Source organism: Erythrobacter sp. KY5 (assembly GCF_003264115.1).
Classification (GTDB): Bacteria; Pseudomonadota; Alphaproteobacteria; order Sphingomonadales; family Sphingomonadaceae; genus Erythrobacter.
Window position 1 is genome coordinate 2,574,317 of sequence record NZ_CP021912.1, and the last position, 111,931, is coordinate 2,686,247.

General features: G+C 61.3%; 115 protein-coding genes and 1 other RNA gene (1 of these 116 only partly in view). 57 read left to right on the forward strand and 59 right to left on the reverse strand.

The features are described 5' to 3' along the window. The 5 genes from egtD to CD351_RS12315 form a co-directional block, all read right to left on the reverse strand. Positions 1-190: the start of an L-histidine N(alpha)-methyltransferase gene (gene egtD, locus CD351_RS12295; protein ID WP_111992903.1), read on the reverse strand. The gene continues 797 nt to the left of window position 1, outside the view; 190 of the gene's 987 nt are visible here — the first part of the coding sequence; the start codon lies at positions 188-190; the stop codon falls past the left edge of the window. Positions 191-195: 5 nt separating this feature from the next. Further along, positions 196-1,509, reverse strand: a complete 1,314-nt coding sequence (egtB, locus tag CD351_RS12300; protein WP_111992904.1) for an ergothioneine biosynthesis protein EgtB — start codon at positions 1,507-1,509, stop codon at positions 196-198. Between the two features lie 57 nt (positions 1,510-1,566). Beyond that, complete coding sequence (locus tag CD351_RS12305) at positions 1,567-2,715, reverse strand: diguanylate cyclase domain-containing protein (protein ID WP_162627713.1); 1,149 nt, start codon at positions 2,713-2,715, stop codon at positions 1,567-1,569. A 78-nt stretch (positions 2,716-2,793) separates the two neighbouring features. Continuing rightward, the gene (locus CD351_RS12310) at positions 2,794-4,170 is read right to left on the reverse strand and encodes a class II 3-deoxy-7-phosphoheptulonate synthase (RefSeq protein ID WP_111992906.1); all 1,377 of its coding nucleotides are present in this window, start codon (positions 4,168-4,170) and stop codon (positions 2,794-2,796) included. Positions 4,171-4,306: 136 nt separating this feature from the next. Continuing rightward, positions 4,307-7,309 (reverse strand): pitrilysin family protein, encoded by a 3,003-nt coding sequence (locus tag CD351_RS12315; protein WP_111992907.1) that lies wholly within the window; start codon positions 7,307-7,309, stop codon positions 4,307-4,309. 96 nt (positions 7,310-7,405) lie between these two features. On the opposite strand from CD351_RS12315, the gene CD351_RS12320 reads away from it, so the two are divergent. The 7 genes from CD351_RS12320 to CD351_RS12350 all read left to right on the forward strand — a co-directional run bounded on the left by CD351_RS12320 (position 7,406) and on the right by CD351_RS12350 (position 11,902). Further along, the gene (locus CD351_RS12320; protein ID WP_111992908.1) at positions 7,406-7,987 is read left to right on the forward strand and encodes a NifU family protein; all 582 of its coding nucleotides are present in this window, start codon (positions 7,406-7,408) and stop codon (positions 7,985-7,987) included. Between the two features lie 23 nt (positions 7,988-8,010). Further along, positions 8,011-8,619 (forward strand): malonic semialdehyde reductase, encoded by a 609-nt coding sequence (locus CD351_RS12325; protein WP_111992909.1) that lies wholly within the window; start codon positions 8,011-8,013, stop codon positions 8,617-8,619. 53 nt (positions 8,620-8,672) lie between these two features. Then, complete coding sequence (gene tsaB, locus CD351_RS12330) at positions 8,673-9,302, forward strand: tRNA (adenosine(37)-N6)-threonylcarbamoyltransferase complex dimerization subunit type 1 TsaB (RefSeq protein ID WP_111992910.1); 630 nt, start codon at positions 8,673-8,675, stop codon at positions 9,300-9,302. Between the two features lie 29 nt (positions 9,303-9,331). Next, positions 9,332-9,781 carry a GNAT family N-acetyltransferase gene (locus tag CD351_RS12335; protein WP_111992911.1) on the forward strand — a complete coding sequence of 150 codons (450 nt, stop codon included), beginning with the start codon at positions 9,332-9,334 and terminating at the stop codon, positions 9,779-9,781. Between the two features lie 140 nt (positions 9,782-9,921). Continuing rightward, complete coding sequence (locus tag CD351_RS12340; protein ID WP_111992912.1) at positions 9,922-10,359, forward strand: MucR family transcriptional regulator; 438 nt, start codon at positions 9,922-9,924, stop codon at positions 10,357-10,359. 187 nt (positions 10,360-10,546) lie between these two features. Further along, a complete protein-coding gene (locus CD351_RS12345; protein ID WP_007164683.1) occupies positions 10,547-10,969 on the forward strand; it encodes a Fur family transcriptional regulator in 423 nt (140 codons plus the stop codon). A 9-nt stretch (positions 10,970-10,978) separates the two neighbouring features. Beyond that, positions 10,979-11,902, forward strand: coding sequence for a 1-acyl-sn-glycerol-3-phosphate acyltransferase (locus CD351_RS12350; RefSeq protein ID WP_111992913.1), 924 nt, complete (start codon positions 10,979-10,981; stop codon positions 11,900-11,902). Positions 11,903-11,908: 6 nt separating this feature from the next. On the opposite strand, the gene CD351_RS12355 is transcribed toward CD351_RS12350, so the two are convergent. The 7 genes from CD351_RS12355 to CD351_RS12385 form a co-directional block, all read right to left on the reverse strand. Continuing rightward, positions 11,909-12,793, reverse strand: a complete 885-nt coding sequence (locus tag CD351_RS12355) for a LysR substrate-binding domain-containing protein (protein ID WP_111992914.1) — start codon at positions 12,791-12,793, stop codon at positions 11,909-11,911. A gap of 95 nt (positions 12,794-12,888) precedes the next feature. Further along, entirely contained in the window at positions 12,889-13,824 is a 936-nt protein-coding gene (locus CD351_RS12360) for a hemolysin family protein (RefSeq protein ID WP_111992915.1), read from the reverse strand. Between the two features lie 25 nt (positions 13,825-13,849). After that, a complete protein-coding gene (gene ybeY / locus CD351_RS12365; RefSeq protein ID WP_111992916.1) occupies positions 13,850-14,335 on the reverse strand; it encodes an rRNA maturation RNase YbeY in 486 nt (161 codons plus the stop codon). A gap of 380 nt (positions 14,336-14,715) precedes the next feature. Continuing rightward, a complete protein-coding gene (locus CD351_RS12370; protein WP_111992917.1) occupies positions 14,716-15,642 on the reverse strand; it encodes a DUF4375 domain-containing protein in 927 nt (308 codons plus the stop codon). 294 nt (positions 15,643-15,936) lie between these two features. Further along, a complete protein-coding gene (locus tag CD351_RS12375; RefSeq protein WP_111993746.1) occupies positions 15,937-16,998 on the reverse strand; it encodes a PhoH family protein in 1,062 nt (353 codons plus the stop codon). Between the two features lie 156 nt (positions 16,999-17,154). Then, positions 17,155-18,495, reverse strand: a complete 1,341-nt coding sequence (gene miaB / locus CD351_RS12380) for a tRNA (N6-isopentenyl adenosine(37)-C2)-methylthiotransferase MiaB (protein ID WP_111992918.1) — start codon at positions 18,493-18,495, stop codon at positions 17,155-17,157. Positions 18,496-18,993: 498 nt separating this feature from the next. Then, positions 18,994-19,455: a peptidylprolyl isomerase gene (locus tag CD351_RS12385; RefSeq protein ID WP_111992919.1), complete on the reverse strand. Its 462-nt coding sequence runs from the start codon at positions 19,453-19,455 to the stop codon at positions 18,994-18,996. A 121-nt stretch (positions 19,456-19,576) separates the two neighbouring features. On the opposite strand from CD351_RS12385, the gene mgtE reads away from it, so the two are divergent. Continuing rightward, positions 19,577-21,025, forward strand: a complete 1,449-nt coding sequence (gene mgtE, locus CD351_RS12390; RefSeq protein ID WP_111992920.1) for a magnesium transporter — start codon at positions 19,577-19,579, stop codon at positions 21,023-21,025. A 6-nt stretch (positions 21,026-21,031) separates the two neighbouring features. Here mgtE and CD351_RS12395 read toward each other — a convergent pair whose 3' ends face one another. Further along, positions 21,032-21,973 carry a cyclase family protein gene (locus CD351_RS12395; protein WP_111992921.1) on the reverse strand — a complete coding sequence of 314 codons (942 nt, stop codon included), beginning with the start codon at positions 21,971-21,973 and terminating at the stop codon, positions 21,032-21,034. A gap of 68 nt (positions 21,974-22,041) precedes the next feature. On the opposite strand from CD351_RS12395, the gene CD351_RS12400 reads away from it, so the two are divergent. Further along, positions 22,042-22,431, forward strand: coding sequence for a DUF1489 family protein (locus CD351_RS12400; RefSeq protein ID WP_111992922.1), 390 nt, complete (start codon positions 22,042-22,044; stop codon positions 22,429-22,431). Positions 22,432-22,442: 11 nt separating this feature from the next. Here the strand turns inward: CD351_RS12400 and CD351_RS12405 are convergent, their stop codons facing one another. Both CD351_RS12405 and CD351_RS12410 read right to left on the reverse strand, forming a co-directional pair. After that, the gene (locus CD351_RS12405) at positions 22,443-23,114 is read right to left on the reverse strand and encodes a cytochrome b/b6 domain-containing protein (RefSeq protein ID WP_111992923.1); all 672 of its coding nucleotides are present in this window, start codon (positions 23,112-23,114) and stop codon (positions 22,443-22,445) included. Between the two features lie 23 nt (positions 23,115-23,137). Continuing rightward, positions 23,138-23,638: a cytochrome c gene (locus tag CD351_RS12410; RefSeq protein WP_162627715.1), complete on the reverse strand. Its 501-nt coding sequence runs from the start codon at positions 23,636-23,638 to the stop codon at positions 23,138-23,140. Between the two features lie 154 nt (positions 23,639-23,792). Between CD351_RS12410 and CD351_RS12415 the strand changes: the two genes are divergently transcribed. After that, the gene (locus CD351_RS12415) at positions 23,793-24,038 is read left to right on the forward strand and encodes a hypothetical protein (RefSeq protein ID WP_111992925.1); all 246 of its coding nucleotides are present in this window, start codon (positions 23,793-23,795) and stop codon (positions 24,036-24,038) included. Between the two features lie 17 nt (positions 24,039-24,055). Here the strand turns inward: CD351_RS12415 and CD351_RS12420 are convergent, their stop codons facing one another. From CD351_RS12420 to CD351_RS12440, 5 genes are read right to left on the reverse strand one after another with little or no spacing between them, the layout of a single operon-like run. Next, positions 24,056-24,949: a DUF1295 domain-containing protein gene (locus CD351_RS12420; RefSeq protein WP_111992926.1), complete on the reverse strand. Its 894-nt coding sequence runs from the start codon at positions 24,947-24,949 to the stop codon at positions 24,056-24,058. Positions 24,950-25,003: 54 nt separating this feature from the next. Then, positions 25,004-25,822 (reverse strand): SDR family oxidoreductase, encoded by an 819-nt coding sequence (locus CD351_RS12425; RefSeq protein WP_111992927.1) that lies wholly within the window; start codon positions 25,820-25,822, stop codon positions 25,004-25,006. Continuing rightward, positions 25,819-26,511: a DsbA family oxidoreductase gene (locus tag CD351_RS12430; RefSeq protein ID WP_111993747.1), complete on the reverse strand. Its 693-nt coding sequence runs from the start codon at positions 26,509-26,511 to the stop codon at positions 25,819-25,821. The genes CD351_RS12425 and CD351_RS12430 overlap by 4 nt, the downstream gene beginning before the upstream one ends. Beyond that, positions 26,508-27,401, reverse strand: coding sequence for an NAD(+) diphosphatase (nudC, locus tag CD351_RS12435; RefSeq protein ID WP_111992928.1), 894 nt, complete (start codon positions 27,399-27,401; stop codon positions 26,508-26,510). Before nudC ends, CD351_RS12430 begins: the two co-directional genes overlap by 4 nt. Further along, complete coding sequence (locus CD351_RS12440) at positions 27,401-28,726, reverse strand: serine hydrolase (RefSeq protein WP_111992929.1); 1,326 nt, start codon at positions 28,724-28,726, stop codon at positions 27,401-27,403. The genes nudC and CD351_RS12440 overlap by 1 nt, the downstream gene beginning before the upstream one ends. 136 nt (positions 28,727-28,862) lie before the next feature. Here CD351_RS12440 and CD351_RS12445 point away from each other — a divergent pair, with 136 nt between their 5' ends. Next, complete coding sequence (locus CD351_RS12445; protein ID WP_111992930.1) at positions 28,863-29,084, forward strand: hypothetical protein; 222 nt, start codon at positions 28,863-28,865, stop codon at positions 29,082-29,084. On the opposite strand, the gene CD351_RS12450 is transcribed toward CD351_RS12445, so the two are convergent. Next, positions 29,081-30,118: an A/G-specific adenine glycosylase gene (locus CD351_RS12450; protein WP_111992931.1), complete on the reverse strand. Its 1,038-nt coding sequence runs from the start codon at positions 30,116-30,118 to the stop codon at positions 29,081-29,083. The genes CD351_RS12445 and CD351_RS12450 overlap by 4 nt on opposite strands. Positions 30,119-30,132: 14 nt before the next feature. On the opposite strand from CD351_RS12450, the gene CD351_RS12455 reads away from it, so the two are divergent. The 4 genes from CD351_RS12455 (at position 30,133) to CD351_RS12470 (ending at position 35,799) form a co-directional block, all read left to right on the forward strand. Beyond that, positions 30,133-30,726: a DUF721 domain-containing protein gene (locus CD351_RS12455; protein ID WP_111992932.1), complete on the forward strand. Its 594-nt coding sequence runs from the start codon at positions 30,133-30,135 to the stop codon at positions 30,724-30,726. Then, entirely contained in the window at positions 30,723-31,484 is a 762-nt protein-coding gene (locus CD351_RS12460) for a thioredoxin domain-containing protein (protein ID WP_234027128.1), read from the forward strand. The genes CD351_RS12455 and CD351_RS12460 overlap by 4 nt, the downstream gene beginning before the upstream one ends. A 123-nt stretch (positions 31,485-31,607) precedes the next feature. Further along, a complete protein-coding gene (locus CD351_RS12465) occupies positions 31,608-32,354 on the forward strand; it encodes a thioredoxin domain-containing protein (protein WP_111992934.1) in 747 nt (248 codons plus the stop codon). A 22-nt stretch (positions 32,355-32,376) separates the two neighbouring features. Beyond that, positions 32,377-35,799, forward strand: coding sequence for an AAA family ATPase (locus tag CD351_RS12470; protein ID WP_111992935.1), 3,423 nt, complete (start codon positions 32,377-32,379; stop codon positions 35,797-35,799). Between the two features lie 21 nt (positions 35,800-35,820). Here CD351_RS12470 and CD351_RS12475 read toward each other — a convergent pair whose 3' ends face one another. The 5 genes from CD351_RS12475 to rpmF form a co-directional block, all read right to left on the reverse strand. Next, complete coding sequence (locus CD351_RS12475; RefSeq protein ID WP_111992936.1) at positions 35,821-36,273, reverse strand: MerR family transcriptional regulator; 453 nt, start codon at positions 36,271-36,273, stop codon at positions 35,821-35,823. 15 nt (positions 36,274-36,288) lie between these two features. Then, positions 36,289-36,588 (reverse strand): integration host factor subunit alpha, encoded by a 300-nt coding sequence (locus CD351_RS12480; RefSeq protein WP_111992937.1) that lies wholly within the window; start codon positions 36,586-36,588, stop codon positions 36,289-36,291. A gap of 137 nt (positions 36,589-36,725) precedes the next feature. Next, entirely contained in the window at positions 36,726-37,703 is a 978-nt protein-coding gene (locus CD351_RS12485; RefSeq protein WP_111992938.1) for a beta-ketoacyl-ACP synthase III, read from the reverse strand. Continuing rightward, positions 37,700-38,800: a phosphate acyltransferase PlsX gene (plsX, locus tag CD351_RS12490; protein ID WP_111992939.1), complete on the reverse strand. Its 1,101-nt coding sequence runs from the start codon at positions 38,798-38,800 to the stop codon at positions 37,700-37,702. Before plsX ends, CD351_RS12485 begins: the two co-directional genes overlap by 4 nt. A gap of 26 nt (positions 38,801-38,826) precedes the next feature. Then, entirely contained in the window at positions 38,827-39,009 is a 183-nt protein-coding gene (gene rpmF / locus CD351_RS12495) for a 50S ribosomal protein L32 (RefSeq protein WP_007164719.1), read from the reverse strand. Between the two features lie 291 nt (positions 39,010-39,300). Here rpmF and CD351_RS12500 point away from each other — a divergent pair, with 291 nt between their 5' ends. Beyond that, complete coding sequence (locus CD351_RS12500; RefSeq protein ID WP_111992940.1) at positions 39,301-39,696, forward strand: MAPEG family protein; 396 nt, start codon at positions 39,301-39,303, stop codon at positions 39,694-39,696. Positions 39,697-39,808: 112 nt separating this feature from the next. On the opposite strand, the gene CD351_RS12505 is transcribed toward CD351_RS12500, so the two are convergent. Then, the gene (locus tag CD351_RS12505; RefSeq protein ID WP_111992941.1) at positions 39,809-40,450 is read right to left on the reverse strand and encodes an MBL fold metallo-hydrolase; all 642 of its coding nucleotides are present in this window, start codon (positions 40,448-40,450) and stop codon (positions 39,809-39,811) included. 135 nt (positions 40,451-40,585) lie between these two features. Here CD351_RS12505 and CD351_RS12510 point away from each other — a divergent pair, with 135 nt between their 5' ends. After that, positions 40,586-41,887: an NADH:flavin oxidoreductase/NADH oxidase family protein gene (locus CD351_RS12510; protein ID WP_111993748.1), complete on the forward strand. Its 1,302-nt coding sequence runs from the start codon at positions 40,586-40,588 to the stop codon at positions 41,885-41,887. On the opposite strand, the gene CD351_RS12515 is transcribed toward CD351_RS12510, so the two are convergent. Beyond that, positions 41,884-42,567, reverse strand: a complete 684-nt coding sequence (locus tag CD351_RS12515; protein WP_111992942.1) for a S24 family peptidase — start codon at positions 42,565-42,567, stop codon at positions 41,884-41,886. The two genes, CD351_RS12510 and CD351_RS12515, sit on opposite strands and share 4 nt — an antisense overlap. 133 nt (positions 42,568-42,700) lie before the next feature. On the opposite strand from CD351_RS12515, the gene CD351_RS12520 reads away from it, so the two are divergent. Both CD351_RS12520 and CD351_RS12525 read left to right on the forward strand, forming a co-directional pair. Continuing rightward, a complete protein-coding gene (locus tag CD351_RS12520; protein ID WP_111992943.1) occupies positions 42,701-42,931 on the forward strand; it encodes a hypothetical protein in 231 nt (76 codons plus the stop codon). Continuing rightward, entirely contained in the window at positions 42,921-43,352 is a 432-nt protein-coding gene (locus tag CD351_RS12525; RefSeq protein ID WP_111992944.1) for a hypothetical protein, read from the forward strand. Before CD351_RS12520 ends, CD351_RS12525 begins: the two co-directional genes overlap by 11 nt. Positions 43,353-43,485: 133 nt before the next feature. On the opposite strand, the gene CD351_RS12530 is transcribed toward CD351_RS12525, so the two are convergent. The 4 genes from CD351_RS12530 to cysS all read right to left on the reverse strand — a co-directional run bounded on the left by CD351_RS12530 (position 43,486) and on the right by cysS (position 49,321). Next, positions 43,486-44,862, reverse strand: a complete 1,377-nt coding sequence (locus CD351_RS12530) for an aldehyde dehydrogenase family protein (protein ID WP_111992945.1) — start codon at positions 44,860-44,862, stop codon at positions 43,486-43,488. A 58-nt stretch (positions 44,863-44,920) separates the two neighbouring features. Then, positions 44,921-46,579 carry an acetolactate synthase large subunit gene (locus CD351_RS12535; RefSeq protein ID WP_111992946.1) on the reverse strand — a complete coding sequence of 553 codons (1,659 nt, stop codon included), beginning with the start codon at positions 46,577-46,579 and terminating at the stop codon, positions 44,921-44,923. A gap of 225 nt (positions 46,580-46,804) precedes the next feature. Beyond that, positions 46,805-47,743, reverse strand: coding sequence for a D-2-hydroxyacid dehydrogenase (locus tag CD351_RS12540; RefSeq protein ID WP_111992947.1), 939 nt, complete (start codon positions 47,741-47,743; stop codon positions 46,805-46,807). 102 nt (positions 47,744-47,845) lie between these two features. Next, positions 47,846-49,321, reverse strand: a complete 1,476-nt coding sequence (gene cysS / locus CD351_RS12545) for a cysteine--tRNA ligase (RefSeq protein WP_111993749.1) — start codon at positions 49,319-49,321, stop codon at positions 47,846-47,848. 30 nt (positions 49,322-49,351) lie between these two features. On the opposite strand from cysS, the gene CD351_RS12550 reads away from it, so the two are divergent. Next, the gene (locus CD351_RS12550; protein WP_111992948.1) at positions 49,352-50,026 is read left to right on the forward strand and encodes a DUF998 domain-containing protein; all 675 of its coding nucleotides are present in this window, start codon (positions 49,352-49,354) and stop codon (positions 50,024-50,026) included. Positions 50,027-50,033: 7 nt separating this feature from the next. On the opposite strand, the gene CD351_RS12555 is transcribed toward CD351_RS12550, so the two are convergent. Genes CD351_RS12555 through fsa form a run of 4 tightly spaced genes read right to left on the reverse strand, consistent with a single transcriptional unit; the run spans position 50,034 to position 53,741 of the window. Next, positions 50,034-50,696, reverse strand: a complete 663-nt coding sequence (locus CD351_RS12555; RefSeq protein WP_111992949.1) for a nitroreductase family protein — start codon at positions 50,694-50,696, stop codon at positions 50,034-50,036. Continuing rightward, complete coding sequence (locus CD351_RS12560) at positions 50,693-51,211, reverse strand: hypothetical protein (RefSeq protein WP_162627716.1); 519 nt, start codon at positions 51,209-51,211, stop codon at positions 50,693-50,695. The genes CD351_RS12555 and CD351_RS12560 overlap by 4 nt, the downstream gene beginning before the upstream one ends. Then, positions 51,208-53,052: a cobaltochelatase subunit CobT gene (gene cobT / locus CD351_RS12565; RefSeq protein WP_111992951.1), complete on the reverse strand. Its 1,845-nt coding sequence runs from the start codon at positions 53,050-53,052 to the stop codon at positions 51,208-51,210. The genes CD351_RS12560 and cobT overlap by 4 nt, the downstream gene beginning before the upstream one ends. Before the next feature lie 35 nt (positions 53,053-53,087). After that, positions 53,088-53,741, reverse strand: a complete 654-nt coding sequence (gene fsa / locus CD351_RS12570) for a fructose-6-phosphate aldolase (RefSeq protein ID WP_111992952.1) — start codon at positions 53,739-53,741, stop codon at positions 53,088-53,090. A gap of 33 nt (positions 53,742-53,774) precedes the next feature. On the opposite strand from fsa, the gene CD351_RS12575 reads away from it, so the two are divergent. Then, the gene (locus CD351_RS12575; RefSeq protein ID WP_162627717.1) at positions 53,775-54,470 is read left to right on the forward strand and encodes a DUF2490 domain-containing protein; all 696 of its coding nucleotides are present in this window, start codon (positions 53,775-53,777) and stop codon (positions 54,468-54,470) included. Here the strand turns inward: CD351_RS12575 and CD351_RS12580 are convergent. Next, a complete protein-coding gene (locus tag CD351_RS12580) occupies positions 54,467-55,180 on the reverse strand; it encodes a DUF4197 domain-containing protein (protein WP_111992954.1) in 714 nt (237 codons plus the stop codon). The two genes, CD351_RS12575 and CD351_RS12580, sit on opposite strands and share 4 nt — an antisense overlap. Before the next feature lie 54 nt (positions 55,181-55,234). Here CD351_RS12580 and CD351_RS12585 point away from each other — a divergent pair, with 54 nt between their 5' ends. Genes CD351_RS12585 through CD351_RS12595 form a run of 3 tightly spaced genes read left to right on the forward strand, consistent with a single transcriptional unit; the run spans position 55,235 to position 59,688 of the window. Then, complete coding sequence (locus CD351_RS12585) at positions 55,235-57,400, forward strand: primosomal protein N' (RefSeq protein WP_111992955.1); 2,166 nt, start codon at positions 55,235-55,237, stop codon at positions 57,398-57,400. A 57-nt stretch (positions 57,401-57,457) separates the two neighbouring features. Further along, positions 57,458-59,026 (forward strand): cryptochrome/photolyase family protein, encoded by a 1,569-nt coding sequence (locus CD351_RS12590; protein ID WP_111992956.1) that lies wholly within the window; start codon positions 57,458-57,460, stop codon positions 59,024-59,026. Positions 59,027-59,055: 29 nt separating this feature from the next. Continuing rightward, positions 59,056-59,688 (forward strand): glutathione S-transferase family protein, encoded by a 633-nt coding sequence (locus CD351_RS12595; RefSeq protein WP_111992957.1) that lies wholly within the window; start codon positions 59,056-59,058, stop codon positions 59,686-59,688. 10 nt (positions 59,689-59,698) lie between these two features. On the opposite strand, the gene CD351_RS12600 is transcribed toward CD351_RS12595, so the two are convergent. Beyond that, complete coding sequence (locus CD351_RS12600) at positions 59,699-60,760, reverse strand: serine hydrolase (protein WP_111992958.1); 1,062 nt, start codon at positions 60,758-60,760, stop codon at positions 59,699-59,701. A gap of 78 nt (positions 60,761-60,838) precedes the next feature. Here CD351_RS12600 and CD351_RS12605 point away from each other — a divergent pair, with 78 nt between their 5' ends. Next, entirely contained in the window at positions 60,839-61,624 is a 786-nt protein-coding gene (locus CD351_RS12605) for an SDR family NAD(P)-dependent oxidoreductase (protein WP_111992959.1), read from the forward strand. Here CD351_RS12605 and CD351_RS12610 read toward each other — a convergent pair. Beyond that, entirely contained in the window at positions 61,621-62,598 is a 978-nt protein-coding gene (locus tag CD351_RS12610; protein WP_162627718.1) for a hypothetical protein, read from the reverse strand. The genes CD351_RS12605 and CD351_RS12610 overlap by 4 nt on opposite strands. A gap of 368 nt (positions 62,599-62,966) precedes the next feature. On the opposite strand from CD351_RS12610, the gene CD351_RS12615 reads away from it, so the two are divergent. After that, positions 62,967-64,043: a PAS domain-containing protein gene (locus CD351_RS12615; RefSeq protein ID WP_111992961.1), complete on the forward strand. Its 1,077-nt coding sequence runs from the start codon at positions 62,967-62,969 to the stop codon at positions 64,041-64,043. A 44-nt stretch (positions 64,044-64,087) separates the two neighbouring features. On the opposite strand, the gene CD351_RS12620 is transcribed toward CD351_RS12615, so the two are convergent. After that, positions 64,088-64,831 (reverse strand): isocitrate lyase/phosphoenolpyruvate mutase family protein, encoded by a 744-nt coding sequence (locus CD351_RS12620; RefSeq protein WP_111992962.1) that lies wholly within the window; start codon positions 64,829-64,831, stop codon positions 64,088-64,090. A gap of 1 nt (position 64,832) precedes the next feature. Beyond that, entirely contained in the window at positions 64,833-65,885 is a 1,053-nt protein-coding gene (gene ada, locus CD351_RS12625; RefSeq protein WP_111992963.1) for a bifunctional DNA-binding transcriptional regulator/O6-methylguanine-DNA methyltransferase Ada, read from the reverse strand. A gap of 81 nt (positions 65,886-65,966) precedes the next feature. On the opposite strand from ada, the gene CD351_RS12630 reads away from it, so the two are divergent. From CD351_RS12630 to CD351_RS12640, 3 genes are all read left to right on the forward strand, one after another. Further along, positions 65,967-67,568 (forward strand): trypsin-like peptidase domain-containing protein, encoded by a 1,602-nt coding sequence (locus CD351_RS12630; protein WP_111992964.1) that lies wholly within the window; start codon positions 65,967-65,969, stop codon positions 67,566-67,568. Between the two features lie 2 nt (positions 67,569-67,570). Continuing rightward, the gene (locus CD351_RS12635; protein ID WP_111992965.1) at positions 67,571-68,125 is read left to right on the forward strand and encodes a hypothetical protein; all 555 of its coding nucleotides are present in this window, start codon (positions 67,571-67,573) and stop codon (positions 68,123-68,125) included. 81 nt (positions 68,126-68,206) lie between these two features. Continuing rightward, complete coding sequence (locus CD351_RS12640) at positions 68,207-69,166, forward strand: hypothetical protein (RefSeq protein WP_162627719.1); 960 nt, start codon at positions 68,207-68,209, stop codon at positions 69,164-69,166. A 21-nt stretch (positions 69,167-69,187) separates the two neighbouring features. Here the strand turns inward: CD351_RS12640 and CD351_RS12645 are convergent, their stop codons facing one another. Continuing rightward, positions 69,188-70,015, reverse strand: a complete 828-nt coding sequence (locus CD351_RS12645) for a TauD/TfdA family dioxygenase (RefSeq protein WP_111992967.1) — start codon at positions 70,013-70,015, stop codon at positions 69,188-69,190. Between the two features lie 277 nt (positions 70,016-70,292). Here CD351_RS12645 and CD351_RS12650 point away from each other — a divergent pair, with 277 nt between their 5' ends. The 9 genes from CD351_RS12650 to CD351_RS12690 all read left to right on the forward strand — a co-directional run bounded on the left by CD351_RS12650 (position 70,293) and on the right by CD351_RS12690 (position 79,222). Further along, positions 70,293-70,847 (forward strand): F0F1 ATP synthase subunit delta, encoded by a 555-nt coding sequence (locus CD351_RS12650; RefSeq protein WP_111992968.1) that lies wholly within the window; start codon positions 70,293-70,295, stop codon positions 70,845-70,847. A gap of 12 nt (positions 70,848-70,859) precedes the next feature. After that, positions 70,860-72,389 (forward strand): F0F1 ATP synthase subunit alpha, encoded by a 1,530-nt coding sequence (gene atpA / locus CD351_RS12655; RefSeq protein WP_111992969.1) that lies wholly within the window; start codon positions 70,860-70,862, stop codon positions 72,387-72,389. 13 nt (positions 72,390-72,402) lie between these two features. After that, entirely contained in the window at positions 72,403-73,272 is an 870-nt protein-coding gene (locus tag CD351_RS12660) for a F0F1 ATP synthase subunit gamma (RefSeq protein ID WP_111992970.1), read from the forward strand. A gap of 21 nt (positions 73,273-73,293) precedes the next feature. Next, complete coding sequence (atpD, locus tag CD351_RS12665; protein ID WP_111992971.1) at positions 73,294-74,751, forward strand: F0F1 ATP synthase subunit beta; 1,458 nt, start codon at positions 73,294-73,296, stop codon at positions 74,749-74,751. A gap of 5 nt (positions 74,752-74,756) precedes the next feature. Next, the gene (locus CD351_RS12670; RefSeq protein ID WP_111992972.1) at positions 74,757-74,939 is read left to right on the forward strand and encodes a glutathione S-transferase; all 183 of its coding nucleotides are present in this window, start codon (positions 74,757-74,759) and stop codon (positions 74,937-74,939) included. A 3-nt stretch (positions 74,940-74,942) separates the two neighbouring features. Continuing rightward, a complete protein-coding gene (locus CD351_RS12675) occupies positions 74,943-75,200 on the forward strand; it encodes an ATP synthase F1 subunit epsilon (RefSeq protein WP_111992973.1) in 258 nt (85 codons plus the stop codon). 125 nt (positions 75,201-75,325) lie between these two features. Next, positions 75,326-76,324: a phosphatase PAP2 family protein gene (locus CD351_RS12680; protein WP_162627720.1), complete on the forward strand. Its 999-nt coding sequence runs from the start codon at positions 75,326-75,328 to the stop codon at positions 76,322-76,324. Between the two features lie 227 nt (positions 76,325-76,551). Further along, positions 76,552-78,732: a prolyl oligopeptidase family protein gene (locus CD351_RS12685; RefSeq protein WP_111992975.1), complete on the forward strand. Its 2,181-nt coding sequence runs from the start codon at positions 76,552-76,554 to the stop codon at positions 78,730-78,732. Positions 78,733-78,979: 247 nt separating this feature from the next. Further along, on the forward strand, positions 78,980-79,222 hold the full coding sequence (locus CD351_RS12690; RefSeq protein WP_111992976.1) for a DUF1153 domain-containing protein: 243 nt from the start codon (positions 78,980-78,982) through the stop codon (positions 79,220-79,222). Positions 79,223-79,264: 42 nt separating this feature from the next. Here CD351_RS12690 and CD351_RS12695 read toward each other — a convergent pair whose 3' ends face one another. The 3 genes from CD351_RS12695 to glmU all read right to left on the reverse strand — a co-directional run bounded on the left by CD351_RS12695 (position 79,265) and on the right by glmU (position 81,611). Beyond that, positions 79,265-79,918, reverse strand: coding sequence for a heme-binding protein (locus tag CD351_RS12695; RefSeq protein WP_111992977.1), 654 nt, complete (start codon positions 79,916-79,918; stop codon positions 79,265-79,267). A gap of 71 nt (positions 79,919-79,989) precedes the next feature. Further along, the gene (locus CD351_RS12700) at positions 79,990-80,262 is read right to left on the reverse strand and encodes an HNH endonuclease (protein WP_111992978.1); all 273 of its coding nucleotides are present in this window, start codon (positions 80,260-80,262) and stop codon (positions 79,990-79,992) included. Then, positions 80,259-81,611, reverse strand: coding sequence for a bifunctional UDP-N-acetylglucosamine diphosphorylase/glucosamine-1-phosphate N-acetyltransferase GlmU (gene glmU / locus CD351_RS12705; protein WP_111992979.1), 1,353 nt, complete (start codon positions 81,609-81,611; stop codon positions 80,259-80,261). Before glmU ends, CD351_RS12700 begins: the two co-directional genes overlap by 4 nt. A gap of 78 nt (positions 81,612-81,689) precedes the next feature. Here glmU and CD351_RS12710 point away from each other — a divergent pair, with 78 nt between their 5' ends. Together CD351_RS12710 and CD351_RS12715 are read left to right on the forward strand one after the other, a co-directional pair. Next, complete coding sequence (locus tag CD351_RS12710; RefSeq protein ID WP_111992980.1) at positions 81,690-82,373, forward strand: HAD-IA family hydrolase; 684 nt, start codon at positions 81,690-81,692, stop codon at positions 82,371-82,373. 158 nt (positions 82,374-82,531) lie between these two features. Then, a complete protein-coding gene (locus CD351_RS12715; protein WP_111992981.1) occupies positions 82,532-83,461 on the forward strand; it encodes an SDR family NAD(P)-dependent oxidoreductase in 930 nt (309 codons plus the stop codon). Positions 83,462-83,530: 69 nt separating this feature from the next. Here the strand turns inward: CD351_RS12715 and CD351_RS12720 are convergent, their stop codons facing one another. The 4 genes from CD351_RS12720 to CD351_RS12735 form a co-directional block, all read right to left on the reverse strand. Then, positions 83,531-83,902, reverse strand: a complete 372-nt coding sequence (locus tag CD351_RS12720; protein ID WP_111992982.1) for a DUF2794 domain-containing protein — start codon at positions 83,900-83,902, stop codon at positions 83,531-83,533. After that, a complete protein-coding gene (gene epsC / locus CD351_RS12725) occupies positions 83,902-84,621 on the reverse strand; it encodes a serine O-acetyltransferase EpsC (protein ID WP_111992983.1) in 720 nt (239 codons plus the stop codon). Before epsC ends, CD351_RS12720 begins: the two co-directional genes overlap by 1 nt. Before the next feature lie 43 nt (positions 84,622-84,664). After that, on the reverse strand, positions 84,665-85,225 hold the full coding sequence (locus CD351_RS12730) for a DnaA ATPase domain-containing protein (RefSeq protein WP_234027129.1): 561 nt from the start codon (positions 85,223-85,225) through the stop codon (positions 84,665-84,667). A gap of 94 nt (positions 85,226-85,319) precedes the next feature. Further along, entirely contained in the window at positions 85,320-86,612 is a 1,293-nt protein-coding gene (locus tag CD351_RS12735) for a heavy-metal-associated domain-containing protein (protein WP_234027130.1), read from the reverse strand. A gap of 70 nt (positions 86,613-86,682) precedes the next feature. Between CD351_RS12735 and purM the strand changes: the two genes are divergently transcribed. The 3 genes from purM (at position 86,683) to CD351_RS12750 (ending at position 90,050) form a co-directional block, all read left to right on the forward strand. After that, the gene (purM, locus tag CD351_RS12740) at positions 86,683-87,780 is read left to right on the forward strand and encodes a phosphoribosylformylglycinamidine cyclo-ligase (protein ID WP_111992986.1); all 1,098 of its coding nucleotides are present in this window, start codon (positions 86,683-86,685) and stop codon (positions 87,778-87,780) included. Positions 87,781-87,873: 93 nt separating this feature from the next. Then, a complete protein-coding gene (gene purN / locus CD351_RS12745; protein WP_111992987.1) occupies positions 87,874-88,851 on the forward strand; it encodes a phosphoribosylglycinamide formyltransferase in 978 nt (325 codons plus the stop codon). Beyond that, entirely contained in the window at positions 88,851-90,050 is a 1,200-nt protein-coding gene (locus tag CD351_RS12750; RefSeq protein WP_111992988.1) for a sulfotransferase, read from the forward strand. Before purN ends, CD351_RS12750 begins: the two co-directional genes overlap by 1 nt. Before the next feature lie 57 nt (positions 90,051-90,107). On the opposite strand, the gene ndk is transcribed toward CD351_RS12750, so the two are convergent. The 5 genes from ndk to CD351_RS12775 all read right to left on the reverse strand — a co-directional run bounded on the left by ndk (position 90,108) and on the right by CD351_RS12775 (position 93,432). Then, the gene (gene ndk, locus CD351_RS12755) at positions 90,108-90,530 is read right to left on the reverse strand and encodes a nucleoside-diphosphate kinase (protein ID WP_111992989.1); all 423 of its coding nucleotides are present in this window, start codon (positions 90,528-90,530) and stop codon (positions 90,108-90,110) included. 125 nt (positions 90,531-90,655) lie between these two features. Continuing rightward, positions 90,656-91,165, reverse strand: coding sequence for a hypothetical protein (locus CD351_RS12760; protein ID WP_162627721.1), 510 nt, complete (start codon positions 91,163-91,165; stop codon positions 90,656-90,658). 57 nt (positions 91,166-91,222) lie between these two features. Further along, positions 91,223-91,657 carry a DNA polymerase III subunit chi gene (locus CD351_RS12765; protein WP_111992991.1) on the reverse strand — a complete coding sequence of 145 codons (435 nt, stop codon included), beginning with the start codon at positions 91,655-91,657 and terminating at the stop codon, positions 91,223-91,225. A 33-nt stretch (positions 91,658-91,690) separates the two neighbouring features. Continuing rightward, positions 91,691-91,840 carry a DUF2256 domain-containing protein gene (locus CD351_RS12770; RefSeq protein WP_111992992.1) on the reverse strand — a complete coding sequence of 50 codons (150 nt, stop codon included), beginning with the start codon at positions 91,838-91,840 and terminating at the stop codon, positions 91,691-91,693. 134 nt (positions 91,841-91,974) lie between these two features. Beyond that, complete coding sequence (locus CD351_RS12775; protein ID WP_111992993.1) at positions 91,975-93,432, reverse strand: leucyl aminopeptidase; 1,458 nt, start codon at positions 93,430-93,432, stop codon at positions 91,975-91,977. A gap of 172 nt (positions 93,433-93,604) precedes the next feature. On the opposite strand from CD351_RS12775, the gene CD351_RS12780 reads away from it, so the two are divergent. The 5 genes from CD351_RS12780 (at position 93,605) to CD351_RS12800 (ending at position 99,929) form a co-directional block, all read left to right on the forward strand. After that, a complete protein-coding gene (locus tag CD351_RS12780) occupies positions 93,605-95,932 on the forward strand; it encodes an LPS-assembly protein LptD (RefSeq protein WP_234027131.1) in 2,328 nt (775 codons plus the stop codon). 232 nt (positions 95,933-96,164) lie between these two features. Continuing rightward, entirely contained in the window at positions 96,165-97,511 is a 1,347-nt protein-coding gene (locus tag CD351_RS12785; RefSeq protein WP_111992994.1) for a peptidylprolyl isomerase, read from the forward strand. 22 nt (positions 97,512-97,533) lie between these two features. Beyond that, a complete protein-coding gene (gene pdxA, locus CD351_RS12790; protein ID WP_234027132.1) occupies positions 97,534-98,565 on the forward strand; it encodes a 4-hydroxythreonine-4-phosphate dehydrogenase PdxA in 1,032 nt (343 codons plus the stop codon). Beyond that, entirely contained in the window at positions 98,558-99,385 is an 828-nt protein-coding gene (gene rsmA, locus CD351_RS12795) for a 16S rRNA (adenine(1518)-N(6)/adenine(1519)-N(6))-dimethyltransferase RsmA (RefSeq protein WP_111992996.1), read from the forward strand. Before pdxA ends, rsmA begins: the two co-directional genes overlap by 8 nt. Before the next feature lie 157 nt (positions 99,386-99,542). After that, positions 99,543-99,929, forward strand: coding sequence for a PilZ domain-containing protein (locus tag CD351_RS12800; protein ID WP_111992997.1), 387 nt, complete (start codon positions 99,543-99,545; stop codon positions 99,927-99,929). A 78-nt stretch (positions 99,930-100,007) separates the two neighbouring features. On the opposite strand, the gene CD351_RS12805 is transcribed toward CD351_RS12800, so the two are convergent. Continuing rightward, entirely contained in the window at positions 100,008-102,104 is a 2,097-nt protein-coding gene (locus CD351_RS12805) for a malate synthase G (protein WP_111992998.1), read from the reverse strand. A 129-nt stretch (positions 102,105-102,233) separates the two neighbouring features. On the opposite strand from CD351_RS12805, the gene CD351_RS12810 reads away from it, so the two are divergent. From CD351_RS12810 to CD351_RS12825, 4 genes are all read left to right on the forward strand, one after another. Next, positions 102,234-103,439, forward strand: coding sequence for a hydrolase (locus CD351_RS12810; RefSeq protein ID WP_111992999.1), 1,206 nt, complete (start codon positions 102,234-102,236; stop codon positions 103,437-103,439). After that, positions 103,436-104,452: an arginine N-succinyltransferase gene (locus tag CD351_RS12815; protein WP_111993000.1), complete on the forward strand. Its 1,017-nt coding sequence runs from the start codon at positions 103,436-103,438 to the stop codon at positions 104,450-104,452. Before CD351_RS12810 ends, CD351_RS12815 begins: the two co-directional genes overlap by 4 nt. Beyond that, on the forward strand, positions 104,449-105,738 hold the full coding sequence (locus CD351_RS12820; RefSeq protein ID WP_111993751.1) for an N-succinylarginine dihydrolase: 1,290 nt from the start codon (positions 104,449-104,451) through the stop codon (positions 105,736-105,738). The genes CD351_RS12815 and CD351_RS12820 overlap by 4 nt, the downstream gene beginning before the upstream one ends. Positions 105,739-105,868: 130 nt before the next feature. Then, positions 105,869-106,150, forward strand: coding sequence for a hypothetical protein (locus CD351_RS12825; RefSeq protein ID WP_111993001.1), 282 nt, complete (start codon positions 105,869-105,871; stop codon positions 106,148-106,150). A 7-nt stretch (positions 106,151-106,157) separates the two neighbouring features. Here the strand turns inward: CD351_RS12825 and CD351_RS15760 are convergent, their stop codons facing one another. From CD351_RS15760 to mscL, 4 genes are all read right to left on the reverse strand, one after another. Next, positions 106,158-106,898 carry a hypothetical protein gene (locus CD351_RS15760; RefSeq protein ID WP_162627722.1) on the reverse strand — a complete coding sequence of 247 codons (741 nt, stop codon included), beginning with the start codon at positions 106,896-106,898 and terminating at the stop codon, positions 106,158-106,160. A 23-nt stretch (positions 106,899-106,921) separates the two neighbouring features. Continuing rightward, positions 106,922-107,300, reverse strand: a transfer-messenger RNA (tmRNA) gene (gene ssrA, locus CD351_RS12830). Between the two features lie 65 nt (positions 107,301-107,365). Further along, on the reverse strand, positions 107,366-107,581 hold the full coding sequence (locus CD351_RS12835; protein WP_234027133.1) for a hypothetical protein: 216 nt from the start codon (positions 107,579-107,581) through the stop codon (positions 107,366-107,368). A 111-nt stretch (positions 107,582-107,692) separates the two neighbouring features. Next, positions 107,693-108,133, reverse strand: coding sequence for a large conductance mechanosensitive channel protein MscL (gene mscL, locus CD351_RS12840; RefSeq protein WP_111993003.1), 441 nt, complete (start codon positions 108,131-108,133; stop codon positions 107,693-107,695). A 179-nt stretch (positions 108,134-108,312) separates the two neighbouring features. Between mscL and CD351_RS12845 the strand changes: the two genes are divergently transcribed. The 5 genes from CD351_RS12845 to CD351_RS12865 all read left to right on the forward strand — a co-directional run bounded on the left by CD351_RS12845 (position 108,313) and on the right by CD351_RS12865 (position 111,911). After that, on the forward strand, positions 108,313-108,915 hold the full coding sequence (locus tag CD351_RS12845) for a LemA family protein (protein WP_111993004.1): 603 nt from the start codon (positions 108,313-108,315) through the stop codon (positions 108,913-108,915). A 14-nt stretch (positions 108,916-108,929) separates the two neighbouring features. Beyond that, entirely contained in the window at positions 108,930-109,796 is an 867-nt protein-coding gene (locus CD351_RS12850) for a YgcG family protein (protein ID WP_111993005.1), read from the forward strand. Between the two features lie 3 nt (positions 109,797-109,799). After that, on the forward strand, positions 109,800-110,474 hold the full coding sequence (locus CD351_RS12855) for a TPM domain-containing protein (RefSeq protein WP_111993006.1): 675 nt from the start codon (positions 109,800-109,802) through the stop codon (positions 110,472-110,474). Positions 110,475-110,537: 63 nt separating this feature from the next. Next, positions 110,538-111,089 carry an NUDIX hydrolase gene (locus CD351_RS12860; RefSeq protein ID WP_111993752.1) on the forward strand — a complete coding sequence of 184 codons (552 nt, stop codon included), beginning with the start codon at positions 110,538-110,540 and terminating at the stop codon, positions 111,087-111,089. Positions 111,090-111,128: 39 nt separating this feature from the next. Next, on the forward strand, positions 111,129-111,911 hold the full coding sequence (locus CD351_RS12865; RefSeq protein ID WP_111993007.1) for an SDR family oxidoreductase: 783 nt from the start codon (positions 111,129-111,131) through the stop codon (positions 111,909-111,911). Positions 111,912-111,931 lie beyond the last annotated feature (20 nt).

Consider the following 111,931-nt stretch of genomic DNA (forward strand, 5'->3'; position numbering starts at 1 on the left):
CCCGCGTCGGATAATATTCGGGAAGCTGGGTGATCTTCTCGAACAGTTTGGAACCGGCTTCGTCATAGAACCAGCGCGCAGGAACAGCCTTCGGCTCCTGTGAAAGCCCTGCGAGCACATCCGCCCGGAACGCATTGTCGACCCCTGTTTCATCGAGATCGACGAGCTTGAGCCCTTGGCTTGTAGTCATGGGAACTAGATGTCCTTTGCCAGTCTCAGTCCTGTGAACTGCCAGCGTTGGTGGGGGTAGAAAAAGTTGCGATAGGATGCACGCGAATGGCCGCGCACGGTGGCGCAGCTTGCGCCTTTGAGCACGCACTGACCGCTCATGAACTTGCCATTGTACTCACCGACTGCGCCCGATGCAGGCTCAAAGCGCGGATACGGCAGATAGGCAGACCGGGTAAACTGCCAGCAATCGCCGAAAAGGTCAGCGCCGCCCGATGGCAAGGGTGCCTCGGCACCGTCAAGCTGATTGCCCGCCGCCGGATCGTGCGTTCGCGGCGAGCCTTCCTCGTCCTGCCCACGCGCGATTGCTTCCCATTCGAATTCGGTCGGCAATCTTGCTCCAGCCCAGCTCGCGAAGGCATCGGCCTCATAGTAGGAGATATGAGTGACCGGAGCATCTGGGTCGCGGCCTTGCCATCCGGAATGGGTGAACTGTTCCGCACCGCGCCAGTACAAAGGTGCCGTGATGCCGTTTTCTCTAACCCATGCAAGGCCATCCGAAAGCCAGAGCGACGCATCGCGATATCCGCCGTCGGAGATAAATTCCGACCATTCGCGATTGGTGACCAGCCTGTCCGCCAAAGCGAAAGGTTCGAGCAGCACACGGTGTCGTGGCCCTTCATTATCGAAAGCGAATGCGTCGCCATCATGCCCGATAATAGCAACGCCGCCTGGATGCTTATGCCAACCCAACTCACCGCTTGGCGCGGACTCCTCCCGATCGGTGCCCCACATTTCGGGGCCCAGGGGGTTTTGAAACAGACCATGTTTTATGTCGGTCAAAAGCAGCTCGATATGCTGCTGTTCGTGCGCAATGCCGAGCGCAATCAGACCAAAGAGCTCTTCGCGCTCAAAAAGCGGCTCCATCGCTGCATTTACCACGGCGCGCCAGTCGAGGATTTCCTGCAGGCTGGGACGCGACAACATCCCTCGTGATCCGCGCGCGATGCGTGCGCCTTCGGCCTCGTAATAGGAATTGAAAAGAAACGGCCACTCTTCATTGTGCAGCCGATACGTGCGCAGATGCTCTCTGAGAAGAAACGTCTCCCAGAACCATGTCGTGTGCGCCAAATGCCACTTTGCCGGTGACGCGTCAGGCATGGATTGAATGCTGGCGTCGGCATCGCTGAGCGGCTGCGCGACCGCTTCCATAAGAGAGCGGGTGCGCGCAAAGCCCTGCGCGATATTGCCATGCGCCTCATTCGAGGATGCTACCTGATGCCGGCCTGGAGCCAACGTTCTCCTCCCTTTCGGGTCCGTCCGCGCACCTCCATGGCGCATCGCGAACTCAAAGAAAAGCGTTGAGTGGTTGGTTTCTTGACACTTTTGTCCGTCTTATCAGTGCGACACTCTTGTCGGAACTTCGACCTTGATGGCTTCAGGATGGCTTACGGCATTCATGGCATCATCGGCGCGAGCGATAAGAGAAAGCGCGCTGTCGCCAGGCTGTAGAGCGGCGACACCCATGCTGAAACGCGCGCTGCCGTATCGGTATTGGTTCTCTATCGCCCGGCGCAAGGCGTTCGCGTGAACTCTGGCGGCATTCTCGGATATCTGGGGAAGCAACCACACGAATTCCTGATCGCCCAACCTGCCTATGACCTCATCGGGTCGCGATTGTCCGTGAGTAATCTGAGCGATCGTATCGGCCAGTTCCCGTAACGTGACGGAACGCGCGACTTCGCCCGGATTGCTCGCGATCCTGACGTCGAACATCACCATGACGAGGGAATGTTTGCCAGCACGAGCATCCCTGACCAATCGGTCGAGAGCCCGCATGATGGCACCGCGATCGCGAACGGCGGAGAGAGTGCCGCGCATTTCAGCAGCAGCGACAGGCGCGGGGCAGGATGTTCGCAAACCGGGGCGAACGGCCTCCTTGCCTGCCTTTCGCTCTCTAACGACCGCCACAACCCGCTGCACTGACCCGTCTGCGCCGCGAAGGTTGCACGCCTCCACGAGCAGGCTGCGTTCGACGCCATCGAAACCGTAGATTTGCAGCGTCAGGCCATAGGGTCCGACCTTATCGAAATGGTCCCTGATCTGACTGACGAGATCCGCGCCGTTTGCAAACAGCAGCGTCTCGGCATCGCCTGGCGTCAACTCTGCATCGGCACTGATACCGAAGAGGCGCTTGAGGCCATCGGACCAATGTTGAACACCGGCCCGGCAATCATACTCCCAAACCCCGATCCCCGCGATGCATTCCGCCATCCGCATCGTGCGAAGCAATTCGCGCATAGTCTCGGACCGGGCGCGTGCCTCGCGTGCGATCGAACGCACCTGGCGCCTGTTCGCAATCGTGCTGGAAACCGCGACCAGTGCGATGACAGCCAGAAGCATGCAGGCGATCAAGAGCGAGGTCGAAGACGGAGAAACGGTGTTTGCGACCAGCCAATTCGATGCATGTGCATCAAGCGCCAGCGCATCAAGCGTCGGCAAGGTTCCCAGTTCGCGACCGGGCAGGATGAGAGAGACGACCAACATCGTTGGCATCGCCTCTAGGCAAAGATTTCCGATTATCAGGAAACGCAGCCCCACGTGCGGCTACGTACCGATTGGTAGTCAGGCAGCGTCCGCAGTGCGCTGTGTGGTGGCTTCCTCGTTCAGCATTTCTGCGAGGGTGAACGCCAGCTCCAGCGATTGCTCCGCGTTGAGGCGCGGGTCGCAATGGGTGTGATACCGATCGCCAAGAGCATCGTCAGTGATTGCGACAGCCCCGCCAACGCATTCGGTCACATCCTGACCGGTCATCTCGACATGGATGCCACCTGGATGCGTGCCCTCAGCGCGGTGCACGGCGAAAAAGCCCTTCACCTCGGAAAGGATGCGGTCGAACGGACGCGTCTTGTAACCGCTTTCCGACTTTATGACGTTGCCGTGCATCGGATCGCACGACCAGACGACGGGATGGCCTTCGCGCTTCACGGCGCGCACGAGCTTGGGCAGGCCGTCTTCGACCTTGTCATGGCCATAACGGCTGATGAGCGTGATCCTTCCGGCTTCACGCGCCGGGTTCAGTTCATCGAGCAGTTTCAACAGCGCGTCCGGCTCAAGGCTGGGGCCGCACTTCATGCCAAGCGGATTACCGATGCCGCGTGCAAACTCGATATGAGCGCTGCCTTCAAACCGGGTGCGGTCGCCGATCCAGAGCATGTGCGCCGATGTTGCGTACCAGTCGCCCGTGAGCGAGTCCTGCCGGGTCATCGCCTGTTCGTAAGGCAGGAGCAGCCCTTCATGGCTGGTGTAAAAGCTGGTGCCCTGAAGCTGCGGGACGGTCGCAGGGTCGACGCCGCAGGCTTCCATGAAGTCGAGCGCTTCGCCGATCCGGTCAGCGGTCTCGGAAAACTTTTCGGCCCAAGGCGTGCGGCCCATGAAATCGAGCGTCCATTGGTGGACCTGACGAAGATTTGCGTATCCCCCGCCTGCAAACGCGCGCAGCAGGTTGAGCGTTGCGGCAGCCTGCGAATAGGCGCGAACCATGCGGGCCGGATCATTGCGGCGCTGCACGGGGTCGAAATCGATCCCGTTGATGTTGTCGCCGAGGTAACTCGGCAAGGTGACATCGCCTTGGGTTTCGGTTGGCGAGGAGCGCGGCTTGGCGAACTGACCAGCCATGCGCCCGACCTTCACAACCGGCCGCTTGCTGGCAAAGGTCATCACGACCGCCATCTGCAGGATCACCCGGAATGTGTCGCGAATGTTGTTGGGGTGAAATTCGGCAAAGCTTTCGGCGCAGTCACCGCCTTGGAGAAGAAACGCATGACCGTTCGCAACGTCCGCAAGGTCAGCCTTGAGCGCACGCGCCTCTCCCGCGAACACCAGCGGCGGATAAGCAGCAAGCGTCGCCTCAGCCTCGGCCAGTTCGGCGGGGTCCTCATAGTGCGGCAAATGCCGCGCCTCGTGCTCTTTCCAGCTTTCAGGCTTCCAGTTCTGGGCCACGGGTATTCTCGATTCTTCTCTAACGTCTGCGGGCGCGCGGACTAGGCGCGCTGGTTCTATATGTAAAGCCAAGAAGCGGTTTGCGACAACTTTGTTTCACGGCCTTGGCGATCGCTTTATCCGATCACGAAAGTTCTTATCTCCCGAAAGTCGGCACCGCGCGCACTGCCGGGGCTCCTGCATCGACCGGTTGTTGCGGCGCTGGCGGACCTTCGGCGAGTTCCTGACCTTCAGGAATGACTGCCAGCTTCAAGGGCGCGCCTTGGGAGAAGTAGCGATCCGCAAGAAACTGCATAATCTGCGGTGTCGTTTGCGAGTAATCGCTCAGAAGCGATCGCAGCAATTCGACACGGGCCGGGTCGCTGGTCGCCCCTTCGAGATTGTAGAGCCAGAACTGGTTCCCGGTCGAAGCGCGGCGGATACGCTGGCTGAGCGGCTCGGTCACGCGGTTGATCTCATCGGCGCTCGGCGGGCTCGCGGCCAAGTCGGCTGCGATCCGGTCGGCTTCAGCAAAGAACACGGGTACAAAGTCAGGCTCAAGCTGGGCAAGAGCCACGATCCGACCACCGCCCGAGATATCGGTCGGCCAGTCGGAAAAAACTTGCGGCGAATAGCTGGCGCCAGCCTGTTCGCGCAGGGCTTCGAGCATACGGTTGTTGAAGACCTGGATCAGGATTTCGAGTTGGCGTGCCTCTCGGATGCTCGCCATCCCGCCGCCGCTTGGCCATGCGACCACGGCGGCGGCCTGATTGGCATCGCCGCGGTGGGTCAGGACAGTCGGCGCATTCGACGCTTCGGGGAAGCCGGGAACGCGCGCTGCGACGACCGGGTCGATCGGCGCGCGCTCTGGCAGTGCGCCAAAGGTCACGCGCAGTTTCTCGATAATCGCGTCGCGGTCGAATTCGCCGAACACCAACACTTCGATCTGTCCCTGCTTCAGGAGCGGCTCCCAGACCTCGCGAAATCCCTCGGGCGTCACGCCTTCGAGCATTTCGGGAGTCGGTGTCGCAAAGCGCGGGTCGCTATCGGTCGAAATGTATTCGAGGTCACGGTTGAGTACCGCGCCGGGGCTCGTCGAATAGGTGTTATAGGCAAGCTCCGCTGCTGCCTTTGCGCGGATCACCGGATCAGCATCCCAGCGCGGCATGCCGAGCTTCGCTGCGAAAAGGTACAATTGGTCTGCAACGTCGTCAGACCGGGTCTGCGCGGTGAAGGTGAAGACCGCGTCGTCGATCCCAAAATCGAAGCCGAGCTTGCGGCCCGTTGCCAGACGGTCGATCTCGTTCTGGCCCAGTTCACCAAGGCCAGACCCGACCAGCGCCATTTGCCCGATGGGCGCATAGACCGCGCTCGCCTCGTCGAATGCGCGGTAGCCTGCGCCAAAGCGAACCTTGACCGTCACACGGCCAGGCTCGGCGTCGTTTGACCACAGGAGCGCGCGCACGCCATTGTCGAAATTGACCTGTTCAACCTCAAGGATCCCGAGCGGTCCAATCTCTGTGATCGCTCCGGGCTCACCGATTGGAGGAAGTTCGTCAAAGGAAATACTCTCGGCAGCGAGCCGGGCTCCTGAATCGACCAGCGCTTCGCTTGCCAGTGCCAGCTGCAATGCGCGTTCATCCGCCTCACCGATTGCCGGGGTCACATAAACCGAACGCACTACGTTGCCGCTGAAAAGGCCTCGCGTGCGCTCCTGAATTTCCTCCGGGTTCATCCGTGCTCGCATGCCGCGAAAAACGTCGAGCACCACTTGCGGGCTCGCGACGGTTTCGCGAATGTCAACGGCGTTGATGAGGTTGTCAGCCAGATCGCGGCCAGCCTGCACCGGGGCCTGCTCAACCGAATTCACGAACGCGACATCGAATTCAGCAGCCTCGCGGTCGATCTCTTCCTGCGTCGGCGGGTTTTCGATCGCATCGGCAATCACACCGCGCACGTCGGCCAGCGCCGCTCGCCAGTCTTCTGTCAACGGACGAAAGCTTACGAATGTCGCATCGCTCGAACGCGAGACATAGTCCTGCTGAACTTGCGCAAAGAGATATGAGCCCCCTGCCCGCGCGCGCGTTTCGAGCCGGCGATTGATGATCGACTGAGCAAGCGCGTCAAGCAAGCGGCCTTCGTTGTAGACGATCGTATCGTCCACTTTGCGCCAAGGACGCATGATTGCGTATGTGAAAGTGCGCGCAAGATCAGGTTCGACCGCGGCGCTAACTTCGCCAATCGGAAGCTCCGTTCCCGCCGCTATCGGGGCGCCCTCTGGCGGCAACGGGTCTCCGAAATCGGGCGCAACGCCTGCCTCGCCTGCGCCTTCCCAGTCCCCGAACCATTTCTCGACCAGCCCGGCGAGCACCATCGGATCGGCATCGCCTGCGACGACGATCACCGTCTTTTCAGGGCGATACCAGCGATCGTAGAATGACCGGACGCTGTCGCCGCGCGCAGCCTCAAGCGTTTCGACCGTGCCGATAGGATTGCGCGTGGCAAGCCTTTGCCGTGCAAAGAAGGTGCGGCGGGTGATGTCGCCCACGCGTTCTGCAGCGCCGCCGCGCTCGCGCTTTTCAGCGAGCACAATAGGAAGTTCTGCCGCGACATTCGCGTCGTTAAGCACCGGCTCGCGGATCATGCCGGAAAGCAGCTTGAAACTTTCGTCCAGCTTGGCGCGATTGATGTCGGGAATGTCGAGCTTGTATGCAGTGTGCGTCGGGCTCGTTTCGGCATTGGCATCAGCGCCGAACGTGGCGCCCAGGCGCTGCCAGGCGGCAATAGCCTCAGCTTGCCCGAGATATTTGCTCTCCCGGAAAAGCAGGTGTTCGAGAAGGTGGGCAAAGCCTTGTTCGCTGTCGGTTTCGTGAAGAGAGCCGGCGTCCACGCGAACCCGGATCGCAATCTGGCGCGGCGGTACGCCATTGCGCCTAACCGCGTAGCGTAGGCCATTATCCATGACGCCCCAGTACCATTCCTCGTCGACGGGAACGTTGCTGTCTTCGTAGAGCCAGGGCCCTTCGTTGTCGGACTGAAGTGCCTGCGGAGCGGGAATTTCCGGCTCTGCAGGCGCCTCCTGCGCATAGAGCGGCGCAGCAACGGCGGTAGGAACAGCGATCAGGGAAACGGCAGCAAGCGCCCGGACAAACTTCTTCATGACTACTCTATAGGGATGCGACGGGTGAAGGACCAGTGAATGTGACCAAACTATCGCTTGCTTGTAGCGGAGCGCAGCTGAGCCTATTTAACGGTCATGTTCATCGAAACCGAAACCACACCGAACCCTTCGAGCCTCAAGTTCCTGCCCGGGCGCACCGTCATGCCTTCTGGTACGCGCGAATTCGCCTCTCCCGAGGCTGCCGAAGCGAGCCCGCTGGCCCAGGCGATTTTCGACACGGGTGAGGTCGTGAATGTCTTTTACGGCTGGGACTTCGTGACCGTCACAGCTGCGCCGGGCGTCGACTGGAGCGCATTGAAGCCACAGGTTCACGCGATCCTCCTCGACCACTTTGTCTCCGAAGCGCCCCTGTTCACCGGCGGCAGTGCAGATGGAATTACGGTTCCGCCCGAAGAGACACAGATGGCGGTCGAGGATCGCGAAGAAGATGCCGAGATCATCGCCTCGATCAACGAGCTTCTTGAAACCCGTATTCGTCCCGCAGTTGCCGGAGACGGAGGCGACATTGCCTATCGCGGTTTTTCTGACGGCGTCGTCTATCTGACGCTGCAAGGCGCCTGTGCTGGCTGCCCTTCAAGCACAGCGACGCTCAAGCACGGCATCGAAAGTCTCTTGAAACATTATGTGCCCGAAGTCGTTGAAGTGAGAGCCGCCTAAACTCTCAAGCTTCAAGGACACTCATGCCTACTCAATATCACGACAACGTCTTGTCCGCCGACGTCCTCGGCCAGCTTTTCAACGACGCGCGCACCTATAATGGCTGGCTCGACAAGCCGGTATCGGATGCCCAGCTCAAGGTCATCTGGGACCTTATGAAGATGGCTCCGACCTCGGCTAATATGCAGCCTGTGCGGATCGTCTGGGTTAAAAGCCAGGAAGAGAAGGACCGCCTTGCCGGTCTTGCTTCGGAAGGCAACCGCGACAAGATCAAGGCAGCACCTGTTACCGCGATCATCGGCTACGACATCGACTTTCACGAGGAGCTGCCATGGCTCTTCCCGCATGCCGATGCAAAGAGCTGGTTCGAAGGTGACGAAGAAGGCCGCAAGGAAGGCGCGTTTCGCAACTCCTCGCTTCAGGGCGCATATCTGATCCTCGCAGCGCGCGCCGTGGGCCTCGATTGCGGTCCCATGTCGGGCTTCGATGCGGACAAGGTCAACGACGCGTATTTCGCAGACAGCCCTCGTCACCGGGTGAATTTCCTTTGCTCGATCGGCTATGGCGATCCGGACAGCATTTTCGACCGCTCGCCGCGCCCGGACTTCGACAAGTTCAACCAGATCGTGTAATTTTGAGCTGAACGGCTTGCAGCGCGGCTCGCCCTGAGGCAGGGCGAGGCCGCATGCAGGATCCCTCGCGCACACTTGCTATTGAGACCGCCAGCGAGGCGTGTTCGATCGCGCTCTATGAGGGCGGTGAGCTGATTGCGCACGATCACCGCGTGCTGGGCCGTGGCCACGCCGAGCGCCTCATTCCAATGATCGAAGCATTGCCCGATCACGGGCGTGCGTCACGCATCCTGGTGTCCCTTGGTCCCGGCAGTTTCACCGGCGTCAGGATCGGCATCGCCGCCGCAAGGGCGCTAGGATTTGCTTGGGGTGCCGACGTCTATGGCTACCCCACCCTTGCCCTTGTTGCAGCGCACGCCGTGCAGGATACAGACAATCCGGTCACTGTGTGCATGAATGGCGGGCACGGCGAATGGTTCGTTGCCGACTTTTCGAAAGAGGCAATGGGAGGCGTCCGCTCGCTAACTCCGCAGCAAGCGAGCGAGCGCGGGGCAAGACCGTCGATTGCCGGCAATCGCGCCGAAGAATTTGCCGCTCTTCTTGATAATGAGCACACTGCGCTCAACCTTTTGCCTGATGCGCGCAATGTTCATCTGTTGCCGGACAACTGGCTCACATCCGATCTCACGCCGATCTATGGCCGCGCGCCTGACGCCAAACCGCAAAAGCAGGCTGCGCCGTGACGCCCTGCCCTCACACGATCGCTCGAATCATGACGATCATGGAGGCAGCGTTTGACCCGGTTTACGGAGAAGCGTGGAACCGTCGCCAGGTGAGCGACGCGCTCGCAATGCCTTCGACACATGCTCTGGTGCTCGACAGTGACGGCGATCCAATCGAGAGCGGGCCGTGCGGTCAGGCGAAGCAGCACCCGGCCGGCTTTGTGCTCACTCGCTTCGCTGCCGATGAGGAGGAATTGCTGCTCATCGCGGTGACGCCCGAAATGAGGGGTCGCGGCCTTGGCGAGAAATTGATGCAGCATTTCTTCGACATGGCGAAGTCCAGGGGTGTGAACCGCATCTTCCTCGAAATGCGGCGCGGCAACCCCGCAGTCCACCTTTATCAGAAGGTCGGTTTCGAACCGATCGGCCAGCGCCGTAACTATTACCGGCTTTCAAATGGTGAACGAGTTGACGCGATTACTTTCGGTCGGTCGCTCTAAAGCATTGGCATTGGTCCAATAAGCATTGAAATCCACCCATTAAGGTGACAATTCGTCAGAGCGCGTCTTGCAAAGACTGTCTTCCTGCGCCATGCGCTTGTGATCGGAAAAATCCGAATGACAAGAAAAACGAGGAACTTATGCAAGACCTGGACATGGAGATGAAAGAGACTCTGATAACTCTGACCAGCGACATCGTCGCTGCTCACCTGAGTAACAACAACGTAGACGTCGATGCCGTACCCGGACTGATTACCAATGTTTATGGTGCTTTGTCTGGCCTTGGTACAGAAAGCGTCGTCGAAGAAGAGCGGCCAGAACCTGCCGTTTCCATTCGCGCGTCGGTAAAACCGGACTACATCGTCTGCCTCGAAGACGGCAAGAAGCTGAAGATGCTGAAGCGCTATCTTCGCACCAATTTCGACATGACGCCCGAAGAGTATCGGGCACGCTGGGGACTTCCTTCGGATTATCCGATGGTTGCGCCCAACTACGCCGAAAAGCGCCGCGATCTCGCCAAGAAGATCGGCCTCGGCCGCAAGCCTGGCACCGGGCGCGGTCGCCGAAAGACCAAGTAAGCCAGAAGGCAGCGCGTGCTTCCGGGTCGCAATCGCGCCACGCCTTTCCGTAAGTACCTGTCCCCCGTTTGACCGATCAAGCGGGGGACTTTGCTTTTCTGCCAACTTGAGCAATCTGCCCTCGCCCGGTAAGGCTGGATGAGATGACTTGTCGGCCCCGCCCGACGCCGCGCCAAGGAACACCCGCTTGAGCCAGAAAATCGATCTTGAACAATTGTGCGCCGAGAAGGGCCTGCGCATCACCGAACAGCGCCGCGTGATAGCCAAGGTGCTGTCGGACAGTGACGATCATCCCGACGTCGAATTGCTTCACCAGCGCGCATCGGCGATCGACAGCAAGATTTCGATCGCGACGGTATATCGCACGGTGCGTCTGTTCGAAGAAGCCGGCATTCTCGACCGCCACGATTTCGGCGATGGCCGCTCGCGCTATGAGCCCGTTCCCGAAGCGCATCACGATCACCTTATCGATGTCGAAACCGGCGCGGTTGTCGAATTCGTCGACCCCGAAGTCGAGGCTCTTCAGCGCCAGATTGCCGAGAAGCTTGGCTATCGTCTCGTCGATCACCGGATGGAGCTTTACGGCGTCCGGCTCTCTCGCGAAGACTGATCCAGCGCCATGACAAAGGACGCTGCCTTCACCGGCACGGACGCCCCGACCGAGGACAAGGCGTGGGCGCTGAGAGTTGCGGCTGCGCGCGGCGAGACGACTCCCATTTCGTTCATGGGCTGGCTGCGTATCGTGATGCGATCGCTTATGCTCTTCGCGCTCATCTTGGTGATGGTGCCGCTGCATTATCTTTTTCGGACGGTCGCATACGGTTCTCCTTTTCCGATGTGGTTCCTTCGCTTCGCCGCGCGTATCTCAGGCGCGAAGGTCAAGATCCAGGGCACCCACCTCAAGCGCGACGTCTTCTACATCGCCAACCATATTTCCTGGATTGACATCCTGAGCCTTTCGGGCGCTTGCGGCACCGCATTTGTCGCCAAGGCCGAGCTCGCCAAGGCGCCACTCGTCGGTTGGCTCGCGAACATGAACCGCACCGTCTATGTGAAGCGCGAACATCGCATGGGCGTTGCCGCGCAGATCAATGCATTAAAGGAAGCGCTTGCGGATAACTGGTCGGTGACCGTCTTCCCCGAAGGCACCACGACCGACGGGCAATCGCTGCTGCCGTTCAAGACAAGCATGCTCTCGGTCCTCGAACCGCCGCCGCCCGGCGTGCTGGTACAGCCGGTCCTGCTCGATTACGGCCCTGTCGCGGAATGGATCGGTTGGATCGGCGAGGAAGGCGGGCTCAACAATGCCAAGCGCGTTCTCGCTCGCAAGGGCACTTTCGACATGCGGATCGTATTCCTCGAGCCGTTCAGCCCGGCCGACTTCGTGGGTCGCAAGGCGATCAGCGTCGAGGCGCGTCGCCGGATTGAGGAAGCTCTGCTTGAGGCGCTGGGAAAGCCGCTGCGTGATTTCGCGCACGACGTCCCGCCTGTGCGCTATTCAGCGGTCAAGGATGACCCGGTTCCCGACGAGACTGCGGCATGAATTAGGTTAGAGGCCAGCCCTCACCAACCAATCGTGGAACAGGCGGACGGGCCGCATCTCAAGCGCGGTCGGCTTGCACACGAACCAGTAGCTGTACGGGCTCTGCACATCCGGGCCGCCCAGATTGGTCAGCCGGTTGTCGGCTGCGCGCCGCAGGTGGTCGTCATGCATGATCGCGATCCCCAGTCCCTGAGCCGCCGCCTCAAGCATCAGCGCCCCTGAATCGTAATGGTCGATCGCAGCAGGCTCGACGTCTTCGAGATCGTTTGCCTTTCGCCACGCGACGAAGCTTTCGGGCAGCTCGTTGTGGATGAGGAAGGTCTGCTTCTCCATGTTCGACTGCGTCACGTTGTCGCCCATCGCGCCCGCCAACTCCTTCGAACAGATCGCGTGGACGAGGTTGTGGTCGAGCCTTACCGCGTGAAGCCCGCTCGCAGGGCCGCGCGACAGGATGATCGCTGCATCCAGCGTGTCGCCTACCCGGTCTTCGAGGTGCGGCGCGGTGTCGATGTCGATGTGAAGCAGCGGGTGACGTTTGCGAAGTTCGCCCAGTCGCGGGAACAGCCGTTGGCTTCCGAACATTGGCAGCACGCCCAGGCGCAGGCGCAGCAACGATATGTTGTCCGACTGGCTCTCAACCGCGCGGGTCAGCGATTCCAGATGCGGGTTGACCGCTTCGTAAAAGGCCTGCCCCTCATCGGTCAGCTGCATCGACTGGCGGGCTCTGGTGAAAAGCTTCTTGCCGACGAATTCTTCAAGGTTTGAAATGCGCCGCGAGAGTGCAGAGGGGCTCAGGCCGATCTCTTCCGCCGCCGCGCGCGCCGATCCCAGACGCACGGTGCGCATGAAGGCTTCGAGAGCTCGCAGAGGAGGTAGGCGGCGTGATGGCATAATGGGTGGCTCCTGTTTGCCACTAGATACGCTGCTGCGCCGCAATGGATGCACAAAATCGAAGCCTACGTGCGAATATCGCCCGCCGAGTGCGATTATTGCACCTCCTGCATCTCACCTTCTGGCTGTGGTGCGTGGAGGCGCAGGCGTTTGACGTGGGTTTCATCGCCCGCCGTCACCTCGATCCTCCAGCCGCTCGAATGGTCGAGCATCGTGCCCACCGGAGGCACCTGCTCGGCGAGGACGAACGCAAGCCCGCCCAACGTGTCGACCGCTTCGGATACCTCGGCCAGACGCGGGTCGACCTGTTCGCCCACGTCCTCAAGCTCGGCCCGCGCATCGCAATCCCACATGCCTTCGCCAATCGGCACGATCAACGCTTCGGGCGTCTCGTCGTGCTCGTCCTCGATCTCGCCCACGATCTCTTCGACGAGGTCTTCGATCGTGATGAGGCCATCGGTCCCGCTGAACTCGTCGAGTACGATTGCCAAGTGCACCCGGCGCGCGCGCATGTCGGCCAGCACGTCCAGCGCGCCGCGAGCCTGCGGCACATAGAGCGGCTGACGCATCAGCACCGTCCAGTCGCGCGGGGGTGTCTTGCCCTTGGCGAGGAAAGCGAAGACGTCCTTGATGTGGATCATGCCGATCACGTCATCCAATGTCTCGCGGTAGACCGGCATGCGCGAATGGCCGTGTTGCGAGAATTGGGCGACCAGATCGTCCCAACCGATCGAGGCTTCGACGGCAACGATCTCGCCGCGGGGTACGGCGACATCGTCGGCATCGTGCTCGGAGAAGTGGAGCAGGTTGCGCAGCATCTGCCGCTCAACCGGCGAGAGATCGCCGTTGCCGTTCCCGTTCTCGTCATGCGCGGTGTCGTCGTTTTCGCCCTCGTGCTCGTCGATCTTCTCTTCGAGCTGCGCGCGAAGCGAGCGATCGCCGTCGCCGCCGCCGACCATTTTCTTGAGGAGGGGCCAAAGCCCGCTCGTACTCTCCGCGTCTCCCGCGGTGGGACTACTGGAATCGGGCATGGCCCTTTGCTGATTACTCCTGGTGTCAGTCTGCATCGTTATATGGGTCAGCAATCCCCATTATTGCAAGGGCTGACCGCTCCAGATCTTCCATGACCTGCGCTTGCTCGTCGCAATGGACGTGATCGTGGCCTGCAAGATGGAGCAATCCGTGCACTATCAGGTGTGCGCCGTGATGATCGAGCGGGATGTCTTTCTCACCCGCCTCACGCGCGCAAGTCTCGTGAGCGAGCGCGATATCGCCCAGCATCGCAGGGGGGCCGTCTTCGCCAAGACCTTCGAGTTCAGCTCGCTCCATCATCGGGAAGCTGAGCACATTGGTAGGCTTGTCGCGCCCGCGCCATTCGCGGTTCAGCGCGTGCACTTCGCTGTCGCTGGTGAACAGGATGCTGACCGAAAGGCGATCATTGGCAAGCGCTGGTTCTGCCCGCGCCGCCGCGTCTGCGGCCCGCTGAGCGAGCGCTTCCCACTCGCCCTCTGGCCAGTCTTCGAGGTCGATTTCAAGCTCCAAGCGAAACCTCGCAATTTGAGTGCCTTAGCCGAGAAGTGGACCGCATGTTACACGGTCCAGCGGCAAAAACCGCCGCTGCCCGCGCATGGCTAGAATTGGCGCGAATTATGGGAGAGGTACGCTGGGTCACAAGCCGTCCTTTAACGGGAAAGGAAGATCGTAGGAAAGCGCGGAATGTGAATGTCGGGTGCTGGGTGGGAACCGGAATGTCCGGTATCAGAGTTTTGGACAGTCAGGAAAGACGCAGGTTTGCCATAATGCGAATATCAGCTTCCGAGCTTAGCCGCCGACGTTTGAGGAAGTATTTGAGTTGAGCCTCTAACAATTCCGGCTGCACTCTTTGCTTCAATATCCGCGGACGATCAAAAGCCTCGCTATCTTCATCGCCCCGCTTGACGGCCTTCGAGCTCTGATGCGCGCATCTGCTCGAAATCGAGCCTTTGCCTCAGTGGAAAAGTGCCCAGTGCCCTGAATTCCTTGGTATCGCTCGCGTCGTAGATCGCCAGTTGGCTCGCTATCTGAACCAGAAGCAACAGCCCTCTGTCGGTATTCAGCTCCAACGCGTCGTACCATTGCCCGTCGATCCTAATCTTCGCATTCCGGCGGATTGGTAATCCGGCCATGCTGCGCCGCAGTGCCTTGCATACACGGGCTGCCAAGGAGAGGATAACTTGCTGTTGTTCAGTGAGCGGCCTTGGTGGGAAAAGTGTGGCGCCACCTTTTGACCCTCTCGGTTCACTCTCCTTGAAGTCGGGATGCCGTCTCAAGGCTTGTTTGATTTGCTCCGCCTGCTCGTCGACAAGGCGAACTTCCGCGCGGGCCAAGAGCGCTTGCCCTGCCAGCTTGAACAATGCGGACGACCCGCCTGCATCTCGGAAAAAGCGTTGGTCGAGTTCGTTGAGGCTCGCCTCGACCTGATCGAGCTCATCGGCGCTCCACGCCGTCACGTCATGCTCAAGAAATCGCTCTAGTAAGTCGGGCGGGGACGTCATCACGATTGCAGCCTGCTCGAAGATGTCGGTGAACGCGTTGACGGGAAGGCACGCGAAGCCAGCTTTGCAAGCGTCGATCTCTTCGGCCATCAGGCGCGTATTTTGAAAATACTGCATGTGCCCACCATTCGTCACTTCGCCTGCGTAAGTATCGAGCGCACAGAACCAGCGCGCAGCCGGAGGCAGATCGCTCCACTCGTAAGGGCCATTTTCGACTAGCTTGCTGCAGTAGCGCCCCAGCCAATCAAGCGGAGCGTGTTCGTCCGCTGTTGACGCGGATGTAGGCAGGAAGATTGGAAGCTGATCGTTCATCATGGCGCTTTAGACGTGACCCGCTTTATAATTGGTGGATGCAACCAGCCTACGATCGGCAGCTGTGCCTTCGAGGAGCATTGAGGTATCTGCCTCAAGTGGATTTTTCGGCACTGCCCTTCGGTGCCGTTCTTGCTGATGCAAGTAAATCATCCGGTTTGACCGCAGTCTATGACATGACTGGGCAACCTAAACTGCTTCCGCTTTTGGGAGGCAAAGTGCTTCGCGTTTATGACCGACATTGGGGTCGTCATCAGCCTGTCCGCTTCAGGCCGGCAACGCTCCGATCCAGCCGCCCTAGCCCTGCCCTTCATAAGCCTCGACGATGCGCCCCACAATTGGATGGCGCACGACGTCGGCGGCGGTGAAGCGGATTGTGCCGAAACCGTCGACGCCTTCCAGTTTCTCCACCGCATCAGCAAGCCCGCTCATGCGGTCGCCGCCGGGGATATCGACCTGGCGCGGGTCGCCGCAGACTACCATCCGGCTGTTCTGGCCAAAGCGGGTGAGGAACATCTTCATCTGCTCGCGCGTGGTGTTCTGCGCCTCGTCGAGGATGACGAATGCATCGGCAAGCGTACGCCCGCGCATGAACGCAATCGGTGCAATCTCGATCTCGCCCGACGCAATGCGCCGCTCCACCTGTTCGGGCGGCATGCAGTCATACAGGGCATCGTAGAGCGGGCGCAGATAGGGATCGACCTTGTCCTTCATGTCGCCGGGCAGAAAGCCGAGCTTCTCACCCGCCTCCACCGCCGGGCGAGAAAGGATCAGGCGCTGGACGCTGCCCGACATAAGCTGCGCAACCGCCTGCGCCACCGCGAGATAGGTCTTGCCGGTCCCCGCAGGCCCAAGCGCGAAGATGATGTCGTCGCGCACCAGGCTGCGCATATAGGTGATCTGCGTCGCAGAGCGCGGGACGATGGTCTTGCGCCGCGTGCGGATCATGATCGGCGCTTCTTCTTGTCCGCCGCTGATGATCCCTTCAAGCGTCGGCTCGTTCGACATGGCGATCAGCGATTCAATCGCCCCGCTGTCAAGGTCCTGACCCAGCGCCAGCCGGTCATACATCGTGGTCAGCGTCTCACGCGCGCGCGCAACGGCGTCTTCAGGCCCCTCGATCATGATCTGATCGCCGCGCGCGTGGATGTACACACCCAGCCGATTTTCGACCTGCACCAGATTTGCATCGAACTCGCCGAAAAGCGGCCCAAGCAGCGACTGATTTTCGAAAGAGACTTCCGCTCGCGCCTGACCGTGACCGATAGGCGCATTCTTGCGCGTCTTTGGATTGATGGCTTCGGGTACGACCGAAGGATCGATGGTGCCAGGCGGCTTGCGAGTTGGTCTGCGGCCCATGTCTTGCTGCACTGCTCTCCTGTGCGTGTGTTTCCGAGTCGGAAAGGTAAGCGCGTTGCGAGGCAAAGCAAGCGCAGCCCGCATCCAAGGCTGGGGAAAGTCACGCCCCCGACATGGCGTCACACAGGTGACATACCGGCGACAGGCAGCGCTGGATCAGGCGCGCACGAGCCCTTCGAGCGAGTTGGGACCGGCTTCGACAAGATCGACTTCGACCATGTCGCCAATCTCGGCCTCGCCTTCAAACCATACGCTGGTAAGCCACGGCGATTTGCCGAGCCATTGGCCGGGATGCTTGCCCTTGCGCTCGACGAGTACCGTGCAGGTCTTGCCGACAAGTCCCTCGTTAAAGGCAAGCTGGTCGCGGTTGAGCCGGGCCTGAAGGCGCTGGAGGCGCTCGTCCATCACCTCCTTGGCGATCTGACCCTCCATGGTCGCAGCGGGCGTGCCGGGGCGCGGCGAGTATTTGAAGCTGAAGGCCTGCGAATAGCGCACTTCGTCGACGAGCTTGAGCGTGTCTTCGAATTCCGCCTCGGTCTCGCCGGGGAAGCCGACGATGAAATCGCCGGACAGCGCAATATCGGGGCGCACTTCGCGGAAGCGTTCAAGCAGCTTGAGATAGCTTTCGGCGGTGTGCGAACGGTTCATGGCTTTCAGCACACGGTCATTGCCCGATTGCACGGGCAAGTGGAGGTACGGCATCAGCTTATCGCAGGTGCCATGCGCCTCGATCAACGCGTCATCCATGTCGTTGGGATGACTGGTTGTGTAGCGAATACGCTCAAGCCCATCGAGATCGGCAAGCGCATGGATCAGCTGGCCAAGCCCCGCTTTGCGACCCTTCTCATCCTCACCGCTCCACGCATTGACGTTCTGTCCAAGCAGCGTGATTTCACGCGCGCCCGCTTCGATCAATTTGCGAGCTTCGTCGATCAAGTCACTGTAGGGACGAGATATTTCTGCCCCGCGCGTGTAGGGCACGACGCAATAGGTGCAGAACTTGTCGCACCCTTCCTGCACCGTCAGGAACGCGGTGGGCGAACGCCGCCTGCGCCCCGGCAGGCTATCGAATTTCGCGATCGCGGGCATGTCGGTGTCGGTCGCGCGCTCACCCGCAACCGCCTTGTCAAGCATATCGGGCAGGCGGTGATAGGCCTGCGGACCGACCACCATGCTCACCGCCGGAGCGCGCGTCATGATCTCCTCGCCCTCGGCCTGAGCGACGCAGCCAGCAACCGCGATCACCGGCGCCTTTTCCTGCGTCTTGCCTTTGGTCAGGCGGCCAATGTCGGAATAGATCTTCTCCGCCGCCTTCTCGCGGATATGACAGGTGTTGAGGACGACCAGATCGGCATCCTCACCCTCAGGCGCGAGGCTCAGGCCCTTCTCGGCCAGAAGCTCGCCCATACGCTCGCCATCATAGACGTTCATCTGACAGCCGAAGGACTTGACCCGGTAGGTCTTTGGCCCGTTCTGGGGAGGGGTTTGCGGTTTCATGATGGCAGAACGTCTATATTCTTTCTGTCGAACAATTCAATTCAGCTAACTAGCCCACAAGTTTTCCACATATAGAATCCTTAAATTCCGGGATTCGATGAACTCCCATGGGAGTTATCCACAGCGTGAGAATAGACATTTGACAAACAACCATTGCGCTGAGCCAGCAAAAAGCAAAGAATCTCAACGACTCCCACCGCGGATATGGAAAAATTGTTATTTTTCAGATAGTTGAACGAGCGTCTGCGGGGTTGCAGCGAGTCAACAGATATTTTTCGATTTTATTGCAACTGTTTACTTGCGTTGGATTCGAAAATCGGCGCAAATAAGCCAGTTCTGCGGATTCAAACGTAGGACAGAAGAGGGAAGCTGGCGCGGCCTTTGTACGGAACCTGGCTCCGGTCCAAACAGAGCTAGGGCACCACTTCCCTCTTCGACCTTTAATAAGCCACAGAATTAGCGTCTGCGCTATCTGTTTTTTGGCCAATTTGGCTATTTTTATCCAACCGTCGCCTTTACGATCTTGCCCGGCTGTGCGGGCGGCTCGCCTTTGGGCAGGGCGTCGATGTGTTCCATGCCCTCTTCGACCTGACCCCAGACGGTGTACTGGCCGTCAAGGAATTCGGCATCGTCGAAGCAGATGAAGAACTGCGAGTTGGCGCTGTCGGGAACCTGGGTGCGGGCCATCGAGCAGGTGCCGCGCGTGTGCGGTTCGCTGTTGAACTCGGCCTTCAGGTCAGGCTTGTCGCTGCCACCCATGCCGGTGCCGGTCGGATCGCCGCCCTGCGCCATGAAGCCGGGGATCACGCGGTGGAAAACCACGCCGTCATAGAAGCCTTCGCCAGCGAGCGTGGTGATGCGCTCAACATGGCCGGGGGCAAGGTCTGCGCGCAGCTTGATGACGACGTCCTTTGCTTCGCCGTCGCCGGTGTCGAGGGTGAAAGTAAGCTTTTCGGCCATTTGTCAGAATCTCCTGATTGATTTGCCCGTGCGCCTACCGGTTTTGGCCCGCCATGTCACCCGTGTGGGTTCGCACCGGTAAGCGGTTGCTTTTCGATGCGCCGCATCTAAACCCCGTCCCATGGTCGATCCCGCAGCCCTTGATGACGAAGTGCTGCCCGCCGAGGCGGAAGAGGAAGAGGTGCGCCCTGACGACCGGATCGACGATGAGCGCCACGATGAGGAAAACCGGCTGAAACCGGAATATGTGCGCGAGGTCGAAGTAGCGCTGGAGGCAGGCGATACGGGCGCGGTTTATGACCTCGTCGAACCGCTGCATCCCGCCGATATTGCCGACTTGCTCGAACTGTTCGACCGCGACGATCGCGCGATACTCGCCGCCTCGATCACCGACCTGATGAGCGCGGAAGTGATCGCGGAGCTGAACGATCACGTTCGCGAGCTGATGATGGAGGCGCTCGCCCCCGAAGATGTCGCCGCCATTACCGAACAGCTGGAGACCGACGACGCGGTCCAGCTGCTCGAAGACCTCGACGAGAAGGACCAGAAGGCGATCATCGCCGAGCTGGAGCCGGAAACGCAGGCCGCGGTCAATTCCGCGCTCGCCTATCCGGAGGAAACCGCCGGACGTCTGATGAACCGCACCGTGATGGCGGTTCCCGAGCACCTGACCGTCGGCGACCTCATCGACTATCTGCGCGAAGAAGGCGATCTCAATCACGATTTCTTCGAGGTCTTCATTGTCGATGCAGCCTTCCATCCGGTGGGCACCTGCGCGCTCAACTGGATTTTGACGACGCCGCGAAACGTCAAGCTGACCGACGTGATGAAGCGCGACCAGACCCTGATCCCTGTCGATATGGATCAGGAAGAGGTCGCGCTGATGTTCCAGAAATACGCGCTGATCTCGGCCGCCGTGGTCGATGAAAGCGGGCGGCTGGTCGGACAGATGACGGTCGACGACATCGTCCACATCATTTCAGAGGAAGCGGGCGAGGACGCTCTGCTTTTGTCGGGTGCAGGCGATGGCGACATCAACGAGCCGATCCGCGAGGCCTATTCAAGCCGCGTTCGCTGGCTTGTCGCGAACCTCGGGACTGCCGTGGTAGCCTCCGCAATCATCGCGTTTTTCGGTGCGGCGATTGAGAAGCTCGTAGCGCTGGCCGTGCTCATGCCGATTGTCGCCAGCATTGGCGGCAATGCAGGAACACAGACCATGGCTGTGGCGGTGCGCGCGATTGCGACCAACCAGCTGACCCGCGCGAATACTTGGAAGATCGTGGGCCGCGAACTTCGCGTGGCGATCCTCAACGGCTTCACGGTTGCGGTGCTGATCGGGATCGCAGCTGGCATTCTGTTCGGCTGGCCTATGGGTGTCGTCATCGCCCTTGCCATGGTGATCAATATCGCGATCTCGGGGCTTGCTGGCGTGCTGGTGCCCGTAGCGTTCGAACGCATGGGTCAGGACCCGGCGGTTGCATCCAGCGTGTTCGTGACGATGATCACCGATTCGATGGGCTTTTTCGCCTTCCTCGGCCTTGCGGTCGCGGCGGGTCTTGCGCCGCTCTAGCGCGCCCTACTTGATCGCAAGCGGATTGATAACCGCCTGCACCGAACCGGCGAAACGCGGCTGACCGAGCACGAAGAAGAATTCGTAAGTCTCATCCGCCGCGAGCGGTCCGGTGTTCATCGTCTCGAGAATGTAAATGCCGTGATCGACCAGCAGCGCGGCGTGGACCGGGAAAACATTGCCGTCCTCGAAACTCATCGTTTCCAGCGCCGCGCTGTCCGCACCGACAGCCACAACCCCCAAGCTGGCGAGGTATTCCGCGCCATCCTCGTTGATGCCGGGTTGCTGAGCGATAAAGACCTCGGGGTCTTCCTCTGCCATCGACAGCCAACCAGAGTGCAACAGCACGACATCGCCCGCCCTGATCTCAATCCCTTGCGCCTCGGCTGCGGCGGCGATTTCCTCGCGGCCGAAACTCGCCATCGGCTCCAGCCTTTCGGTGCCGAAATGTTTCGCCATGTCGATCAGCACGCCGCGCGTCGCGATGGGCGGGATCTGGTCGGTGCCGAACTTGGTCAAGCCATTGGGTGTGAGGAATTCCTCAGCCCGAACGCCGCCATAATGGACCCCGTCGCGCCCGATATGGCCGAGCCCGTCGATCTGGCTGCCGATCCCGACATGCGTGACAAGGCGATCGTCATGGCCGGTCACACGGTTTGCGCCCATCGCTTCGCCAGCAGCGAAGGTTTCAATGGAAAAGCTGCGCCCGGGGTAAGGCACGCTGTCTGGCCCGGTGACCACGCCGAGCGGGTAGACCTTGCCTTCTGTCACAAGTCCTGCGGCGTTCGCTGTCATCGCCTCGGTGATGGTGCTCGCCATGCCATAATCGGGATGCGGTTCGCCGGGAGTAAGGTCCGCCTCGCTCGTCTGGTCGCCAGCTGCTCCCGAACACGCGGTCAGCGCCGCCAGCGCGCCCGCCAAGAGTGCAGTTTTCGCACCGTTCGCCATCGAAATTCCCCCTGTTTTCCACCTTGAGACGGTTCAAAAACCGCGCCTGACCCGCCATATGAATACACATGCCTCTCCACCTGACCAAGATCGCGTTTGGCGCGCAGAGCTATACCGACATCGAAAGCTGGTACGCCGGTCGCCGCAGCCCGCATCTGACGACCAAGTATCGCCCGACCAAGTGGGAACAGTGCATCGGCGGATCGCTTTACTGGATTCACCAGCACAGCATCGTCGCGCGTTCGGAAATCCTGGGCTTTTCGCAGACTGATAGCGGGCGCTGGCTGATCGAATTGAAGTCGGAACTCGTCCGCGTCGATCCGGTGCCCAAGCGCGCCCACCAAGGCTGGCGCTATCTCAAGATCAAGCCTCCGCGCGACCTTGCTCCGGGGGAGGATATCGGCGACGCGCTGCCCGGAAAGCTGGCGGCGAAACTGGAAAAGCTGGGGCTGGTCTAGGTCAGGGCCGTTTACGTCAGCGGAGGCGCGCCGAGGTAGATCCACAGCGCAATGCCTGCCGCCACGGCGAATGCGCCTGATGCGCGGCCCCATCGCGTAGGCGAATTGTCCTTCACCATCAGCTTCTTCTCGCCCTTGCCGCCAATCATCGCGCCTATGAGGTTTTCGGCCCGCACCGCTCCGTAAACGCCGATCGCGGTGATGTGCAGGCCGATCATTCCGGCCACCACCCACCAGAACCATTCATGCGTTTCGGTGATCGTGTCGGCAGTCCCCACGCCCACGAGAGGGTTCAGCGGCCCCGTTGCTCCGTCATACGGATCGCCCGCGAACAGCCCCATCGTGACCTGCGCCAGCGTAAAGCCGATCAAGCCGAGCACTGCGAGAGCGGCGAGCGGGCTATGACCCTTGTTCGCCTTTTCGTCATAGCCGCCGCGCAGATAGTTGATGATCTTGCCGGGACCTTTGAGGAAGTTTCGAAACCGCGCCGTGTCGGTGCCGACAAAGCCCCAGATGATGCGGAACAGCAGTACCGCGAGCAGCACATGGCCCAGCCTAATATGCCAGCCCCATTCGGAATTTTCGGCTGTCAGCCACATCGCCGGGACCAGCACGGCCAGCGACCAGTGGGTCAGCCTCACCGGCAAGTCCCAGATGCGAACGGGCTGAGTGGGTTCGGCCATGCGCTGTGCGCCCTATCGGTGGATCAATCGTCGTCCTTGCGGAACTTGTCGTGGCAGGCCTTGCAACCGTTCGAGCCGAGATTGCCGACCTGCGCGCCAACCGCTTCGGGATCGCCGGTTGCAGCAGCAGCCATCATTTCCTCGCTCTTGGCGATAGCAGTTTGGATCGCCTCGGAAAAACCATCGGGATCTTCCCAGATCACGGCAAGCGCTTCGGTGTCGTAGCCTGCTTCCATGCTCGTGCCTTCGGGGAACAGATCAGGCAGACGTTGAAGCCGGGTGTTGATGTCAGCGGCAGCCGGTTCGATCACCGCGAAATCGGGCGCATCGGTTTCGAGCTGTTCGCGGATCGCCTTGAAGCTGTCGCCGATAGCTTCGAAATTGTCCTGACGCTCGGCAATCTCGGCAGGTGCATCGCCAGCAGGCTCGGGCGCTTCAGCGTCGGTGGTCTCGCCGCCGCATGCGGCGAGCAGCGCGGCAAGCGGGGTCGCCGCGATCAGTCGGAGGGTAGAAATGCGGGTCATAGAGTCACGTCCTTGATGTGAGAATGGCAGGCGCTGTTTGATCCCGGCGACAATCCTACAGAATGAGGCCTTGCGCGCAAACGCCCAATTTCGCGGGCGCTTTTTGGGAACGGTCAGGGTCGTTGCCCGGTAAGCAGGGTAAAGGAGAAACATAATGCCCGAGCGTCAATCGCTTCACCCCGACAACGAACTCATCGCAAAGCTCACCAAGGAGGCCACCCCGTCGCAGCAGGGCAGCTCGGACGGGAACCTCAATGTGCGCGTCGGCAAGCGCGCCGAGTTGAACCGTGCAACCGATCCGGACAATCGCGAACCCGTGGTCGGCTCCGACAATCCCGAGCAGGATGCCCGCAAGGGTCCCAAGACGATGGAAGCCATCAAGAAGGGCGAAGCGAACTGAGCTTTGCCTAGTCGATGCTAACCCTGCATTGCGGGGGGCTTGGGAAAGAGCGCGGGGGTTTTACGACGGTATTCCTGATAATCGGGATCGTCTCCCCAGCGCTCTTTCGCCTGTTCTTCCTGCAGGTTGATCCCGCTGATCCGGGTGAGCAACAGGTAGACGAAGATCGGCGAAATCACGACCAGCCACCCAAGGCCCGACAGAACCGGAATCGCGATCACGAAAATGCCGGTCCACAGCGTAATCTCGCCGAAGTAATTCGGGTGGCGCGACCACTTCCACAATCCGACATTGATAAAATCGCCGTCGTTCTCGTCTTTGGACTTGAACGCGCTTTTTTGTGCGTCGGCAATGGTTTCGAATGCCATGCCGACGACCCAGATCGCTGCACCAATCCAGAAGTAGATGCCGATAGGCTCGCGCGCCTCGTTGGTGATGATGGAGAGCGCGGCTGATGCGGTCAGGATCACCCAGAGCGCCTGCAAGGTCCACGCGGCGAGGAAGCGCGGCGGGTTCTTCTTGATCTTTTCGAACCGGCTGTCGCTGCCGCCCTTCGCCTGGATGCGGATGAAGAGGAAAGTGCCGAGCCGGATGCACCAGATCGCAACCATGGCCGCGACCACGATGCCGCGCGTATCGAGCGAACCCATCGTTGTGATCGCAGCATAGCAGGCAAGCGCCGTGACCGAGAGATAGGTTATCGCCCCGAAGCTGTCGTAAAACTTGTCCGATTGCGCAATCGCCGAGGGGATGAAGGCCAGCCAGTTGATGACAAGAGCAAGCCACGCGCACCAGTACATCGTTGGCGCATCATATATCTCGACGCTGTTCACGCCCGCGAAAAATGCGAATGCGAGCGCGAAAAGCGTGACGAATGCCACCACGGATAAGCTCTTGATCGCCTTGCTCATTGAGGCCTTGTCCCCTGTCGTTCGGTTTGTGCGCCGATACCAGCCCTTTCAGGCCTAGTGCTTTTTGGTGGCTTGTGAAGCTTTACGGATTTGCTCGGCAACCAGACGCACATCATGGCGAGCGTCCTGATCAGCGGGGAGCGCGTATTCGGCGAAACTTGCCGCCAATTCGTCCATGCGTTCATCGATCCGCACCTGATTGTAGCCATGGCTGACGACGAAGCGGCGCCGCGCCATGATCTGGGGCACGATGCGATCAATGTAATCCTCGACATTCATGCCCAGCTTCATGAACTGCTCAGGTCCGAGCGGAGTGAACACCCAGCCGGGGACGATCAGACCGGCATGGACATGCTCGGGCAAATCGCCGCGCAGGCTTTCCGTCAGGCCCAGAACCGCGTGCTTTGCGCTGATATAGGCGGCGGATTGCTCGATCGCGCAGAACCAGCTGTTCTCGCTGCCGGTGTTGTAGATTGCGCTGGAGCTTTCCTGCGCAATGAGGCGCGGGGCGAAGGCGCGGCAGCCATTCCAGATGCCCCAGTAATTGACGTCGAAATGCGCGCGGGCCCGGGCCGGGTCGACTTCCCAGAGCTTGCCACGAGGGCCGCTTTCGCCGGCATTGTTGAAGACGAGATCGACCGTCTCGAACATGTCGAATGCCTTGTCGGCTAGCGCTTCGACAGACGAAAGATCGCTCACGTCGCATGCCTGCGTGATTATGCCATCCAGCGCGGCGGCACGGTCGAGCGCGGGTCCGGGTAGGTCGGCGACCAACACGCCCAGCCCTTGTCCCGCCAGCCTTCGCGCGAGCGCCAGTCCGATCCCGCTTGCACCGCCGGTGATGACCGCGCTTTTGGGGGCGAACTCGCTCACCCGGCAGTAGCCCGCGTTTTGTCGGCCACACGGCGAAGCGCGTTGACGTACACATCGGGGGCCTGAGCGCCGGGGATCATGAACTTGCCCTCCACGATCATGGCCGGAACGCCGGAAATGTTGAGATCCCACGCCTGCTGTTCTTCGGCAAGCACACGCGCTTCGAGGTCCGCATCATCGAGTGCGGCTTTCGCAGCCTCGCGGTGAAGGCCGGCATCACCCGCAATACCAAGCAGGACATCGCGGTCGCAGAGGTCTTTGCGGTGATTGAAGTGCGCTTCGAACAGGGCCAGTTTCAAGCGCGTCTGCACCTCCGGCCCCATCTGCTCCAGCGCAAGGCCGAGCAGCTTGTGGCAATCGCGCGTGTTCCACATCATTGCGGGCGGCGGGTCGCCCTCGCCCTTATAGCTCAGCGAAACACCGGCACTGTCAGCAAACTCTCGCATTTTTCCGCGCACCGCAGCGCCCTCTTCGGCAGAACGGCCATATTTGCGTTGCAGATGCGCTTCCTGTTCTTCGCCCTCTTTGGGCATGTCGGGATTGAGTTCGAACGGGCGCCAGCGGACCTGTGCCTCGATCTCGCCCTCAAGCTCATCCAGCGCCTTGGTCAACTGGCCGTATCCGATCAGGCACCATGGGCAAACGACGTCGGAATAGATGTCGATGGTGAGTTTGTGAGGGGCGCTCATGCGGTTTTCTCCAGCCACCATTTCATCAGCGTATGCGCAATTGCGTGGGGCGGCGGTGTGCGAAACGGCCCGTCGCCGGCCAGCGACGCGGCGACTTCATCGTGGGTGAACCAGATGATCTCGGCCATCTCGGTCTCGTCGATGATCAGCGCATCGTCATCAGCGTAGGAATGGCACCCTATCATAAGCTGGCTCGGGAACGGCCATGGCTGGCTTGCGATGTAGGAAACGTCGCGCACGCGCACACCCGATTCCTCGAATACTTCGCGCGCAACGCCCTCTTCGATGGTTTCGCCCGGCTCGACAAAGCCAGCGAGCGCGGAGAAGCTTTTCTCAGGCCATCCCAGGCCGCGGCCCAGCATCAGGCGTCCTTCGTGCTCGACCAGCATGATCGTGACGGGATCTGTGCGCGGGAAATGTTGCGAGCCGCAAGCATCGCAACTGCGCTGCCAGCCGCCCTTGGCGATCTTCGTGGGCACACCGCAATTGGCGCAGAACCGGTGGCGGGCATGCCAGTCGATCAGGCTGCGCGCTCCGCCGTAAAGCGCAAGATCGCCCGGATCGAGCGTCGCCATCAGCGACCAGAGGCGCGGGTTCGCCATGCGCGGGCTCGCATCGCCTTCGGGCGGAACGGCGGCGAAGCACGGTTTTTCAGCGCCATTGCTGCGATCAAGGCCGAGGAAGACGAGCTCTGCATCCTCATCAGCATCAGCCAGAGTGCCCCATCCGAGCCGCCCGTTCTCGTCAAGCTCGGGCATCAGCGCGTCCAGCTTCAACAGCCGCGCTTTCCAATTCATCATTCCGGCCAGAGCATCGCGGTCCGCGCGAAGGTTATCCGCGCGGTCCAGAGGCGATCCGGCAAAGGCGATGGGTCCGTTTGCGAGCGCCATTACGAGGCGTGGTTGGCGTGACCTGCATGCATCGCCGCGACATCCGCCTCAAGCGCGGCGAGATATTCGTCGCGGATCGGATAGGCGTCGGACGGCATGTATTGCGTGTAAAGCCCGGTGCGCAGGCCCAGCTTGTAATCGACCGCGGCCAGCGTGCCTGCCGCGCCGCCCCATCCGAACGTGCCGTTGAGCGAGCGTCCGCCTGCCCCGTGGCCCTGACCGACCATCCACGATCCGGTAAGATCGACCGTTTCGGGGATGAGGTTGGACGTGCCGAGGCGCACTGCGGCCTCGCTCATCACCCGCTCATCGCCGAGCTTCCCGTAACCGAGCAGCATGCGCAGGAAGCGGTCGTAATCCTTCGGCGAGGACACAAGGCCGCCGCCGCCAGCAGGCACCTTTGGTTCATCGAGGAAGATCGAGTTCGCGCCCGGATCAAGCGGCAATAGCGTGTCGCCAAGGATGCCGTAATTGTCGGTCAGGCGGCCCTTCTCGCTCTCGGGCACGGTCATCCAGGTGCTGTTCATGCCAAGCGGTTCGAACATGCGGGTCTTCAGGAACGCCTCGAAATTCATGCCGCTGGCCACTTCGATCACCCGGCCAAGCAGGTCGATCGAGTTCGAATAGCTCCACTTGGTCGCAGGCTGGTATGCGAGCGGAAGGCTGGCAAGCCTGTCAGTCCAAACTTCCAGCCCCGGAGCAGGCGTGGGGTTGGGAAGGCCCGGGATCGGAAAGCGGCTGACCCGTCCACCGACAATGCCGTTTTCGATGTAGGCGTCAAGCAGCGGGCCCTTCGATGTAATGGTGTAGCCAATGCCAGCCGTGTGCGTGAGCAGTTGACGGATCGTGATCGGGCGCTCTGCCGGAACGGTGTTGTCGAGCGGGCCTTCGGGATCGACCAGCACCTGAGTGTCGCGGAATGCGGGGATGATATCGTAAAGCGGCGTATCGAGTTCGAATGCACCGTCGTCGATCAGCATCATCGTTGCCATGCCGGTGATCGGCTTCGACATCGAATAGATGCGATAGAGCGAATCCATGTCGACATCGGTGCTGCCCTTGAGCGCAAGTTTGCCGCCCCCCACGGTATGCGCCATGTCGTCCTGACCCCAGCCGAAGGTCAGCAGCATATTCGCAACCTTGCCTTCGCTAAGGTACTTTTCAACCAAAGCCGCCACGTTCGGCCAGCTCTGGCTCACATCGTGAGCAAGCAATGCGCGCCCGAACGGGAGCGATGCCAGCACACCGCCAGCTGCGGCATAGGCCGATCCACGGAAAAGCGAGCGACGCGACAGGCTGGGTTGTTCGAAAGTGCGAAAGGCCATTGTGGGTTCTCTCCCGAGAGGGTCAGTTTCGTTTGGCGACTGTTTGAGGGAGCGAGGCTTAACCGTCAATTGCAAGCGCGCCAACTGCGTTCATTTCAGGCTTGATTCATCCGGGTGTTCTACCCATATAACACACATGGGAAACATACTTGCATACCTCATCGGGCTACTCAGCCTCGTGATCGTCATCCCCGCGCAGATCCCGCTTCTGGGCTGGGCCAATTGGCTTGCGCTGCCTTTGATAGCGCTTGGCGTGGTGATCGGGGCGCTGTCTTCGAGCACCGGCGGTCGCAATTTCTGCCTGATCGTGGGCCTGATCGCTGCGGTTCGCCTGACTTTGGGTGGCGGCTTCGTCTAATTGCTGGCCAGCGCCAGCCGCGCGGCTTTCACGAAAAGCGTCGGTAGGCCTGCCTCTTCAATCTCGCCCGTCGGCCACCATTCGCCATCACCCGGCGGGGCGGTGGTTGCCTTTATGCCCATCACACTGAGGGTCAGGTGCGCATGGGTGAAGGTGTGCCGCACTGCGCCCAATTGCTCTGCCTCGCCCGCAATCGGAGCCTCGCCTGAGCCATCTTCGCGCGCGCTCCAGCCGTCATCGGGCAGTGCGCGCATGCCGCCGAGCATTCCTGTGCCGGGGCGGGTGACGAGCCACACCTGCGCGTCGCGCTCGATCCAGAACGCGGTGCCGCGCCTTTCCGGCTTTGCCTTTTTCTGTGGCTTGATCGGCAGCCGCTCGGGCTCGCCCGCTTTGCGGCCTTCGCATTCCTCCGACAGCGGGCACAGCAGGCAGCGCGGCGCTTTGGTGGTGCAGACCTGCGAACCAAGGTCCATCATCGCCTGAGCGAAGTCCCCTGCACGCCGCTTTGGGGTGATTTCGTCGGCATGCTGGCGGATCGCTTTGCGAGCACCCGGAAGCGGCTCCTCGATGGCGAACAGCCGCGCCACCACCCGCTCGACATTGGCATCGACCACCACGGCGCGCTCTCCGAATGCAATCGCCGCAATCGCCGCCGCAGTGTAAGCGCCAAGCCCGGGAAGCTCGCGCAGCTCTGCTTCTGTTTGCGGAAAGCCACCGCGCCGCGCCACTTCGCGCGCGCACTTTACCAGATTGCGAGCCCGCGAATAATATCCCAGCCCCGCCCATGCCGCCATGACGTCATCATCGCTCGCCACGGCAAGGTCGAAAACGCTCGGCCAGACGCGCGTGAATTTCGCGAAGTAAGGCTTCACCGCCGCCACCGTCGTCTGCTGAAGCATGACCTCCGACAACCAAACGCGGTAAGGCCACGCAGGGTCATTCGGCACCGGCTCGCCCGGCGGATTTCGCCACGGAAGCTCGCGCGCATGTTTGTCGTACCAGTCGAGAAGCTTGTCTGAAGCGCTAGCAGTCACGGCGCGCCTATGGCATGGCTGGCTGCAAGATGGGAAGCGACAACACCACGAATTCGGGCAAACCCAAGGGAACCGCCAAGGGACGCCCGCGCAAGGCGGCGAAACCCTATGAGCGGCCGCGTGGGCGCGGGCCAAAGGCGATTGGCGACCTCATGCCCGAAATCGGGCGCACCGCCTTTCGCCGCTTTGGCTTCGTTCAAAGCTCGGTCGTCACACGCTGGCCTGAGATTGTCGGACCAACACATGCGCGCGTCTGCTCGCCCGAGGCGATCCGCTTTCCCCCCGGCGAAAAGTCCGAAGGCATCCTGCAACTGGTGGTCACGCCCGCTCATGCTCCGCTGATCCAGCAGGTGCTTCCTGAAATCGTCGAGCGTGTGAACCGCTTTTTCGGCTACAATGCGGTCGCGCGCGCAAAGATCCGGCAAGGCGCGGTTAAGCCGCCAAATGCTCAAGAGAAACCCAAAGCGCCGCCGTCGCTCAAGCCGATCCCGATGGAACTGGGAGACAGCCTGCGCGATATTGGCGATCCTGAGCTGCGCACCGTGCTTGAAAGCCTCGCGCGCAGCCTGGGTGACGGGGACAAGACGAAGAGAGACGACGAGACGTGAGTAGAACCACTTTGGCTGGCGTTGCAGCGGCCACCTTGCTTGCCCTGCCCGCAGGTGCGCAGCAGGCCCCGCTTTCGCAGGACAACCAGCTTTCCAACCCGAACAGCGCCTTTGTCGGCGACGGTCGCCGCGCGGCCTGGCATGCCGAGATCGAAAGGACCGAGCGCGGCTTTCGCATCGGCAATCCCAATGCCGAGGCAAGCCTGATCGAATTCATCAGCTACACCTGCGGCCACTGCGCGACCTTTGCGAAGGAAGGCGAAGGCGCGCTTGACCTGACCGTGCTTGCGCCGGGGCACATGAACCTCGAAATTCGCCCGGTGATCCGCAATGCAATCGACCTCACCGTCTCGCTGCTGGTCCAATGCGGCGACGTGTCGGGCATGAAGGATCGCCACCGCATGTTTCTCACCCGTCAGGACAGCTGGATGGCGAAGGCGCGGCAGGCTCCGCAATCGCAGATGCAAAGCTGGGCGCGCGGCGACAGGACATCGCGCGCCAGCATGGCGAGCGCGCTCGATTTCGATGACATGCTGGCGAACACCGGGATGAGCCGCGTCGAGATAAGCGCATGCCTTGCCGATGATGAAGCCGCTCTTGCGCTCATCCGAAACGGCGATGCCGACCGCGAGGAATTCGCTGTGCCCGGTACGCCGAGCTTCGCGCTCGATGGCGAGCTTTTGGACGAGGTTCACTCTTGGGATGCGCTTTACCCGGTATTGAGCGACCATTTCCGTCCCGGAAACGCACAGGATTGATCAATTCCGGCGTCTAATTCACAGTTTCGGCGCATTTTTGCACAAGCCCTTCCCCCGACGCGCTTGGGCTCTACAAAGCCATGCGTATAGTCTTTCCCTTCGATTCCGAGGATACGTCCGACCATGATTACGATCCGCACTTCCCTGAAGCTTGCCATGGCAGCTCCGCTCGCTCTCGCTGTTGCCGCGTGTGGCGGCGATGCCGGTGATGAACTGGCTGGCGACGTGATTGAGCCGATTGCCGCGCCTGCTGGCACCAACTGGACCGAAACGGTCACGGTGAGCGAGGAAGACGGCTATATCCTCGGCAATCCGGATGCGCCGATCAAGCTGGTCGAATATGCATCGCACACCTGCGGTGGCTGCGCCCAGTTCTCGGCCACTGCCAAGCCTTCGATCGAGGAGTATGTCGCGACCGGCGTGGTCAGCTTCGAACAGCGCAACCTCGTGCGCGACCCCATCGACCTCACTATCGCGACGCTCGTTCGCTGCGGCGCGGATGACAACGTGCAGACGCTGTCGGACATGGCGTGGGCAGAGCTTCCGACGTTCTTCAACAACGTCAACAACAACAACGCCGCCTACCAGGCCGCAGGCAACGCACCGCCCGAACAGCGCTTCATCGGCATCGCGCAGGCAGCCGGCCTCGTCGACTTTTTCGCCGCGCGTGGAATCTCCGCCGACCAGCAACGCGAATGCCTCTCGAATGTCAGCACGATCGAAAGCATCGCCAACAATTCGTCCCAGCAGGCCGAGGAGCTTGGCATCAACTCGACGCCGACCTTCCTCCTGAACGGTCGCAAGCTCGACGTGATCGGCTGGGGCGAGCTTGAGCCGCTGATCCAGCGCGCCGGTGCGCGGCAGGAATAAGCGGGGCTAACCAGACACGAATATGCAGATCAGCCGGCTCAAACTCTCTGGTTTCAAGAGCTTTGTAGAGCCGGCCGAACTGCGCATCGAACCGGGCCTGACCGGGGTCGTCGGCCCCAATGGCTGCGGCAAGTCCAACTTGCTCGAAGCGATCCGCTGGGTCATGGGCGAAAACTCGCCCAAATCGATGCGCTCTGGCGGGATGGAAGACGTGATCTTCGCAGGGACGTCGACCCGCCCTGCCCGCGCGTTTGCCGAAGTCGTCCTGCATGCCAGCGACGAACATGACGAAGAACTCGTCGTTACTCGTCGCATCGAGCGGGGCGCCGGTTCCGCGTATCGCGTGAACGGTCGCGATGTTCGTGCAAAGGACGTCGCGCTTACCTTCGCAGACGCCGCGACAGGCGCGCACAGCCCGGCGCTCGTATCGCAGGGTAAGATCGCGCAGGTCATCGCCGCCAAGCCGGCAGAACGTCGCATGATGCTCGAAGAGGCTGCCGGGATCGCCGGGCTTCACGTGCGCCGCAAGGATGCCGAGAGCAAGCTGCGCTCGACCGAAAAGAACCTCGAGCGGCTCGAAGACCTGATGGCGGGTCTCGATTCGCAGATGGCTTCGCTCAAGCGTCAGGCGAAGCAGGCGGAGCGCTATACCAAGCTCACCGAACAGATCAGCCATGCAGAGGCGCGGCTGGTGTTCGCCCGCTGGCGCGATGCAGCAGCGTCGGCCAAGGAAGCGCGCACGGCTGCACAAGCATCGGAAGCCAAGGTCGCCGATGCCAACCGCCTTACCGCCGAGGCGCAAAGGCAACAGGCCGAGGCTGCCGCGAAACTCGCCGAAGCGCGCGACGAGCTTGCCGACCGCCGCGACGATGCGAGCGCGCACGGCCATCGCATGGCGGCGCTATCGGAAAAGCTGGAGGCAGCCGAGACGCGCCTTGCGGACCTCGAACGCCAGCGCTCGCGGCTTGAAGAAGACCGCGTGGCCGCCGACCGCCTGACCAACGACGCGGCAGAAGCTCTCAAGAAGCTGGAGCGCGACCTCGAAGCCTCGCGAAACCGTGTCGCCGAAGCCGAAGCGGAACGCCCGGCGCTTGCCGACAAGTCTGAAAAGACCGAGCGCGCCAGCCGGACCGCCGAACTCGATCTTGCCAAGGCGACGGCCGATCATGCCGGTGTCGAGGCCGAGTGGCGCGTCGCCGAAGCCGCGATCGAACAGGCGCAAACGCGGCTCTCCAGGCTTGAGCGCGAAGGTGAACGCATTGCCGCCACCCGTGCGGAATTGTCGAACGGGGAAGACCCGGAAGTGGCCGTGACCGAAGCGCGCGATGCCGTTGACGACGCGGCAAGCGAAGTCGCCCGGCTGCGCACCCGGCTCGAAGAAGAGCAGGCGCGTAAAGGCGATCTTCAGACTGCGCGTGACGAGGCGTCCGCAGCGCTTTCAACCGCGCGCGCCGAACTCGCCGGGATCGCACGCGAATACACCGCGCTGGCCCGCGACCGCGATGCACGCGCCAAGCGCGAAGCCGGCCGCAAGGGCCTTCCTGCCGCGCTCGACAAGGTGGCGGTCGAAAAGGGCTACGAACGCGCCATCGCCGCCGTGCTTGGCCGCGATGCGAAGTCGCCGATTGGCGCTGCTCCCGATGGCGAGGACGGACGGTTCTGGACCGGCAGCAGCGCACCTTCGCAGGTGGCCGACAGTCTCCTATCCCGCGTTCGTGAATGCCCCGAGGAATTGCGCGCACGTCTTGCGCTTGTTCACGTGGCCGAAGCCGACGATGGCCGTGTGCTGGGCCCCGGCGAATGGCTGGTCACGAAGGGCGGGCATTTGCGGCGGTGGGACGGCTTTGTCGCGCGCGGCGAAGGTTCAGCTGAAGCGGCGCGGCTCGAAGCGGCCAACCGGCTTGCCGAACTCGAACTGCAACTTCCCGATTTGCGCGGAGCGGCAGAACTCGCGCAGGCGAATGAAACCACCGCTCGCGAGGAATTGTCGGCCTTGCAAACCTCGCTTGTCGCTCAGGAACGCGAGGTTGCAGGCGCAATCGAAGCCGAACGCGCGGCGCTGCGTCGCCTCGATTCTGCTGAGGCGGCAAAGGAGCGCGTTGCTGCAAGACTTGAAGAACTGGCCGCTTCGGCAAGCGACCTGGACGAGCAACTGAGGGGCGCACAAGACGAGCTCAAGGCCGCGCAGGATGCACGCGCTGCCCTGCCCCCGCCCGATGCTGGCCGTGCCGCGCTTGATGCTGCGCGGGCCCGGCATGAAGCTGCAAAGACCGCGGTGCAGGCAGCGCTCGCCGAACTCGCCGCCCACGATCAGGGTCTCGCCGTCTCGCGCGAACGCTTCGCCGCGCAGCAGGCAGACCAGTCGAGCTGGAAGGCACGATCTGGGGAGGCCGCATCGCGCGTTGCCGAAGCCGGGCGCAGGCTCGAAGAGATCGAAGAAGAACGCGCGGTGATTGCCGCCAAGCCAGCCGCCCTGATGCGCGAAATCGAGCAAGGCGATCAGGTCCGCGCGCGCCTGACCAAGGAACTTGAAGAAGCGCAATCGGTCATGGATGCATGCCAGGACGCCTGCCGCACCATCGAACGCGCGCTCGCCGAAGCGCAGGAAGCGCTCGCCGTTGCACGCGAAGATCGCGCCACTCTGGTCGCCCGCGCCGAAAACGAAGAGGCCCGCCGCAGCGAAATGGCGCGCGTATCGGGCGAGCGGTTCCAATGCCCGCCCCCGCTGCTCGCCGAACGGTTCGAATTCGACGAAGCAGATGTGAAGCCTGCGAGCGTCGAATCGGAAGAGATGGACCGCCTCACCGCCAGCCGTGAGCGTATTGGGCCCGTCAACCTCGTTGCCGCCGATGAGCTCGCAAGGATCGAGGAAGAGCACGGCGCAAACGCGAGCGAGCAGGCCGAACTGACCGAGGCGGTCGCGCGGCTGCGCGCCTCGATCGGCAATCTCAACCGCGAGGGCCGCGAACGCCTGCGCGCGGCATTCGAAGAGGTCGACGGACATTTCCGCGTGCTCTTCACCCGGTTGTTTCAGGGCGGTCAGGCGCATCTCGCGCTTGTCGATAGCGACGATCCTCTGGAAGCCGGCCTCGAAATCTATGCGCAGCCACCGGGCAAACGCCTGCAATCGCTGTCGCTGCTGTCTGGCGGTGAGCAGGCGCTGACCGCGACCGCGCTTATCTTTGCGCTGTTCCTGACCAATCCGGCACCGATCTGCGTGTTGGACGAGGTCGATGCGCCGCTCGACGATGCCAATGTCGAACGGTTCTGCGACCTGCTTGATTCGATGGTTCGCACGACCAAGACGCGCTACCTCATTGTCACCCACAACGCGGTTACAATGAGCCGGATGCACCGATTGTTCGGCGTGACGATGGCTGAAAAAGGGGTGTCGCGACTGGTCAGCGTCGATCTGGGCGAAGCGGCGCTGATGGCGGCTGAATAAGCGCCGCAACTCTTTCGAAAATCAGGCCTCGATCGCCTTTGCCAATCGGTTGCGCAGCACCTTTAGCTGAGCGATCGTTTCCTCGACAGCGGGCGTGAGCACCTGCTGGGGCGAAACGCTCATGCTGATCGGTTCGCCCACCTCGTCACCGTCGGCGCGCCTGTCGCCCATGCGCCGGTCCTCGCCCCTGCGGCGATCAGCGCCCGATTCCTTCGGCCCTCCGCCTGAGCGAAGCACCGCTTCGGCTCCCTTGAGCGTGTAGCCTTCTTCATTGATGAGCCGGTCGATCGCCTCGACCATTTCGACATCGCTGGACCTGTAATATCGTCGGCCACCGCTGCGCTTCATCGGTTTGAGGAGTGCGAATTGCTGCTCCCAATAGCGCAGGACATGCGGCTTGATGCCGAGCGCCTCGCTGACCTCACCGATCGTGCGAAGCGCGGATTCGTCCTTGCCGTCTTTGAAATCGACCATCGCGCCAATCAACCGTTAGGAAGCGGTTGCGATCTGCTCCTTGAGCAGTTGGCTTGCGCGGAAGGTCAGCACGCGGCGCGGGGTGATCGGGACCTCGATACCGGTCTTGGGATTGCGACCAACGCGTTCGTTCTTGTCGCGAAGAACGAAGCTGCCAAATCCGGAAATCTTCACATTCTCGCCCTTGGCCAGCGCGTCTGACATCTTGGTCAGGATCGCTTCCACCAGATCGAGGGATTCTGCTCGACTGAGGCCCATCTTGCGATTGATTGTCTCGGCCAGATCGGCCCGGGTCAAAGTGCCCACTGAACGCATATTGTTCCTCTCCCTAAAGAGAACACGACCCCTGATAGTTTAACAATTGTATGGAAAAACGGGATATTGCGCAACCGCACTCCAGAAATTGCGCAAAGTTTTGCCCTGAAGGCTGGGTGCAGTCGCCTGTGTCGCGGTTACATCCGCACGAGACTTGCGCCCCAGGTGAAGCCGCCGCCCATCGCTTCGAACATGACCAGATCGCCTGCTTTGATGCGCCCGTCCTTGCGCGCCACATCGAAGGCTAACGGGACCGATGCAGCCGATGTGTTGGCGTGTTTGTCGACCGTCACCACGACCTTTTCGGCCGGGATGCCAAGCTTTTTCGCGGTCGCATCAAGGATGCGCTTGTTCGCCTGGTGCGGGACGATCCAGTCGATCTCGGATGCAGAAACGTTCGCATCTTCAATGACTTCCTTAAGCACGCTGGAAAGGTTCACAACCGCGTGGCGGAAGACTTCAGGGCCCTTCATGCGAAGATGGCCCACGGTCTGGGTGCTCGACGGACCGCCATCGACGTAGAGCAGATCGTGCTGCGCCCCATCGGCGTGAAGCCTGCTGGCGAGAACGCCTGGACCGCCCGATTTTGCCGGGTTCGTTGCGTCAGGCGCTTCGAGCACGACCGCGCCTGCGCCGTCTCCGAACAGGACACAAGTGGTGCGGTCTTCCCAATCGAGAATTCTGCTGAAAGTTTCGGCGCCTATGACCAATGCACGGCTTGCCGACCCCGTCGCAAGCAGCGAATCGGCTGTGGTCAAAGCGTAGAGAAAGCCCGAACACACCGCGCCTACATCGAAGGCAGGACCGTTCTTGCAGCCGAGCGCGTGCTGCACTTTCGTTGCGGTGGCCGGGAATGTGTTGTCAGGCGTCGCGGTGGCAAGCACGATGAGGTCGATATCGCCCGCCTCAAGCCCCGCATCGGCAAGCGCGGCGCGCGCCGCAGCGGTAGCGAGCGTGGCCGTCGTCTCACCATCGCCGGCAATGTGGCGCTGGCGTATGCCGGTGCGCTCGACAATCCATTCGTCCGAAGTGTCCACCCGTGTGGCCAGTTCGGCATTGGTGACGATGCGCTGCGGCAGCGCGGAGCCCGATCCCACAATTCTGGAGCCAGTCACGCCGCGGCTCCGCTTTCCTCAGGAGGGCCGGACGAGGCACCATTGCCGTTCTTGCGAAGCGCATCCTCACCCAGCTCGGCGAGGTCGTGCGCGATGCGCTGGGTCAGCTTGTTCTCAAGCAGGCGAGCAGCGACCGTGACTGCGTTTGCCACGCCCTTGGCGTTGGCGCTGCCGTGACTTTTGACGACCACGCCATTGAGGCCGAGAAAGACCGCGCCATTGTGGTTGTTGGGATCAAGATGATGGCGAAGAAGCTCGGTCGCGGGTCGCGAGACGAGAAACCCGATCTTCGAACGAAGCGACGAGGTGAAGGCCTGGCGCAGCAGATCGGTGACAAACCGCGCGGACCCTTCGATCGCTTTCAGGGCGATATTGCCGGAGAAACCGTCGGTTACGACGACATGCGTCTCTCCGCGGTTGATCTTGTCGCTTTCGACAAATCCGGCGAAATCCAGCGCCAGGCTCGAATTTCCGTTGGCGGTTGCCTCGGTCAGCCGCGCGGCTGCATCGCGCAGGGCGTCTGTGCCCTTGATTTCTTCAGTGCCGATATTGAGCAGGCGAACGCTCGGTTTCTCGAACCCGTTGACGATGCGCGAATATGCCGCACCCATCACCGCGAATTGCACAAGGTTGCGCGCGTCGGCTTCGGTGTTTGCGCCAAGATCGAGCATGACGACATCGTGCGTTTCGAGCGTCGGCAAAAGGGCAGCGAGGGCCGGACGATCAATGCCGGGAAGCGTGCGCAGCGCGATCTTGCTCATCGCCATCAGCGCGCCGGTGTTGCCAGCACTGACCGCAGCGCCCGCGCGGCCATCTTTCACCGCGTTCACGGCGAGGCCCATGCTGGTGGTCTTGGCACGGCGGATAGCGCGCGAGGGCAGTTCGTCGCCGCTGATCACGTCATCGCAATGGAGGATCTCGCTGGCGCCTGCCATGCCGGGATGCGTATCGAGCGCACGTTCAATGCGCTGCTGGTCGCCGACCAGCAGAAACTTGAAATCGTCATAATCGCGACGTGCAAGCGCAGCGCCTTCGACCATGACGCGCACGCCTTCATCGCCGCCCATCGCATCAACAGCGATACGCGGGAGAGTCATGCGCCTGGTCCTTCTATAATGACGGCTTAGATGCCCTTGGGCACCATCACTTCACGGCCGTTGTAAAAACCGCATGCCGAGCACACGTGGTGCGGACGCTTGAGTTCGCCGCAGTTGGAGCATTCCTGGAATGCTTCGACCTTGAGCGAATCGTGAGCGCGGCGATTGCCACGACGATGCGGGGATACTTTTCTCTTGGGGACTGCCATGGCTAAGCCACTTCCTCAAATAATGCGTTGTTTGCGCCTGTTCGGGCGCAGCGTGTTTCGTAATATGCCCAGAGGGCGTGTCGGTAATGCCCTGGGGGCGTGTTGTCGTTGCCCTTAGGGCAAGGCCGCGATGCGCACAAGGCATATACCCTGAAGGTATATGTCCCATGCGGTTGCGTCCGAGCCGGTCTGGCGGGAAGGCGCGCGATATAACGCAAAACTCAAAGGTTGCAAGCCATCAGCGCGGCGGCCAAGCAGTGCACCTGAAAATAACTGTGAGGGGATCGTTCGATGGCACTGCTTCCTGTGACGCTGGCCGCGGCTGCGGCGGCGGCAATTCTCAATGTCTGGCTGATGCTGCGGATCGGCGCGGTGCGCAACGCCGAGAAGGTGTATATCGGCGATGAGGATTGCGAACCGCTGATCCGCCGGATGCGCGCACAGGCCAATTTCGTCGAGAGCACGCCCTTCGTGCTCGCCCTGATTCTCGTGATCGAACTGTCGGGGAATGGTCAGGCGTGGCTGCAATATGTCGCGGCGCTCTATTTCATCGCCCGCATCGCGCACGCTTTTGGCATGGATGGCGGCGCGTTCAAGATAGGCCGCGTGATCGGAACGATCGCCACTCTTCTGACCTTGCTGGGACTTGCTGTTGTGGCTGCGCTGATCGCGGCGCGGGTGCTTTGACGGCGCGTTCGACCTCGACCAGTTCGGCCGCCCTGCCCGCCATGTGTTCGGGCAATAGGCAGTAGGCGCATTACCGGCAGGCCCGCGAGATCCAGGCGCTGGCAAAAGGCGATCAGGACAACGCGTAATCGCTCACAAAGGCGTTGGTCTTTCGCTCACGTCCAAAGGTGCTTGTTGGCCCGTGCCCGGGAATGAACATTACGTCCTCACCCAGCGGCCACAGGCGCTGTGTGATCGAATCGATCAGGTCCTGATGATTGCCGCGCGGGAAATCGGTGCGCCCGATTGACCCCTGAAACAACACGTCGCCCACAATCGCAAAGCGGCTGGGCGCGTGGAAGAACACGACATGTCCGGGAGTGTGTCCCGGGCAATGGATCACGTCGAGCGTGAGGTCGCCCACTGTCACCGTGTCATTGTTCTCAAGCCAGCGATCGGGCATAAAGCTCTGCGCCGTCATTCCGTAACGCGCGCCGTCGCTGTCCAGTTGCTCGATCCAGAACAGGTCGTCCTTGTGCGGCCCTTCGATGGGAAGGCCCAGTTCCTCGGCCAGCATCCCGGCCTGACCGCAATGGTCGAGATGACCATGGGTGATGAGGATCTTCTCCATCTCGACCCCGGCCTTGGCAATGCCGTCCTTCAGCTTGTCGAGATCGCCGCCCGGATCGATCAGCGCGGCCTTGTTCGTCTTGGTGCACCAGATCAGCGAGCAGTTTTGCTGCAGCGGTGTCACCGGAATAATGGCGGCTTTCATCGGAGGAACAGGCGTATCAGTCATGCCCGGTGAAATGGCGAGGCGGCGGCGCAATTGCAAGCTGTGGACGAGCGACGTGCGCAATCGATAGTGACGCGCTATCGCTTGATCGCGCAAACAGGGAGAGCGACGATTATGGCCTTGAACACCACTCTTACTCTTCCCTGCGCCGCGACAATCCCCAACCGCCTTGCAAAGGCCGCGATGACCGAAGGGCTGGCGGACACCAATGGCCTGCCGACGCCTGAGCTTGAGCGGCTTTATCGCATCTGGTCCGAAGGGGGCGCGGGGATGCTTTTGTCGGGCAATATCCAGATTGATGCCCACCATCTCGAACGTCCCGGCAATGTTATCATCGACCGCGAACTGAACGAGGACGAGCTCGATGCGTTTCGCGGCTGGACCGCCGCCGGCACGACCAATGGCAACCATTTCTGGGCACAGATCAGCCATGCCGGACGGCAAACGATGGCCATCGTCAACCCGCATCCCAAGGCGCCCTCTGCGGTCAAACTGGATCTGCCCGGCGGCCAGTTCGGTGAGCCTGTCGCGCTTGAGCCCGACGAAATCGAAGCGATTATTGAAGGGTTCGTGCGCGCGGTCAGGACTTGCAAGCACGTAGGTTTCACGGGGGGTCAAATCCACGCGGCGCACGGTTATCTGATCTCGCAATTCCTCAGCCCCAAGACCAACCACCGCACGGACAAATGGGGCGGAAGCCTCGAAAACCGCGCGCGGCTCTTGACCGAGGTCGTGCGCCGGTCGCGCGAAGCGGTGGGCCCGGCCTTTCCGGTCGCGGTCAAGCTCAACAGCGCCGATTTCCAGAAAGGCGGCTTCGCCTTTGAGGACAGCCTTACGGTCGTGCAGTGGCTGGAGGAGCTTGGCGTCGACCTGATCGAGATTTCAGGCGGAACCTATGAACAGCCCAAGCTCCTTGGGATCGAGGGGACCGAACCTTCCGAAGACCCGCAAATGGCAGAATCAACGCTCAAGCGGGAAGCCTATTTCGTCGACTTCGCCAAGGCGATGAAGGATACCGTGTCGATCCCGCTCATGGTCACCGGCGGCTTTCGCACGCGCGCCGCGATGGAACAGGCGCTGGATGAGGGGGCAGCCGACCTTGTTGGCCTGGGCCGCCCCCTATGCGCCCAACCGGACGGGCCGAACCGGCTGCTGGCGGGCGAGGAAAACCTGCCGCGCTATGAAGACGAATTGTCGCTGCTGCCCGGTCCGCTTTCCTTCCTTACGCGGATCAATCTGGTGCGGACCATGGCCGGTTTTGCGACGCAATTCTGGTTCTACGAACAGATCTATTCGCTGGGGCGCAAGGGCGTTCCGGAAGAGGGTCTGACCGTGTTCGGAGCATGGCGCCGGGTCGAGGATGAGCACGCCACCTGGATCGCCAGACGCAAGAGCGAGCGCGGCGGCACTCTCTAGATCCGGCCACTCTTCCACACGACGCGGCCGATGATTTCAAGCTCATCGGCGGCCACTTCGATGGGCGGATAAGCAAGGTTCTGGCTTAGCAGCGCAAAGCGCCCCGCCCCTGCGCGCGCAACGCGCTTGACCATCAAGGTGTCGCCGAGCCGGACGACATGCACACCGTCGCGAAACGCGCGCTCTGTCCGGTCAACAAGGATTTCGTCCCCGTCGTTCAGAAGCGGCTCCATCGAATCTCCTTCGACCGTGATCGCCGACAATTTTGCATCGCTCAGCCCCTGCTCACTCAGCCAGCGGCGCGAGAAGCGGAACGTGTCGAAAGGCGTTTCCTCGGACGGTAAAGTGCCGGGCCCGGCCGATGCGCCGATAGCCAGACGCTGTACTTCCACCCATCCGGACGAATCGGGATCGATAGAACCACCTTTGTAGGATTTTTCCCGCACCGAATCTTCAGCTCCACCAAGCTCCGCCTCCGCAATGCCAAAGAACTGCGCGAGCACTTTCCGGTCTCCCTCTTCCAGCTTTCGCGGCGAGCCTTTCTTAATGAATTGTTGAAGATAGCTCGCATTTCTGCCGATCAGCGTCGAAAGGCTCGCGAGGCTGGCACCGTGCTCCTGCGACAATTCGAGCAGGCGGCTTCGAGGAGCATCGAGGGTGGCGTCAAAAGGGTGTGTCATAAAATCTTCCTACACAAAAGATTTTTCCTAGACAAGTAGGATTTGAGGTGGAACGTTTAGGGAACATTGAGCGAATCGCGGTGCAGGCGTCCTAGCTCCTCCAAGTCCAGAACGACCAGGAAAGGGATCGGAAATGCTGCTTCGGAAGGTCGAAAAATTCCTCAGGGCCCATGACATGCCTGCAACCAAGTTTGGGCGGCTCGCTGCGGGCGATCCGCGCTTCGTGCTCGACTTGCGCATGGGCCGGATACCGCGCCCGCGGACCGAGGCGCGCACCCTCGGCTGGATGGCCGAATTCGCCGCAACGGCAGCGGCTTCAGACACAGAAATTCTCGAAAAAAAGGACTTTGCCCATGCTCTATGATCCCACCCTGCTCGCCGCCCCTTTTGCCCGCACCAGCGTTGCGCTCGAGACCAAGTCCGCCGCTATCGAGGTGCCTGCGCGGCCCACGGGTCGCCGTTATCGCGCGCGCCGCACGACAGCCGACCGGGTGCGCGAAGCGCTGCTGATGCTGGCCGAGGGGCGCGCCGACCTGCTCACACACGAGGAAAAGGCGTGGAGCTCGATCACCTTCGCAGGAACGCGGCACGAAGTGATGCTCGACTTCAACGGCGCGGATGCTGTCGCGGTTGGCGAAGAGTTCATCGCCAGCCTGCCCGAGCATGAGTTCACAATTCCCGGACAGCTGGTCGCCGATGCGACGATCAGCGAAGTCGACCACCGCTTTGGCCAGGACGAGCGCATGGTGGTGACGGCCGTGCTGCTGCTCTTGGACGAAAGCTAGGTGAAGTCAGGCAAAACGGGCCGGATGGCCCGCAAGGGTGACCGCCCGTCCGCAGCGGGTGCGTAGCGAAGCGGAGCACGTCTAACGAGGAGGCAGGCCCGGATGGGCCTGCCCAGGCCTCACGCCTCCTGGCTTACGCCTTGATGACGATCATCTTCTCGATGGTCATTTCATGCATCGTGTAAGGGATGCCGCCAACGCCATGGCCCGAATGTTTGAGCCCGGCGAACGGCATCCAGTCAACGCGGAAGGCAGAATGGTCGTTCACCATCACCGCGGCTGCGTCGATGTTGCGATAGGTGTGCATCGTGTTTGAAAGATCGTTCGAGAAGATCGCCGCCTGAAACGCAACGTCAAGCGAATTGGCCTGCGCAATCGCCTCATCAACGTCGGTGTAGCTGTAAATGCACACCACTGGCCCGAACACTTCCTGCGTGGAAACCTTCGCGTCCTTGGGGGGATTGAGCAGGACGGTGGGCGCGTAAGTGGTGTCGCCCAGACGCTCGCCTCCGCAAAGAACCTTTGCGCCGCTATCGCGCGCTTCATTGACCCATTCCTCGACCCGGTCGACTTCCTTGGGCCGGATCAGCGGGCCGCATTCGACGTCTTCCTCGATCGCGTTACCGACCTTCAGCGCCTTGGCCGCCTCGGCCATCTTGCTCGACAGCTCATCGACGATGTCGGCATGTGCGAAGACACGCTGGACCGACACGCAGACCTGTCCTGAATGATAAAAGCCGCCCTTGATGAGCGAGCCGACAGCCGCGTCGATATCCGCGCTCGGATCGACAATCACCGGCGCGACCCCGCCATGTTCGAGCGCGCAGCGCGTGCCGGGCGAAAGCTTGGAGCGAAGCCCCCAGCCCACACCTGCCGAACCGATGAAGGTGAAGAACGCGACGCGGTTGTCGGTGACCATCTTCTCGGACGCATCGCGCGACGGAAGTACGGCGCGCGCCAAGTCTTCAGGCAGGCCAGCTTCGTGCAGGATCGAGACGAACTCGAAGCACGAAAGCGGCGTATCGCTAGCCGGTTTGACGATTACCGGGCAGCCTGTCGCAACCGCCGGGCAGACCTGGTGCACGATCAGGTTGAGCGGGTGGTTGAAAGCCGAGACCGCCACGACCGGACCGATCGGCTCACGCGTGGTCCAGGCAAGGCGCCCATCTCCCGACGCGCTGAGCCCCATCGGAATCTCGGTGCCGCGCACATTGCCCAGATCCTCGATGCAAAGCTCAACACCCTTGATCGCGCGGTCGGCTTCGACCCGCGCATCGATCAGCGGCTTCCCGCCCTCATTGGCAATCTGCATTGCCAGATGGTCGCGCCGATCCTTCATGATCTCCACGACCTTTTCGAGGATCGCGGCGCGTTCATGCACTTTCAGCCAGCCATCGCGGTTCTTGTGCAGGGCCTCGGCCTTGGCGAGATACCCGTCGATGGTCTCCCAATCGTGCGTCGGAACCTCACCGATCTTCTGGCGGTCGAACGGATTGACGACTTCGTGCATGGTCTTCCCCTGAGAGCGAGGTTGTGAGCTTATCGAATGAAGTGCGCGAGCGCTAAGCTTAAAGCTCGGCGCTCAGCTTCTTGATGTCGATATTCAGGATCTGGTCGTTTTCCGAATAATCGACCGGGCAGTCGATCAGGTGGACGCCCGGCGTCTCGTTGCAGTGCTTCAGAAGCTCGGCAAGGTGCGCGGAGGATTCCACCCGGTGCCCTTTCGCGCCGTAGCTTTCCGCGTACTGCACAAAGTCCGGGTTGCCATAGGTCAGACCGAAATCGTCAAAGCCCATATTCGCCTGTTTCCAGCGGATCATGCCGTATGCATCATCGCGCAGAATCAGCACGGTCAGATTGAGGCCGAGGCGGACCGCGGTTTCCATCTCCTGGCTGTTCATCATGAACCCGCCATCGCCGCAGATCGCCATGACCTTGCGATCGGGATAGAGCATCGCGCTCATCATCGCGGACGGCAGGCCTGCACCCATGGTTGCAAGCGCGTTGTCGAGCAGCACAGTGTTGGGAAGGTATGCGGTGTATCCACGCGCGAACCAGATCTTGTAGACCCCGTTATCGAGGCAGATAATCCCATCGCGCGGCATCGCGTCGCGGACCTGCTGAACAAGGTGCGGCGGGAAGATCGGGAAGCGATCGTCGGCTGCAAGCTTGCCAGTGTGTTCAAGCTCAGCCTTGTGATAGCCGAGCATCTGTTCGAAATCCCAGTCGCGATTGGGCGAGATGTCTTCCTTGATCTGCCAGACCGCGTTGGCGATGTCGCCGATGACCTCGATCTGCGGGAAATAGACCGGATCGACCTCAGCCGTTTTGGTTGAGACGTGGATCACGGTGACACCGTTGTCCTTCATGAAGAAAGGCGGCTTTTCGATCACGTCGTGACCGACATTGATGATGCAATCGGAGGCTTCGACCGCGCGGTGAACGAAGTCGCCTGCCGAAAGCGCCGCACAACCGAGAAACTTCGGGTGCCGCTCGTCGATCACGCCCTTGCCCATCTGGGTGGTAAGGAACGGGATGCCGGTCTTCTCGACGAATTGTTCGAGCATCCGCCCGCAAAGCTTGCGATTGGCGCCCGCGCCGATGACAAGGACGGGGTTCTTGGCGCTTTCGATTGCTTTTACCGCAGCGCGAACCGCCTTGGGCTCAGCGGAAGGACGACGCGCAACGCTTTTGGGAAGCGGCTTGAAGTCGGTCGCCTGTTCCTCGGCAATATCTTCGGGAAGTTCTATCAGCGTCGCGCCCGGCTTTTCCTCTTCGGCGAGACGATAGGCTTCGCGCACGCGGCTGGGAATGTTGTCGCCCGCCGCGATCTGGATCGAGTACTTGGTGACCGGCTCCATCAGCGACACGATGTCGACGATCTGGAAGCGGCCCTGCTTCGATTTCTTGATCGGCTTCTGACCGGTGATCATCAGCACAGGCATCCCGCCAAGCTGCGCATAGGCGGCGCTGGTCACGAAGTTGGTAGCGCCCGGGCCAAGCGTCGCCACGCACACGCCGGTCTTGCCGGTATGGCGGCCATAGGTCGCGGCCATGAAGCCCGCGCCCTGTTCATGGCGAGTGAGGATCAACTTGATCTTGTCCGACTTGCCCAGAGAGTCGAGAAAGTCGAGGTTCTCTTCACCCGGCACACCAAAGATATACTCGCAGCCTTCTGCTTCGAGACAGTCGATGAAGACGTCAGACGCTTTTTTGGTATCGCTCATTTTCGTATTCCCCCCAATACTTCGCGAAAAGCCGTCGCTAGGCCTTCGCCGTGACCGTAAACTGATTACGCAAGGACGCCTCTACATGGAGGCTGCACCCAATGTCCTTGCGGTACGTGTCGAATGTGTCCGGGCCGTGATGGCTGGACGTCACAGCCATGTATTGCAGGATTCCGCCAGAATCCAAGGGCGAAGCGAAAATTGCCGGAAAATTAGCAGGCCAAATCAGTAGCCCAGATGCGGATCGAAGATCGGCGCGACGGGCTTTCCGGCCAGGTAATTCTGCAAGTTTTCGAGGAAGCGAGTGGCGGAGCGAATGAACATCTTGTCCTGCGCCCGGCCCGACAAGTGCATCGAGATATGTGCATTGTCGAGCGCCCACAGCTCGTGGTCTTCGGGCAAAGGTTCGGGCGTGGTCACATCGAGGAACGCGCCGCCAATGGCCCTACTGCGAAGCGCCTCGACGAGCGCTGGCTGATCGACCACTTCGCCGCGCGCGATGTTGACGAGCACTGCATGGGACTTCATCGCCGCAAGCTCGTCCGCACCGATCATGTTCTCGGTCTCAGGGGTGGAAGGCACGGCGAGGATGACCCAGTCGAAATCGCCCAGTCTCCCGCGCCATTCGTCAGGCGTCAGCACGCCCTCTCCGCCTGATCGGCGCACCACGGTCACGTCCACATCGAAGGCTTCGAGCCTTGGCTTGATGAGCTTTCCGATTGCCCCGTAGCCAAGCAGCAGGGCCTTCGAGCCGGCGAGTTCGCGCTTGCCCGGCGAATCGAGCAGCCATTCGCGCCGTTCAGCCGCGCGCATGACGTCGCGGTATCCTTTGGCGATGTTTAGCATGCCCATCACGACATATTCGGCAATGGTGATCGCGTTGATCCCGACGCCGTTCGTGACGGTGATATCGCGCTCGATCAGCACGTCCATCGGCAGGAAATCGAGGCCCGCATAGATCGAGTTCAGCCATTTGAGCTCCGTGGCCGCATGCAGCGCCTTCGCCATCGCCTCCTTGTCGTTCATGTCGAACCAGCCGATCTCCGCACCCTTCACCGCGTCGATGGCTTCCTCGGCGGTCATGAACCAGCGGACATCGAGGTCTGCGGGCAGTTGCGGTTCGAGCAGCGGACGGATGAGGCCGGATATTGCGAGCGTGGTCATGAAATTCCTTTCGTCACCCCGGAGCTGATCCGGGGTCCCGCTTCTTTTCGCGGAGTCGTAGAAGGCAGCGGGACCCCGGATCAAGTCCGGTGTGACGGGAAGTCAGGAAAGCTTCCAGTCCCAGCCGAGCGCGTCGCCGTCCATCACCTCCACGCCCTTGGCCGTGAGTTCATCGCGGATCGCGTCGGAGGTTGCGAAGTCCTTCTCAGCGCGCGCGGCCTTGCGGCGGGCGAGCGCGTCTTCGATCTCTTCTTCGGTGATCTCTGCTGAGGCTGGACGGATGCGCAAGTCTGCACGGGAGAGGTTGAAGAGATTGAGGCCGAGCACCGCGTCGATATGCTCGACCACTGCGCGCTTGATACCTGCGTCGACCTTCTTTGTCGCAAGCGCATCTTCAAGCGCAGTCAGAGCAATTGCAGTGTTAAGATCGTCCGACATCGCTTCATCGAACTTGGCAAGGGTATCAGCAAATTTGGGGTGTTCGGCAACCGGCTGCGTCGGCGCGTCGGCAAGGCGCTCCACCGCCATCACCATCCGCTTCAGCCGCGTAAGCGCGGCTTCCAGCCCTTCCCAGCTGAACTCGAGCTCGCTGCGATAATGCGCTTGCAGGCACATTATCCGATAGGCGAGCGGATGGAAGCCCTTGTCGACCAGCAATTGCAGCCGCAGGAACTCGCCCGACGACTTCGACATTTTGCCCGAACGCTCGACCAGGAAGTTGTTGTGCATCCAGATGCGCGCGCCCGAATTGGTTGCATCGGAAAGCCCGCCCGAGCAGCAATAGGCCTGGTTCTGTGCGATCTCGTTGGGGTGGTGGATTTCGCGGTGGTCGATCCCGCCGGTGTGAATGTCGAAGGGGAAGCCGAGCAGCGCCTCACCCATAACCGAGCATTCAAGGTGCCATCCGGGAGCGCCCTTGCCCCATGGGCTGTCCCATTCCATCTGCCGCGTCTCGCCCTCCGGCGTCTTGCGCCAGATCGCGAAGTCGGCCGCGTTGCGCTTGCCCTCCAGCCGCTCTATCCGCCCTTCACCCTCTTCGGTGACGGCGCGGGCCAGCTTGCCGTAATCCGCGACCGTCGAGACGTCGAAATAGAGCCCGCTCTCAAGCTCATAGCAGTGCTTGTCCGCCACGCGCTTGCCCCACGCGATCATTTCTTCGACATATTCGGTCGCGCGCGGGTGCTGTTTCTTCTGAACGTTCAGCCGCGCCAGATCGCGCTCAAAATCTTCCTGATAAAAGCGCGCAATATCCCAGGCGCTCTTGCCCTGGCTCGCCGCCATCTTTTCCATCTTGTCCTCGCCCTCATCGGCGTCAGACGTCAGGTGCCCGACATCGGTTATGTTGATGACGTGGGTGAGCTTGTAGCCTTTGAACTTCAGCGTTCGGCCAAGCGTATCGGCGAACACGTAAGCGCGCATGTTGCCGATATGCTGGTAGTTGTAGACCGTCGGCCCGCAAGTGTAGACGCGCGCCTCCGGCGGCCTCGCCGGATCACCGGGAACGCCCTCGTGAATTGGAACGAATTCCTCGATCTGCCTGTTGAGTGAGTTGAACAGTTTGAGCGGTGTTTGGGCCATGCGAGCGCCCATGCGACAAACCGCCATCCAGTGCAACAGGAGGCAGCGATCAGTAAAGATTCCGGGACCGATACGACATCGAGAGTGCTTGGGGGGATCGCCATTGCCGGCTGCGTGATCTCAGTGGTGATGGACTTTATCGGGGTCGGGATTTCAGACCGGGTCGGAATGATCCAGAACACGATCAGCAACCTTGCCGCCTCCAAGGCCGAAGGCACTCCGGCTGACGAACTTGCCGATATCGGGATTTACGCGTTCGTGGTTTCAGTGCTGGCGACCACCGCGGGGCTGCTGCGGTGGAGGATAGATCGGCTAGACTGGAAGATCGGATCGTGGCTGCTGGTCGTGGTCGCGGTCTGCGTGGTGCTGATCGCGGGGTACGAGGCATACACAACCGACGAAGGCCCCGTGATCCATTACCGGCTGGTTTATGTGCTGGGCGTCGCTTTCCCGCTCACCGTGTTGCTGACCGCCGGGCAATTCTGGGAGATCAGCAAGGGCCTCGGCCTCTCGCTCTATATCGGCGGGGTTGCGTGGGCGGTGCTCGGCCCGCTCTTCTTCTTCGTCCCGACCGGATATGACGGTGCATACGAGCGGATGCTCGCTGGCGGAATGCTGGCGTGGTTTATCACCATGGGCGTGATGATCTGGGATGATCCCGACATCGTGCGGCAGGTGTCAGAGGACCAGCGCGGGCACGATTAATCCGCGCTCAGTCAAAGCCGAGGAACTTCACCTGCTCATCCAGCGGCACGCGTTCGCGCTCGAAATTGTTCACCGGCGCGTCCGGGTCGCGGTAGCCGATCGCCATGCCGCAGAAGAACATGTAGCGTTCGTGATCGAGGCCTAGAAAATCGCGGATGACGTTGGCGTAGAAAGCCATGAATTCCTGGTAGCAGCTGTCGAGCCCTTCCTCGCGCAGCAGCAAAGCCACCGTTTGCAGCCACATGCCGGTGTCCGACCATTGCGGCGCTTTCATGAAGCGCGGGAAATAGACGAACATGACCGCCGGCGCATCGAAGCTGGTGGTGTTGCGCCCCATCGCCGCCATGCGCGCCGCGCCGTCGTCACGCGCAATGCCGAGCGCGTCGAACATGCCCTTGGAAATGCCGTGAAGGCGCTCCTTGTAAGCCTCCTCCTGCTTGGGCGCATCCCAATCGTATTCGAGCTCCTGCATCGGCGTGGAGGTGATCTTGGCCTGAAGCTCCTTGAGCGGCTCACCCGTGACGATGGTGGCTTCCCACGGCTGGTAATTGCACCCCGAAGCCGCCCAGCGAGCCTTGTCCATGACGCGGCGGATCGTGTCGAGTTCGACCGGCTTGTCGAAAAACTCACGGATCGAGCGGCGGCTGGTGACGGCTTCGGTTACGTTCATTTGGTCCTCATCAGAATTTTGATCCGATCTTTCAAAGGCAGTTGCCTTGGGTCTTCAAAAGCGTCTTCAAGCAATCCAGCGCCTTCGGCCTCATGCAAAGCTAGAATTGCCGATTTTCGGGCCGCTTGCCGGATGTCTAGAATCGTAAGGATCGGAAGCGGAATTGTCGGGTGAAATGCACACATTCGAGCGTAAAAGAAGACTTCATGGAGCGGCTCATTTTCATGCCACGTTGTCATGACAAAACTCTCGTCGGGCACCCCTTGGTTGTTGAACTTTTCCCGCAGCGCGTGGTCGACGCTGTCGTCCCAAGAGCTGCAGTCATGGCCCCACGCCATCATATAAAGACATCCGCTCTCCACGATCCAAGCGCTAACTGCCTCTTGCCAATCGTTGGTTACAGGCTGCTCTACAATTACGATGACGCGGCGAGATGTTGGGGTTGTTTCAGGCAACGGCGAACCGGATGGAAGATGCAAATACTCCACTACTTCGTCGTGATCGCAGATGCTCACCGCCGCCCCCGCTTCACACCCTTCTCATCCTCGAACAGTTCCGCAAGCTGCTCCATGATCGTGCCGCCGAGCTGTTCGACATCCATAATCGTTACCGCGCGCCGGTAATAGCGCGTCACATCGTGGCCGATGCCGATGGCGACCAGTTGCACGGGTGAGACCTTTTCGATCCAGTCGATCACCCCGCGCAAATGCGCTTCGAGATAGCCTGCCGAGTTCACGCTCAAAGTCGAATCATCCACCGGCGCGCCGTCGGAAATCACCATCAGGATGCGGCGTTCTTCAGGGCGGTAGATCAGGCGGGAATGCGCCCATAGCAGCGCCTCACCGTCGATATTTTCCTTCAGCAGCCCCTCGCGCATCATCAGGCCGAGATTGCGGCGCGCGCGGCGCCAGGGTTCGTCGGCCTGTTTGTAGATGATGTGGCGCAAATCGTTCAAACGCCCCGGCCCCTGCGGTTTGCCATCGGCAAGCCACGCCTCGCGCGCCTGCCCACCCTTCCACGCGCGGGTGGTGAAGCCGAGGATCTCGGTCTTCACCCCGCACCGCTCCAGCGTGCGTGCAAGGATATCGGCGCTGATCGCGGCAATGCTGATCGGTCGGCCGCGCATCGAACCCGAATTGTCGATCAGCAGCGTGACGATCGTGTCCTTGAAGTCAATATCGCGCTCGACCTTGTAAGACAGCGCCGTGCCGGGCGAGACGACCACGCGAGACAGGCGCGCTGCATCCAGAACGCCTTCTTCCTGATCGAAATCCCAGCTGCGGTTCTGCTGCGCCATCAGGCGGCGCTGCAACCGGTTGGCGAGGCGCGTGACCACACCCTGAAGCCCGGTCAGTTGGCTGTCGAGATAAGCGCGCAGCCGGTCCAGTTCATCGGCATCGCACAGTTCAGGGGCGTCGATTTCCTCGTCGAAGCGCGTTGTGAAGGCCTTGTAATCGAGGCCATCGGGAATGTCGGCCTGCGGGCGATTCGGGCGGACAGGCGCGTTAGAGGCATCGCCCTCTTCTCCCGGCTCACCCTCCTGCATCTCGTCATCGGCGGACATTTCGCTGTCCGCTTCGCCATCGGAGTCGCCCTCGGCCATTTCGCCAGCCATCTCGGCGCTTTGCGGATCGGCGTCGCCTTCGTTCTGTTCGTCGCCGGTCTGGTCGTCGTCCTCGCCCTCATCCTCATCGCTGTCGTCGTTTTCGGTGTCTTCGGGCGCTTCCGTCGGGCGGGTGAGGTCGAGGTCGCGCAGCAGGTCGAGCGTGAGTTTCTGGAAGGCTTCCTGATCGCTGAGCTTTTCGGCCAGCGAGGCGAAATCGTCACCCACCGTCTCTTCGATAAACTCGCGAACCAGACCTACGCCTGCCCGAGCGCGCTCGGGGATGGTTTCGCCTGTCAATTCTTCGCGCAGCATCAGCGAGAGCGCGGTTTGCAGCGGCACTTCGGAGGCGTTTTGCGCGCGGGCAATCGGGTCGCTCGCAGTGCGCATCTCGGTGGCCGAATCAAGGTTGGACTTAATCCCGCCAAACCGGTTTGCGCCCAGCGCCTCGTAACGGACCTGCTCGATCGCGTCATAGCACGCACGCGCCACCGGCTCGGGCGGCGCACCCATTGCGTGGAGCCCCGCATCGTGGTGACGCAATTTGAGCGCAAAACTGTCCGCAAACCCGCGCGCTTCGGTGACCTGATCGGCTGGCAGGTCGCGTCCGGGTAACGGCACTCGAAAGCGACTCCCGCTCGCACCGGGCACGTCAGCGCTCCACGCAACCTCGACCTCACCGTCACGCGAGATCGCGCGCGCGGCTCCGGTCAGCGCCTGTTTGAAGCGGTCGAGAGGGGATTCTTCGGACATTCGGATGTTTCAGATAGGGATCGGGTCTCGGGCGATCAAACGATGCTTTGGCCGGTCGCTTCCCAATCCTTGAGGAAACCCTCGATACCCTTGTCGGTCAGCACGTGCTTGAACAGGCCCATGATGACGCCCGGAGGCGCGGTCATTACGTCAGCGCCGATCTTTGCGCTCTCAAGGATGTGGGTCGCATGGCGCACCGATGCGACGAGGATTTCGGTGTCGAACAGGTAGTTGTCGTAGATCAGGCGGATATCGCGGATAAGGTCCATCCCGTCGAAGCCATTGTCATCGTGGCGCCCCACGAAAGGCGAGATGAAGGTCGCGCCGGCCTTTGCGGCGAGAAGAGCCTGGTTGGCCGAAAAGCACAGCGTCACGTTGACCATCGTGCCGTCGCCGGAAAGTGCCTTGCAGGTTTTCAGACCGTCGACCGTCAGCGGCACCTTGATGCAGACATTGTCCGCGATCTTGCGCAGGACTTCGGCTTCTTTCATCATCGTTTCGTGGTCGAGCGCGACCACTTCGGCGCTGACCGGGCCATCGACGATGCCGCAGATTTCCTTGGTCACTTCCATGAAATCACGTCCGGACTTGTGGATCAGCGAGGGGTTCGTGGTCACCCCATCGAGCAGCCCTGTTGCAGCCAGTTCCTTGATCGGTTCGATTTCGGCGGTGTCGACGAAGAATTTCACGTGCGTTCTCCTCGCCCCTGTCGGGCTTGATGGGTGGCAATTGGAAGGCCGGGCTACTACCTCATCCGGATGATGAAATGGCTCAGCCGATTTGCCAGCGTGATTGCCTGTGCATGGGGCGCTTGGCAACCGTCTGTTGCCCTCGCTGCCGAAGAAGATGTGCAATTATGGGTGTATGCGGTCGCGCGCGGGGACTTTGACGAGGACACATCGTGGAATCTCGATGCTTCGGCGCGCTGGCGCGAACAGGCACGTGGCGACGAACAGCAAACGCTCAGGCTCAACATCGACCAGCAGGTCACTGATGGCATCACGCTGGGCGGAGGCTTCGGCGTGTTCGAAACGGAGGGAGGCAATACCGAGCTACGCCCGCACCAGCAATTGACGCTTTCGAGAGGCCGTTTTTCGGCCCGCACCCGGATTGAGCAACGCTTCTTCGATGGCGCTGACCGGATGGAGCTGCGGGTGAGGCAGATGGTGCGCTACACTCAGCCGCTCGGCCCCGGATGGAGGGCGAGCATCGACGTCGAGTTCTTTCATCTTGCGCAGACACGCGACCGGATGAGCGACACCGCGCGAGATCAGTGGCGCGCGCGGACCATCCTTACGCGGCAGATGAGCGAGACCCTGTCACTGGGCGTCAGTTACATGATGATTTACGATCCGCGCCCGGAGCGGGTGGACCGGATCAACCATGTGCCGCAGCTTTATATGACCAAGCGCTTCTAGATCCTCGCAGCTGCTCCAAACACACCGATCAAAACTGGATCGCGTGTCGTTTCGGGGTTTGCGCGGATAGCGGCCTCTTCGCGTCCGATCTCGCTCCAGATCGCGCTGTCGATTGTGCCTGCAAGGCGTCCGGCGATACCGCCGATATCGGTCCCGGTTGCCGCGTTCAAAAGCTCGGCCACCAGCGGATCGTTGGCAATGCGGATCGCATCGCCCAGTTCGGGCACCATTTCGTCGATCAGTCGCCCGCCCAATTCGCCGCGCAGCGCCTCGGTTGCGGCCTGCGGGCCTCCGCGTACGAGTTCAAAAGCTGCGGCAGGACCGATGATTTCGACCGCATCGCGCACGATTGGCGCAGCTGCATAAGACCCCTCTATCGCGATATCGGCGAACACCGTTTCCAGCCGGTCCTTGAACAATGTCGAAGTCAGCACCCGGGTCAGGGTATCGCCGCGCGTGCCGAGCAGGCTGCCAAGACCGATGCGCGCGACCTGTTCGTCCCAGTAGCCATCAGGAGCGGTCAGACGCGCGAAGGCATTCTCGCTCGCGCGCAAGAGCAGTCGGCGGATCACCTCGGTCATGCTCAGCGTCGATCCGGTGGTCGCGCAGGCTGGAAGGGCAACGAGTACGGCTGCAGAAAGACCACCTCCCAGAACCTTGCGACGATTGATTGCCCTTGTACCGATTGCGTTGGAGCCATTTGCGTTCATATCTGCGATCCTCTCGTAGTTATTCCAAACCACTGTGCCTATGTTCCGGTTCCGATGAACCGCGTCCGACTCCTCGTCTTGAATGCTGCCCTGGGTGCGCTCGACTACAAGCTTGCAGAGGGCATGAATGTCGAGCCGGGCAGCGTGGTCGTTGCGCCGCTGGGTCCGCGCACGGTGACCGGCATTGTGTGGGACGAAGGTCGCTTGCCGGGGGCTGAGGTCGACGCATCGAAGCTTCGCGCGCTGCGAGAGGTGGTGCCCGTTCCGCCGCTGTCCGAACCCCTGCGCCGCCTGATCGAATGGACCGCCGACTATTACTGCGCCCCGCTTTCAAGCGTCGCGCGCATGGTTCTTTCAAGCGGAGGCGCGCTTGGCGGCCCGACCACCACGACCGAATATCGCCTGTCGGGCGGTACGCCTGAACGTATGACCCCGCAGCGTGCCGCCGCAATCGAAGCGCTGGAGGGCGAGCAAGGCACGATCCGCGAGCTGTCAGCCATCGCAGAAGTATCCGAAGGGGTGCTTCGCGGCCTTGTAAATCAGGGTGTGATCGAGCCGGTCACCGTCTCCATCGACCGGCCTTATGATCAGGCAAACGCCGACCACCACCAGCCGGCCCTGTCCGACGATCAGAGGCGGGTGGCCAAGCAGCTCGTGAAGGCGGTCGAGGCGCGCAGGTTCGAGCCCTTCCTGCTCGATGGCGTAACCGGTTCGGGCAAGACCGAGACTTATTTCGAACCTGTCGCCGAGGCCTTGCGCATGGGGCGGCAGGTGCTGGTGCTCCTCCCCGAAATCGCCCTGACCGAAAACTTCCTTACCCGGTTCGAAGACCGCTTTGGAGCCGCCCCCGTTCAGTGGCACTCTTCGCTCAAGTCGACCGAACGTCGCCGCGCGTGGCGTGCGATCAGCACGGGGGATGCGCAGGTCATCGTCGGCGCGCGCTCTGCCCTGTTCCTGCCTTACGCCGACCTCGGCCTTATCGTTGTCGACGAAGCGCACGAGATCAGTTTCAAGCAGGATGACGGTGTTCGCTACAACGCCAGAGACGTGTCGGTTATGCGCGCGCGGTTCGAGGAGATTCCGGTGTTGCTCGCCAGTGCGACGCCTGCTCTGGAAAGCCTGCATATGGCGAACACCGGGACGTATACGAAACTCGAACTGCCCAGCCGGTTCGGCGGCGCGCAATTGCCTGAGATAAAGCTTGTCGATCTCACGATAGAGAAACCGGCAAGCGGTCGCTGGCTGGCCGCACCGCTGATGGAGGCTTTGGAGGCACGGCTCGAAACGGGCGAGCAATCGCTCCTGTTTCTCAACCGCAGGGGCTACGCGCCTCTGACCTTGTGCCGCAATTGCGGGCACCGGTTTCAGTGCCCCAATTGCAGCGCGTGGCTGGTCGAGCATCGGCTTTCCGCACGGCTCGCCTGCCATCATTGCGGTCTCGAAACGCGCCCTCCCGACACATGCCCCGAATGCGGCGAAGGCGATTGCCTTGTGGCTTGTGGCCCCGGAGTGGAGCGCATCGCCGATGAAGTCGCCGAACTTTTCCCCGAAGCGCGCGTAGCGGTCGCGACTTCAGACACGTTGGGCTCCCCAGCCCGCGCGGCGGAATTTCTTCAAAAGGTCGAAGCCAAGGCGATCGACGTGATCGTCGGCACTCAGCTTGTTACAAAAGGCTTTCACTTTCCCGAGCTCACTCTCGTCGGCGTGGTCGATGCTGACCTTGGCCTTGAGGGAGGAGACCTTCGCGCAGCCGAGCGCACATATCAGCAAGTGGCGCAGGTCGCAGGGCGCGCCGGGCGCGGGGCAAAGCCGGGCGAAGTGCTGATTCAGACGCGGCACCCGGACGCCGCTGTCATCGCCGCGCTCGCCAACGGGGACCGTGATGCTTTTTACGAGGCCGAAACCGATGCAAGGCGCGATGCGGGCGCTCCGCCCTTTGGTCGCTGGGCCTCGATAATCCTGTCATCCGAAGACGACCGCGAAGCGCGCGAGGCGGCGGCGCGGCTGGGCGATACGCGCCCGCATCTCGACGACCTGATGATCCTTGGCCCTGCCCCTGCCCCGCTTGCGCTGCTGAGAAACCGCTACCGCTATCGCTTCCTCATCAACGCGCGGCGCAGTGCGAACTTGCAAGGGGTGCTGCGCGACTGGATCGGGAGGCAGGATTTTGCTCCCGGCGTCCGCGTCGGCATCGACATCGATCCCTACAGTTTCGTGTAACAGAGCGCGGACCGGTCGGTCGCGGCAACCATTCGCGGCCCCGTGCGTAGCTATGGCATGGCTTCCCAATCTTGCGTTCTCGTGCCCATCCTGGGCGATCAGTTGACCCGTACACTTGCCTCTCTGCGCGGGCAGACCAAGGACGACACCGTCATCTTGATGATGGAGGTCTGGGACGAGGCCACCTACGTCAAGCATCACAAGCAGAAGATCACTCTCATCTTTTCCGCCATGCGCCACTTTGCCACCGAACTGGAAGATGCGGGCTGGAGCGTCGACTACGTCAAGCTCACCGACGAGGACAATGCGGGCAGCTTCACCGGCGAAGTCGCGCGCGCTGTCGAGCGGCACGATCCGGCAAAGATCCGCGTGGTCGAGGCGGGCGAATGGCGCGTGCAGCAAGCTATCGAGGAATGGCCGGATAAATTCGCCTGCGAAGTCGAAATTCTCCCCGACGACCGTTTCATCGCGACCCACGCCGAATTCCGCGACTGGGCCGATGATCGCAAGCACCTCACCATGGAGCATTTCTATCGCGATATGCGCCGAAAGACCGGCCTGTTGATGACCGAAGACGGCAAACCGGAAGGCGGCGACTGGAATTACGACAAGGACAACCGCGAACCGCCCAAGGACGAAATGGACCCGCCGCCGGTCCCGAAATTCGAGCCCGACGACATCACGCGCGAAGTCATGGCGCTTGTCGAAGAAAAGTTCGGCGACCATTTCGGCAGTCTCGAAACATTTGAATGGCCCGTCACGCGTGACGAGGCGGAAAAGGCCGTCGATGCCTTCTTCGCCGAGCGGATCGAGAAATTCGGACCCTTTCAGGACGCGATGGTCCATGGGTCGGACGACATGTACCACTCGATGCTTTCGACCAGCATCAACCTTGGCCTGCTCGACCCGGTGGACCTATGCAAACGCGCCGAGCAGGCTTACAAGGACGGCCGCGCACCGATCAATTCGGTCGAAGGTTTCATCCGCCAGATCATCGGCTGGCGCGAATACATTCGGGGCTTTTACTGGCTCCACATGCCGGGCCTCGAGAGCGACAACAAGCTCAACGCCCAGCGCGCTCTGCCAGACTTCTTCTGGACTGGCGAGACCGACATGCGCTGCCTTGCCGACTGCATCCGCTCGACCCACGAAAACGCGCACGCGCACCATATTCAACGCCTGATGGTGCTCGGCAATTTTTGCCTGCTTGCAGGGATCAATCCTCGCGACGTGCAGGACTGGTATCTCGCGGTCTATGCCGATGCGTATGAGTGGGTGGAGTTGCCCAACGTTTCAGGGATGATCCTTTACGCCGATGGCGGAAATCTCGCGACCAAACCCTACGCGGCGAGCGGGAATTACATCAACAAGATGTCCGACTACTGCAAGGAATGCAGCTACTCCGTCAGCAAGAAGACGGGCGACGGCGCGTGCCCATTCAACCCGCTCTACTGGCACTTCATGGACCGCCACCGCGACCGGCTGGAAAGCAATCACCGCGTCGGGCGCATCTATTCGAACTGGGACCGAATGGATGACGAGAAGAAATCCGATTACCTTGAGAGCGCGCAGAAATTCCTCGACACGTTGACCCCTGCCGATAGTAGCTGGGCAAGAAACGAGTAACGTCACGTCCTGAGGGGAATTTTACCGCCATGCTGACCATCCACCACCTGCGCATTTCGCAGTCCGAACGCATTGTCTGGCTGGCTGAGGAATTGGGCCTCGAATACGATCTGAAGCTCTACAACCGCGATCCCGAAACGCGCCTTGCCCCGGCTGAGCTCAAGGCTATTCACCCGATGGAGATTGCGCCGGTCATCACCGACGGTGATCTGGTTCTGGGCGAAAGCGGCGCGATCATGGATTACATCGTGGGCAAGTATGCTCCCGATACGGATCTAGTTCCCGGCCCCTATCACCCGGACTTTGCCGATCACCTGTACTGGTATCATTTCGCCAACGCGACGCTGATGACCAATGCGATGATGAGCATTGCGGTGAACGCTGTGGGCGCGGAAATGCCGCCGCCGCTGATGAAGCGCGTGACAAACGCCTGGGCGCATATCGAAAAGCGTCTGGGCGAAGCCGACTATTTCGGCGGCTCAGCTTTTACCACGGCCGATATCATGCTCGGCTTCTCGCTGACGACGGCGCGCGCCTTCAACGACATGAGCGTCGATCACATGCCGAACCTCAAGGCGTGGCTGAAGCGCATCGGAGCGCGCGATGCCTATCAGCGCGCAATGGCCAAGGCCGAGCCGGGCTTTCCGCCAAAGCTCGATTGAGCGGTGACACTCAACCCTTCTCCAGCGCTGTCCAGATCTCGCTGGCCATATCGTCGACAAAGATCGAGGACGAGTTGTCGAGCAGAATTACCACGTCGCCATCTGCTCCATCGTCCTTGAAGCCAAGATAGGTGCGAGCACCCAGCCAGGCGCCGTTATGCGAGATCAGATCACCGTTTCGATTGAGCCCGAAGTGGTAACCATCGCCTATCCCTCTGCCAGTAGCGCGATCCTTTAGCGCGCGTGAAATCAGCCGGTCATCGCGCCAGAACCGCACCCAGTTTGCAAGATCATCGAGTGTAGAAAATACCGCTCCATCGCCCGCTACGCCGTCGAGATTGGTTGGCTCCATTTTGCCGTCGTCATTGAAGCTGGTGGCGCGGTTCGCAAAGTCATCTGCGCTTACCAGGTTCCACACGCGAGTCTTGTCCATGCCCAAGGGCGCGAGGACTTCCTGTCTAAGATAGCTCTCAAACGATTGCCCGGAAACACGCTTGACAAGTCCAGCGAGGAACACGTAGCCGGTGTTATTGTACTGGTACTCGGTCGGCGCTTCGTAGCTTTGTGAGCCTGAGCAGACATGATCGAACACCCAACCAATGGTAGTGATTTCATCCGGGTTGGCGCGCTCGAAATAATCGTCGGGAACGCCGGAGACATGGCGAAGAAATTGCGCGGGCGTTGCCTTGACGGGGCAGTCTTCAATCTGATCGCCGACCGGCTTGTCGAGGTCGAGTAGGCCGTCATGCGCGAGCTTCAGGATCGCGGCAGCGGTGAAGCTCTTCGAGACCGAGGCAAGGCGAAACTGCGAGTCCGCTGTCAACGCGCGGCCATCACCGTCCAGCCCCCACGCCTTGCGAACCACGACTTTGCCATCGTGGATAACCAGAGCCGCGCCGTTGAACTGTGAAATCCGACCCCCGTGGCGGGCATCGAACCATGCTTCGAGCTCAGGTCCAAAGTCAGAGGAACTAACGGCGACAGCAGGCACCTTGATCATCCAGAGCGCCCAGACGAACAGGCCAATGGCCAGAACCACAATCGCTCCAAGGACATAGGCAAGCGTGCGCATCTATCATCTCTCTTCCTCAACCGATGGCAAATGAAGATCGGCTTCGCTAGGCTGGTTCACACACCCTGAAAGGTCCACATGAAACCCTACGAACACCTTAGCCGCTCGATCGCGGGTCACAAGGCGATCATCACCGGCGCTGCCAGCGGCATGGGCCGCGCGACTGCACATCTGTTCGCCTCGGAAGGTGCACATGTTGCGGTGACCGATCTCGACCAGTCGAAATGCGACGCGGTGGCGAAGAAAATTGCCGCTGCTGGCTATCCCGGCAGCGCCCTGCCCCTAGCGCTGGACGTGCTGGACGCCAATGCCATCGAAGCGCGGGTGGCGGAAATCGGCGAGCATTTCGGCGGTCTTGACATCGTCGTCAACAATGCAGGCTTCTCGCTTCACGCGATGATCGAGGATGATGAATATCCCGAATACTGGGACAAGAGCATCGCCGGCCTGCTCACCGCCCACCAGCGCATCATCCGCGCAGCTATGCCCTATCTTCGCCAGAGCGATCATCCGCGCATTGTCAACATCGCTTCGACCGAGGGATTGGGCGCGACGCCGACGAATTCGCCCTATGTCGCGGCCAAACACGGCGTGATTGGCCTCACACGCGGGATGGCGGTGGACCTTGGGCGCGACGGGATCACTGTGAACTGCATCTGTCCCGGCCCGATCCGCACCGGCATTACCGATCGGATTCCCGAAGAGCACAAGGAAATCTACGCCAAGCGCCGCGTCCCCTTGCGCCGTTACGGTCACCCTGAGGAGGTGGCGCACATGACCTTGTCGTTGGTGCTTCCCTCTGCGAGCTTTATCACCGGCGCCGTCATCCCGGTCGATGGCGGGCTGACGATCAAGAACGGTTAGCGCTTTAGCACCTCGAGAAAGCCGGCGCTGTCATCGAGCCGCAGACCCACGCCCGAAATATGCTTTTCGCCGCCGATCGCGGTGGGAATGGCGATCGGGCGCGAAAAGCGCAGGCTCACATTGGGCGCAGACATCAGGGCAAGGTTGAGGACTGATTTGTCCTGCAACTCTTCGCTGGTGAACGCGGTCGCTGCATCGGCGATCTGGCTGATCGGAACCTCGAAATCGTAGATCATGCCGCTGCGCACACGCACCACATCGCCCGTCACCAGCACCGGATTGATGCGGAAACTCTTGAGCAAAGCGACGGTCCAGATGATGCCCCAGACGCTGACGGCGAACAAGACCCATGCAAGCGTCGGGCTCCAGTACATCAGGAGCAGATGCACCACAGAAATCTCGATTACCTGGAGCACGAGGAAGGTGGCGATCATCGGGGTCAGATAAGTGTGATAGATGAATCCGCGGCTGCCCGCTGGCACGTCGGCTGGTGCTCCCCAGCGCAAGAGGCCAAGGACAAGGACACGCGTCTCTGCCTGAGCGAAACGGAGCATCGCGGGTGGGAGCACCCGTTCGAGCCCCGTCATGAACGACCCGGAAGCGCGCCATTGCGTCACAACGCGCAGGGCCGACCAGCCAAGGAAAATCGCTAGCGTCATCGCAGCGGCAAGCAGAACCTGGGGCATACCCAGATAAACCGCCTGAACCGGGCCCGCAGCACCGGCGATCACCACGATGCTGGCCAGTGCCAGAGCGGCGAGCATGTGAAACGCCTCTGGCTTGTGATCGCGCGCTTTCCAGATGACGGCCAGCATCAGCGCATCCGTCACGATCCAGGCGAACAGGATGGCGGCCCACCCGGCATTCGCTTCGGCCCAGGCGGTGTGCGTAAGCGCGCGTGCGCCCCAGATTGCGAGCAAGGCCAAGGCCGTCGGGAGGACAACGGCGAGAGGTGCAGGTAAGCGTTGGAGCATCAAAAACCTCCTGTTGGCTCTTGCGTTAGTCGCGGCGTACCGCCCGCTCAATTCAGTTTTTTGCAAGACATGCCGCGTGCATCTTTGTCTCGATCAGCTGAGGCGCGGGAGCTTGGCATGATCAGCCGTCAATCCGCCTCTGGCCACTGCGACCTGTCCAAGCGATCGGATCGACGACGCATTGGCTCATCGCAACTGGCTGAGGCACCGGTCTGCGGCAAACGCGCAAGGTATGTCTTCGGATTGGGTCGACGAACGCGCTGAGATTCCAATAGCTTGACAGATAAGTCGCAGTATCGCTCGCCATCGGAGACAGAATAGCGTATGTAAGTTTAGGTAGACGCCCTGTAGTGTAAGGAAATTTGGACATGCCACCTGAGTTGTCAGAGGCCCGCCTGGGCGAAGCCATAGCCAAGCTGCCATTTTCCATGGTCCTCGCGAGCGCGACGCTCGAAGATCAGCCAATCCTTTACATCAACGAACGCTTCACCTCCGTTACCGGGTACAGCGAGGAAATGACCGTCGGACGCAACTGCCGTTTCCTTCAGGGCGAAGAAACCGACCCAAAGACGGTCGCCAAGATCCGCGCGGCACTCGAAAACGGTGAGGACATTACCGTCGATCTGGCCAATTACCGGGCCGATGGTTCGATGTTCATGAACCGGCTGCTGATCTCTCCAATCCGTAATGACGAAGGTGAGGTCGTCTCGTTCCTCGGAATTCAGCGCGACCTGACGGGACAGATAGAGGAGCTTCCCGCAGGATCGGACGATGTGCTCATGTCCGAATTGCAGCACCGGGTCAAAAACCACCTCGCCATGATAGTGGGCCTGATACGGATGCACGAAAGCAGCGAAGCCTCGAAAGAAGCGCTCGCTGCGCTCTCCAGCCGGGTCCAAAGCCTTGCGCTGTTGTACGAAGAGCTATCTGGCAGCGGCGTTGCCACGATTTCGGACGACCAGATTTCGGCAGGCGCTTACATCAGCCGGGTCGCGGCGGCGCTAGGCTCGATTGACGGGCGCAAGGCGATCCGCATGAATGTCGATTGCGATCAGGTGTCCCTTCCGGTCAATGTCGCGACAACGCTGGGACTGCTCGTGACAGAATTTCTGACCAATAGCCTCGAACACGCCTTTGTCGGGCGCGACCTCGGAATGATCCGGGTGCGGCTTGAGAATCTGGCTGGCGGGCTGGTGCGATTGACGGTCGAAGATGACGGCGTCGGCCTGCCGGAGGGGTTGAACTGGCCGCGCGGCAGCATGTCTTTGAGAGAAAGACGAAAGGCCATGCGCGCACAAGGCGAAGGCGAGCGGCGCGGTCTTGGTGGAGCGATGGTCAATTCTCTGGTCGATTCCATCGGCGGGAAGCTGTCGGTCGGAGGAACCGATCACGGGACCATCATCGTACTCGACCTGCCGCCGCGACCGACCAACGATCCCGAGTAACAATCGCGCCAGATGCGCCGGCGGTGCTTACGGTGCCGCCTCGGCTATCGCAGGCTTTCGCGCGCAGCTGCCTCTACGCTCGCCATCGCATCGCGCCACGGCGCGCCGCCATAGCTGATCCGTGAAACACCCAGAGCCGCGAGCTCGTGATTGCCGACCATGCCGGGCAGCCGCATCACGTTGACGGGCAGCGCGACCTTGTCGCAAACCTGAGCAATCAGGTCGGGGTCGCCCAATCCCGGAATGAAGAAACTGCCCGCTCCTGCTGAACGGTAAGCGTTGGCCCGCTCGACCGCGGCATAGACAAGCTCGACGTGGTTCGGGTCCTTGCCCTCCATCAACGGCCCGAGAAATATGTCAGTGCGCGCGTTTACGAACAGGCCTTCGCCGCTAACCACTGCGATGCGTTCTGCCTGTTCGTCGATTGCGCGCAAACCGCCAGCGCGGATCAGGCGATCTTCGAGATTGCAGCCGATCACGCCTGCGTGAGCGAGCGCATCGGCGTTGTGCGCAAGGTCGGCAAGATTGGTCGCATATCCCGTTTCCAAGTCGATCGTGACCGGCAAATCCACCGCATCGGCAATCTGCCTGGCTGTTTCGGTCAGGCGCGAAAACGGAATGTGTTCGCCGTCGTCATACCCCTGCGCTCCCGCGAGCGAATGGCTGCCTGTTGCGACCGCCTTTGCGCCTGCGCGCGCGACAGCGACGGCGCTGCCTGCGTCCCATATGTTGAACAGAACCAGCGGATCGCCAGCCCGGTGAAGCGCTGCAAATTCGTTTCTGGTCATTTCAAAACAACTCCTCTTGCGCAGCGCCTTCACGCTTGAGCAACTCAGCCTTGATCTGAGGCCCATAGGCGTAGCCGCCAATCGAGCCATCGGCCTGCACAACGCGGTGGCACGGTATCAGGACAGCGACGTTGTTCGCGCCGTTCGCACTGCCCACGGCGCGACTGGCCTTGGGATTACCAAGCATCGCGGCCTGCTCGCCATAGCTGCGCGTTTCGCCTGCGGGAATTGTGCGCAATGCCTGCCAGCAGCGTTGCTGAAACGCGGTGCCATGCACGTCCAACGGAATGTGCGAATTGTCGAGCGCGGGTTGCTCAACGGCGGCCGTGACCTGCTCGAACAGGGTCTTGAACTCGTCGCCCGCCTCAACCAGATTGGCCTTGGGGAAACGCGCCTGCAACTCCACCTCGCCCTCGCCGAAACTGAGGCAGCACACGCCCTTATCGGTCGCGGCAACCAGCATATCGCCCAGCGAAGTCGCGATCACGGTCCAATGGATACGTACACCCTCGCCGCCCCTGCTCCAGTCGCTTGCCCTCATGCCCAGCTTGTCCTTCGTGTTGTCATAAAAGCGCGAGGCGCTCGCATAACCGGCCTCATAGAGAGCATCGGTGACGCTCGCGCCGTTTCCCAGCGCGCCACGCACGCGTTCTTCGCGCAGCGCTCTTGCGAATGCTGCGGGTGACAGGCCGACGGTGCGCTTGAACAATCGTTGAAAGTGCGTCGGGGAATAGCCGGTAAGGTCCGCCAGCTGGTCAAGGGTCTGCGCACCATCGGCCCGGATCGCAGCGATGGCGGCTAGCACGCAGGCTTCCTCCCCGCTCTGGGTGTTGGGCGAACACCGCTTGCAGGCGCGCAGGCCCGCCGCTTCGGCGTCCGCGGGCGTCGCATAAAAGCGCACATTCTTGCGCAACGGTGCCCGCGCCGGACATGATGGCCGGCAGTAAATGCCCGTCGAATGGACGCCCGTTACGAAGGCTCCGTCATACCGGCGGTCCTTGGCCAGCGCGATTTGCCAGCGCTGATCATCGGTCAAGGTGTGTTCGTGTGCCATGGCGTCTTTGTCGCAGCACCCCCAACTAAGCGCATCCCGAAGCTTGCGGTCAATGTACGCGGCTGCATAAGGGTGGAGGAGATGATAGCATTGTTTCGCAAATTTCTGGCGCTTTTCGCCCTCGCACTGATCACCGCGCCAACATCTGCAGATCCCGGCGATGTCGATGCGGCGGCGCGCGGGGTCGTGCGCGTGGTCCTAATCGACCGAAGCGGCGATGAGGTTGTGGCGGTCACGCATGGCAGCGGCTTTGCCGTCTCCCCCACGCAAATCGTCACCAATGCGCACGTCATCCGCGAAGCTTTGCTCGACGACACTTTGCGCATCGGGATCGTTCCGAGCGAAGGCGATGCGGCCACCTTCGCCACCCCCTTGGCAGTCAGCCCGCGCAACGACCTTGCCCTGCTGGAAATCACCGACGGATCGCTTCGCCTCGAACCGCTTACTCTGGCAGGCGAGGTCAACGGCGACATGGGAGAGGTTTCGGCGGTCGGTTACCCGATGAATGTCGATCTGGCGCAAGGGCTGGAGATGAGCGACATCTTCCGTGCTCAGCCGCCGGTAAAGAGCCGGGGGTTCCTCTCGGGCCAGCGACCCAGCCGGCAGTTCGACACGATCCTCCACACCGCTCCGATTGCGCGCGGCAATTCGGGCGGGCCGCTGCTTGATGGCTGCGGGCGGGTGCTCGGGGTGAACAGCTTCGGCGCGGATTCGGACGGGTCGGATGCCGAGTTCTACTTCGCGGTATCCCTGCGCGAGCTGATGCCTTTCCTGCGCGAGAACGAGATTCAGCCGCGCGTGAATTCGCTGCCCTGTCGCTCGATTGACGAATTGAACGCAGCTGAGCGCGCTCGCTTCGAGCAACAGCGCGCGGAAGCGCAGGAACGAATTGCAGCGCGTGAGACGGCTTTGCGCGAGGCGCGTGATGCAGCCCGGCTCCAGGCGCAGATTGAAGTGATGGAGCGCCGTGACAACGCGATGGCTATCGCGATGGTGCTGCTGCTGGTGGCGATTGGCGCAGCCTACACCGCGGGCCAGCTTCGCACCTCGCTTGCCGACAAGCCCGAGCTGAGGAACCGCGCGATGATCGCGGCGGGGGTTGCAGGCGCGGCGTTAATTGCAACGGTGATCGTCTGGGTCACGCGGCCCGGCTATTCCGAGATCGAGGAACGCACCGCCGCGCTGCTGGGAGAAGACGACGCGCCGCCAACCGACACCACCAATCCTGCATCGACCATCGTTGGCGACGGGACGCTGATCTGCACGCTCGACACCGACCGCAGCCGCATCACCGGTGCGCGCACGGATGACGTCGAATTCGACTGGGCCGCGACCGGCTGCGTCAATGAGCGCACTCAATACGGGCTCATGAACGGCGACTGGACTCGCGTGCTGGTCCCGGGCGACGAAGCGGCGGTTTCGGTCAGCACTTACGATCCCGACACGCGCACCTTCCGCACCGACCGTTATCTGCTCGGGCGTCAGGCCATGAACGCCGCGCGCGAGGCCCGCAGCGCCTATGACCCGCCAGCATGCGGTGTCACCGATGCCGCGCGCACCGTCGCAGAACAGCAGAGCGCTCTGGTCGCGCAATTGCCTGAACGGCCCAATGAACGGCTGGTCTATTCGTGCGAGACAAAGCGCGCAGATAGCGGCGCTGGCGCCTTGAACGCGGAGCAATAGGAGTGGAGCAAGCGCTGGTCCTTGCCTCAATCGTGCTCGGTGTCGCGATTGCATTCGAGCTTGAGCACCTGAACAACGTTCTGCGTTCGAAAAAGGTCAAATGGCATTGGGCGCAGCCGATCTTCGCGCTGTTTGTGCTGCTTACGATCATTGCCTATTGGTGGGGTGCGGCGAAGAACAACGAGGGCGCGATCACGCTCGGCGAGTTCCTGCCGATCATGTTTCAGCTGGTGACGCTGGCGCTGCTCGCGGCGGTGTCGTTTCCCGACCAGATCGACGATGATGGGGTGGATCTCGCGGATTATTATCAGGAGAATCGGCGCTATCAGTGGATCTTGATGTCGCTGTTCTTCTGGTCGGTGAATATGCGCTGGTTTTGGAACGCGTGGCAACGCGACATCTCGCTCAACGAATTCTTCGCGACCATAGCCAGCGATGCCGTTCTAGGCCTCATCTGCATAGCGATGATCTTCGCTGCGCGCTGGTGGCAGGTAATCGTCGGGTATGTCCTTTTGTCGGTAGTTCCGATCGTATGGCTGACGCGTTCGCTCGGATAATTGTGCATGCGTGCCGGCCAATTTTGCGCGGCGCCATTTTTGCCATATGCTGCAATTCCCCAAAAAGAGCGGAGTTCGCAGATGCGCTTGCCTATCCTTCCCTTCCTCCGCACCGCCGCGCTAGCGTTTGCTTTCGCCTCCCCCATGGCGTTGCAGGCGCAGGAGAGCCGCGAAACCGTGAACATCCGCATCGACGAGCCGGAGATCGAGGTGCGAGCCGACCGTCCCTTGCGCGAGGAGGAAGTGCGGCAGGGCGTCAAGGATATCAGCCACAGCCGCCGGCCAAGGGAAGCTATTCCGCGCTTCATAGATCCCCTTTGCCTTACCGTCGTCGGGCTGGGCGCAGAATTGAGCGAACGCGTGGCGACGCGGGTTCGTGCCAATGCCGTCGATGCAGGGTTGGAGCTGGGCGAGCGGGGATGCACCGCCAACGCTGTCGTCATAGTCGTCGACAGGCCCGGCACCCTTCTGGATCGCTTGCGGCGCGAACGGCCGCAAATCTTCAACGCCGATGCCGTTCGCGATATTCGGACAGAGATAAATCGCGGCCTACCTTTTGTAGCGTGGAACATCGAAGGTGTGCAGCCACGCTTTGCGCGCTCGGCCAACGAACAGAATACTGGGGCTGTTGGCGGATCCGGCTTTCTGTTCGACGATGCTGCAGGCAATGTCGCCCAACAGAGAGAGTATGGCGCATCGCGGTTCCGCGCTTCTCTCCCGCGCACGCGCAGCAGCAGCTTTATCGTCTTCGACGTGCGGCAGCTGGAGAACGTGCACCTCAACCAGATTGCAGACTTTGCCACGCTGCAACTGCTCGGATCGCCGCGCCGGAACTTTGACGCTGATGAACTGGCTGCCTCGTCGATCCTGACTTTGTTCGAGGGCGACGTGCTCACCGGACCGCAGTCGCTTACGCAGCTCGACAAGGCCTATCTTCGCGGGCTCTATTCAATGCCGCCCGGCACGTGGGGAAGTCGTCTCGAGACGTATTCCAAACGCGCCTATCAAGAGATGATCGAGGACGAAGAGGCGGACGGCTAAACCCGCCCCGCCCTCAAACGATCAGGCCGCCAGCGCTTCACCCGATAAGGTGATGCGGTGCATCTCACGGTAGTGGCCCTGATAATCGTTCATCGCATTGTGCCATGTCGTGCGATTATCCCAGATCGCGACCGTGCCGGGCTTCCATTGTAGGCGGCATTCATTGTCACCGGTCAGCGCCGCGTCATAGAGGCGCTGCAAAAGCGGCAGGCTCTCCTCGCGAGTGCGACCGACGATGTTGATCGTGAAAGCGCGATTTACATAGAGCAGCTTGCGACCGGTATGCGGGTGACGGATGACGACCGGGTGGACTGCACCGGTCTTGAGATCATGCCCGCGCAGGCTGCGGCCCATATCGGTCTGGGCGTAAAGCCCGTCGGCCTTGTAGATGTGGTCGGCAGTGTGAAATGCCTCGAGGCCTTCGATCTCGTCCTTGAGGTCCTGCGGCAGCGCATCATAGGCTGCACCCATATGCGCCCACATCGTGTCGCCACCTTGTGGTGGGAGTTCGCGCGCGACCAGCACCGATCCCATCGCAGGGATCTGATCATAAGAATGGTCGGTATGCCAATCGCCGCCAATATTGACGGTCTGATCGGGGTCTTTCTTGACCACCGCGATTTCTGCATAATCTTCGGTCAGCGGGAAATAATTGTTCACATCGATCCCGCCCCAGCGCTTGCCGAAGGTGATGTGATCTTCTTTCGAGAATTCCTGATCGCGGAACACGGCGACACCGTGCTCATAAATCGCATTCTTGATGTCCTGCATTTCCGCATCGCTGCACGAGGCGAGCGCAACGCCGGAAATCTCGACACCGCATTCAGGTGCCATCGGGGTCGTTTGCATAGGTTCCTCTCCCACTCTTGCTGGCTGAGTACCACGGCCTTGCCAGCTTTGCACGCGCCTTACTTACCGATCGGTAAGCCAAAAGTCCAGCGCTTTTGAGTTGCAGGCAGCGGCGCGGTTAAGGCGTGGACAGGTCATCCAATCTGACCACCCGGCTTGCGGAATCAGAATCGAATTGCTAGGCGCGCGCCAGCTTCGGCGCAGAGGCCCCTTGCCCCCTGCAGATTCCCCGAATGCGTCATTTGTTTTCTTCACTCCTCAAAGAGGATCCAAACGCGTGGATAATTCCGCCGGTATTCAGGCTAGCCTTGCAGGCCGTTACGCCTCGGCCCTGTTCGATCTGGCTTCCGAAAACGGAACCGTCACTTCGGTCGAATCCGATCTCGAAACGCTCGGCGCTGCGCTGAGCGAGTCGGACGATCTGACTGCTGCCACCAACAACCCGGAACTCTCTCGCGCCCAACAAGGTGCAGCGGTCGCGGCGGTGGCAAAGCACCTCTCGCTGAATGAGCTCACCACCAACTTCCTCGGCGTGCTCGCAGGCAATCGCCGTCTGTCGAAACTGCCCGAGATGATCGCAGCCTTCAAAACCATCGCCGCCGCACAGCGCGGCGAGGTTTCGGCCAATGTCACCAGCGCGCACAAGCTGACCGATGCTCAGCTCATGGCGCTCAAGGACAAGCTCACCGCTCGCGTGGGCCGCACCGTCATGCTTACAGCCGACGAAAATCCCGACCTTCTGGGCGGGCTCGTCGTCACCATTGGATCGCAGCGCATTGATGCCTCGATCCGCACTCGCCTTAATTCTCTCGCCCAGGCCATGAAGGCTTAAAGGACTACAAACATGGAAATCCGCGCCGCAGAAATCTCAAAGGTCATCAAGGACCAGATCGCCAATTTCGGCACCGAAGCACAGGTCAGCGAAGTCGGCACCGTGCTCAGCGTTGGTGACGGCATCGCCCGCATCCACGGCCTCGACAAGGTTCAGGCCGGTGAAATGGTTGAATTCGCCAATGGCGTTCAGGGCATGGCCCTCAATCTGGAAGCGGACAATGTCGGCGTCGTGATCTTTGGCTCGGACGCCGAGATCAAGGAAGGCGACACCGTCAAACGCACCGAGACCATCGTGGACGTTCCCGTTGGCAAGGCCCTGCTGGGCCGCGTGGTCGACGCGCTGGGCAACCCGATCGACGGCAAGGGCCCGATCGAAACGACCGAGCGTAGCCGCGTCGAAGTCAAGGCTCCGGGCATCATCCCGCGCGAATCGGTTTCCGAGCCTGTGCAAACCGGCCTCAAGGCCGTCGATGCTCTCGTTCCGGTCGGCCGCGGCCAGCGCGAGCTGATCATCGGCGACCGCCAGACCGGCAAGACCGCTGTCGCGATCGACACCTTCATCAACCAGAAGGGCGTCAATGCGGGCGATGACGAAGGCAAGAAGCTCTACTGCGTCTATGTCGCCGTGGGTCAGAAGCGTTCGACCGTTGCGCAGATCGTGAAGCAGCTCGAAGAAAACGGCGCGATGGAATATTCCATCGTCGTTGCCGCTACCGCTTCGGAGCCTGCACCGCTTCAGTACCTCGCGCCCTACACCGGTTGCGCGATGGGTGAATTCTTCCGCGACAACGGCATGCACGCCGTGATCGTGTATGACGACCTTTCGAAGCAGGCTGTTGCCTATCGTCAGATGTCGCTCCTGCTGCGTCGTCCTCCGGGCCGTGAAGCCTATCCGGGTGACGTTTTCTATCTCCACAGCCGCCTGCTTGAGCGCGCTGCAAAGATGAACAAGGCAGAAGGCGGCGGTTCGCTTACCGCGCTTCCAATCATTGAAACGCAGGCAGGCGACGTGTCGGCATATATTCCGACCAACGTGATTTCGATCACCGACGGCCAGATCTTCCTCGAAACCGACCTGTTCTACCAGGGCATCCGTCCTGCGATTAACGTGGGTCTGTCGGTTAGCCGCGTGGGCGGTGCCGCCCAGACCAAGGCAATGAAGAAGGTCTCGGGCTCGATGAAGCTCGACCTTGCTCAGTACCGCGAAATGGCCGCGTTTGCGCAGTTCGGTTCGGACCTCGACGCGGCAACGCAGAAGCTTCTGAACCGCGGCGCTCGCCTGACCGAGCTTCTGAAGCAGAAGCAGTTCAACCCGATGCCGTTCGAAGAGCAGACCGTGTCGATCTTTGCCGGCACCAACGGCTTCATCGATTCGATCGCGGTCGACCGCGTCAACGAATACGAAGAGCAGATGCTCGCCTTCTTCCGCAGCGAGCACGCCGACGTTCTCGAAACGATCCGCACCACCGGCAAGTTCGAAGACGACACCAAGGCTGCTGTGGTTGCGGGCCTCGAAGCCTTCGCCAAGCAGTTCGCATAAGGAGCAAGGGTAAGTGCCCTCACTCAAGGAACTCAAAGGTCGGATCAACTCGGTCAAGTCGACCCAGAAGATCACCAAGGCCAAGCAGATGGTCGCTGCGGCCAAGCTGCGCCGTGCGCAGGCCGCTGCCGAAGCCGCACGCCCGTATCAGGAGCGCCTGACAGCTGTCATGGCGAGCCTTGCGGGCAAGGTTTCGGGCGACAGCGCGCCCAAGCTTCTCGCAGGCACCGGCTCGGACCAGCGCAACCTTCTGGTTGTGGTAAACACCGACAAGGGCCTTTGCGGCGGTCTCAACTCGAACCTCGTCAAGGCTGCCAAGGCCAAAGCGCAGGCGCTTCTGGCTGAAGGCAAGTCGGTCGAGTTCTACCTCGTCGGCAAGAAGGGCCGCGCACCGCTGAAGCGCGAATATCCCGAGCGGATCGGCCACCACTTCGACACTTCGGACGTAAAGACGCCGGGCTTCGAAGAGGCCGACGCCATCGCTGCCGAGCTCATCCAGATGTTCGAAGACGGCAAGTATGACGTCGCACACCTGATCTACCCGACGTTTCAGTCGGCACTGGTTCAGAACCCGACCGTCAACCAGCTGATCCCCGTCCCCTCACCCGAAACGGCAGAGGAGACCGACGCCGTGGTCGAGTATGAGCCGGGCGAAGAGGAAATTCTCGAAGAGCTGCTTCCTCGCTATGTAAAGACGCAGCTTTTCGGTTCCCTGCTTGAGCGTGAGGCATCGGAGCAAGGCGCTTCGATGACCGCGATGGACAACGCCACGCGCAATGCAGGCGACCTCATCAACAAGCTGACGATCCAGTACAACCGCAGCCGTCAGGCTGCGATCACCACCGAACTCATCGAAATTATCGCTGGCGCAGAAGCGCTGTAAAGCAAGGCTAAGGAAAGACACATGGCCACCGCACCCGTACTCAATCAGACCACCAACGGCACGATCAGCCAGGTCATCGGCGCTGTCGTCGACGTGCAGTTCCCCGGTGAACTGCCCGCAATTCTGACCGCGCTCGAAACCAAGAATGACGGCAAGACGCTCGTCCTCGAAGTCGCGCAGCACCTTGGCGAAAACACCGTCCGCACCATCGCTATGGATGCGACCGAAGGCCTTGTTCGTGGTCAGGAAGTTATCAACACCGGCGCGCAGATCAGCGTTCCGGTCGGCCCCAAGACGCTCGGCCGCATCATGAACGTCGTCGGCGAAGCCATTGACGAGCGTGGCCCGGTTGGCGCTGACATGACCAGCCCGATCCACGCAGAGGCTCCGGCCTTTGTCGACCAGTCGACCGAAGCAGACATTCTCGTCACCGGCATCAAGGTGATCGACCTTCTCGCTCCTTACGCAAAGGGCGGCAAGATCGGCCTGTTCGGCGGCGCTGGCGTTGGCAAGACGGTTCTCATTCAGGAACTCATCAACAACATCGCAAAGGGCCACGGCGGCGTGTCCGTGTTCGCAGGCGTTGGTGAGCGTACCCGTGAAGGTAACGACCTCTACCACGAATTCCTCGACGCTGGCGTTATCGCCAAGAACGAAGCTGGCGAAGCCATCAGCGAAGGTTCGAAGGTTGCACTCGTCTTCGGTCAGATGAACGAGCCTCCGGGCGCACGTGCACGCGTTGCTCTGTCGGGTCTGACCATGGCAGAATACTTCCGCGACCAGGAAGGTCAGGACGTCCTGTTCTTCGTCGACAACATCTTTCGCTTCACGCAGGCGGGTTCGGAAGTGTCCGCACTTCTCGGCCGTATTCCTTCGGCAGTGGGCTACCAGCCGACCCTGTCGACCGACATGGGTAACCTGCAGGAACGCATCACCTCAACGACCAAGGGCTCGATCACCTCGGTGCAGGCCATCTACGTTCCCGCAGATGACTTGACCGACCCTGCCCCTGCAACGTCGTTTGCTCACCTTGACGCGACGACCACTCTGTCGCGCGCCATCTCGGAGCTCGGCATCTACCCGGCGGTGGACCCGCTGGACTCGACCAGCCGCGTTCTCGAACCGCGCGTTGTCGGTCAGGAACACTACGAGACCGCTCGCCGCGTTCAGGAAACGCTGCAGAAGTACAAGAGCCTTCAGGACATCATCGCCATTCTCGGCATGGACGAGCTTTCGGAAGAAGATAAGCTCACCGTGGCCCGCGCGCGCAAGATCCAGAAGTTCCTGTCGCAGCCGTTCCACGTGGCCGAAGTCTTCACCAACATTCCGGGCCTGTTCGTGCAGCTCGAAGACACGATCAAGTCGTTCAAGGCTGTGGTCGATGGTGAATACGACCACCTGCCCGAAGCGGCCTTCTACATGGTTGGCGGCATCGACATGGTTGTCGAAAAGGCAGCCAGGCTCGCTGAGGAAAGCTAAGGGACGTGCCGGAAACGCTCGACCTGGCGGACTGTGTCAACGCAGTGTGCCCATGGTCGGGCGATCCGGTCTCGGGCGACAGCCTGACCCTGTATCGCGGCAAGGTCGTCGGGTTTTGCAATCCGGGCTGCCGCGACAAATTTGAGAAGGCCACATCTTCATTCGATGCGGCGATTGATGGAAACTGATCGATGGCACTCCACTTCGAACTCGTAACCCCCGCCAAGCTGGTCCGCAGCGAGGACGTCCACATGGTCGTCGTCCCCGGCACCGAAGGCGAATTCGGCGTGCTCGAAGGCCACGCGCCTTTCATGAGCACAATCCGCGATGGCGCTGTGCAGGTCTACAAGACCGAAGGCGCTGCGCCTGAAACCATCGAAGTGCGCGGCGGCTTTGCTGAAGTCGGCGACGCTGGCCTGACTGTTCTCGCCGAGCATGTCGAGAATTAAGCGGATCTTTACCAAGAATTGCGAAGTGAATGGGGCGGCCTGCGGGTCGCCCTTTTCTTTTGGGATTTCAGGCGGGAACGGGATCAAATGTCCCAGCACCAGTGACGGAGCCAGTTAGTCATCGCATGAAAATTCGCGGCATCAGCATCGGCTATCTGACAGTTGTCGCGGTCGCGCTGATCGCGTTGCTGGCACCCGTGCCCGACAACAATCGCGGCAATGCGTTTATCAATCTCGTCCTTCTTCTGACGCCGGTCTTCGCGATCTTCTTCCTGCTGCGCCCGGTGATCGCTCGCAATCCAAATCCGGTTTCACAACTGGCCAGTGATTTTCGCGAACACTGGCACAAAGTCGTTTGGGCCGGCGCACTCTATCTCTCACTGGCGATGTCGCTGGAGGTGTTCAGCGGCATCAAGAAATCGATCCCATTTGTAATGCCGTTCTATCTCGATCCGTTTCTTGTCGAATTGGATCGCAAGCTCTTCTTCGGCACCGATCCCTGGCGGATCACGCATGCCTTGTTCGGTTGGGCGACGGGTCAGATCGTGTGGCTCTACAACGCGTGGCACATGGTCCATATCGGGCTTGCCGTATGGGTCGCCTTCTCCTTCAACGAAGCGCAGAAAATCCGCTTTGCCCTCGTCCTGCAATTCACCTGGCTTTTCCTGGGTGGCGGGCTCGCCATGTTGATGGCGTCGGTAGGACCGGTGATGGTCGGAGACTTCTTCGGCGACCGCAGTTTCGATCCGATGCTCGCAGTGCTGTCTGATCAAGCGCCGTCGGTCATCATGGTGAAAGATACGCTGATCGACACCATGGACAATCCCCTGCTCATCAGCGGTATCTCGGCCATGCCGTCGATCCACGTAGCGATTTCAGTCGCGGCGGCGCTCTGGCTCCAGCAACAAGGGTCGAGAGTTTTGACGGTCATCGGCTGGGCCTATGCGGCGGTCATCTATATCGGCTCGATCCACCTCGGTTGGCATTATGCGACTGACGGCATGGTGTCCGCACCGCTGGTAATTCTGGTGTGGTGGCTGGCTGGAAAGTACGTCGACTGGCTGCAGGGGCGCGAATATGCGATAGCCTTGCCTGCTCCCGTCGCCGAAAAAGAGCCCGGCTGAGCTCCTGCGAGCAATCAAGCCAATTACTGCCCCCTTCCCGCGACCCGATCGCGCCATTCCAGAACGACTTCCCGCCTGCATAGTGAAAGGTTTTGCGAAATAGAATTGCTCGCCCTGCCCGATGTCTTTTCCAAATGTAATCTCAGGCTCTCCTGGCCGCATTTAGCCCTTCACAATCAACGGCTCTCCATGCACAAACCTTTCCGAAATCCCCGAGGAGAGGACATTTGAAACTTGTTTCCACGAACACCATCGCTCTGGCCCTTGCTGCTGCCATGACGATTGGAGCAGCCAGCGCCGCAAATGCCGATGCGCACATGGACGAAACCCCGATGGACGAAACCGGCGTGCCCGGCCCGAATGAAGACCCCTATATCTGGCTTGAAGAGGCCCGCAGCGATGAAGCGCTGGCGTGGGTGACAGCCGAGAATGAGCGCACGCTCGCCGCGCTTGAGAACGATCCGCGCTTCGAGACGCTGAAAGCCGAAGCGCTTGCCATCTATGACAGCGAGGATCGCATCCCGTTCGTGAGCTTCCGCCCGGACGGCCTCTACAACTTCTGGCAGGACAAGGAGAACCCCAAGGGTCTGCTTCGCCGCACCACGCTGGAAAGCTACCAGACCGACAATCCAGAATGGGAAACGGTACTCGACATCGATGCGCTTGCTGCGGCTGAAGGCAAGGAGTGGGTCTACAAGGGCTCGACCTGCCTGCCGCCTGCCATGGAAATGTGCATGATCGCGCTCAGCGATGGAGGCGAGGATGCCACCATCATGCGCGAATTCAACATGACCACCGGTGAGTTCGTCGAAGGTGGGTTTGAACTGGCAGAGAAGAGCCAGGGCGGCATCCAGTGGCTCGACGCTGACACGCTGCTCGTAGGCCGCGATTTTGGCGAAGGCACGCTGACTGCCAGCGAATACCCCTTCACCACCCGCCTGTGGAAACGCGGCACCGATCTTGCCGATGCGCCCGAACTGTTCCGTGGACAGGCCGACGATGTGTGGGCCGGTGCAAGCCTGCTGCGTGATGCGAGCGGCGAAGTGCAGGCGATGACCGCGTTTCGCGGCGTGAGCTTCCATGAGAGCGAATACTTCCTCTACGACGATGACAGCGAGGAATGGATCAAGCTCGACATCCCGAAAAAGGCATCGCCTTACGGGATCGTCGATGGGCAAGTGCTGCTTTCGACCGATGTTGATTGGGAAGTCGATGGCCAGACCTTCCCGGCTGACAGCCTGATCGCGATGGACCTCGAAGAATGGAAGGCGAACCCGAACGGCGCGGCCAAGACGCTCGTCTGGGCCCCGGCAGAGCGCCAGACCAAGCGCGGCGGTGCGATCACGGCAGGCGCGCTGTATGTCGGCATGCTCGACAACGTCGTCGGCAAGGTTCTCAAGTTCAACTACGAGAACGGCGCATGGACCAGCGAAGAAGTGGCCCTGCCCGACAACGCAACTGTGGGCGTCGCGGCAAGTTCGAATGAGAGTGAGCAGATCATGTTCACGGTCACCGACTTCCTCAACCCGACGACGCTCTACTACACCGACGGTTCGACCGATCCGATGCCGCTCAAGACCTCGCCCGCGCGCTTTGATGCGTCCGGTATGGAAGTCGAGCAACACGAGGCAACCAGCGCCGACGGGACCAAGATCCCCTACTTCATCGTCAAGCCTGCCGGCATGGAGATGGACGGCGAAACGGCCATCCTTATGAGCGGCTATGGCGGCTTCCAGATCCCGCGTCTGCCAAGCTACATGGGTTCGACCGGTAAGATGTGGCTGGAGCGCGGCGGCGCCTATGTGCTCGCAAATCTGCGCGGTGGCGGTGAATTCGGCCCCGGCTGGCACCAGACTGCGATCCGCGAGAACAAGCAGCGCACCTGGGACGACTTCATCGCGGTCGGACAGGACCTGGTGGACCGCGGCTTCACCAGCCCGGAGCATCTCGGCATTCAGGGCGGCTCGCAAGGCGGTCTGCTGGTTGGCACAGCCTTCACGCAGCGTCCTGACTTGTTCGGAGCGGCGATCGTCCAGATCCCGTTGTTCGACATGCTTCGCTATCACCTGATCGGGCGCGGCGCTTCGTGGATCGGCGAATATGGCGATCCGCGTATCCCGGAACAGCGTGAATGGATCGAGGGCTACTCACCCTATCAGAAGATCATCGAGGGCGTGGATTATCCCACCCCATTCCTGTGGGCCTCGACCGCTGACGACCGCACGCACCCGGCGCACGCTCGCAAGGGTGCGGCCCGCCTCAAGGAGCTGGGACAGCCCTACTACTACTTCGAGGACATGACCGGCGGCCATTCGGGCGGCGTCGATAACGAACAGCGCGCCAAGCTGCAGGCGCTTCAATATGTCTATCTGATGCAACAGCTGATGGACGAACAGACGGGCGGCTGAGCCCTATCTAAACCCGGCGCGACTCCTGACGGATGAGCGCGATGCAAAGGGCGGTTTCCTGCGGGATGCCGCCCTTTTTCATTGACCGCTCGGTCAGTTGTAAAGCGGTCCGACACTTTTCACTCCGTTCGTCGCAGGAAGCGCACGGAGAGGTTCGTCAACGCGAAATTAACCGTGTCTGGCAGGCCCTCGTTAAGTGCAAAAACACACCTTTGTCCTCGCCGGGATACAAAGGAGTACTAGAAAAATGGCTTACCCCCGCGACATATCCATCGCCGACGCGATTAAGCGTTACGGCCTGCCGCGCTCTCACCGCGTCCACTGGTCCGCCTCGCGCAAAGCCGATGTGGTGCGCGCAGTGCATGACCGCGCCATCAGCTTTCACGAAGCGCGCGAGCGCTATCTGCTGAGCCGCAGCGAGTTCGAGGAATGGGAACGTGAATATTCCCGTCCGGCTCCTGTACGCACGGAGTATCTCGAGAACGCTTGAGCAAGGAGCGATAGAGGTCGCAGGCGTACCCGCGAGTTCCCCCTACTCGGCCGCGACCTCTATCAGAACCTCATTGCGCCGCATGGGTCCTGGCACCATGGGCGCATCGTAGAAAGCGTACTCGAAGTCTCCAACCGGCGTGAGGTTCTGGTCTTCGACCCACGCGGCGAGCTTCGCTTTCATCTTGGCAAGATCTGCGTTCGAACCATTGCCGTTGAAGCGCACCGCAGCGACCCGGCGCGCTGGCACCTTGGTCAAGGCGATGTCGGAAGGAGGCGTCGGCAAAGTCTCCATGGTGAAGCGCGACGGCATCACGAAGCGCATCCGCCATTCGCCCGTTGCGGTCTCGTCCTGAAGGACGGGCGAAGTCATGGCGATCGGCTGATCCTGGTCGATGCGCTCATGGATTACAGGAGCGGTCATGGCGATCCTCTCCCGGTCGCCGCCGGGCCGGTCCTGCGCAAAGATGTAAGCGGCAAGACGGCGAAAGCTCGCCCCGCTTGCACGGCGCCGGTCACCCATGTGAGTGACCTCGGCCACGATCATCGGTTCGTATTGGCGCAGTTCGAAGTTCTTGTCTTCAAGCACGCTGCGATAGGCAGGTTCTTCGTTGTCACCGCGGTATTGAGCGACTGCTGCCACACCCGCGATGGCTGCGACGCCCGCTCCTGCCAAGACCCATTTTGCCACACCCATATCGCGCTTACTCCTTTGCCTGTTGCCCTACCTCTACAGATACGGGCGAAAGCGGTTCCCGGATGGCGCGGTTAGCTGCGTGTTGGTGCGTGAAAGTCAGGCGGCTTGTTCGCTATCCACCTCACGAACTTCGCGATGGCAGGATTGTCGCAAAGCGCCTCGGGATCATCGCCAATCCGTGCGAGCTCGGCATTGGTGAAGTTCGCATGGATCGTCTTGTGGCAAATCGGATGGACCGGCACGGTATCGCGGCCCTTCTTCGACTTGGGCACAGGATGGTGCCACTGAAGGCGGCTCTCAAACCCGCGTCCGCACAGCCAGCAGGTGAGCGCTTCCTCGTTCACTTGTCCTTCTGAGCAGCCTTTTTCTTCTTCATCGTATCATGGAACCGGTCAGCCCAACCCGGCTTCACAGCCTGCTCTCCGCGAACCATGCGAAGGTCGCCCGCGCCAACGTCACGGCTGACGGCAGAACCCGCTGCAACGATAGCATCCGCGCCGATTGTGACGGGTGCGATCAGGGAACTGTTTGAACCTATGAAGGCCCGGTCCCCGATTGTGGTGTGGTACTTGAAGTAGCCGTCGTAATTGCAGGTAATGGTGCCTGCACCAATATTGGCATTCGCTCCGACGGTGGCATCGCCCAGATAGGTCAGATGGCTCGCCTTGGCGCCGGGGCCGAGGGTTGCCTTCTTCATCTCGACGAAGTTGCCGACGAAGCTGTTCTCTTCCATCACCGCGCCGGGACGAAGGCGCGCAAATGGGCCAACCGCAGCGCCGCTGGCGATGGTGGCTCCCTCGATGTGGCAGAACGCCTTGATGTGGACATCGTCAGCAACGCTCACGCCCGGGCCGAAGACGACGTTGGGTTCAATCAGGACATCGCGGCCAATCTTCGTATCCCAGCTGAAGAACACGGTGTCCGGCGCGCGCAGGGTTGCCCCATCCGCCATCGCCTCCTCGCGGCGGGTGGCCTGCCAGCGCTGTTCCGCCTCGGCGAGTTCGGCGCGGCTGTTGATACCTGCGACTTCATCCGCATCGGTTTCGACCACCACGACCTTGTCACCGCGCGCGATGGCTCCGGTTGCGACGTCGGGAAGGTAGTATTCGCCCTGCGCATTGTCGTTATCGACAGCATCGAGCAGCGGCCACATATCGTCCGAATGCGCGACGATGAGGCCTGAATTGCACAGGCGCGTCCGCTTCTCGCGCTCGGTCGCATCCTTGAATTCGACCATCTTGCGCACCGTGCCATCGTCATCGGCAATGATCCGGCCATAAGCGAGCGCGTCTTCAGGGCGAAAGCCGAGCACCGCGACCTTCGCGCCGTCCTCAAGCGCAGCGATCAGCCGCCGAACGGTCTCGGCCCGCACCATCGGCACATCGCCGAAGCAGACGAGAATGTTGCCCGAAAAGCCCGTGAGAGCCTCTCGCGCCTGAAGGGCGGCGTGCGCGGTGCCGTGCTGCGGGTCCTGCAATGCGGTCGAAACATCGCGCCCTTCGAGCGCCTCGTCGACCTGTTCGCGCCTGTCACCGACCACCACGACCGTGCGTTGAGGCGTGAGTTCAGCCAGGCTGTCGAGCAGATGCAGCAGCATTGGCTTGCCCGCGATCGGGTGGAGCACCTTGTGAAGCTCGCTCTTCATTCGGGTGCCCTTGCCAGCGGCAAGGATAATGGCGGCGAAATCGGTCATGCTCTCTCCTGTAGGCCCGGCAGCGCTTGCCATCAAATGCTTGCAGAATGAAGTCGGTTCCTTCACGCGATGCCGCCTATGGCCAATTTCCCTTTCGATGCCGTGGGTTTCGACCTTGATGGCACGCTACTCGACACATTTCGCGACCTTGGCGAAGCGGTCAATCACGCGCTTCGGCTGGGAGGCTTCGAGACCGTACCTGTCGACAGCTCGAAAGACCTGATCGGCGGCGGCGCCAAGATCATGCTCGCCCGCGCCATCGAAGCGCAAGGCGGGCTGCCAGAGGACGAATTCAAGCCCCTCTACAAAGCGATGCTGGCTTACTACTCAGAGCACAACGCCGTGCATTCCGCGCCCTACCCTCATGCCCGCGAAGTGGTGGCCGAGCTGGCATCGCGCGGCGTGAAGATGGTGGTGGTCACCAACAAGTTCGAGGAATTCGCCCGCTCGATCCTCTCGCAGATCGACTTCATCGCGCCCTTTGAAACCGTCATCGGCGGGAATAGTTTGGGCAGGGGGCCTGACGGAAAGTACCTCGCAAAACCGGACCCTGCGCCAGTCCTCAAAGCGCGCGAGATCTGCGGAGGTGGCCGTTTCGCGTTCGTGGGCGACTCGACATATGACGTCAAAGCCGCGCGCGCTGCCGGGGTTCCGGTGATCGGCGCCGCTTATGGCTATTGCGACAAACCACCCCACCAACTGGGCGCAGATGCAGTCATTGATTCGCTCGAGAGCCTCATTCCTGCCCTCGAAGCGCTATAGAATAACAATCTGACGCTACGGCAGCGCAACTTCGCAGCGCACGGTGTTGCAACGCAGCACGATTCCTGCCACGCAGCGCCGCATAAGAGTTTACGCGAGCGTAAAGCGCGCGCCCTCACGAAGCAGAATAACAAGCCCCACGGAAAGGATCGTTCCCCATGACCATCGACTTCAAGGACAAGGTAGCCATCGTCACCGGCGCAGGCGGCGGATTGGGCCGTGAATACGCGCTCGAACTCGCCCGCCGCGGCGCGAAGGTCGTGGTCAACGATCTGGGCGGCGCACGCGATGGCACCGGCCACTCCGACATGGCTCTGAAGGTCGTCGAAGAGATCGAAGCGATGGGCGGCGAAGCCATGTCAAACGGCGGTTCGGTCACCGAATACGAGCAGATGGAAAAGATGGTCGCCGACGCCAAGCAGAAGTGGGGTGGCGTGCATGTCCTCATCAACAATGCTGGCGTGCTGCGCGACAAGACCTTCCACAAGATGACCCCGGACGATTTCGAATTCGTCCTCAAGGTGCACCTCACCGGCTCGGCTTTCGTCACCAAGGCATGCTGGGAAACCTTCCGCGAACAGGCCTATGGCCGCGTCCTCATGACAGCATCGTCGACCGGCCTGTTCGGCAACTTCGGCCAGGCAAACTACGGCGCGGCCAAGCTCGGCCTCGCAGGCCTGACCAAGACGCTCCAGCTCGAAGGCGCAAAGTACAACATTCGCGTCAACACGCTGTCGCCGGTTGCCGGCACGCGCATGACCGAAGACCTCTTCCCTGAAGAAGCCTTCAAGCTGTTCGATCCGGTGAACGTGGTTCCGGCAGCGCTCTTCCTCGTCAGCGAAGACTCGCCCACCAACGCCATCGTCGGTGCAGGCGCCGGCGGTTTCCACTCTTCGTGGACCGTGATGAACGACGCGGTGTGGCTAAAGGACGAAGACCGTACGGTCGAAGGCTTCGCCGCACGCTGGGACGAGATCAACGACTTCTCGAACCTCGTCGCCCCGCAATCGGGTTCCGAGCAGTCAGGCAACATCCTGAAAGCCATGCAGAAGGTCACCGGAACCGGCCCCGCCAGCGCACGCGGGTAAGCTTGCAAACTTTGTGAATCGCAAGGCGCGGGCGGCAGAGATGCCGTCCGCGTTTTTGCATTGAGGAACTTAGTCCTCGTCGACGGCCTTCACCAAGCGCCGTTCTACCGGCGCAAGCACATTCACGAGTTCGGAGCCACGCTTCAGGATCTGCCCGTGCTCGCCAAACAGAGTGTACATGCCTTGCTTGCCCCGCAGGCTCGGGCGCTTTTCGATGCGGGTTTGCGGGCGTTCAGCGGTGCGGCGGAAGGCGGCAAAGGTCGCCGCGTGCCGATCGAAATTCATCGCGTAGTCGCGCCATTCACCAGCGGCCACCATGCGGCCATAGAGATCGAGAATACGCTGCAACTCCTCGCGTTCGAAGCCGACCTGGTTTGCGGCCTGCTTTCCCGGAAAGGCAACAACCTGGCCGGTTCTCCCGGCTCCCAGACCTGCACTCATCAGGCGCCGGTCCCGCTTTTCTTGGCAAGGTCGAGGTCGCCCTGAACCGGCTCGTCAACCTGTCGCTCTGCCTTGAGCGCGGCGATTTCCGCCTTCATCGCCTGCAGCTCGCTCTCCAGCTTCTCTATGCAGTCGACGCGGTTGCCCTCAGCATCTTCGCAAGGCGTGCCGTAGGGAATGAAGTCCTTGATCCACTCTTCTGCCGGAACGAGCGTTGAGCGCGCCTTGAAGCCGACCATCGTCGCGCCTTCTGGCACGTCATCGGTCACCACTGCGTTTGCCCCGATCCGCGCGCGCTCTCCCACCGTAATGGGGCCAATGACCTGCGCGCCCGAGCCGATGATGACGTTGTCCGCGATGGTCGGGTGACGCTTGCCGCCCTTGCCATTTGTCGGATTGGTGCCGCCCAGCGTCACGCACTGATAGATCGTGACGTTGTCCCCGATTTCAGCGGTCTCGCCGATGACGGTGAAGCCATGGTCGATGAAGAAATTCTTCCCGATCTCGGCGCCCGGATGAATATCGATCGCGGTCAGCAATCGGCTGAGATGGTTTACGAAACGCGCCAGGAAAAACAGCTTCGCATCGAACAGCCAGTGCGCGATCCGGTGGAAGCCGAGCGCCAAAACCCCTGGATACAAAAGAACTTCCCAGCGGGAACGCGGGGCAGGGTCGCGCGCCTGGACCGAAGCCAGATAAGCCTTGAGCTTGTCGAACATGGTGCTGATTCTCCCACCAAACGGGCCGAAAGGCAAATCCGCGCTACAACAGTTTTTGTTGGTCGGGCCCATGCAAAGCTTCAAGCGCCGCCCTCCACACCGACATGGTGGCAGGTGCTGCACGTTCAAGACTGATGCGGTCGATGGCACCGACAAGGGCCTCGATATCGGCAAATGATCGGCGCGTGCGCGGAACGAGATAGTCCGCCGCGCCTTCTGCCAGAGTGAGGCTGCGGGCTTCTGCATGGGCGTGGATCAATTGCGCCGCCATGGCGTCGTCGGGCTCGCCAATGGCCAATTGCAGCGAACCGCCGAGGCGCGATCTGAGGTCTGGAAGGGCGATCTCCCAAGGCGTTCTGTCGGCGATCAGCAGCAGCTTTTTCCCGGCCTTCGATCCGCCCTCCTGCACGGCGTTCCAGCGGTGGAAGACCTCCGCTTCGTCAAGGGCATCGGCGCCATCGACAACCTCGATCCCCTGCCCGGCGGCCCAGCTTCCGATGAGAGACTTTCCCGAACGCGGCGGACCGGTCAGACCTGCGGTGTGAAATGGCCAATTCGCCGGATTTTGCAGCGCTTCGATCACGGGCGCGTTGGCGTTCCCCACAACAATTCGGCGCGCAACTCCCTCACCAGCAGGAGCCAGCGGAAGGGCTATTTGTCTGTGCGAAGAACCGGCCATGCCACCACCACCGGTAGGTCTAGCGGCTGATGGCGAGCGCGTTATTGCCCTCGCGCACGGCGAAGCCACGCTCACGCAGCGCCGCGGCCAGTGCGGAAAGATCGCCGCCATAGCTTACGCTCATCACCGATGTGCCACCCATCGCGGTGCTGGTGACGGCAAGCGCGCGAACTCCGGGAACCTGGCGCACGCTGGACAGGGTTGAATCGAACGTCATCGGATCGGGGCTTGCAAACTGGACAGCAAATGCGCGTACCACGGCAGGTGCCTGTGTTGGCTGCGGCGTGGGCGCTTCTGCGGCCGGGAATTCAGCAGCGGTCGCGGCAGCTTCGGCAGCGGCAGCATCGCGCGCCCGGATGGCGCGTCCTATCTCGATCAGGCGGGCCAGCGCCGGGTCTATCTGACCCGAACCGCCAAGGCGCAGGGTCGGATCAGGTTGCAGCTTGCCATCTGCAAGCGCCTGTTCATAAATCGCGTCCATGCGCTCCACCGCTTCGCCTAGCATGTCCTGCAATTGTCCGGGACCGTTGGCCTCAAGCTCGAATGTATCGAGGAATTTGCTGTCCGGACCGTAGCGCGCGATGAAAGTCCCGCGAATGGGGCCACCGGGGAACTGGTGATCGAGCTTAGCAATCGGGACAAGCGCGTCTGCCGCGCCAAACTGGTCGAGCGTGCTCGCCCACCATGCACGGCTGCGCCGACCCGACTGGCCATATGTCAGCAAAAGCGAATCGCCCCCTGCGCCGGACGGACGGACATAATCGATGCGGCTGCCGCCTGGATTGAATTCGGCCCATGCGCGCTGCCACGGATTGCGAACCTCGAAGGTGGTGTAAGCGCCGCCGCTTACCGTCACAGGGATCACCAACATCGGCGCGGATGATCGCGCGCTGCGAGCGCCGCCAAGGAAACGCCCTGCGCGCTGGCGATCAAAGGTCACGCCAAGCGTTGCAACGTAGCGCTTCGGCCCGATCCGCTCGCGCTGAATGACGATGGCAGACACCATCCCGGCAAGCTGACTGTCATTGATCGCTGGCCCGCCGACTTGCTCCCACGCCTGACGCTGTGCGAGGCGCCAAGCCTCATCGCGCGCCTCGGCGCCTGTATCGGCGCGAACGTCGACTTCGATACCGCGCACTTCGATATCTGCGCTCGACGCGGTGGGAGCGATACCGCGATCTCCCGAAACCTGTGCAAGCACATAGGCATAGCCGCCCCCCAGCAAGGTGAGCGCCAGCAGCACCGCAGCGATCCAGCGCGGGGCGGAAATGGCTCTCAAATTCGGGCCGGAAAGGATCGTAGAGATACTCATCGGGGAAATCTGATGCGTCTTTGCCCAATGCGAAGTGGAAATCCAAGCCTGAAAGGCTAAAGCCTTGCGCATGAGTGGCAAGAACTCCCCATATACATACGCCGATGCCGGCGTTTCGATCGATGCTGGCAATGCGCTGGTGAAAGCCATCGCTCCGTTGGCGAAGGCCACGGCGAGGCCGGGTGCAACCAGCGATCTGGGAGGCTTTGGCGGCTTCTTCGATCCCAAGGCAGCGGGTTACACCGATCCCTTGCTGGTGGCCGCCAATGACGGCGTCGGGACCAAGCTCAAGCTTGCAATCGACTATGACCGGCACGACACGGTCGGAACCGACCTCGTTGCGATGTGCGTCAACGATCTGATCGTGCAAGGCGCAGAGCCGTTGTTCTTCCTCGACTATTTCGCCACCGGAAAGCTTGAAAACGGCGTCGCGACACGGGTTGTCGCCGGGATTGCCGAAGGGTGCAAGCAGGCGGGATGCGCATTGATCGGCGGTGAGACCGCGGAAATGCCCGGCATGTATGGCGAGGGCGACTATGACCTTGCAGGTTTCTGCGTCGGCGCAGTCGAACGCGGCGAGCAACTCACCGGCGAGAAAGTCGCGAGCGGTGACGTGCTTCTGGGGCTTGCAAGCTCAGGCGTCCATTCGAACGGCTATTCGCTGGTAAGGCGGCTTGCGGCGGACAAGGGTTGGAAACTGGACCGCCCTGCCCTGTTTGACCCCGAGCGCCTGCTTATCGACGCGCTGATCGAGCCAACGCGCATTTATGTCGCGAGCCTGCTGCCGCTGCTGCGCGATGGGCTGATCCACGGTCTTGCTCACATCACAGGCGGCGGTCTTCTCGAAAACATCCCTCGTATCCTGCCCGAAGGCGCGCATGCGCAGGTCAATGCCGACCTTTGGGAGCAGCCGCGCCTGATGGCTTTCCTGCAAGCGCAAGGCGCGATTGAGCCTGAGGAGATGGCGCGCACATTCAATTGCGGCGTCGGGATGGTGCTGGCCGTCGCCGAAACCGATGTGGAGACCGTGACCAGACGTCTCGAAGACGCGGGCGAAACGGTCGTCCAGGTCGGCATGATCGACAGCGGAGAGCGTGGCTGCACGGTCAGCGGTTCGCGCGGAACGTGGAGCGCGCTGGACGATTGGAGCGCAACGCACACGGCATAAGGGAGTTACCGCGCCCACCTTGTCTCGCCGCGACATTCGCAGCAGGATTGGCGGGCAGGTATGTGGAGGCATTGATGCTGTGACGGGACCAGCATGACACACAAGGCGAAGATCGCAGTCTTCATTTCGGGCACCGGCACCAATCTTGCCGCGCTGCTCTATGCCAGCCGCCTTGCCGGTGCGGCTTACGAAATCGTGCTTGTCGCGAGCAACGTGGCAGATGCGGGCGGGCTGGCGCTCGCTGAACTCGAAGGCATCGCCACCTTCACACATTCTCACAAGGGCATCAGCCGCGAAGAACAGGACGCCGCGATGGAAGCGGCTGTGATCGAGGCAGGCGCGGATTTCATCGTGCTGGCCGGATATATGCGCATTCTGTCGGACAGTTTTGTCGAGCGATGGGAAGGCCGGATCCTCAACATTCACCCCTCGCTCCTGCCCAAATACAGAGGCCTCGATACGTTTGCGCGCGCCATTGAGGCGGGCGACAGCCATGCGGGATCGAGCGTGCATATCGTCACACCCGAACTCGACGCAGGCGAAGTGCTGGCGCAGGTCAAGGTTGCTATCGCCCCGGACGACACGCCCGATAGCCTCGCCGCACGGGTCAAACCCGCAGAGCACCAGCTCTATCCGCGCGCGGTGGCGGATTACGTGTCGCGCGGATACGATCCTGATTATCTGTTCGCCAAGTTGCGCGAACTTGCACTCGCCCTGCCTGAAACGCACGAACGCGACAGTCACGGGTCACCCGGCTTTCGCGTTGGCTCGGAGAAATCGGGCAAATTCTTCGCGCATTTCAGCGATCAGCATCATGGCTCGCAGCATATCGCAGTGCTAGTCAAAACCGGCAGCATGGACGAGCTGCTCGACCTCGTCGAAGCGCAGCCGGAGGTTTACTTCAAGCCGGCCTATTACGGCGCGAGTGGCTGGATCGGAGTGATCCTCAACCGGCCCCCACATACCAGGGGCGTCGATTGGGAGCATGTGGGTGAATGGCTTCACCGCAGCTGGCGCAGCGTTGCGCCTGCTCGGTTGACCAGGCTCCTTGATGCAGCGGATCAGTTCTGATGGGGAAACCGCCACGCGATCATCCCCTTGCGCGCGGGCGTCTGGCGGAGAAGGCAAACGCGCTGCTGGGGACGGCGTGGGACAAAGGCTGGCTGCCCACTCCCGACCTCAGCGCTGATGCGCTTTGGGACGTCGCTACCAATGCGGCCTACACTCAGGGCGAGACCGGCGGGCGCTCAGGCGAAGACGTGGCCGATTTCCGGGAGCGGCTGGAGCGGCTGTGCAACGCCGTGATCGAGGAGGCCGACCTCAACCCGCTGGGCAAGGCGATGGCGTGGGGTCAGCTGAGCCGCGTGGTGAAGAACCGCCTTGCTTTCGGAAAGCTGTGGCGCGATCGCCCTGAGCTGGCCGAGACCGAGCTTGCCCCGCCGATCATCGTGATCGGTCACATGCGGTCGGGCACGACACGTATTCACAAACTGCTCGCCGCTGACCCGGCGCATTCGCACACGCGATATTGCGATGCCTATCACCCAGTCCCTGCTGCGAAGGGCGTCAACCGGGTCCGAAGCGCGCTTGATCTGGTCATGCTCAACGCGCTCAATCCGTGGCTGCAATCGATCCACCCGATGGCGCCGGGCGATGTGGAAGAGGAACTCGCGTGGATTTCAGCGGCGCTGCACCACTCGATTTACGAGTCGCAGTGGCATATTCCGAGTTATTCGATGTGGAGCGAGGCGGCGGATTCCGCGCCGATTTACCGGGAATTCGCCCGCATCCTGAGAACCGATGCCGCCCATCGCGGGATCGCTGACAAGCCGCGCATCCTCAAAGTGCCTGCTTTCGCCGAGGACCTGCCTGCCCTACTTGACCTGTTTCCCGATGCACGACTCGTCGTGGCCCAGCGGGATAGCGAAAAGGTGCTGCGCAGCGCCGTTTCGCTATGCGCGAACCAGATGGCTATCCAGTCCGACAGCTGCGATCTCGAAACGATCGAGGCACTCTGGCGCCACAAGATCGTCCTGCGTGAAGAGCGCATGGCGAGGACCTTGTCGCGATGGGATGGCAAGATTGCGCGCCTCCATTTCGACGCGCTGGGCGGCGACTGGGAGGGTGCGATTGCGCGCTGTTATGCCGATCTCGATCTTAAGCTGACCGGCGATGCCCTTCTCGCGATGCACGCCTGTATGGAAGAAAGCGCACAGGGCGACCACCACGCGCATTCCCAACAACTGGCGCGCTTCGCCGCCGAGCATTGATACGCAAAGGGCCGCCCAAAAGGACGGCCCTCTTCAAGATACCTGCACGGTGAGTGCTTAGCCGACGATCTCGTCGTCGTTGAAGAAATAGGCGATTTCAATCGCTGCGTTTTCTTCGCTGTCCGAACCGTGGACGCTGTTTTCGCCGATGGACAGCGCATATTCCTTGCGGATCGTGCCTTCGTCGGCTTCAGCCGGGTTGGTTGCGCCCATGACGTCGCGGTTGCGCTTGACGGCGTCTTCGCCTTCGAGAACCTGCACGACAACCGGCTCGCTCATCATGAATTCGACGAGTTCACCGAAGAAGGGGCGTTCCTTGTGGACCGCGTAGAAGCCTTCGGCCTGCTCGCGGGTCATGTGGATGCGCTTCGAAGCGACGACGCGAAGGCCGGCGTCTTCGAGCTTCTTGGTGACGGCACCGGTCAGGTTGCGCTTGGTGGCGTCGGGCTTGATGATCGAAAAGGTGCGGGTGACCGCCATGGCAATTGTCCTTGTTTTGAGAAATCGCGCGCCACGCGGCGCGCCAGAGAGGATTGCGCGCGCCACTAGCGCCAGCGCAGGCGCAATTCAAGCTTTTGGTCACATGGCTGGTGGCGAAACCCTGATCAGCCGGGGTCTTCACCCACGGTAAGCTGACCCAGCGTCATTCCATCATCATCGGGATAGGCTGTGACGGAAAAAGTCAACCCGGTCGCCTCATTCTCGCCGCCCAGCATCTTGCCGCCGTTCATCGTCGTCTCGATCTGGATTTCCACGCCCGCATCCTCCGCCTGCGCGCGGTAGAAGCTCGCGACTTCATCGGGCGACATGCTGCTGCGGAAGCTTATCAATGAGCCCTTGGTCCCGCCCTGATCGAACACGGTGTTGCTGACCACTTGTGCCCCGGAGATGAGTGAGAACCCGTCAGGCAGATCGACCGCGACCGACGATCCGCTGCGCACATTCACCTCACCATCGGATGTGGTGATGGTCATGGTCGATTCGCCGTCTTCATTATCGATGACGTATTCGCCGGTTTCGCCATCGTCGGTGGCGAAGCTGCCCTCCGTCTCCGATCCGCACGCGGTCAAGGCGAGCGTTGCCCCAGCTGACAGGACGAGTGTCGAAATTCGCATACTGATTCTCCCCATTGCCCAAACAGTGTCGGCGATAGGAGCGCGGCTCGCAAGCCTTCAGGCGACCTTGTTCCACTTGCCGCGGTCCTGGCGGAAAAAGGCGCGCTCAAGGCCATCGGTGCCATCGAGGCTTTTCCAGGTCTCGCGTGCAGCTTGCACAGTCTGGTCGTCGAACAGGAGAAAGGCACGTTCGAACCCGGTTGGCTCGCGGTATTGGCCATCGGCAAAGATCACGTGGCTGGCCGCGTTCGCAGGCTCGCAAGCCTCGGCAAGCAGGATCGGCTGCCTGTCCGCGCCAGCCGCACTGGCCTCACCATTGGCAAGAAAGCTCTCGGGTCCGGCCTTCCAAAGCGTGCGCGAAATCGCCTCGCGCTGCTCTGCGTGCTTGCTGACGACCAGCAGTCTCTCGCCACTATCCAGCACGCGCTGCGCGATCAGGGCGACGACCTTGTCGACCGGATCGCGAGAGAGTTGCCAGAAATCGACTTTCATTCTTGCTCCGGTGCCGTGCCGCCCGCGCCCAATCTACGATACCGTCTTATTCCGCTTGCAGCGCTCGGAACAATAGCGAACGTTGTCCCAGTCGCGCTCCCACTTCTTGCGCCAGGTGAAGGGAAGCCCGCAGGTTTCGCAGATTTTAGAGGGAAGATCGGATTTCTTCCGCATTTTGCTCATGTGCGCCTCAAGCGCCGGCGCGCGCGTCCGCGCGCTTGGCTTTCCTCGCTCACGCGGCCCATTGGCCGCATCGCTGCGGACGGGCGGTCGCCCTTGCGGCCCTGCGGGCCGATATCGCAGCCCACGATCACTTCTTACTCCACGTTGTCCGCGATGAATTGATCGATCAGGCGCGCGCCATAGCCGGTTGCGCCCTTGTCGTGTGCATGGCCAGGTTTGTCCGACCACACCATCCCGGCAATGTCGCAATGCGCCCACTTGGTGCCCTTCTTGATGAAGCGCTGAAGGAATTGCGCGGCAGTGATCGAACCGGCACCGCGTCCGCCGATATTCTTCATGTCGGCAATCGGGGAATCGATAAGCTTGTCGTAAGCCGTACCAAGCGGCATCTGCCACAGCTTGTCGTTCACGGTCTTGCCGGCACTGACCAGCTGTCCGGCAAGATCGTCGTCATTGGCGAAGACGCCGCCATGTTCGTTGCCAAGAGCGATGATCATTGCGCCGGTGAGCGTGGCGAAATCGACAATGTGTTCGGGATCGTACTGCTCCTGTGCCCAGTGAAGCGCATCGCACAGGACGAGGCGACCTTCGGCATCGGTGTTGAGCACTTCGATCGTCTGACCGCTCATCGAGGTCAGCACGTCGCCGGGGCGGATCGCGTTACCATCAGGCATGTTTTCGACAAGTCCGACCACGCCCACGACATTGGCTTTCGCCTTGCGACCGACCAGCGCAAGCATGCCGCCTGCGACCGCAGCCGCGCCGCCCATGTCCCACTTCATGTCTTCCATGCCGGGTCCGGGCTTCAGCGAGATACCGCCGGTGTCGAACGTCACGCCCTTGCCGACGAAGACGGTTGGCTTCGCGCCTTTCTCGCCGCCATTCCAGCGGATTGCGAGAAGGCGGGATTCGCGCCCCGATCCCTGACCAACGCCAAGCAAAGCGCCCATGCCAAGCTCTTCCATCTCGGCTTCGTCCAGCACGGTGAGCTCAGCGCCAGTGCCATCGAACATCTTGCGGCAAACCTCGACGAAGCTTTCCGGGTAAAGGACATTTGCAGGCTGGGTAACGAGCATGCGGGTGAAGTCGACGCCCTTCGTCCTGGCCAGCTCACGGTCCCATGTTGCGAGCGTGCCTTCGGGTGCGTTGATAACGTGCACCTTTTCGAGCGAGACCTTTTTCTCCTTCGCCAGTTTGGTGCGATAGTCGTCCATCGTCCAGCTTCGCATGCAAAGCCCTGCGAGAGCTGCACCGGCTTCCTCAGCATCTTCGACAGCGCCTGCGAGGTCGAGCACCATGTCGGTTTCGCCCGAGCGCAGATATTTCGCCGTCAGCGCAGCGCCGGCGCGCTCAAGGTTCAATCGACGGTTGTCCGCGCCCGCTTCTCCCGCACCGGAAATGGCAAGACGACGCAGTTCGCCGTCAACCTTGGCGAAGCCTTCGAAGACCTGCCCCGGCTTGCCGCGGAACCGTGCAGTAGGCGCACCTTCTGCCAGCACCTCTTCCACGCCCTCAAGCCCGTCGCCCTCATTGACGATTTGCACATGAAGTCGGACGTTGTCGGGTGCGCTGTCGGTGAAATTGATCTGCATGAGGGCTCCGCTTGTGATTTGCCGGAAAAGGCTCAGCCAAACTGGCTGCTAATAGGGCGTTTGCGACACGGTTGATCCTGCTTTCAAGAGCAGTTCTGGAATGGCGATTGCGATTAGGCCTCAGCGGTGCAATAGGCAAGCCATGTCCGAGGGTTCGAGGGTCTGCGTAGGCATGAGGCCGTTTACAGTGTCGCGCAACATGACCAGCCCTTTGGCGCTGGCAGCTTCGGCTGCGTGTTTCTCGGCGATGCTCGCGGCGACGCCGGTTCACGCTCAGGATGATGCGCCGCTCCCCGGTCAGGCGATTTCTCAGGCCGATCCCGACGCACCGCCGCCACCGCCCACTTTCGAGAATGACGACCCGCCCAGTCTTGCACCGGAATTGCCCGAAGAAGGCGACAAGATCGCTTTCGAAGCAGAGCAGGTCGAATATGACAGCGAGGCCGACTTTCTCACCGCTCGCGGCAATGTGATCGTGCGATCGGACCGCGCGTCGGTTCGGGCGAACGAGGTGACTTGGGACCGGGCAAGCGGTGCGATCATCGCGCGCGGAAACGTCCGCTTCGTCGATGATTCGGGCAACCAGATCTTTACCGAGACCATCGAGCTGAACGACGAGTTCGAAGCAGGCGCGATGGACGACCTGCTGCTCGCACTCAGGGCAGGCGGGCGGCTTGCGGCAAGGTCGGCAGACCGTGCGCAGGATGGCACGGTCCTGCTGACAGATGCCGCATACACAGCCTGTGCGGTCAGTGATGAAGCTGGATGCGACAAAGACCCGTCCTGGCGCATCACCGCCGAACGGGTGACCTACGATCCGGATGAGGCGCGTGTCAGTTTCGAAGGTGCGATGCTGGAGCTGTTCGGCGCGCGCATCCTGCCGTTGCCGGGTCTCGCCATCCGTACCGATGGCGCCGCAGAAAGCGGGTTTCTGGTTCCCAACGTCCGCCTCGACCAGGTCAACGGGCTTGAGCTGTCGGGCGAATATTACTGGCGGCTTGACGATAACAAGGATTTGACACTGGGCGCGCGGGTTTATTCCGACGTTGCGCCCATGGCGACCGGCCAGTTCCGCCACCTCACCGAAAAAGGCGCGTACCAGATCACCGGTTATGCGACCTCAAGCCGCCGTGTCTCGAATTTCGGAGCGACACCAACCACGCAAAGCGACCCTCGCGGGCACCTGTTCGCCAATGGCCGGTTTCAGTTCTCGCCCGAATGGAGCCTGACCGGATCGGTTCGCCTGTCGAGCGATCGCACCTTCCTTCGCCGCTATGACATCAGCCGCGATGATCGGCTGCGCTCGACGATCAATCTGGAGCGGATTGACGACCGCTCGTATCTCAGCGTTGCCGGATGGGCGACACAGACCTTGCGGATCAACGCCGAGCAAGGGCAGGTTCCGCTAGCGGTCCCGGCGATCGACTATCGCTACAATATCGAAGATCCGCTGCTTGGCGGCAATCTTCAGCTTCAGGCGAACTCGCTAAGTCTTGTTCGCAACGAAGGGCAGGATACGCAGCGCGCCTTTGCCGGGGCCCGGTGGGATTTGCGCCAGCTGACCGGGCTTGGCCAGGTGGTGACCTTCACCGGCCTCGTTCGCGGCGATGTCTACAATACCAATGACACGCTTTCGACGCTGACCGCTTCGTATCGCGGAGACGAGGGTTGGACGACGCGCGGCGTAGCGACCGCTGCGGTCGATATCGAATGGCCATTCGTTGGCGAAGCGTTCGGCGGCACGCAGGTCCTGAAGCCCCGCCTGCAATTCGTGGCCGCCCCGTCGATCCGCAACCTCGCCGTGCCGAATGAAGATGCGCGCGCGATTGATCTTGAGGATTCCAACCTCTTCGCGCTCAACCGCTTTCCAGGATATGATCGCGTCGAGGAAGGGTCGCGCGTGACATGGGGCGTCGATTGGGAACTGACCAAACCGGGATGGCGCGTCAAAACCAATATCGGTCAGTCCTTCCGCGTGACCGAAACAGACCAGTCGATCTTCCCCGACGGTACCGGATTGTCTGAACGCGTTTCGGATTTCGTCGGCAGGACCGAGGTGCGTTATCGCAACTTCCTCGCCTTCACTCACCGTTTTCGCGTCGACAAGGACAGTTTCGAACTACGCCGCAACGAGATCGACGCGACCATCGGTTCGCAGCGCAATTATGTCGAGGTTGGCTATCTGCGCCTGAACCGCGACATTCAGACGGTAGAGGATTTGCGCGACCGCGAGGAAATCCGTGCCGCGGGGCGCTTCACCATCGGTCGGCACTGGTCGATGTTCGGATCGGGCGTCTTCAACCTGACCAGCGCGGCCGAAGATCCAATCTTCTCGCCCGACGGGTTCGAGCCGATCCGTACGCGCCTGGGTATTGCCTACCGCGACGACTGCATTGAATTCGGCGCGACCTGGCGGCGTGACTTCATCACGGCGGGCGATGCCGAGCGTGGCAACTCGTTCCAGCTGTTCTTCGCGCTGCGCAATCTGGGCTTCAATTAGGTCGCCAATCGCGCCCTCCCCGATTACTGGACCCCGGTGAATTGGCAGCGCGCAAAAAACGGGTTAAAGCGCGCCTCGACTAACCTCACTCAGCTAGCGTTAAGCCGGGAGCGTGCAACGGTTTGACCATGTTGAGGCCGCACTTCGGGCGGCAACAGATCCAGGTCGCGAGCGAAACGGGACGCATGACGACCGCACGCATGAAAACAATTCGGGATTACGGGACGTGACGTTGAAGGTATTTGCTTCCATTCGAAATTCAGTAGCTGCGCTTGCTCTTGCAGGGCTGGTAACAGCACCTGCCGCCGCGCAGACGACAGCGGTGCCAACGGCTGACAATCCGCTTGGCATTCCCGAAAACTTCACCGTTTTCGGCAGCGAGAACCCGAACGAGCGTTCTGCGACCGCTGTGGTGAACGGCTTCGTGATCACCGGAACCGATATCGACCAGCGCGTAGCGCTTGTCACTAACGCGTCCGAAGTCGAGGTTTCCGAAGCCGAGCGCCAGCGTCTGCGCGTTCAGGTGCTGCGCAACCTGATCGACGAAACGCTCAAGATTCAGGCAGCAGCCGCACAGGAAGTCGGCGTCGAACGCGCGGAGGTCGAGCAGACCTATCAGCAGCTCGCCGCGCAGAACTTTGGCCAGAACCCGGAGCGCATGGACGAATACCTCGCCTCGATCGGTTCCTCGCCTGCCGCGCTCAAGCGCCAGATCGAGGGTGAAATTGCATGGGAAAACCTGATCCGCCGCAACATCTCGCCCTTCGTCAACGTGTCCGCAGAAGAAGTGAGCGGTGTTCTCGAGCGGCTCGAAGAGGCGCGCGGCACAGAGGAATATCGCCTCGGCGAGATTTACATGAATGCGACCGAGGAAAACCGCGAAGCGGTGATCCAGAATATGCAGCGGATCATGGAACAGCTTGAGGCGGGCGGCAGCTTCGTCGCCTATGCGCGCCAGTTTTCCGAAGCCTCCACCGCGGTTCAGGGCGGCGACACCGGTTTCCTGCGCCTCGCGACCCTGCCCGGCCCGATGGCCGATGCAGCCCGCCAGATGCAGCCGGGCCAGCTTGTCGGCCCGATCGCGATCCCGGGCGGCTTCACCATCATCTACCTTATCGACCGCCGGCAGGTTCTAACCGCCGATCCGCGCGATTCGGTGCTTAACCTCAAGCAGATCTCGATCGCTTTCGCACAAGGTACTTCAGAAGCCGAAGCGAACGCCAAGATCGAGGAATTCGGCCTTTTCATCCAGTCGCTTCGCAGCTGTAACGAGGCGGAAACCGCACGTTCGGTTCTGGGAGCGACGGTTGTGACCAACGACCAGATTCAGGCGCGTCAACTGCCCGAGCAGCTTCAGAACATTCTTCTGAACATGCAGGTCGGCCAGACCACCCCTCCCTTCGGCAGCGCCGAGGAAGGTGTGCGCGTTCTGATGCTGTGTGGTCGCGATGAGCCTGAAGATGCGGGCACCCCGACCTTCCAGTCGGTTATGAACAACATCGAGAGCGAGCGCATCAACAAGCGCGCACAGCGTTATCTGCGCGACCTGCGTAACGACGCGTATATCGAGTACAACTAAACCGGTTGTGGGGGCACAAGGATTGACGCGCGATACAGTGGCAGGCGCTCCGCTCGCGATTTCGCTGGGGGACCCGGCGGGGATCGGTCCCGAGATTATTCTTGCCAGCTACCAGCGATTGCGAGGTGCGCAGCGCGCTTTCTTCGTGGTGGGCGGCGCTGATGTCCTTCGTGCCGCCATCGACAATGCCGGGCTGGATTTCGCAGTCGTCCCGATTGAGGAACCCGGCGAAGCGACTGAAGCCTTCGCAAAGGGCCTGCCGGTTATCGCTGGTGCAGACGCGGTCTATTCGCCCGGTGCACCCGATGACGACGGGGCCGCGCTCGCGCTGCACTCGCTCGCCGAAGCGACACGCTGCGTGCTGCTGGGACAGGCTGCCGCACTGGTGACAGCCCCGGTCAGCAAGTCGCAGCTTGCCAAGGTTGGCTTTGAGTATCCCGGACAGACCGAATTTCTTGCCGAAATCAGCGGACTTGCTCCTGAAGATGCCGTCATGATGCTGGCCGGGCCTTCCTTGCGCACTGTCCCGCTTACGGTCCACTGCGCGCTGGCGGATGTACCGGGATTGCTGTCGCAGGAGCTGATCACCCACAAGGCGCAGATCGTTGCCGATGGGCTGAAACGCGACTTCGGGATCGGGCAACCGCGCATCGCCGTTGCGGGCCTCAACCCGCATTCAGGCGAGAACGGACAATTCGGCGATGAAGAATCGCGCATTATCGCGCCTGCCATTTCCACGCTTCAATCGGATGGCCTCGATGTGACCGGCCCTGTTCCCGGTGATGCGCTTTTCACGCCGGTGATGCGCCGCAACTACGACGTGGCGCTGTGCATGTATCACGACCAGGCACTTATCCCCTTGAAGGCGCTTGAGTTCGATCAGGGGGTCAACGTAACGCTCGGCCTGCCGATCATTCGCACTTCGCCTGATCATGGAACCGCGTTCGATATCGCTGGATCAGGCCGGGCGAACCCCGACGCCATGATCGCAGCGATCGTAATGGCGAGCGACTGTGCGCAAGCGCGTTCGGCGCGACAGACTTCCGGTGCCTGACCTCCCCCCGATCCGGGAAACGATTGCAAGGCATGGTCTTTCCGCGTCAAAGGCGCTGGGCCAGAACTTCCTCCTCGATGAGCAATTGCTGAGCCGCATCGCAGCGCTTCCGGGCGATCTCACCGGTGCGCGCGTGCTCGAAGTCGGGCCCGGTCCGGGCGGCCTTACACGCGCGCTCCTGCGTGCCGGTGCCCGCGTGACCGCTATCGAGATGGACCGCCGTTGCCTGCCTGCGCTGGAGGAACTGAGCGAAGCCTTTCCCGGTCAACTGACCGTGATCGAAGGCGATGCGATGAAGCTTGACCACGGCGCAATCATGGAGGGCGAACCTTTCCACGTCCTGTCCAACCTGCCCTACAATGTCGGCACGGCCTTGTTCGTGAAGTGGCTGTCGGGCGCAGAATGGCCGCCGCAATGGAGATCGCTCACCTTGATGTTCCAGCGCGAAGTGGCCGAACGGATAGTGGCCCAGCCCGCCGGCAGCGCCTTTGGCCGTCTCGCCGTGCTCGCGCAGTGGCGCGCGGTCGCGAAGCTGGCAATGAAAGTCCACCGCAGTGCGTTCACCCCGCCACCCAAGGTGATGAGCGCCATCGTCCATGTTACGCCTGTCGATGCCCCGGCAGACGTGCCGGCCCGAACGCTTGAACGTCTGACCGAAGCCGCCTTTGGCCAGCGCCGCAAGATGCTGCGCCAAAGCCTCAAGAGCGTACCGGGCGCTCTTGACGCGTTGCGCATTGTCGGGATCGAGGAAACGCGCCGTGCCGAAACCGTGAGCGTGGACGAGTTTGTCGCCCTGGCAAAAGCTGTCGGAAAAGCCTGACCCGCGATCTGCAAAGCCTGACGGTTTGGTTAAACCTCTGGTTAATTTGAGGTAATCACGCTCGCTCACTTCCTGGTCGCAAATACAGGAGCAAAAGTGGATCTTCGGGATCGCGTGGGGCAGCCAGCCGGTGCCTCTCGTCTTGCAGGAGAAGCCTATGAGTAGCCTCGCAAATCGTCAGCAAGCCGCAGAGATCGAGCGCCGCCGAGCAGGGCGGATGCTGGTCGAGATTCCGGTCGGCCTTCGAACCGTGAGCGGCGTGCGTGATTGCAAGATTGCCAACATCTCCGACGCTGGCGCGAAGCTCGAACTGGACGATCCTCCGCCGATGGGCGTTACCGGCTGGCTCGTGATGGGCGAGGATGAGGTTTACTGCACGGTCGTCTGGACGAACGAGACTGCCTGCGGGGTTGAATTCGAATTCGTCCTGCGCCCCGGAATGATGGCCCGCCTTGCCGGCGAACGGGCAAAGGAGGTCGGTCCGGCAGCCGACCGGGGGAATATCCAGATGGGACGCAAGCGCTCTGCACTGGTGTCGCGCTGACCACTGCGCGCCATCAATTGCGCCAGCTACGGTAGAAGCGATGGCAGTGCAGTTGAGGAGCGCAAAGCGCCCGAAAGCTCAGCCTGCCTTCTTGACCTGACGCCAGTGGTGAAGCAGCGGTTCGGTGTAACCGCTGGGCTGCTCCACACCCTTGAAAATCAAGTCCTTCGCCGCACTGAAAGCGGGCTTGTCCTCGTTGCCGATCAGCGGCTCGTAGAACGGATCGCCTGCATTCTGCTCATCGACCTTGGCGGCCATGCGGGTGAGCGAGTCCATCACTTGATCTTCGGTCACGACGCCGTGAAGCAGCCAGTTGGCGATGTGCTGGGATGAAATGCGCAAAGTGGCGCGGTCCTCCATCAGGCCCACGTCATTGATATCGGGCACCTTTGAGCACCCAACGCCCGCATCGACCCAGCGCACCACGTAGCCGAGCAACCCCTGGCAATTGTTGTCGAGCTCGTCGCGAAGCTCGTCCTGCGACCAGTTTGCGCCCTCGGCGAGCGGGATCGTCAGCAGCGTGTCGAGGCTCGGGATTTCGCCCAGCCCCTTCTGGATCACGAACACGTTTTCCTGATGGTAATGCAGTGCGTGGAGCGTCGCGGCGGTAGGTGACGGCACCCATGCGGTGTTCGCGCCTGCGCGCAAGTGGCCGATCTTCTGTTCCATCATGTCGGCCATCATATCGGGCGCGGCCCACATGCCCTTGCCGATCTGCGCCTTGCCCGAAAGGCCATGTCTCAAGCCGATCGCGACATTGCGCGCCTCGTAAGCGGCGAGCCAGTCCGAACCCTTCATCGCGCCTTTGCGCATCATCGGCCCGGCGCGCATCGAGGTGTGAATCTCGTCGCCCGTGCGGTCGAGGAAGCCGGTGTTGATGAAGACGATCCGGTCACGCACGGCGTGGATGCAGGCGGCAAGGTTGGCGCTGGTGCGGCGCTCTTCGTCCATGACGCCGACCTTGATCGTGTGGCGCGGCAGGCCCAACAAATCCTCGACCGCATCGAACAGGTCGTTAGTGAAGGCGCATTCTTCCGGCCCGTGCATCTTGGGCTTCACGATATAGATCGAACCGTGCTTGGAATTGCCGAACTTCGCATGGCCTTCGACATCGAGGGCGCTGATCGCGCTGGTGAAAACGGCGTCCATGATGCCTTCGGGGACTTCGTCGCCTGAGGGTAAGCGGATCGCCGGATTGGTCATCAGGTGGCCGACATTGCGCACGAACATCAGGCTGCGGCCTGACAGCGCGTGCTCTGTGCCCGAATTGTCCTTGTAGGTCTTATCGCGGGCGAGCTTGCGGGTCAGCGTCCTGCCGCCCTTCTCGAAGCTCTCCTCCAAATCGCCGCGAATGATGCCGAGCCAGTTGGTGTAGGCGGTGAGCTTGTCCTCGCCATCGACCGCTGCGACCGAATCCTCGCAATCGGCAATGGTGGTCAGCGCGGCTTCGACATTGATGTCGGCGATGCCCGCCTTGTCGGTCTTTCCGACCGGGTGGTCGCGGTCGAAGACGACTTCGATGTGAAGGCCATTGTTCTTGAATAGCAGGCCCTTGTCAGTGTGGCCGACCCACTGGCTTTCATCCTTGAGCTTTCCGTCATGCTCGTCCGCAAGGTCGGCCCAGCTCTGGTCAACCAGCGGAAGCGCCTGATCCAGAAATTCGCGTCCGCGCGCGATCACGGCGGCACCGCGCTCCTCGTCATAGCCTCCGGGACGGGCGGGCGGCGCATCGAGTGCGTCGGTGCCGTAAAACGCATCGTAGAGCGAACCCCAGCGCGCATTGGCAGCATTCAGCAGGAAACGCGCATTGAGGATCGGCACCACCAGCTGCGGGCCTGCCATGGTCGCGATCTCGGCATCGACATTCTGCGTTCTGATCGTAAAATCGCCCGGTTCGGGTACGAGATAGCCGATCTCTTCCAGAAACGCGCGATACTCGCCTGCGTCATGCGGTTTGCCCGCGCGCTCGGTATGCCATGCGTCGATCTTCGCCTGCAATTCCTCGCGCTTTTCGAGCAGTGCCTTGTTGCGCGGAGCAAAACTGGCAAGCAGCTGAGCAAAGCCTTCCCAGAAGGCGCTCGGATCGCGGCCAAGCACGGGAAACACTTCCCGCTCAAGCAGATCGGCAAGCCGCTGGTCGACCTCAAGGCCGGCGCGCGTGGTGGTATCGCTCATAAATGTCCTCGTGACTTGAAGAGAGGTTAGCCAAGTCCGGGGGAGGAGAACGCGGCTGCATATGACGCGGGGACGAGGGTTTTGCAACGCCTTGGACTTAGAGATTTCCGCCGCTAGAGGTGGTTTCCAATGAAACCTCGAAACTCCGATCAAATCGACGCCCGAATTGACGCAGGGGCAATGCTGGATCAGGTCCGGTCGTGGTGCGAAATCAACACCGGAACCGCAAATGTGGATGGCCTTGCAAAACAGGCCGCCATTCTGGCTGAGGCTTTCTCAGCTTTGCCCGGAGAGGTCGAACTGGTCGATCCTGCGCCGGTCACGGCGATTGCCGCTGATGGCAGCGAATTTGAAAAGGCGCACGGCCAGCACCTTGTCCTGCGCGTGCGTCCAACCGCCAATCGCCGCATCCTTTTGACCGGACACATGGACACCGTTTTTCCGGCCGATCACCACTTCCAGAAGCTGACATGGCTCGAAGATGGCGTGCTCAACGGCCCCGGCGTTGCCGACATGAAGGGCGGAATCGCGGTGATGCTGCACGCGCTGATGGCGTTCGAGGAGACGGCGTCGGCGGGTTCGCTTGGCTATGACGTGATGCTCAATTCGGACGAGGAAACCGGATCGCTCGCCAGCGCGGACCTCATCGCGGAAATGGCGCGCGGGAAGCTCGCCGCGCTTACCTATGAACCCGCCGCCTTGCCCGATGGCACGCTTGCCCACGCGCGCGGCGGGACGGGGAACTACTCGATCACCTTCTCCGGCAAGAGCGCGCATGCGGGTCGCAACCCGCATGAAGGGCGCAACGCGATTGTGGCGGCTGCCGATCTGATCCTGAAACTGAAAGGGTTGGAACGCGAGGACATCACCGTCAACCCGGCCAAGCTCGAAGGCGGCGGCCCGAACAACGTGGTGCCCGATCACGCGATCCTGCGCTTCAACATTCGCCCCAAAAGCACCGAGGCGATGGAAGGATTCGACAAGGATTTGAGCGCCTTGCTCGGCGCTATTGAGCGGGACCATGAGGTTTCCACCCATCGCCATGGAGGCGTCACCCGCCCGCCCAAGCCGGTCGACGAACAGGCGCAGAAGCTGTTCGACCTTGTTCGCGAATGCGGGGCGGAGCTTGGCCAAGTGATCAACTGGCAATCAACCGGCGGCGTGTGCGATGGCAACAATATCGCAGCCTGCGGTGTGCCCGTGGTCGACACGATGGGCGTGCGCGGCGGCTCAATCCACTCCGCAGACGAATTTCTGATTACCGACAGTCTCGCCGAACGCGCCGCGCTTTCAGCGCGCGTGATCGATCGCGTATCTCAGGGGGCCCTGAATTGACTTACCGCCTGCGCGCTGCGCGCACATCCGACCTTGAACATCTTTACGAGATGGCAAAGCTGACCGGCGGAGGGTTTACCAACCTGCCACCCGACCGCCCTGCCCTCACGGCCAAGCTTGAGCGCGCAGAAGAAGCGTTCGCCAACACCGAAGAAGAGCTGGCGGATGAACAATTCGTGCTGGTCCTTGAAAACCTCTCGACCCGCAAGGTCGTGGGCACGTGCCAGCTGATGACCAAGGTCGGTCAGCAATGGCCGTTCTATTCCTATCGCCTCACCACGCTCACTCAGTATTCGCAGGAGCTCGACCGGACGGTCCGCGCCGAATTGCTCAGCCTGGTCACAGATCTTGAGGGATCGAGCGAGGTTGGCGGGCTGTTCCTTCACCCGAATGAACGTGCAGGAGGCCTAGGCCTTCTGCTTGCACGCAGCCGCTATCTCTTCGTCGGGATGCACCGCAAGCGCTTCGCCGACCGCATCCTTGCAGAGCTTCGCGGGATCATCGACGAGCGCGGCGGATCGCCTTTCTGGGACGGGGTTGCCGGACGCTTCTTCGGGATGAGCTTTCAGGAAGCAGACTATTTCAACGCGATCAACGGCAACCAGTTCATCGCCGACCTCATGCCAAAGCACCCCGTCTATGTCTCGATGCTTTCCGAAGACGCGCGCAGCGTGATCGGGGTGCCGCACCCGACGGGCCGCGCCGCGATGCGGATGCTCGAGAACGAGAATTTCCACTATGACGGCTATGTCGACATCTTCGATGGAGGGCCGAGCATGGTTGCGCGCACCGATGAGGTCACTAGCGTCAAGAACTCGGTCGAGGCCAGGCTGGTCAGCTGCGACCTTGGCGAAGGCGAGCGCGCGATCCTTGCCACCGGGCGGCTTGAGACGTTCCGCGCCTGCTACGGCGCGCGCCAGCTCGATGGCGAAGGCGGCGTGGCCATCGACGCGGCGGCAGCGGATGCTCTCGATGTTAGCGAAGGCGACACGGTGTGGAGCGTGGCGCGATGAGCCCCAAAGACCTCAATCTGCGCGAGATCAATTTCGACGGGATCGTTGGCCCTTCGCACAATTATGCAGGCCTCAGCCTCGGCAACATCGCCAGCGCGAGCCACAAGGGCGACCCATCCTACCCGCGCGCCGCTGCGCTTCAGGGTGTGGCGAAGATGCGCGGCAATCTGGCGCGACTAGGTGTTCAGGGTTTCCTGCTGCCGCTGCCTCGCCCCAATGCGCTGCTTGAAAACGTACTCGCCTATGACGGGACCGAAGCGCCGCAATTGCGCGCCGCTCCCTGGTCGGCGTCCAGCATGTGGACCGCGAACGCGGCCACCGTATCGCCAGCCCCCGATACGAAGGATGGCAAGTGCCACCTGACCGTCGCCAACCTCATCACCATGCTCCACCGTGCGCAGGAGTGGCCTGACACATTGCGCCAGTTAGACATCGCCTTTGGCGACCCGGATCATTTTGTCGTCCACGGCCCCGTTCCCCCCACCTTCGGCGATGAGGGCGCTGCCAATCACGGGCGTTTCTGCGAGGGTCATGGCAGCGAGGGCGTCGAACTTTTCGTCTACGGCAAGACCGGCGGCAAATTCCCCGCGCGCCAGCACGAACAGGCCAGCCGCCTCGTCGCTCGCAAACACGGGCTCGATCCGGCAAAGTGCGTTTTCGTGGAGCAGAACCCGGCGGCGATCGAAGCGGGCGCGTTTCACAATGACGTCGTCTCGGTCGTCAACAAGCGTGTTCTCTTCACGCACGAGGAAGCATTTGCTGATCAGCAGGGCGCCTATGCCGCGATCCGCGCGGCCTTCCCGGCTCTTGAGGTCGTGGAAGTGCCATCCGCTGCGGTCAGCCTTGAAGAGGCGATCCGCACATATCTGTTCAACGCGCAGCTTGTGACGCTACCCGACCCCGGATCGGCGTCCGGGGCAGGCGGCGGCATGGTTCTAATCGTGCCCGAAGAATGCCGCGAAAGCCCAAGCGTCTGGGCCTATTGCGAGCAGATGATGGCCTCCAACGGCCCGATCCGTGAGGTGATCCCGGTCGATGTCCGCCAGTCGATGGCCAATGGCGGCGGTCCCGCCTGCCTGCGCCTCCGCGTGGTGTGCGATCCGGCGACTGTCGATCCGCGCTTCATGCTGGACGAGGCCAAGGCCGACCTTCTCGAAAAGGTCATATCCGAGACGTGGCCCGAACAGATCGACCCGGCTGATCTGGGAAGCGCTGCATTAACCTCGCAGGTGGTGGCCGCTCGCGAAGCACTGCTCACCGCGCTCGACCTGGGCGAGCTCAAGTAATCAACGTTAATGCGTTTGCGTGCGCGCGTCGGATGCGCTTACACTCCTTTCAACGTTAACCACCGCCGTGCGCCGGGTTTGGAACTTGGCACGAGGATTGCTGGTTTACGGATTAACGATTGGAGTTGTGATGCTGCGAAAAATCGGAAGGCTGTTCGTGATCAAGAATCGCTTCGAAGCGTTCGTGATCATCTACGCCCTGGCGCTTGGCGCAACCGCGCGCGGCTCGGCCTATCTCGATCAATATCCCAGCTACTGGGGCGAAGCGCTTTTCCTTGCCGCCTGCACCGCGGTCCTGCTGGCGGGCGCGGCCATTCTGGATTCGCTCAAGGCGAAGAAAGAGCTGGAAGAACTGAAGGCGCAGATCGAGGCGCAGAACGCCTCCGCTCCGCCCTCACCGCCCACGCGATAGGGCGCCGTCACTCAGCCGAATCGAAAACCGGCTCGCCATCCTCGTCATATCGCGGCAGCAGCACGACATCGTCTGGGTTGTCGACCACCAGTGTCACCTGCTTGCGACGAAAATCGCGGCGCGCGCCGATTAGCACAGGCTCAAGCCGCGGCTGGCCTCTAACAACGACCCGGCGATTGCGGAAATAGGTGCGTAAGGTCGTAAGCGAGGGCTCGATCACTTCGCGCTTGCGGCCTCCTTCAACGACGATCTCTGTACCTTCCGTTTCAGCGGAGGCGTGCTTGATTTCTCCGCCCACCAACGGCTCCGTTACATTAAGGATGTCGTGGAACGCCTGTTCGTCAAGTTCGATGATGATGAGATCGGGGTGAGTTCGCCCGCCGCGCAAACCTGGGATTCCACCCACCCGGCTTCGCCCCGCAACGTTGAGGCCTGCTGCTCCTAGAAGCGCGACTTCGATCAGCGGATTGTCCTCGAAATTCATCGAGAGCAGCTGAAACTTGTCGCCGCTGCGTCGGACCGAAACCACGTCCATTATGACCGCCATATCACCGGTGTCGCCCGGATTACGCTGCCGCGCGGCACGCTGAAAGGCACCGGGCTTCTTGCACTCAGCCGAACACACATCGCGCAGGCGCGAAAGGTATTCCTGATAGGTTTCAGCGATGGCGGGGGATGGCGCTGCGAGCGCTGTCAAAGCGGCGATACCGAGAGCCGGCAGTCCGATCTTGGCAAACACATTCTTCACGGCAGCGACCTTTGCAAAATGTGAGTGGGGGTTTCTGTTGCTAGCTACCCCCGGAGCCCCGGAATCCGCTTCTGTTGCCCGGTGGGTCCAACCGCGCTTAGCTTTGTAAATTCAGACCGTTAGGCCTTAGAATTACGCTGCAACTGCGAGTGCTTCGTTATCGTTGGCACTTATGAGAATGAGCCTATTACGGGTTACTCAGCCCGAGCAAAAACTACGCTTTTCAGCCCACGTCGATCCTAGTTCGGCCCCGTCAGAAATCCCGAAAAACCGGGTTTTGTGGTGGAGCCGCCGGGTACTGCCCCCGGGTCCGTTGTGCCTATTGCACGCAGCAATTTATCGCCATAGTCCGCCGAAGCGAACGCAAGGGATATAGGGATTACGGACCCAAAAGAAAAGGGGCAGACCACCTAAGGCCTGCCCCTTTTCGTTAACGTTTCAACGCGCTTGCGGCGTTGTCGCGGGCGTTAGCCGACCGTGTCCACTTCGTCAGCGGCATCGTCGATCGCGTCTGCCTTGTCTTCCATCGCATCTTCCTGCGCTTCGGTCGGCATGTCTTCGGCCATATCGTCGACGGCGTCAGCGCGGTCTTCCATCATGTCCGACTGCTCTTCATTGGGAGCTTCGGCACATGCACCAAGAGCGAGAGTTGCCGCAGCGGCTGCAAAAATAAGGGTACGCATCATCAATTCCTTTGAAAATTAACCTTTGAGACCGCGCACTCTTCCCGCGCGTTCAAGGGCATCAATCCACGGACAGGTCCGATGGTTCCATAATTCCGGCGAAAATGTGGCCTATTTTTTCAGGCTGTCGCGGATTTCGGTCAGCAACTCGATCTCGGTCGGGCCTGCGGGTTCCTCGGGAGCCGCTTCCTCTTCCTTCTTTGCGATCTGCTCCATGATTTTCATGGTGTACCGCACCAGCAGGAAAATGATGAAGGCGAGGATCAGGAAGTTGATGATCGCCGTGACGAAAGAGCCATACCCGATCATCGCTGCGCCCGCCTCTTTCAATGCAACGTAATCGTCCATCGCGCCTTCATATCCCTCGGGAACGTCGAGGAGGATGAAGTAACGCGAAAAATCCGCCCCGCCGAAAATTGCGCCGACAACAGGCATTATGACCTCGTCGGTCAGCGATTTCACGATGGTTGCAAAAGCGCCGCCGATGATGACAGCGACAGCCAATTGCATGACGTTGCCCTTGGCGATGAATTCCTTGAAATCTGACAGCATCTCTGGTCCCCTCAAAAGTGCGTTTCAGGACGGCTTGTTGCAAGATGGATCGACTTTGCCAAGCGCACGGCCCAAGCTGTACCCGGCTTGAAAGCGGGCCGAGGTGCGCTATATGACTAACACAGGATATGTCGCGCCATCCCATCCCCATCTTCGGCGCGAACCTAGGAGGGACACTGATGAATCTTGCAAAGTTTGGGCGCGCCTTTGTGGTGGCCGCCGTTTCGTTGACGCTGGCCGCTTGCGGGATCAACTCGGTCCCCGCTGCCGAGGAAGAGGCGAAGGCCAAGTGGGCCGATGTCGAAGCGCAGTTCCAGCGCCGCGCCAACCTCATTCCCAACCTTGCCGAAATCGTCCAGGGCGCTGCGGAGAATGAGCGCGCAATCCTGACCGAAGTCACCGAAGCGCGCGCCCGTGCCACCAGCGTCAACATCTCCGCCGATAACCTTGGCGATGCCGAGGCGATGCAGGAATATGCCGCTGCGCAAGGCCAGATCAGCCAGGGCATCGGACGTCTGCTCGCAAGTTTCGAGGCTTATCCGAACATCCAGTCCAACCAGAACTATCTCGCATTCCAGAGCCAGTTCGAAGGGACCGAGAACCGGATCGCTGTCGCCATTCGCGACTATAACGAGGCAGTGCGCAAGTATAACACGACGATCCGCACCTTCCCCGACACGATCGGCGCGAACATCATCCACGGCGCAGAGCCGCTTGAACCCTACACTTCGGTCACCGAAGGCGCAGAGGTTGCACCGCAACTCGACATGACGTCGAATTGATCGGGGGTAGCCCGATGGGCTTTCTACGCCAGATCCTGTTGATCATCGCAGGTGTGGGGGCGCTGGTCGCGTCCCCCGCCCTTGCGCAGCCGGAATTTCCCGCGCTGACGGGCCGCGTGGTCGACAATGCGGACCTGCTCTCGCCTGTGCAGGAAGCGGAGCTTACCGCCAGGCTCGAAGCGCTGGAGACACAGTCGCAGCGCCAGCTGGTGGTCGCGACGGTTCCTGACCTTCAGGGCTATGACATTTCCGATTACGGCTATCAGCTGGGCCGCGAATGGGGCCTTGGCGATGCGGACCGCAATGACGGCGCGCTGCTGCTGGTGGCGCCTAATGAGCGCAAGGTCCGGATCGAAGTCGGCTACGGGCTTGAAGGCTATTTGACGGACGCGCTTTCGGCGCTGATCATCCAGAACCAGATCCTCCCGCGTTTCCGCGATGGCGACATGCCGGGCGGAATTGTCGCAGGCACCGACGCTATCGTCGCGCAACTGCAGCTGCCGCCCGACGAGGCCGCGCGCATTGCGCAGGAGGCGGGTGAGACCCGCAAGAGCGATGGTGGCTTCCCGATCGGCGCGCTGATCTGGATGGGTTTCCTCTTTTTCTTCTTCATCCTTCCCATTATCCGCGGCTCGCGCAGACGGCGCAAATACAAGTCGAAGGGCAAAGGCCCCTGGGGCAAGCGCCGCGACGATGACGACGACGACAGCGGCTTTGGCGATGCTGTCGGCAATATCATCCTGTGGGAGATCGGCAGCGCCATCGCTCGCGGCGCCATGTCCGGCGGCGGCGGCGGTGGAGGCGGCGGCTGGAGCGGCGGCGGAGGTTTCTCCGGCGGTGGCGGCTCTTTCGGAGGCGGCGGCGCCTCGGGAGGCTGGTAAACCATGGCCTATTTGAACGACGCAGAACGCAAGCAAATCTCCGACGCGGTCGGGGCCGCAGAGCTCACCACGGCGGGTGAAATCGTCACCGTGCTCGCCGATCGCAGCGACGGATACAGCGACGTCGCGCTTTGGTGGGCAGTGGGCGCAAGCTTTACCGCGATGAGCTTGTTTGCCGCCCTCCCCACCCCGTTCCTCGACCTCTACGACGCGCTGATCGGCGGGTGGAGCCATGAGTGGACTACGGGCGAACTTGCCAGCATGACCATCGCTCTTGGCCTGATCACCTTCATCGCGGTGCTCGCTATCCAGCAGTGGCAGGCGCTCAAATTTTGGATGATCCCCAACCCGGTCAAGACCGCGCGCTGCCATGCGCAGGCGATCAAGCACTTCAAGGTCGGCGCGGAACGCCGCACGCATGGCCGCACGGGCGTTCTCATCTACCTCTCGATGAGCGAACACCGCGCCGAGATTGTCGCCGACGATTCCATCGCTGAACTGGTCAATGCAGAGGTCTGGGGCGAAGCGATGGGCGACATGCTCAGCCATATCAGGCGCGGCCACATCGCCGATGGCATGGCCGCAGGCGTGCGCGATGTCGGCTTTGTCCTCTCGCAGCATTTCCCGCGCGGCGAATTTGACGAAAACGAGCTTCCCGACCGGCTGATCGAAGTCTAAGCCTTCTCGGCAATGACTGACATCCCGACACCCGACTTCCCGAAACCTGATTTTGGGGCGCTCGTGCGCGACAAGGACGCCGACGCCAGCGAGGAAGCCGTCTGGGAAGGCCGCTTCATCACCACCAAGACCCGCGGTCGCTGGGAATATGTCGGGCGCTCGCGCGGCATCCGCGCCGCTGCGATCATGGCGATTGACGAGGATGCGGACGGCACGCGCCACGTTTTGCTGGTCGGGCAATACCGCGTGCCGCTGGGCCGGTTTTGCCTCGAAATTCCCGCTGGCCTTGTCGGAGACGACGACGGCAGCGAAGACGAACACGCTATCGAAGCCGCCAAGCGCGAGCTTGAGGAAGAGACAGGCTACGCCGCGTCCGACTGGACCAATCTTGGCGAGTTTTATTCCTCACCCGGAATGGTGACGGAAAGCTTCACCCTGCTGCGCGCGCGCGGCCTCACCAAGGTCAGCGAAGGCGGCGGGATTTCAGAAGAGAATATCGAGGTGTACCGCGTGCCCCTTGATGGCCTTGCCGATTTCGTCGCCAGGTGGCGCGAGGCAGGTCACGGGGTCGATGTGCGCGTGGCGATGCTTATGACGCCCGGTTTCCTTACCTAGGGCTTCTGGGGCTGAGAAATTTTTGGGAGAGACAATCACATGACTAAACGCTGCGAAGGCAAACTCGCCCTCGTCACCGGCGGTGCGCAGGGGCTTGGCCGCGCGCATTGCATCCGGCTCGCACAAGAAGGCGCGCGTGTGCTCGCCACCGACATTAACGGCGACGGAGCGGCGGAAACCGCCGAGATCGTCAATGCCGAGATGGGCGAAGGCACCGCGTTCAGCATCGCGCACGATGTGACCGACCCGGACCAGTGGGAAGCCGCCGTCGATGCCGCACGCGAGCAGATGGGCGGGCTCAACGTGCTCGTCAATAATGCCGGGATCGGCGTGCCCGGCAATATCGAGGAATGCGACTTTGGCGACTGGCAGCGGTGCTTTTCGATTAATGTCGATTCGATCTTTCACGGGTGCCAGAAGGCCCTGCCGCTGATGCGCGAACATGCGCCCGGCTCGATCATCAACATCTCGAGCATTGCCGGCCTGATCGCGAGCGATACGATGCCCGCCTACAACGCTTCAAAAGCGGCGGTGTGGATGCTGTCGAAATCGATCGCGCTGCACTGTGCGAAGAAAAACATGCAGATCCGCTCGAACTCGGTTCACCCGACCTTTGTCGACACGCCGATCCTCGACGGCACCGCCAAGGCGCACCAGCTCGACAAGAATGTGCTGATGGAAAAGCTTGCGCGGCAGATCCCGCTTAAATTCGTGGGCGAGCCCAACGATATCGCCAATGCAGTGGTGTACCTCGCGAGCGACGAAAGCCGCTTCATGACCGGCGCCGAAATCAAACTCGATGGCGGCATCAGCGCTATGTAGGATTGCGCGGGCCCATCCGG

Bases quoted from the DNA above. Each gene is read 5' to 3' on its own strand.
- CD351_RS12600 (WP_111992958.1), bottom strand. From the start codon at position 60,760: ATGCGCACGCTTGCCTATGTCCTTGGAGCGATTGTGGTTCTGGCCATT.
- egtB (WP_111992904.1), bottom strand. From the start codon at position 1,509: ATGCGCCATGGAGGTGCGCGGACGGACCCGAAAGGGAGGAGAACGTTG.
- CD351_RS12530 (WP_111992945.1), bottom strand. From the start codon at position 44,862: ATGCACGAAGTCGTCAATCCGTTCGACCGCCAGAAGATCGGTGAGGTT.
- CD351_RS12315 (WP_111992907.1), bottom strand. From the start codon at position 7,309: ATGAAGAAGTTTGTCCGGGCGCTTGCTGCCGTTTCCCTGATCGCTGTT.
- CD351_RS12645 (WP_111992967.1), bottom strand. From the start codon at position 70,015: ATGCAAACGACCCCGATGGCACCTGAATGCGGTGTCGAGATTTCCGGC.
- CD351_RS12865 (WP_111993007.1), top strand. From the start codon at position 111,129: ATGACTAAACGCTGCGAAGGCAAACTCGCCCTCGTCACCGGCGGTGCG.
- CD351_RS12525 (WP_111992944.1), top strand. From the start codon at position 42,921: ATGCTCTATGATCCCACCCTGCTCGCCGCCCCTTTTGCCCGCACCAGC.
- CD351_RS12305 (WP_162627713.1), bottom strand. From the start codon at position 2,715: ATGTTGGTCGTCTCTCTCATCCTGCCCGGTCGCGAACTGGGAACCTTG.
- CD351_RS12415 (WP_111992925.1), top strand. From the start codon at position 23,793: ATGCCCGAGCGTCAATCGCTTCACCCCGACAACGAACTCATCGCAAAG.
- CD351_RS12350 (WP_111992913.1), top strand. From the start codon at position 10,979: ATGACAAAGGACGCTGCCTTCACCGGCACGGACGCCCCGACCGAGGAC.
- CD351_RS12515 (WP_111992942.1), bottom strand. From the start codon at position 42,567: ATGACACACCCTTTTGACGCCACCCTCGATGCTCCTCGAAGCCGCCTG.
- ada (WP_111992963.1), bottom strand. From the start codon at position 65,885: ATGGCACACGAACACACCTTGACCGATGATCAGCGCTGGCAAATCGCG.
- CD351_RS12770 (WP_111992992.1), bottom strand. From the start codon at position 91,840: ATGAGCAAAATGCGGAAGAAATCCGATCTTCCCTCTAAAATCTGCGAA.
- CD351_RS12355 (WP_111992914.1), bottom strand. From the start codon at position 12,793: ATGCCATCACGCCGCCTACCTCCTCTGCGAGCTCTCGAAGCCTTCATG.
- tsaB (WP_111992910.1), top strand. From the start codon at position 8,673: ATGCAGGATCCCTCGCGCACACTTGCTATTGAGACCGCCAGCGAGGCG.
- CD351_RS12680 (WP_162627720.1), top strand. From the start codon at position 75,326: ATGAAAATTCGCGGCATCAGCATCGGCTATCTGACAGTTGTCGCGGTC.
- atpD (WP_111992971.1), top strand. From the start codon at position 73,294: ATGGCCACCGCACCCGTACTCAATCAGACCACCAACGGCACGATCAGC.
- CD351_RS12455 (WP_111992932.1), top strand. From the start codon at position 30,133: ATGGCTGGCTGCAAGATGGGAAGCGACAACACCACGAATTCGGGCAAA.
- CD351_RS12610 (WP_162627718.1), bottom strand. From the start codon at position 62,598: ATGCTCCAACGCTTACCTGCACCTCTCGCCGTTGTCCTCCCGACGGCC.
- purN (WP_111992987.1), top strand. From the start codon at position 87,874: ATGACACACAAGGCGAAGATCGCAGTCTTCATTTCGGGCACCGGCACC.
- mgtE (WP_111992920.1), top strand. From the start codon at position 19,577: ATGGTCGATCCCGCAGCCCTTGATGACGAAGTGCTGCCCGCCGAGGCG.
- CD351_RS12510 (WP_111993748.1), top strand. From the start codon at position 40,586: ATGGCCTTGAACACCACTCTTACTCTTCCCTGCGCCGCGACAATCCCC.
- CD351_RS12765 (WP_111992991.1), bottom strand. From the start codon at position 91,657: ATGAAAGTCGATTTCTGGCAACTCTCTCGCGATCCGGTCGACAAGGTC.
- CD351_RS12735 (WP_234027130.1), bottom strand. From the start codon at position 86,612: ATGAGTATCTCTACGATCCTTTCCGGCCCGAATTTGAGAGCCATTTCC.
- CD351_RS12465 (WP_111992934.1), top strand. From the start codon at position 31,608: ATGATTACGATCCGCACTTCCCTGAAGCTTGCCATGGCAGCTCCGCTC.
- CD351_RS12715 (WP_111992981.1), top strand. From the start codon at position 82,532: ATGACCATCGACTTCAAGGACAAGGTAGCCATCGTCACCGGCGCAGGC.
- CD351_RS12845 (WP_111993004.1), top strand. From the start codon at position 108,313: ATGAATCTTGCAAAGTTTGGGCGCGCCTTTGTGGTGGCCGCCGTTTCG.
- CD351_RS12855 (WP_111993006.1), top strand. From the start codon at position 109,800: ATGGCCTATTTGAACGACGCAGAACGCAAGCAAATCTCCGACGCGGTC.
- mscL (WP_111993003.1), bottom strand. From the start codon at position 108,133: ATGCTGTCAGATTTCAAGGAATTCATCGCCAAGGGCAACGTCATGCAA.
- CD351_RS12395 (WP_111992921.1), bottom strand. From the start codon at position 21,973: ATGGCGAACGGTGCGAAAACTGCACTCTTGGCGGGCGCGCTGGCGGCG.
- CD351_RS12410 (WP_162627715.1), bottom strand. From the start codon at position 23,638: ATGACCCGCATTTCTACCCTCCGACTGATCGCGGCGACCCCGCTTGCC.
- CD351_RS12800 (WP_111992997.1), top strand. From the start codon at position 99,543: ATGAGTAGCCTCGCAAATCGTCAGCAAGCCGCAGAGATCGAGCGCCGC.
- nudC (WP_111992928.1), bottom strand. From the start codon at position 27,401: ATGGCGCTCGCAAACGGACCCATCGCCTTTGCCGGATCGCCTCTGGAC.
- CD351_RS12340 (WP_111992912.1), top strand. From the start codon at position 9,922: ATGCAAGACCTGGACATGGAGATGAAAGAGACTCTGATAACTCTGACC.
- CD351_RS12690 (WP_111992976.1), top strand. From the start codon at position 78,980: ATGGCTTACCCCCGCGACATATCCATCGCCGACGCGATTAAGCGTTAC.
- CD351_RS12440 (WP_111992929.1), bottom strand. From the start codon at position 28,726: ATGGCCTTTCGCACTTTCGAACAACCCAGCCTGTCGCGTCGCTCGCTT.
- CD351_RS12540 (WP_111992947.1), bottom strand. From the start codon at position 47,743: ATGACCACGCTCGCAATATCCGGCCTCATCCGTCCGCTGCTCGAACCG.
- CD351_RS12760 (WP_162627721.1), bottom strand. From the start codon at position 91,165: ATGCGAATTTCGACACTCGTCCTGTCAGCTGGGGCAACGCTCGCCTTG.
- CD351_RS12640 (WP_162627719.1), top strand. From the start codon at position 68,207: ATGCGCTTGCCTATCCTTCCCTTCCTCCGCACCGCCGCGCTAGCGTTT.
- CD351_RS12430 (WP_111993747.1), bottom strand. From the start codon at position 26,511: ATGAGCGCCCCTCACAAACTCACCATCGACATCTATTCCGACGTCGTT.
- CD351_RS12500 (WP_111992940.1), top strand. From the start codon at position 39,301: ATGGCACTGCTTCCTGTGACGCTGGCCGCGGCTGCGGCGGCGGCAATT.
- CD351_RS12360 (WP_111992915.1), bottom strand. From the start codon at position 13,824: ATGCCCGATTCCAGTAGTCCCACCGCGGGAGACGCGGAGAGTACGAGC.
- CD351_RS12420 (WP_111992926.1), bottom strand. From the start codon at position 24,949: ATGAGCAAGGCGATCAAGAGCTTATCCGTGGTGGCATTCGTCACGCTT.
- CD351_RS12535 (WP_111992946.1), bottom strand. From the start codon at position 46,579: ATGAGCGATACCAAAAAAGCGTCTGACGTCTTCATCGACTGTCTCGAA.
- CD351_RS12580 (WP_111992954.1), bottom strand. From the start codon at position 55,180: ATGAACGCAAATGGCTCCAACGCAATCGGTACAAGGGCAATCAATCGT.
- CD351_RS12780 (WP_234027131.1), top strand. From the start codon at position 93,605: ATGAGGCCGTTTACAGTGTCGCGCAACATGACCAGCCCTTTGGCGCTG.
- CD351_RS12475 (WP_111992936.1), bottom strand. From the start codon at position 36,273: ATGGTCGATTTCAAAGACGGCAAGGACGAATCCGCGCTTCGCACGATC.
- CD351_RS12480 (WP_111992937.1), bottom strand. From the start codon at position 36,588: ATGCGTTCAGTGGGCACTTTGACCCGGGCCGATCTGGCCGAGACAATC.
- CD351_RS12825 (WP_111993001.1), top strand. From the start codon at position 105,869: ATGCTGCGAAAAATCGGAAGGCTGTTCGTGATCAAGAATCGCTTCGAA.
- CD351_RS12805 (WP_111992998.1), bottom strand. From the start codon at position 102,104: ATGAGCGATACCACCACGCGCGCCGGCCTTGAGGTCGACCAGCGGCTT.
- CD351_RS12400 (WP_111992922.1), top strand. From the start codon at position 22,042: ATGCCTCTCCACCTGACCAAGATCGCGTTTGGCGCGCAGAGCTATACC.
- CD351_RS12615 (WP_111992961.1), top strand. From the start codon at position 62,967: ATGCCACCTGAGTTGTCAGAGGCCCGCCTGGGCGAAGCCATAGCCAAG.
- CD351_RS12585 (WP_111992955.1), top strand. From the start codon at position 55,235: ATGAACCGCGTCCGACTCCTCGTCTTGAATGCTGCCCTGGGTGCGCTC.
- CD351_RS12620 (WP_111992962.1), bottom strand. From the start codon at position 64,831: ATGACCAGAAACGAATTTGCAGCGCTTCACCGGGCTGGCGATCCGCTG.
- epsC (WP_111992983.1), bottom strand. From the start codon at position 84,621: ATGTTCGACAAGCTCAAGGCTTATCTGGCTTCGGTCCAGGCGCGCGAC.
- CD351_RS12835 (WP_234027133.1), bottom strand. From the start codon at position 107,581: ATGCGTACCCTTATTTTTGCAGCCGCTGCGGCAACTCTCGCTCTTGGT.
- CD351_RS12385 (WP_111992919.1), bottom strand. From the start codon at position 19,455: ATGGCCGAAAAGCTTACTTTCACCCTCGACACCGGCGACGGCGAAGCA.
- CD351_RS12810 (WP_111992999.1), top strand. From the start codon at position 102,234: ATGAAACCTCGAAACTCCGATCAAATCGACGCCCGAATTGACGCAGGG.
- CD351_RS12335 (WP_111992911.1), top strand. From the start codon at position 9,332: ATGACGATCATGGAGGCAGCGTTTGACCCGGTTTACGGAGAAGCGTGG.
- CD351_RS12820 (WP_111993751.1), top strand. From the start codon at position 104,449: ATGAGCCCCAAAGACCTCAATCTGCGCGAGATCAATTTCGACGGGATC.
- CD351_RS12675 (WP_111992973.1), top strand. From the start codon at position 74,943: ATGGCACTCCACTTCGAACTCGTAACCCCCGCCAAGCTGGTCCGCAGC.
- CD351_RS12710 (WP_111992980.1), top strand. From the start codon at position 81,690: ATGGCCAATTTCCCTTTCGATGCCGTGGGTTTCGACCTTGATGGCACG.
- purM (WP_111992986.1), top strand. From the start codon at position 86,683: ATGAGTGGCAAGAACTCCCCATATACATACGCCGATGCCGGCGTTTCG.
- plsX (WP_111992939.1), bottom strand. From the start codon at position 38,800: ATGACTCTCCCGCGTATCGCTGTTGATGCGATGGGCGGCGATGAAGGC.
- CD351_RS12375 (WP_111993746.1), bottom strand. From the start codon at position 16,998: ATGGGCCGCAGACCAACTCGCAAGCCGCCTGGCACCATCGATCCTTCG.
- miaB (WP_111992918.1), bottom strand. From the start codon at position 18,495: ATGAAACCGCAAACCCCTCCCCAGAACGGGCCAAAGACCTACCGGGTC.
- CD351_RS12445 (WP_111992930.1), top strand. From the start codon at position 28,863: ATGGGAAACATACTTGCATACCTCATCGGGCTACTCAGCCTCGTGATC.
- cobT (WP_111992951.1), bottom strand. From the start codon at position 53,052: ATGTCCGAAGAATCCCCTCTCGACCGCTTCAAACAGGCGCTGACCGGA.
- CD351_RS12775 (WP_111992993.1), bottom strand. From the start codon at position 93,432: ATGCAGATCAATTTCACCGACAGCGCACCCGACAACGTCCGACTTCAT.
- CD351_RS12370 (WP_111992917.1), bottom strand. From the start codon at position 15,642: ATGATGAACGATCAGCTTCCAATCTTCCTGCCTACATCCGCGTCAACA.
- rpmF (WP_007164719.1), bottom strand. From the start codon at position 39,009: ATGGCAGTCCCCAAGAGAAAAGTATCCCCGCATCGTCGTGGCAATCGC.
- CD351_RS12630 (WP_111992964.1), top strand. From the start codon at position 65,967: ATGATAGCATTGTTTCGCAAATTTCTGGCGCTTTTCGCCCTCGCACTG.
- CD351_RS12405 (WP_111992923.1), bottom strand. From the start codon at position 23,114: ATGGCCGAACCCACTCAGCCCGTTCGCATCTGGGACTTGCCGGTGAGG.
- cysS (WP_111993749.1), bottom strand. From the start codon at position 49,321: ATGGCCCAAACACCGCTCAAACTGTTCAACTCACTCAACAGGCAGATC.
- CD351_RS12520 (WP_111992943.1), top strand. From the start codon at position 42,701: ATGCTGCTTCGGAAGGTCGAAAAATTCCTCAGGGCCCATGACATGCCT.
- CD351_RS12750 (WP_111992988.1), top strand. From the start codon at position 88,851: ATGGGGAAACCGCCACGCGATCATCCCCTTGCGCGCGGGCGTCTGGCG.
- CD351_RS12470 (WP_111992935.1), top strand. From the start codon at position 32,377: ATGCAGATCAGCCGGCTCAAACTCTCTGGTTTCAAGAGCTTTGTAGAG.
- CD351_RS12695 (WP_111992977.1), bottom strand. From the start codon at position 79,918: ATGGGTGTGGCAAAATGGGTCTTGGCAGGAGCGGGCGTCGCAGCCATC.
- CD351_RS12605 (WP_111992959.1), top strand. From the start codon at position 60,839: ATGAAACCCTACGAACACCTTAGCCGCTCGATCGCGGGTCACAAGGCG.
- glmU (WP_111992979.1), bottom strand. From the start codon at position 81,611: ATGACCGATTTCGCCGCCATTATCCTTGCCGCTGGCAAGGGCACCCGA.
- CD351_RS12720 (WP_111992982.1), bottom strand. From the start codon at position 83,902: ATGAGTGCAGGTCTGGGAGCCGGGAGAACCGGCCAGGTTGTTGCCTTT.
- ndk (WP_111992989.1), bottom strand. From the start codon at position 90,530: ATGGCGGTCACCCGCACCTTTTCGATCATCAAGCCCGACGCCACCAAG.
- atpA (WP_111992969.1), top strand. From the start codon at position 70,860: ATGGAAATCCGCGCCGCAGAAATCTCAAAGGTCATCAAGGACCAGATC.
- CD351_RS12555 (WP_111992949.1), bottom strand. From the start codon at position 50,696: ATGAACGTAACCGAAGCCGTCACCAGCCGCCGCTCGATCCGTGAGTTT.
- CD351_RS12850 (WP_111993005.1), top strand. From the start codon at position 108,930: ATGGGCTTTCTACGCCAGATCCTGTTGATCATCGCAGGTGTGGGGGCG.
- CD351_RS12590 (WP_111992956.1), top strand. From the start codon at position 57,458: ATGGCTTCCCAATCTTGCGTTCTCGTGCCCATCCTGGGCGATCAGTTG.
- CD351_RS12595 (WP_111992957.1), top strand. From the start codon at position 59,056: ATGCTGACCATCCACCACCTGCGCATTTCGCAGTCCGAACGCATTGTC.
- CD351_RS12325 (WP_111992909.1), top strand. From the start codon at position 8,011: ATGCCTACTCAATATCACGACAACGTCTTGTCCGCCGACGTCCTCGGC.
- CD351_RS12320 (WP_111992908.1), top strand. From the start codon at position 7,406: ATGTTCATCGAAACCGAAACCACACCGAACCCTTCGAGCCTCAAGTTC.
- CD351_RS12505 (WP_111992941.1), bottom strand. From the start codon at position 40,450: ATGAAAGCCGCCATTATTCCGGTGACACCGCTGCAGCAAAACTGCTCG.